Origin of the sequence: Mesorhizobium sp. M0633, assembly GCF_040320645.1 — a bacterium.
In the GTDB taxonomy this organism is placed as follows: domain Bacteria; phylum Pseudomonadota; class Alphaproteobacteria; order Rhizobiales; family Rhizobiaceae; genus Mesorhizobium.
Genome location: NZ_JAMYQC010000021.1, coordinates 1 through 112084 on the forward strand (window position 1 = coordinate 1; position 112084 = coordinate 112084).

Annotated in this window: 115 protein-coding genes and 1 tRNA gene (1 of these 116 cut by a window edge); 43 read left to right on the plus strand and 73 right to left on the minus strand. The window is 62.3% G+C overall.

Going from position 1 to position 112084, the window contains the following annotated elements; translation table 11 throughout:
• Positions 1–162: 162 nt before the first annotated feature.
• Together NKI47_RS21120 and NKI47_RS21125 are read right to left on the minus strand one after the other, a co-directional pair.
• Complete coding sequence (locus tag NKI47_RS21120; RefSeq protein ID WP_352568697.1) at positions 163–1269, minus strand: aldo/keto reductase; 1107 nt, start codon at positions 1267–1269, stop codon at positions 163–165.
• 54 nt (positions 1270–1323) lie between these two features.
• Entirely contained in the window at positions 1324–1752 is a 429-nt protein-coding gene (locus NKI47_RS21125) for a nuclear transport factor 2 family protein (protein WP_023674932.1), read from the minus strand.
• Positions 1753–1866: 114 nt separating this feature from the next.
• On the opposite strand from NKI47_RS21125, the gene NKI47_RS21130 reads away from it, so the two are divergent.
• The gene (locus NKI47_RS21130) at positions 1867–2805 is read left to right on the plus strand and encodes a LysR family transcriptional regulator (protein WP_023674931.1); all 939 of its coding nucleotides are present in this window, start codon (positions 1867–1869) and stop codon (positions 2803–2805) included.
• Here NKI47_RS21130 and tsf read toward each other — a convergent pair whose 3' ends face one another.
• The 5 genes from tsf to NKI47_RS21155 all read right to left on the minus strand — a co-directional run bounded on the left by tsf (position 2806) and on the right by NKI47_RS21155 (position 7434).
• Positions 2806–3729, minus strand: coding sequence for a translation elongation factor Ts (gene tsf / locus NKI47_RS21135; RefSeq protein WP_352471655.1), 924 nt, complete (start codon positions 3727–3729; stop codon positions 2806–2808).
• A gap of 119 nt (positions 3730–3848) precedes the next feature.
• Positions 3849–4646: a 30S ribosomal protein S2 gene (gene rpsB, locus NKI47_RS21140; protein ID WP_031211288.1), complete on the minus strand. Its 798-nt coding sequence runs from the start codon at positions 4644–4646 to the stop codon at positions 3849–3851.
• 204 nt (positions 4647–4850) lie between these two features.
• Entirely contained in the window at positions 4851–5129 is a 279-nt protein-coding gene (locus NKI47_RS21145) for a DUF4031 domain-containing protein (RefSeq protein ID WP_352455747.1), read from the minus strand.
• A 43-nt stretch (positions 5130–5172) separates the two neighbouring features.
• Complete coding sequence (locus NKI47_RS21150; protein ID WP_352593433.1) at positions 5173–6471, minus strand: lysophospholipid acyltransferase family protein; 1299 nt, start codon at positions 6469–6471, stop codon at positions 5173–5175.
• Positions 6472–6606: 135 nt separating this feature from the next.
• Positions 6607–7434 carry a cell envelope integrity EipB family protein gene (locus NKI47_RS21155; protein WP_023674927.1) on the minus strand — a complete coding sequence of 276 codons (828 nt, stop codon included), beginning with the start codon at positions 7432–7434 and terminating at the stop codon, positions 6607–6609.
• Between the two features lie 138 nt (positions 7435–7572).
• On the opposite strand from NKI47_RS21155, the gene NKI47_RS21160 reads away from it, so the two are divergent.
• The 4 genes from NKI47_RS21160 to NKI47_RS21175 all read left to right on the plus strand — a co-directional run bounded on the left by NKI47_RS21160 (position 7573) and on the right by NKI47_RS21175 (position 10586).
• Entirely contained in the window at positions 7573–8037 is a 465-nt protein-coding gene (locus tag NKI47_RS21160; RefSeq protein WP_352593436.1) for a RidA family protein, read from the plus strand.
• Between the two features lie 14 nt (positions 8038–8051).
• Complete coding sequence (locus NKI47_RS21165) at positions 8052–8780, plus strand: glycerophosphodiester phosphodiesterase (protein WP_023674925.1); 729 nt, start codon at positions 8052–8054, stop codon at positions 8778–8780.
• Between the two features lie 40 nt (positions 8781–8820).
• Positions 8821–10035, plus strand: a complete 1215-nt coding sequence (locus tag NKI47_RS21170; RefSeq protein ID WP_352593439.1) for a GNAT family N-acetyltransferase — start codon at positions 8821–8823, stop codon at positions 10033–10035.
• Between the two features lie 119 nt (positions 10036–10154).
• Positions 10155–10586, plus strand: coding sequence for an HIT family protein (locus tag NKI47_RS21175; protein WP_352593442.1), 432 nt, complete (start codon positions 10155–10157; stop codon positions 10584–10586).
• A 96-nt stretch (positions 10587–10682) separates the two neighbouring features.
• Here the strand turns inward: NKI47_RS21175 and clpA are convergent, their stop codons facing one another.
• From clpA to NKI47_RS21190, 3 genes are all read right to left on the minus strand, one after another.
• On the minus strand, positions 10683–13151 hold the full coding sequence (gene clpA, locus NKI47_RS21180; protein ID WP_352593445.1) for an ATP-dependent Clp protease ATP-binding subunit ClpA: 2469 nt from the start codon (positions 13149–13151) through the stop codon (positions 10683–10685).
• Between the two features lie 6 nt (positions 13152–13157).
• Entirely contained in the window at positions 13158–13484 is a 327-nt protein-coding gene (clpS, locus tag NKI47_RS21185; protein WP_023674921.1) for an ATP-dependent Clp protease adapter ClpS, read from the minus strand.
• A gap of 274 nt (positions 13485–13758) precedes the next feature.
• The gene (locus tag NKI47_RS21190) at positions 13759–14088 is read right to left on the minus strand and encodes a phasin family protein (protein ID WP_352471661.1); all 330 of its coding nucleotides are present in this window, start codon (positions 14086–14088) and stop codon (positions 13759–13761) included.
• 298 nt (positions 14089–14386) lie between these two features.
• Here NKI47_RS21190 and NKI47_RS21195 point away from each other — a divergent pair, with 298 nt between their 5' ends.
• Positions 14387–15772 carry a D-alanyl-D-alanine carboxypeptidase gene (locus NKI47_RS21195; protein ID WP_352593448.1) on the plus strand — a complete coding sequence of 462 codons (1386 nt, stop codon included), beginning with the start codon at positions 14387–14389 and terminating at the stop codon, positions 15770–15772.
• 47 nt (positions 15773–15819) lie between these two features.
• Here NKI47_RS21195 and NKI47_RS21200 read toward each other — a convergent pair whose 3' ends face one another.
• The 4 genes from NKI47_RS21200 to NKI47_RS21215 all read right to left on the minus strand — a co-directional run bounded on the left by NKI47_RS21200 (position 15820) and on the right by NKI47_RS21215 (position 19300).
• A complete protein-coding gene (locus NKI47_RS21200; RefSeq protein WP_352593451.1) occupies positions 15820–16518 on the minus strand; it encodes a DnaJ domain-containing protein in 699 nt (232 codons plus the stop codon).
• Positions 16518–17249: a vWA domain-containing protein gene (locus NKI47_RS21205; RefSeq protein ID WP_352593453.1), complete on the minus strand. Its 732-nt coding sequence runs from the start codon at positions 17247–17249 to the stop codon at positions 16518–16520. Before NKI47_RS21205 ends, NKI47_RS21200 begins: the two co-directional genes overlap by 1 nt.
• 124 nt (positions 17250–17373) lie before the next feature.
• Positions 17374–17811, minus strand: a complete 438-nt coding sequence (locus NKI47_RS21210) for a DUF1489 family protein (RefSeq protein ID WP_023674916.1) — start codon at positions 17809–17811, stop codon at positions 17374–17376.
• An 85-nt stretch (positions 17812–17896) separates the two neighbouring features.
• A complete protein-coding gene (locus NKI47_RS21215) occupies positions 17897–19300 on the minus strand; it encodes an L-serine ammonia-lyase (RefSeq protein ID WP_352448802.1) in 1404 nt (467 codons plus the stop codon).
• A gap of 170 nt (positions 19301–19470) precedes the next feature.
• Here NKI47_RS21215 and NKI47_RS21220 point away from each other — a divergent pair, with 170 nt between their 5' ends.
• Positions 19471–20214, plus strand: coding sequence for a DUF599 domain-containing protein (locus NKI47_RS21220; RefSeq protein ID WP_352593457.1), 744 nt, complete (start codon positions 19471–19473; stop codon positions 20212–20214).
• Here the strand turns inward: NKI47_RS21220 and NKI47_RS21225 are convergent.
• The 6 genes from NKI47_RS21225 to NKI47_RS21250 all read right to left on the minus strand — a co-directional run bounded on the left by NKI47_RS21225 (position 20163) and on the right by NKI47_RS21250 (position 24530).
• A complete protein-coding gene (locus NKI47_RS21225; RefSeq protein ID WP_352593460.1) occupies positions 20163–20957 on the minus strand; it encodes a YdcF family protein in 795 nt (264 codons plus the stop codon). The genes NKI47_RS21220 and NKI47_RS21225 overlap by 52 nt on opposite strands.
• A 29-nt stretch (positions 20958–20986) precedes the next feature.
• Positions 20987–22552 carry an amidase gene (locus NKI47_RS21230; protein WP_352593462.1) on the minus strand — a complete coding sequence of 522 codons (1566 nt, stop codon included), beginning with the start codon at positions 22550–22552 and terminating at the stop codon, positions 20987–20989.
• Positions 22552–23010: a GNAT family N-acetyltransferase gene (locus NKI47_RS21235; protein WP_023674911.1), complete on the minus strand. Its 459-nt coding sequence runs from the start codon at positions 23008–23010 to the stop codon at positions 22552–22554. The genes NKI47_RS21230 and NKI47_RS21235 overlap by 1 nt, the downstream gene beginning before the upstream one ends.
• A gap of 7 nt (positions 23011–23017) precedes the next feature.
• Complete coding sequence (gatC, locus tag NKI47_RS21240; protein ID WP_023674910.1) at positions 23018–23305, minus strand: Asp-tRNA(Asn)/Glu-tRNA(Gln) amidotransferase subunit GatC; 288 nt, start codon at positions 23303–23305, stop codon at positions 23018–23020.
• 76 nt (positions 23306–23381) lie between these two features.
• Positions 23382–23798 carry a hypothetical protein gene (locus NKI47_RS21245; protein WP_352593464.1) on the minus strand — a complete coding sequence of 139 codons (417 nt, stop codon included), beginning with the start codon at positions 23796–23798 and terminating at the stop codon, positions 23382–23384.
• Positions 23799–23822: 24 nt separating this feature from the next.
• Positions 23823–24530 (minus strand): metal-dependent hydrolase, encoded by a 708-nt coding sequence (locus tag NKI47_RS21250; protein ID WP_023674908.1) that lies wholly within the window; start codon positions 24528–24530, stop codon positions 23823–23825.
• Positions 24531–24646: 116 nt separating this feature from the next.
• Between NKI47_RS21250 and ruvX the strand changes: the two genes are divergently transcribed.
• Positions 24647–25132, plus strand: coding sequence for a Holliday junction resolvase RuvX (ruvX, locus tag NKI47_RS21255; protein ID WP_023674907.1), 486 nt, complete (start codon positions 24647–24649; stop codon positions 25130–25132).
• On the opposite strand, the gene NKI47_RS21260 is transcribed toward ruvX, so the two are convergent.
• The 3 genes from NKI47_RS21260 to NKI47_RS21270 all read right to left on the minus strand — a co-directional run bounded on the left by NKI47_RS21260 (position 25099) and on the right by NKI47_RS21270 (position 27752).
• Positions 25099–25410 (minus strand): DUF6105 family protein, encoded by a 312-nt coding sequence (locus NKI47_RS21260; RefSeq protein ID WP_023674906.1) that lies wholly within the window; start codon positions 25408–25410, stop codon positions 25099–25101. The two genes, ruvX and NKI47_RS21260, sit on opposite strands and share 34 nt — an antisense overlap.
• Positions 25410–25964: a hypothetical protein gene (locus tag NKI47_RS21265; RefSeq protein WP_023674905.1), complete on the minus strand. Its 555-nt coding sequence runs from the start codon at positions 25962–25964 to the stop codon at positions 25410–25412. Before NKI47_RS21265 ends, NKI47_RS21260 begins: the two co-directional genes overlap by 1 nt.
• Before the next feature lie 159 nt (positions 25965–26123).
• The gene (locus tag NKI47_RS21270) at positions 26124–27752 is read right to left on the minus strand and encodes a DNA alkylation response protein (RefSeq protein WP_023674904.1); all 1629 of its coding nucleotides are present in this window, start codon (positions 27750–27752) and stop codon (positions 26124–26126) included.
• 155 nt (positions 27753–27907) lie between these two features.
• On the opposite strand from NKI47_RS21270, the gene NKI47_RS21275 reads away from it, so the two are divergent.
• Genes NKI47_RS21275 through NKI47_RS21295 form a run of 5 tightly spaced genes read left to right on the plus strand, consistent with a single transcriptional unit; the run spans position 27908 to position 32365 of the window.
• Positions 27908–28870, plus strand: a complete 963-nt coding sequence (locus tag NKI47_RS21275) for an aspartate carbamoyltransferase catalytic subunit (protein ID WP_023674903.1) — start codon at positions 27908–27910, stop codon at positions 28868–28870.
• Positions 28870–30156 (plus strand): dihydroorotase, encoded by a 1287-nt coding sequence (locus NKI47_RS21280; RefSeq protein WP_023674902.1) that lies wholly within the window; start codon positions 28870–28872, stop codon positions 30154–30156. Before NKI47_RS21275 ends, NKI47_RS21280 begins: the two co-directional genes overlap by 1 nt.
• A 58-nt stretch (positions 30157–30214) precedes the next feature.
• Positions 30215–30802: a glycerol-3-phosphate 1-O-acyltransferase PlsY gene (gene plsY, locus NKI47_RS21285; RefSeq protein WP_023674901.1), complete on the plus strand. Its 588-nt coding sequence runs from the start codon at positions 30215–30217 to the stop codon at positions 30800–30802.
• Entirely contained in the window at positions 30799–31923 is a 1125-nt protein-coding gene (gene dprA / locus NKI47_RS21290; RefSeq protein ID WP_023674900.1) for a DNA-processing protein DprA, read from the plus strand. Before plsY ends, dprA begins: the two co-directional genes overlap by 4 nt.
• 46 nt (positions 31924–31969) lie before the next feature.
• Entirely contained in the window at positions 31970–32365 is a 396-nt protein-coding gene (locus NKI47_RS21295) for a hypothetical protein (RefSeq protein WP_352593467.1), read from the plus strand.
• 88 nt (positions 32366–32453) lie between these two features.
• Here NKI47_RS21295 and NKI47_RS21300 read toward each other — a convergent pair.
• Positions 32454–32529 (minus strand) — tRNA-Lys (locus NKI47_RS21300).
• A gap of 307 nt (positions 32530–32836) precedes the next feature.
• On the opposite strand from NKI47_RS21300, the gene NKI47_RS21305 reads away from it, so the two are divergent.
• The gene (locus NKI47_RS21305) at positions 32837–33313 is read left to right on the plus strand and encodes a BA14K family protein (protein ID WP_352593562.1); all 477 of its coding nucleotides are present in this window, start codon (positions 32837–32839) and stop codon (positions 33311–33313) included.
• Between the two features lie 86 nt (positions 33314–33399).
• On the opposite strand, the gene glpK is transcribed toward NKI47_RS21305, so the two are convergent.
• From glpK to NKI47_RS21380, 15 genes are all read right to left on the minus strand, one after another.
• On the minus strand, positions 33400–34893 hold the full coding sequence (gene glpK, locus NKI47_RS21310; RefSeq protein ID WP_352593470.1) for a glycerol kinase GlpK: 1494 nt from the start codon (positions 34891–34893) through the stop codon (positions 33400–33402).
• A 147-nt stretch (positions 34894–35040) separates the two neighbouring features.
• Entirely contained in the window at positions 35041–36768 is a 1728-nt protein-coding gene (locus NKI47_RS21315; RefSeq protein WP_352593473.1) for an ABC transporter substrate-binding protein, read from the minus strand.
• A gap of 77 nt (positions 36769–36845) precedes the next feature.
• On the minus strand, positions 36846–37112 hold the full coding sequence (locus tag NKI47_RS21320) for a DUF2160 domain-containing protein (RefSeq protein WP_031211283.1): 267 nt from the start codon (positions 37110–37112) through the stop codon (positions 36846–36848).
• A gap of 173 nt (positions 37113–37285) precedes the next feature.
• Positions 37286–38200 (minus strand): carbohydrate ABC transporter permease, encoded by a 915-nt coding sequence (locus tag NKI47_RS21325; protein WP_352523506.1) that lies wholly within the window; start codon positions 38198–38200, stop codon positions 37286–37288.
• Between the two features lies 1 nt (position 38201).
• On the minus strand, positions 38202–39068 hold the full coding sequence (locus NKI47_RS21330; RefSeq protein ID WP_023674893.1) for a carbohydrate ABC transporter permease: 867 nt from the start codon (positions 39066–39068) through the stop codon (positions 38202–38204).
• Between the two features lies 1 nt (position 39069).
• On the minus strand, positions 39070–40137 hold the full coding sequence (locus NKI47_RS21335) for an ABC transporter ATP-binding protein (RefSeq protein WP_352455722.1): 1068 nt from the start codon (positions 40135–40137) through the stop codon (positions 39070–39072).
• A gap of 9 nt (positions 40138–40146) precedes the next feature.
• On the minus strand, positions 40147–41226 hold the full coding sequence (locus tag NKI47_RS21340) for an ABC transporter ATP-binding protein (protein ID WP_254817350.1): 1080 nt from the start codon (positions 41224–41226) through the stop codon (positions 40147–40149).
• A 39-nt stretch (positions 41227–41265) separates the two neighbouring features.
• The gene (gene glpD, locus NKI47_RS21345) at positions 41266–42792 is read right to left on the minus strand and encodes a glycerol-3-phosphate dehydrogenase (RefSeq protein WP_023674890.1); all 1527 of its coding nucleotides are present in this window, start codon (positions 42790–42792) and stop codon (positions 41266–41268) included.
• Positions 42793–42917: 125 nt separating this feature from the next.
• Positions 42918–43685 (minus strand): DeoR/GlpR family DNA-binding transcription regulator, encoded by a 768-nt coding sequence (locus NKI47_RS21350; protein WP_023674889.1) that lies wholly within the window; start codon positions 43683–43685, stop codon positions 42918–42920.
• Between the two features lie 128 nt (positions 43686–43813).
• Entirely contained in the window at positions 43814–45226 is a 1413-nt protein-coding gene (locus NKI47_RS21355) for a pyridoxal phosphate-dependent decarboxylase family protein (protein ID WP_352593475.1), read from the minus strand.
• A 61-nt stretch (positions 45227–45287) separates the two neighbouring features.
• Positions 45288–46019 (minus strand): proteasome-type protease, encoded by a 732-nt coding sequence (locus NKI47_RS21360; protein WP_352593478.1) that lies wholly within the window; start codon positions 46017–46019, stop codon positions 45288–45290.
• Positions 46020–46050: 31 nt separating this feature from the next.
• Positions 46051–46845 carry a transglutaminase family protein gene (locus tag NKI47_RS21365; RefSeq protein ID WP_352455718.1) on the minus strand — a complete coding sequence of 265 codons (795 nt, stop codon included), beginning with the start codon at positions 46843–46845 and terminating at the stop codon, positions 46051–46053.
• Positions 46846–46906: 61 nt separating this feature from the next.
• Complete coding sequence (locus NKI47_RS21370; protein ID WP_352593481.1) at positions 46907–47848, minus strand: alpha-E domain-containing protein; 942 nt, start codon at positions 47846–47848, stop codon at positions 46907–46909.
• A gap of 178 nt (positions 47849–48026) precedes the next feature.
• Positions 48027–49439, minus strand: a complete 1413-nt coding sequence (locus tag NKI47_RS21375; RefSeq protein ID WP_352448777.1) for a circularly permuted type 2 ATP-grasp protein — start codon at positions 49437–49439, stop codon at positions 48027–48029.
• Between the two features lie 172 nt (positions 49440–49611).
• The gene (locus NKI47_RS21380; RefSeq protein ID WP_023674883.1) at positions 49612–49848 is read right to left on the minus strand and encodes an Lrp/AsnC ligand binding domain-containing protein; all 237 of its coding nucleotides are present in this window, start codon (positions 49846–49848) and stop codon (positions 49612–49614) included.
• A gap of 241 nt (positions 49849–50089) precedes the next feature.
• Between NKI47_RS21380 and NKI47_RS21385 the strand changes: the two genes are divergently transcribed.
• Positions 50090–50509 (plus strand): DUF4864 domain-containing protein, encoded by a 420-nt coding sequence (locus NKI47_RS21385; RefSeq protein ID WP_352455762.1) that lies wholly within the window; start codon positions 50090–50092, stop codon positions 50507–50509.
• A gap of 57 nt (positions 50510–50566) precedes the next feature.
• On the opposite strand, the gene NKI47_RS21390 is transcribed toward NKI47_RS21385, so the two are convergent.
• The 8 genes from NKI47_RS21390 to coaD form a co-directional block, all read right to left on the minus strand.
• A complete protein-coding gene (locus NKI47_RS21390) occupies positions 50567–51919 on the minus strand; it encodes a glycosyltransferase family protein (protein WP_352593485.1) in 1353 nt (450 codons plus the stop codon).
• Positions 51920–52140: 221 nt separating this feature from the next.
• The gene (gene tgt / locus NKI47_RS21395) at positions 52141–53271 is read right to left on the minus strand and encodes a tRNA guanosine(34) transglycosylase Tgt (RefSeq protein WP_352593488.1); all 1131 of its coding nucleotides are present in this window, start codon (positions 53269–53271) and stop codon (positions 52141–52143) included.
• 8 nt (positions 53272–53279) lie between these two features.
• Positions 53280–53549: a hypothetical protein gene (locus NKI47_RS21400; protein WP_023674879.1), complete on the minus strand. Its 270-nt coding sequence runs from the start codon at positions 53547–53549 to the stop codon at positions 53280–53282.
• Entirely contained in the window at positions 53539–54624 is a 1086-nt protein-coding gene (queA, locus tag NKI47_RS21405; RefSeq protein WP_352593491.1) for a tRNA preQ1(34) S-adenosylmethionine ribosyltransferase-isomerase QueA, read from the minus strand. The genes NKI47_RS21400 and queA overlap by 11 nt, the downstream gene beginning before the upstream one ends.
• Positions 54625–54636: 12 nt before the next feature.
• On the minus strand, positions 54637–55035 hold the full coding sequence (locus NKI47_RS21410; RefSeq protein ID WP_352455713.1) for a hypothetical protein: 399 nt from the start codon (positions 55033–55035) through the stop codon (positions 54637–54639).
• Positions 55032–55544, minus strand: coding sequence for a peptidylprolyl isomerase (locus tag NKI47_RS21415; protein WP_352455712.1), 513 nt, complete (start codon positions 55542–55544; stop codon positions 55032–55034). Before NKI47_RS21415 ends, NKI47_RS21410 begins: the two co-directional genes overlap by 4 nt.
• Positions 55545–55573: 29 nt before the next feature.
• On the minus strand, positions 55574–56164 hold the full coding sequence (locus NKI47_RS21420) for a peptidylprolyl isomerase (protein ID WP_352471695.1): 591 nt from the start codon (positions 56162–56164) through the stop codon (positions 55574–55576).
• A gap of 75 nt (positions 56165–56239) precedes the next feature.
• Positions 56240–56740, minus strand: a complete 501-nt coding sequence (gene coaD / locus NKI47_RS21425) for a pantetheine-phosphate adenylyltransferase (protein ID WP_023674874.1) — start codon at positions 56738–56740, stop codon at positions 56240–56242.
• Between the two features lie 195 nt (positions 56741–56935).
• On the opposite strand from coaD, the gene NKI47_RS21430 reads away from it, so the two are divergent.
• Positions 56936–57088 carry a hypothetical protein gene (locus tag NKI47_RS21430; protein WP_352455711.1) on the plus strand — a complete coding sequence of 51 codons (153 nt, stop codon included), beginning with the start codon at positions 56936–56938 and terminating at the stop codon, positions 57086–57088.
• Between the two features lie 54 nt (positions 57089–57142).
• Here the strand turns inward: NKI47_RS21430 and gyrA are convergent, their stop codons facing one another.
• Positions 57143–59953, minus strand: coding sequence for a DNA gyrase subunit A (gene gyrA, locus NKI47_RS21435; RefSeq protein WP_352593496.1), 2811 nt, complete (start codon positions 59951–59953; stop codon positions 57143–57145).
• Positions 59954–60101: 148 nt separating this feature from the next.
• Positions 60102–60929 (minus strand): helix-turn-helix transcriptional regulator, encoded by an 828-nt coding sequence (locus NKI47_RS21440; RefSeq protein WP_352593499.1) that lies wholly within the window; start codon positions 60927–60929, stop codon positions 60102–60104.
• An 83-nt stretch (positions 60930–61012) separates the two neighbouring features.
• On the opposite strand from NKI47_RS21440, the gene NKI47_RS21445 reads away from it, so the two are divergent.
• Both NKI47_RS21445 and NKI47_RS21450 read left to right on the plus strand, forming a co-directional pair.
• Complete coding sequence (locus NKI47_RS21445; protein ID WP_352593502.1) at positions 61013–61543, plus strand: hypothetical protein; 531 nt, start codon at positions 61013–61015, stop codon at positions 61541–61543.
• Between the two features lie 74 nt (positions 61544–61617).
• Positions 61618–62247 carry a MarC family protein gene (locus NKI47_RS21450; protein WP_023674869.1) on the plus strand — a complete coding sequence of 210 codons (630 nt, stop codon included), beginning with the start codon at positions 61618–61620 and terminating at the stop codon, positions 62245–62247.
• A gap of 8 nt (positions 62248–62255) precedes the next feature.
• Here the strand turns inward: NKI47_RS21450 and NKI47_RS21455 are convergent, their stop codons facing one another.
• Positions 62256–62681, minus strand: a complete 426-nt coding sequence (locus NKI47_RS21455; RefSeq protein WP_352455706.1) for an OsmC family protein — start codon at positions 62679–62681, stop codon at positions 62256–62258.
• Positions 62682–62804: 123 nt separating this feature from the next.
• Positions 62805–63317, minus strand: coding sequence for a single-stranded DNA-binding protein (locus NKI47_RS21460; RefSeq protein WP_352448761.1), 513 nt, complete (start codon positions 63315–63317; stop codon positions 62805–62807).
• Positions 63318–63526: 209 nt separating this feature from the next.
• Between NKI47_RS21460 and NKI47_RS21465 the strand changes: the two genes are divergently transcribed.
• The 9 genes from NKI47_RS21465 to NKI47_RS21505 all read left to right on the plus strand — a co-directional run bounded on the left by NKI47_RS21465 (position 63527) and on the right by NKI47_RS21505 (position 71191).
• Positions 63527–63916 carry a cupin domain-containing protein gene (locus tag NKI47_RS21465; protein ID WP_352593507.1) on the plus strand — a complete coding sequence of 130 codons (390 nt, stop codon included), beginning with the start codon at positions 63527–63529 and terminating at the stop codon, positions 63914–63916.
• Positions 63917–63998: 82 nt separating this feature from the next.
• Positions 63999–64313: an ArsR/SmtB family transcription factor gene (locus NKI47_RS21470; RefSeq protein WP_352448759.1), complete on the plus strand. Its 315-nt coding sequence runs from the start codon at positions 63999–64001 to the stop codon at positions 64311–64313.
• Complete coding sequence (locus NKI47_RS21475; protein WP_352593510.1) at positions 64310–64834, plus strand: SRPBCC family protein; 525 nt, start codon at positions 64310–64312, stop codon at positions 64832–64834. Before NKI47_RS21470 ends, NKI47_RS21475 begins: the two co-directional genes overlap by 4 nt.
• Before the next feature lie 26 nt (positions 64835–64860).
• Entirely contained in the window at positions 64861–65466 is a 606-nt protein-coding gene (locus tag NKI47_RS21480) for an ATP-dependent Clp protease proteolytic subunit (protein ID WP_352502501.1), read from the plus strand.
• On the plus strand, positions 65463–65861 hold the full coding sequence (locus tag NKI47_RS21485) for a hypothetical protein (protein WP_352593513.1): 399 nt from the start codon (positions 65463–65465) through the stop codon (positions 65859–65861). Before NKI47_RS21480 ends, NKI47_RS21485 begins: the two co-directional genes overlap by 4 nt.
• A 696-nt stretch (positions 65862–66557) precedes the next feature.
• A complete protein-coding gene (gene uvrA, locus NKI47_RS21490) occupies positions 66558–69479 on the plus strand; it encodes an excinuclease ABC subunit UvrA (protein ID WP_352593516.1) in 2922 nt (973 codons plus the stop codon).
• Entirely contained in the window at positions 69479–69889 is a 411-nt protein-coding gene (locus tag NKI47_RS21495) for a DUF302 domain-containing protein (protein ID WP_352593519.1), read from the plus strand. The genes uvrA and NKI47_RS21495 overlap by 1 nt, the downstream gene beginning before the upstream one ends.
• On the plus strand, positions 69886–70356 hold the full coding sequence (locus tag NKI47_RS21500) for a GNAT family N-acetyltransferase (RefSeq protein ID WP_352593522.1): 471 nt from the start codon (positions 69886–69888) through the stop codon (positions 70354–70356). Before NKI47_RS21495 ends, NKI47_RS21500 begins: the two co-directional genes overlap by 4 nt.
• Positions 70357–70384: 28 nt before the next feature.
• Entirely contained in the window at positions 70385–71191 is an 807-nt protein-coding gene (locus NKI47_RS21505; protein WP_352593525.1) for a DUF72 domain-containing protein, read from the plus strand.
• 46 nt (positions 71192–71237) lie between these two features.
• On the opposite strand, the gene NKI47_RS21510 is transcribed toward NKI47_RS21505, so the two are convergent.
• The 6 genes from NKI47_RS21510 to urtA form a co-directional block, all read right to left on the minus strand.
• Positions 71238–71438, minus strand: a complete 201-nt coding sequence (locus NKI47_RS21510) for a hypothetical protein (protein ID WP_352593528.1) — start codon at positions 71436–71438, stop codon at positions 71238–71240.
• 212 nt (positions 71439–71650) lie between these two features.
• A complete protein-coding gene (gene urtE / locus NKI47_RS21515) occupies positions 71651–72346 on the minus strand; it encodes an urea ABC transporter ATP-binding subunit UrtE (RefSeq protein WP_126041867.1) in 696 nt (231 codons plus the stop codon).
• A gap of 70 nt (positions 72347–72416) precedes the next feature.
• A complete protein-coding gene (gene urtD, locus NKI47_RS21520) occupies positions 72417–73163 on the minus strand; it encodes an urea ABC transporter ATP-binding protein UrtD (protein ID WP_023674855.1) in 747 nt (248 codons plus the stop codon).
• Positions 73164–73170: 7 nt separating this feature from the next.
• Positions 73171–74400: an urea ABC transporter permease subunit UrtC gene (gene urtC / locus NKI47_RS21525; protein ID WP_502898065.1), complete on the minus strand. Its 1230-nt coding sequence runs from the start codon at positions 74398–74400 to the stop codon at positions 73171–73173.
• A complete protein-coding gene (urtB, locus tag NKI47_RS21530; RefSeq protein WP_352593534.1) occupies positions 74400–76016 on the minus strand; it encodes an urea ABC transporter permease subunit UrtB in 1617 nt (538 codons plus the stop codon). The genes urtC and urtB overlap by 1 nt, the downstream gene beginning before the upstream one ends.
• Before the next feature lie 100 nt (positions 76017–76116).
• Positions 76117–77427 (minus strand): urea ABC transporter substrate-binding protein, encoded by a 1311-nt coding sequence (gene urtA, locus NKI47_RS21535; RefSeq protein ID WP_023674852.1) that lies wholly within the window; start codon positions 77425–77427, stop codon positions 76117–76119.
• A 301-nt stretch (positions 77428–77728) separates the two neighbouring features.
• Here urtA and NKI47_RS21540 point away from each other — a divergent pair, with 301 nt between their 5' ends.
• The gene (locus NKI47_RS21540) at positions 77729–78124 is read left to right on the plus strand and encodes a hypothetical protein (protein ID WP_023674851.1); all 396 of its coding nucleotides are present in this window, start codon (positions 77729–77731) and stop codon (positions 78122–78124) included.
• A 46-nt stretch (positions 78125–78170) separates the two neighbouring features.
• Here NKI47_RS21540 and NKI47_RS21545 read toward each other — a convergent pair whose 3' ends face one another.
• Both NKI47_RS21545 and cckA read right to left on the minus strand, forming a co-directional pair.
• A complete protein-coding gene (locus tag NKI47_RS21545; protein ID WP_023674850.1) occupies positions 78171–78881 on the minus strand; it encodes a purine-nucleoside phosphorylase in 711 nt (236 codons plus the stop codon).
• An 82-nt stretch (positions 78882–78963) separates the two neighbouring features.
• A complete protein-coding gene (gene cckA / locus NKI47_RS21550; RefSeq protein WP_023674849.1) occupies positions 78964–81537 on the minus strand; it encodes a cell cycle histidine kinase CckA in 2574 nt (857 codons plus the stop codon).
• Positions 81538–81740: 203 nt separating this feature from the next.
• On the opposite strand from cckA, the gene NKI47_RS21555 reads away from it, so the two are divergent.
• Positions 81741–82493 (plus strand): hypothetical protein, encoded by a 753-nt coding sequence (locus NKI47_RS21555; protein ID WP_352568747.1) that lies wholly within the window; start codon positions 81741–81743, stop codon positions 82491–82493.
• Positions 82494–82576: 83 nt separating this feature from the next.
• Here NKI47_RS21555 and dksA read toward each other — a convergent pair whose 3' ends face one another.
• On the minus strand, positions 82577–82993 hold the full coding sequence (gene dksA, locus NKI47_RS21560) for an RNA polymerase-binding protein DksA (protein WP_023674847.1): 417 nt from the start codon (positions 82991–82993) through the stop codon (positions 82577–82579).
• 260 nt (positions 82994–83253) lie between these two features.
• Here dksA and NKI47_RS21565 point away from each other — a divergent pair, with 260 nt between their 5' ends.
• The 4 genes from NKI47_RS21565 (at position 83254) to NKI47_RS21580 (ending at position 87032) form a co-directional block, all read left to right on the plus strand.
• A complete protein-coding gene (locus NKI47_RS21565; protein WP_352568748.1) occupies positions 83254–83757 on the plus strand; it encodes a SixA phosphatase family protein in 504 nt (167 codons plus the stop codon).
• Between the two features lie 63 nt (positions 83758–83820).
• Positions 83821–85299 carry a YcjX family GTP-binding protein gene (locus NKI47_RS21570; protein WP_352568749.1) on the plus strand — a complete coding sequence of 493 codons (1479 nt, stop codon included), beginning with the start codon at positions 83821–83823 and terminating at the stop codon, positions 85297–85299.
• Positions 85296–86390 carry a YcjF family protein gene (locus NKI47_RS21575; protein WP_352568750.1) on the plus strand — a complete coding sequence of 365 codons (1095 nt, stop codon included), beginning with the start codon at positions 85296–85298 and terminating at the stop codon, positions 86388–86390. Before NKI47_RS21570 ends, NKI47_RS21575 begins: the two co-directional genes overlap by 4 nt.
• An 87-nt stretch (positions 86391–86477) precedes the next feature.
• A complete protein-coding gene (locus NKI47_RS21580) occupies positions 86478–87032 on the plus strand; it encodes a hypothetical protein (RefSeq protein ID WP_352568751.1) in 555 nt (184 codons plus the stop codon).
• Positions 87033–87095: 63 nt separating this feature from the next.
• Here the strand turns inward: NKI47_RS21580 and NKI47_RS21585 are convergent, their stop codons facing one another.
• The gene (locus NKI47_RS21585) at positions 87096–87362 is read right to left on the minus strand and encodes a hypothetical protein (protein WP_352568752.1); all 267 of its coding nucleotides are present in this window, start codon (positions 87360–87362) and stop codon (positions 87096–87098) included.
• Between the two features lie 229 nt (positions 87363–87591).
• On the opposite strand from NKI47_RS21585, the gene NKI47_RS21590 reads away from it, so the two are divergent.
• Positions 87592–89427 carry a monovalent cation:proton antiporter-2 (CPA2) family protein gene (locus tag NKI47_RS21590; RefSeq protein WP_352568753.1) on the plus strand — a complete coding sequence of 612 codons (1836 nt, stop codon included), beginning with the start codon at positions 87592–87594 and terminating at the stop codon, positions 89425–89427.
• Between the two features lie 17 nt (positions 89428–89444).
• Positions 89445–89996, plus strand: coding sequence for a DUF924 family protein (locus NKI47_RS21595; protein ID WP_502894566.1), 552 nt, complete (start codon positions 89445–89447; stop codon positions 89994–89996).
• Between the two features lie 24 nt (positions 89997–90020).
• Here NKI47_RS21595 and folK read toward each other — a convergent pair whose 3' ends face one another.
• From folK to folP, 3 genes are read right to left on the minus strand one after another with little or no spacing between them, the layout of a single operon-like run.
• Positions 90021–90545, minus strand: a complete 525-nt coding sequence (folK, locus tag NKI47_RS21600) for a 2-amino-4-hydroxy-6-hydroxymethyldihydropteridine diphosphokinase (RefSeq protein ID WP_352455684.1) — start codon at positions 90543–90545, stop codon at positions 90021–90023.
• Positions 90529–90888 (minus strand): dihydroneopterin aldolase, encoded by a 360-nt coding sequence (folB, locus tag NKI47_RS21605; protein ID WP_352568755.1) that lies wholly within the window; start codon positions 90886–90888, stop codon positions 90529–90531. The genes folK and folB overlap by 17 nt, the downstream gene beginning before the upstream one ends.
• Positions 90889–90891: 3 nt before the next feature.
• Positions 90892–91737 (minus strand): dihydropteroate synthase, encoded by an 846-nt coding sequence (folP, locus tag NKI47_RS21610; protein ID WP_352593540.1) that lies wholly within the window; start codon positions 91735–91737, stop codon positions 90892–90894.
• Between the two features lie 96 nt (positions 91738–91833).
• Between folP and NKI47_RS21615 the strand changes: the two genes are divergently transcribed.
• Both NKI47_RS21615 and NKI47_RS21620 read left to right on the plus strand, forming a co-directional pair.
• Positions 91834–92451 carry a DUF922 domain-containing Zn-dependent protease gene (locus tag NKI47_RS21615; RefSeq protein WP_023674836.1) on the plus strand — a complete coding sequence of 206 codons (618 nt, stop codon included), beginning with the start codon at positions 91834–91836 and terminating at the stop codon, positions 92449–92451.
• Between the two features lie 202 nt (positions 92452–92653).
• A complete protein-coding gene (locus tag NKI47_RS21620; RefSeq protein WP_352568757.1) occupies positions 92654–94135 on the plus strand; it encodes an MDR family MFS transporter in 1482 nt (493 codons plus the stop codon).
• Positions 94136–94162: 27 nt separating this feature from the next.
• Here NKI47_RS21620 and NKI47_RS21625 read toward each other — a convergent pair whose 3' ends face one another.
• From NKI47_RS21625 to NKI47_RS21635, 3 genes are all read right to left on the minus strand, one after another.
• Complete coding sequence (locus NKI47_RS21625) at positions 94163–95191, minus strand: NAD(P)/FAD-dependent oxidoreductase (RefSeq protein WP_352593543.1); 1029 nt, start codon at positions 95189–95191, stop codon at positions 94163–94165.
• A gap of 82 nt (positions 95192–95273) precedes the next feature.
• The gene (locus tag NKI47_RS21630) at positions 95274–95594 is read right to left on the minus strand and encodes a 2Fe-2S iron-sulfur cluster-binding protein (protein WP_023674833.1); all 321 of its coding nucleotides are present in this window, start codon (positions 95592–95594) and stop codon (positions 95274–95276) included.
• 97 nt (positions 95595–95691) lie between these two features.
• Positions 95692–96060: an Hpt domain-containing protein gene (locus tag NKI47_RS21635; RefSeq protein ID WP_352593565.1), complete on the minus strand. Its 369-nt coding sequence runs from the start codon at positions 96058–96060 to the stop codon at positions 95692–95694.
• Positions 96061–96345: 285 nt separating this feature from the next.
• Here NKI47_RS21635 and NKI47_RS21640 point away from each other — a divergent pair, with 285 nt between their 5' ends.
• Positions 96346–102732 carry an apolipoprotein A-IV repeat region-like domain-containing protein gene (locus NKI47_RS21640; protein WP_352593546.1) on the plus strand — a complete coding sequence of 2129 codons (6387 nt, stop codon included), beginning with the start codon at positions 96346–96348 and terminating at the stop codon, positions 102730–102732.
• A gap of 103 nt (positions 102733–102835) precedes the next feature.
• Here NKI47_RS21640 and NKI47_RS21645 read toward each other — a convergent pair whose 3' ends face one another.
• From NKI47_RS21645 to NKI47_RS21660, 4 genes are read right to left on the minus strand one after another with little or no spacing between them, the layout of a single operon-like run.
• Positions 102836–103489, minus strand: a complete 654-nt coding sequence (locus tag NKI47_RS21645) for an ABC-type transport auxiliary lipoprotein family protein (RefSeq protein WP_352502487.1) — start codon at positions 103487–103489, stop codon at positions 102836–102838.
• A 37-nt stretch (positions 103490–103526) separates the two neighbouring features.
• Positions 103527–104900 carry an MlaD family protein gene (locus NKI47_RS21650; RefSeq protein ID WP_023679998.1) on the minus strand — a complete coding sequence of 458 codons (1374 nt, stop codon included), beginning with the start codon at positions 104898–104900 and terminating at the stop codon, positions 103527–103529.
• A 13-nt stretch (positions 104901–104913) separates the two neighbouring features.
• Complete coding sequence (locus NKI47_RS21655; RefSeq protein WP_352593549.1) at positions 104914–105732, minus strand: ABC transporter ATP-binding protein; 819 nt, start codon at positions 105730–105732, stop codon at positions 104914–104916.
• 1 nt (position 105733) lies between these two features.
• Positions 105734–106918, minus strand: coding sequence for an ABC transporter permease (locus NKI47_RS21660; protein WP_352593552.1), 1185 nt, complete (start codon positions 106916–106918; stop codon positions 105734–105736).
• A 78-nt stretch (positions 106919–106996) separates the two neighbouring features.
• Here NKI47_RS21660 and dgcA point away from each other — a divergent pair, with 78 nt between their 5' ends.
• Entirely contained in the window at positions 106997–107980 is a 984-nt protein-coding gene (gene dgcA / locus NKI47_RS21665) for an N-acetyl-D-Glu racemase DgcA (protein WP_352574964.1), read from the plus strand.
• Here dgcA and NKI47_RS21670 read toward each other — a convergent pair.
• Positions 107951–109168 carry an MFS transporter gene (locus NKI47_RS21670; protein WP_352540619.1) on the minus strand — a complete coding sequence of 406 codons (1218 nt, stop codon included), beginning with the start codon at positions 109166–109168 and terminating at the stop codon, positions 107951–107953. The genes dgcA and NKI47_RS21670 overlap by 30 nt on opposite strands.
• 127 nt (positions 109169–109295) lie before the next feature.
• Positions 109296–110117: a UDP-2,3-diacylglucosamine diphosphatase gene (locus NKI47_RS21675; RefSeq protein WP_352568769.1), complete on the minus strand. Its 822-nt coding sequence runs from the start codon at positions 110115–110117 to the stop codon at positions 109296–109298.
• A gap of 120 nt (positions 110118–110237) precedes the next feature.
• Here NKI47_RS21675 and NKI47_RS21680 point away from each other — a divergent pair, with 120 nt between their 5' ends.
• The 4 genes from NKI47_RS21680 to NKI47_RS21695 all read left to right on the plus strand — a co-directional run.
• Positions 110238–111017, plus strand: a complete 780-nt coding sequence (locus NKI47_RS21680) for an SDR family oxidoreductase (RefSeq protein WP_352448726.1) — start codon at positions 110238–110240, stop codon at positions 111015–111017.
• 163 nt (positions 111018–111180) lie between these two features.
• Complete coding sequence (locus NKI47_RS21685; RefSeq protein WP_352593556.1) at positions 111181–111480, plus strand: hypothetical protein; 300 nt, start codon at positions 111181–111183, stop codon at positions 111478–111480.
• Between the two features lie 52 nt (positions 111481–111532).
• A complete protein-coding gene (locus NKI47_RS21690; RefSeq protein WP_352568771.1) occupies positions 111533–111796 on the plus strand; it encodes a hypothetical protein in 264 nt (87 codons plus the stop codon).
• A gap of 42 nt (positions 111797–111838) precedes the next feature.
• Positions 111839–112084: the 5' portion of a hypothetical protein gene (locus tag NKI47_RS21695; RefSeq protein ID WP_352593559.1), read on the plus strand. 18 nt of this gene lie beyond the right edge of the window; the window shows 246 of its 264 coding nt (coding positions 1–246); the start codon lies at positions 111839–111841; its stop codon lies beyond the right edge, outside the window.

Genomic DNA, 112084 nt, shown 5'->3' on the forward strand with positions numbered 1-112084 from the left:
CCCCGTGCTGGGGTGGCTCACCCCCGCGTCCGGCCCGGGCGCTCGGGGGGGCTCCGTGGGGCGGCCCCCCCTAAAGATGGGGGCGTCATTTTCAGCCCCGGCCCGCCCTCCCCCCCCCCCCCCCCCGAGCCGGAAAGTTGAGATCGTGGACCGCGATAGCCGTCAGCTCACGCCGGCAAAAGTGCCTCGCATGAGCAGATCCGGCAGATAGCTTGCCGGCTTACCGCCAACCGCCTGCCCACCGGTCAGGCCGCCTTGTATTTCAGGGCCGAAGAACGAATACGGAAAGGGCGTGACCGGCCGGCTCACCGCATCGAGCCGTGCCCGAAGATCTTCGGGAATGTCGAAATCAAGCGCGCCGAGATTGTCCTTGAGCTGGTCAAGCCTGGTGGCGCCGACGATGACGGACGCAATGCCTGGCCTGTTTGCCGTCCAGTTCAGGGCGACCTGCGCCATGCTGCGGCCGAGCTGGCCGGCAACCCTCTCCAGTTCGGCGACGATTTGCCAGTTGCGATCGGTGAATTTCTGGAAACCGGGATTGGTCGAACCACGCATTGTCTCCAGCCGGCCACCATCCTCGACGATTGTATCGAAACGGTATTTTCCGCTGAGCAGGCCGCTGGCCAATGGACTCCAGACCATGATTCCGGCGCCATAGCGCGTGCCGAACGGCACGAACTCGTGCTCGATGTTGCGCTCGGCCAGCGAATATTCGAGCTGAAGCGCCGAAACCGGTTCATAGCCGCGATGCTCGGCGACCGCCTGCGCCCGGCTTGCGTACCAGGCCGGCACGTCGGACAGACCGACATGCCGGATCTTTCCGGCGCGCACCAGATCGTCCAGCGTCCGCATCACCTCCTCCGGCGGCGTCAGTCTGTCCCAGGTATGGAGGATATAGAGGTCGATGTAGTCGGTGCCGAGCCGCTTCAGCGAACCGTCTATCGCCCGCAGGATGTTCTTGCGGCCGTTGCCCCCGGCGTTCGGGTTGCCCGGTTCGGCGTTGTAGGTGAATTTGGTACTGATCACCGCCTTGTCGCGCAGCCCACGCTCGGCGATGAATTCGCCGAGCCAGGTTTCGGCCGTGCCACCGGTATAGAGATCGGCGGTATCGAAGAAATTGCCACCGGCTTCGACATAGGCATCAACCAAGGCGCGCGCGGTTTCCTTCTCCGCGCCCCAGCCCCATTCCGTGCCGAACGTCATGGTGCCGAGCGCCAGGCGGGTGACACGCAGCCCGCTGTTGCCGAGCGTGTAGTAGGACATGGTCATGGATTTCTCCTGAAGTTTGAAAAGCGGGATTGAGGTCTTGCCTGGGATACGCAGTCAGGCCTTGGCCAGCGCATCGACCACCACCTGGAAGCGGCGCGGATCGAAATAATCGTGGTAGGTGCTGATCAGACCGCTCTTGAAGTGGAAAATCGCGATATTGCTGTTGGTGTATTCAGTGCCGCCGATCAGCACCGCGCGGTTCTTGTACTCAACGACGATCGCGTCCGAATCCGCTGCCGGATAGATGGCTGTCAGCTGCGAATCGAAGGATTCGAAATTACCGAAGAGGCCTCGGAAGGCCGCCAGGATCGCGGCTTTACCATCGATGCTGTTTCCAAATCCTGCCGGCGGGTAGAAGACAAGTATACGGCCATCTTCAGCCCAAAGGTCGCCCCATGCCTCAATGTCCTTGCGGTGCATCAGATCAAAGAATTTACGCACGGTCTCGAGATTACGGGTTCGTTCGGAATCGAGGTCGGTCATTAGACGTCTCCTTGGCTGCTCGGCGATTGCCGTGTGATGCAGCCAAAGATGCGCCCTCCTTTCTCCGCCGATAAGATTGCATTATCCGAATGGACTATGCGATATCATGCATGAATGGACCGCGATCTGCTTAGCCACCTACCTGTAATCGTTGCCGTCGCGCGGCGTGGCGGCTTCGCGCCGGCAGCCGCCGAGCTCGGCATGAGCCCGTCAGCGGTCAGCCATGCGGTTCGGCTGGTAGAGGAGCGAATCGGCCAGCCGTTGTTTGCCCGCACCACGCGCAGCGTCTCGCTGACCGAGGCTGGCACCGCGCTTGTCGCTGCGGCGGAGCCGGCGCTGGAAGACATTGCCGACCGGATCGAACGTATCCGCTCTGTCAAAGGCCGGGCAAGCGGACTGCTCAGGATCAACGCGCCGCGTTTGGCGCTGCCTCTGGCGCTGATGCCCATCCTGACGGCGATGGCGGAACGTTACCCTGACGTGACGGTGGAGATCGTCACCGACGAACGTCTGAGCGATATCGTCGGCGAGGGTTTCGACGCCGGCATCCGGCTGGGCGAGATGATCGCCGAGGATATGGTGACGGTGCGACTGACAGGGCCTTTCCGCAGCATCATCGTTGCCTCGCCGGCCTATGTCGGCCGGCGCGGGCGGCCATGGGCGTTGGCCGATCTCGCCGCGCACAACTGCATCGGCTATCGGCTGTTGCGATCACGTGCGCTCTATCGCTGGGATCTGTCCGATCAGGGCAAGGATATCAGCGTCGAGACACGCGGCAGCGTGGTCGTCAGCGATCCGCTGTCGGCAAGGGAAATGGCGCTTGCCGGCATCGGCCTCGCCTATCTGTTCGAGCCGCTTGTCAAGCCCGACATCGAGGCAGGCCGGCTGGTCGAAGTCCTTGGCGAGGCATCGATCGAGGAACCGGGACTGTTCCTCTATTTCCCGCGCCGCGCCGCGATGGCCCCGAAGCTCCGCGCCTTCATCGACACCGCGCAAGAAATCGGCCGGGCATCCTCGCGGATACCCGGCCGAAAAAGCCTTTCAAACGAATAGTTACTTCTTGACCGCTGCCGCGACTTCCGCCGCGAAATCGGTCTCTTCCTTCTCGATGCCCTCACCGAGCGCGAAGCGCAGATAGGCAGCGATTTTGGCTGGCGCCCCGATTTCGCTTTCGGCATCCTTCAGCGCCTTCTCGACGGTAATGTCGGGATTGAGCACGAAAGCCTGCTTGAGCAGCACGACCTCTTCATAGAACTTGCGCAAACGGCCTTCGACCATCTTCTCGATGATCGCTTCCGGCTTGCCGGACTGGCGCGCCTGGTCGGCGAAGATCGCCTTCTCGCGTTCCACTGCGGCCGGATCGAGCTCCTCGGTGGTCAGGGCCATCGGATTGGTGGCAGCGACATGCATGGCAACCTGACGGGCGAAGGCGTTGGCGGCATGCGCGTTGCCTGTCGTCTCGATGGCCACTAGCACGCCGAGCTTGCCAAGGCCGTCGGCGACTGCATTGTGAACGTAGGTTGCGACAGCGCCGTGCTCGACGGTGAGCTTGGCCGAGCGGCGGAAGCCCAGATTCTCGCCGATGGTGCCGACAGCGTCCTTGATGGTCTCGGCGACCGACTTGCCCGAGCCCGGATAGGGAGCGGCGGCAACGGCCTCGGTCTTGCCGCCATAGGCAAGCGCGACCTTCGCGACATTGGCGACGATCTCCTGGAACGCAGCATTGCGGGCAACGAAGTCCGTCTCGGAATTGACCTCGACAATCGCTGCCTCGCGGACGCCGGAATCTACGCCGATCAGGCCTTCGGCAGCGGTACGGCCAGCCTTCTTGTCGGCCTTGGAAATGCCCTTCTTGCGCAGCCAGTCGATGGCTTCTTCCATATTGCCGTTGGTCTCGTTCAACGCCGCCTTGCAATCCATCATGCCCGCGCCGGTCAAGTCGCGGAGTTCTTTGACCTGTGCAGCCGAAATGCTCATTGTCGCCTCTTTGTCTAAATGCACTGACGCACCATCGATTTTCGATGATGCGCCTGGTGCCGGTAGCGCTTACCGCGCCAACATATTGGAAAGATGAAGGCCGCAGCCGGCCTTCGCTACTATGCTTCCGGGGTCTGGGCTGCCGGGCTCTCGGCGGCCGGGGTCTGATCGAGCGCCGGTTCGACCGGAGCCTCGACCGATGCGCCGATATCGACACCGAGCGCGCCCTGCTGACGGGCGATGCCGTCGATAGCTGCCTTGGCGATCAAATCGCAATACAGCTGGATGGCGCGGGCCGCGTCGTCATTGCCGGGGATCGGGAAGTCGATCTTGTCCGGGTCGCAGTTGGAATCGATGATGGCAACGACCGGGATGCCGAGACGCTTGGCCTCGAGAATGGCGATCGCTTCCTTGTTGGTGTCGATCACGAACATCAAATCGGGCGTCGAACCCATATCCTTGATGCCGCCCAGCGCCTTGTCGAGCTTCTCACGCTCGCGGTCGAGGTTGAGGCGCTCCTTCTTGGTCAGGCCCTGAGCCTCGCCGGCCAGCATTTCGTCGAGCTTGCGCAGGCGCTGGATGGAATTCGAGATCGTCTTCCAGTTGGTCAGCATGCCGCCGAGCCAGCGCGAGTTGACATAGTACTGGGCCGAGCGCTGCGCGGCATCGGCGACGATGTCGGAGGCCTGGCGCTTGGTGCCGACGAACAGCACGCGGCCGCCCTTGGCAACAGTGTCGGAAACCTGCTTCAGCGCCTGGTGCAGCAAAGGCACCGTCTGCGAGAGGTCGATGATGTGTATGTTGTTGCGGGCGCCGTAGATATAGGGCGCCATTTTCGGGTTCCAGCGGTGGGTCTGGTGGCCGAAGTGAATGCCAGCTTCCAATAGCTGGCGCATGCTGAAATCAGGCAGAGCCATTCTTATTTCCTTTCCGGTTAGCCTCCACGGACACAGGCATTTTTGGACTTTGTCCTCGAACGCCACCGGAGGTTTCAGCCGGATTTCTCCCGGGCAGACACCAAAGTCCGTGTGTGGAATGAGCGCGCATATAGAGGGGAAGCGCGACAAACGCAAGCGTTGTGGCGTCTTGTGGTTCAGCGTGCGGCGATCAGCGCACCGGTGTCATCGCCGCATCTTCCCCTTCGGCACCCGCACACGCCGGAAAACGGCGACGATCTCCTCGCGGCTGCATTCGATGGCGCCTAACCGCACTGCGCGGTCGCGCTCGAACCCGGTTATGTCATAATGCGGTGCCGATGTCTTCGGCGGTCCTTGGTAGGACGCGCGCTTGATGCCGAGCTGCCCGGCAAAGCGATGCAGCTCGTCGGTGTCGTCTGCCAGCAGATGGCACCAGCGGTGGCCGATCCATTTCCAGATCGCCGCATCGACATAGACCGCCATGAGATTTGCCGCACTCCTTCATCTTGCGCCGACCAACACGCCGCTAACGATGATAGAAGGGATTGGCATAGAAAATGAAGCCGCCGCCGGCCTCGAGTTGCGTCATCGTCCTGGTGACGGTCTCCTGCATCCGGTCGTGCAGTTCGGCGAGTGCCTCCTCGACGGAGCCTTGATAGGCGTGCAAGCCTAGCGGCTCCGGTACCCGGACATAGGCGCGGCGTGGGCCTGCCGGCTGCGGCACGAAACGGTTGATCGTATCGCGCAGCGTACCCTTGCAATAGTCGTTGCGGATCCGCTTCAAATGTTCGGCGATCTCCTCCTGCGTGATGCGCGGATTGGCTGAAGCCCACGGCCCGACACGCTGCAGGCGCTGGATTGTATCTGCCAGCGTTCGGACCTGCTTCTGGATTTCGGTGCCGTCCATGTTCTCCCCCAGCCAGCGCCGCGACCGGCGCAAAAGCTCGGCAGTGTCGAGCGTGCCGGCGTCGACCGAGACAAGTTCGGCAAGGCGACGGCCGAGTTCGGTCAGCAGGTCCTTTTGACGTGCGTCGTACGAAGCCCGCTCATCGGACCGCAGGCCATATGCAGCCTCATCGCGCGACAGCAAGGTCGCATAGATATGATGGATGCGCTCCGGCAGCGAATTGGCGGCACGGCGTTCGATCTTCAGGCTGTGCTCGACATAGGCGCATTCCTTTGCCAGCGCTGCCTCGACATTCCCCGTGAAAGCAAGCTTCCAGATCACGGGCGCGATCCAAACCTTGAAGTCCGGATCCGTCAGGCGGCCGCGCTTCAGCGCCTCGAACCCCATTTCGACCGCGCCCGGCAGCAGCGGGGCAATGATGTTGGCATGCCAGCCGACACCGCCTTCGGGATGCAGGAGCACGCCGTGCCCCTTCAGCGCCCAGGCCACCGAATGTTCCTTGGCGGCCGCGCTGTTGCCCGGGATTTGCGCGATCAGATTGTTGGCCAACCAGAATTTCTGCATCAGCCGGCCAAGCCCGTTGACGACGCCGTGCGTGGCCCAGGATGCCGCCAGCGGGCTTACCCGCGAGACGACCTCCTTGTCGATCATCCAGTCGGTAAAGAATTCGGGATGGTTGGGCGTGATGAACGTCGCCTTGCCCGCGCCGCAACAAGCCTTCAGCCTTTGCCGGTCATTCTCCGGAAAATCGATGTGGCGGACATTGGCGACGCCGCGCAAACCGGCCAGACGGTTGAATGGCAACAGGTCGCGAAACCCCGGAACGCCGTGCAGCATGACAATCCGGTTGACGAATGTCATAGCGTTGATCAGCGTCGCATTGGGCCGCGGCGCCACAAAAACGTCGATCCTGCTCAACCTGCTCCCCCGCGGCCCATACTGTCATAAGACGTTGATAGGCAATTGCGGCATGCTCAAGTCGATGCGACTTGCCCCGCAAGATTAAGCGCTACCATCCCGGATAGCGGCCGGCGGCTTGCCGTTCACTCGAGCTTATTTAGACGGGCAGGTCTTTGGCTGATCGAACAGCGACAGATTGACCAATTTGCCGGTCATTGAGAACTCGCCATAGTCCATGACGAGATCGCGCGTGATGCCGTTCTTGTGCAGCTTGAAGCTGATCCGGTATTCCGGCACCTCCTCGCCGCCTTTGTCGGCATCATCGAAATAGGCGATGTCGACCGGCCAGTATTTGTCGGTGGCGAGCTTGGCCAGCGCCGGCGCTTCCGGATCGGCATTGTCGGCATCGGCTTGCTTGCCGACGACGACGGTGGTGGTCACCACCTTGTTGGCATCCTCAGAGCCGTCGAACAGGTTGGTTTCGTAGAAACGCTCGCCCTTTTCCGCCTTGCCGATCATTTCGACCATTTGCTGGGTCGGGAACTGGGTCGGCGCGAGTTCCAGGCTGTTCTTCTCGGGCTTGTCGATATCGACCTTGAGACCGTTGGCTTCCTTCGTTGCGGTACCCTTGACCTCCTTGTCGAGGTTCTGGTCGACAAAGGATTTGTTCACGAAGGAGAAGGTCTTGCCCTCGGCATCCTCGAAGGTGGTCATCTGCTGGTCGGTCAGCCTGGTGTTGTCGCTGGTTACGATCTGGGTCACCAAACGGAACTTTACTGTATAGCCCTCGCAAGGCGAGCCGTTGAACTCGTAGACCATGCGGCCGGTGATGCCGGTAATACCGGAACGGTCTGAAGCCTTGTCGAGTGAAATGTCGTAAACAGCACGATGCGCCTGCAGCGCAGGCACCGCAAAAGCGGGAGCCGCCCAGGAAGCCGCTGTCAAGAGAACGGCGTTGAATGCGAGGCGCGTTGCGCGCATGGGGTGCTCCGATCATCGCGGCTAATGGCAGGCCGCATGGAAAGATGGTCCAGCTTAAAAAAAGTCGTGGCGGAAGCGAGGCAAAAATAGCAATTTCGGCCCGGCCTGCGCGGCACCTTCAAGCAATAGGGAAATAGCATGAGCGAAACAATCGAAAAGCGGCTAAGCGATCTCGGCGTGACGCTGCCGGCCGCCGCCGCGCCCGCCGCCAATTACGTGCCCTATTGCCGGACCGGCAATCTGCTGTTCACCGCCGGGCAGTTGCCGCTCAAGGACGGCAAGCTCCAGGCGAGCGGACTGCTTGGCCGCGATGTCGACACCGCGACCGGCAAGGAAGCCGCAAAATACTGTGCGATCAACATATTGGCCCAGGCTCAGGCGGCACTTGGCGATCTCGAGAAAATCCGTCGCTTGGTGAAGATCACCGTCTTCGTCGCCTCGGCACCGGATTTTGTCGAACAGCATCTGGTTGCCAACGGCGCCTCGGATTTTCTCGCCGCCGTGCTCGGCGATCGCGGCAAGCACGCTCGCTCCGCCGTCGGCACCGCCTCCCTGCCGCTTAATGCCGCAGTGGAAATCGAAGCGATCTTCGAAGTCGAATGACCGGGACTGCAACCATGACCGATCTTTCCTGGCTGACCGCCCGGCCCGTCGCCCATCGCGGCCTCCACGACATGAACAAGACGCGCTGGGAGAACACCCTTTCCGCCTTCGCTGCGGCGGCCGAGCGCGGCTACGCGATCGAATGCGATGTGCACCTATCATCCGACGGCGTCCCCGTCATCATCCACGATGGCGATCTGCGGCGGCTGACCGGCGAGGACGGCTTCGTCTGGCAGCGTACGGCTGCAGAGATCACGGCGCTGAAGGTCGGCGGCACCGCCGACCATTTGCCGACGCTGCAGCAGGCGCTTGATCTGGTCGACGGCCGTGTGCCGATGGTTGTCGAGCTGAAAGGTGCTGCCGGGCACGACGAAGGCCTGGTCGAAAGCGTCGGCAAGATGCTCAAGCATTACAAGGGCAAGACCGCGATCATGTCGTTCGACCATTGGCTGATCCGCGAGTTCCCGAAATATGCACCCGGCATACCCGGCGGGTTGACCGCCTACGGCAACGACAACCACCTGATCGAGGCGCATTTCGCCATGCTGGCGCATGACATCGCCTTCACCTCCTACGCTGCCGGCGACCTGCCGAACCGGTTCGTCTCCTTCGTGCGAGAGAGACTCGGTATGCCGGTGATCACCTGGACCGTGCACGACCAGCCTGCCGTCGACCTGACCTTCAAATATGCCGACCAGATGACATTCGAAGGATTCGAGCCCGATCTGGTACGGCTTGCCTGAGCGGGCTTGTATGGGTCCGCAGCGAGCTTAAGTAAGCCTCATGGATCAAGGGGACGACTGCGAAAGACAAACGGCGAATGCGGAGCTGTCGATCCGCATCGCCGCGGGCATCGGCGCCTTTACCAGCGCTGAATGGGACAGCCTCGGCGGCACTACACGCGGCGATGCAGAATACGGCTACAACCCGCTTGTTTCATTGGCCTTTTTGAGCGCGCTGGAAGATTCCGGCTGCGCTGTTCGGCGCACCGGCTGGCAAGGCCATCACCTCAGGCTGGAAACCGCGCGAGGCAAGTTGCTCGGAGCGGTCCCCTGCTATCTGAAGTCGCACAGCCAGGGCGAATATGTCTTCGACGATGGCTGGTCGGACGCGTTCGAACGCGCCGGCGGGCGCTACTATCCGAAGCTGCAATGCGCGGTGCCGTTCACACCCGTCACCGGCCCTCGCCTGCTGGTCGGCAGGGGCGAGGACAGCCCCACCGTCAAGGCCGGTCTTGCGGCCGGTCTGAAGGCGGTGACGGATAAGCTCGGCGTGTCTTCCGCGCATGTTACTTTCGCGCCGGAGGACGACGTCCAGATATTGGCGGCGGCCGGCTTCCTGCATCGCACCGACCAGCAGTTTCACTTCTTCAACGAAGGCTTCTCGAGCTACGACGATTTTCTCGCAACGTTAGCCTCGCGCAAGCGCAAGGCAATGAAGAAAGAGCGGCGCGAGGCCCTCGCCGACGGCATCTCGATCGACTGGCTGACCGGCAAGGATCTGACCGAAAAGGCCTGGGACGACTTTTTCGCGTTCTACATGGATACCGGCAGCAGGAAATGGGGCCGGCCCTACCTCAACCGCGATTTCTTCTCGCTGATCGGCGAGCGCATGGCCGACGACATCCTGCTGGTCATGGCCAAACGCAACGGGCGCTACATTGCAGGTGCCATCAACTTCATCGGCTCAGACGCGCTCTACGGCCGCAATTGGGGCTGCATCGAGGACCACCCATTCCTGCATTTCGAGGTCTGCTACCATCAGGCAATCGATTTCGCCATCTCGCGCAAGCTGAAGGTGGTTGAAGCCGGTGCGCAGGGCGAGCACAAGCTGGCGCGCGGCTACCGGCCCGTGACGATGCATTCGGCGCACTACATCGCCCATCCAGGTCTGCGCAATGCAGTGGCCGACTACCTCCAGCGCGAGCGGCGCGAAGTCGAGCGGATGAGCGAATATCTGGAAGAGCACACCCCGTTCCGCAAGGACATGGCGGAGTAGGGTAGCGAGCCCAATCGCTCAGCCGAGCGGGCCGGCACGGCCGATGTCGACCGATCGTCTTGCCCGCCCGGAACAGCTTCGCTACACGAGACAGCGAGCCAAGAACCGGAGCGCGCGCCATGGCCGAAGCAACCTATGACAGCAGCAACATCTTCGCCAAAATCCTGCGCGGAGAAATCCCTTCGCACCGCGTCTACGAAGATGACGCGGTCATCGTCTTCATGGATGTGATGCCGCAAGGGCAGGGTCACACGCTAGTGGTGCCGAAAGCGCCGTCGCGCAACCTGCTTGACGCGGATCCGGCGGCGCTTGGCCCGCTCTTCGCTCACGTCCAGAAAATTGCGCGGGCCGTAAAGAAGGCCTTCGATGCCGATGGCGTCACGGTTATGCAGTTCAACGAACCAGCTTCGGGGCAGACTGTCTTTCACCTTCACGTCCATGTCATTCCGCGCTTCGAGGGCATTCCCCTGAAACCGCACAGCGGACAGATGGAAAAGCCTGAAGTCCTGGCCGAGAACGCCGGCAAGATACGGATGGCGCTGGCAAGCTGAACCGGCGCAAACCGCTCCGGCGGGCGCCGGGTGCTTAATCGGAAGGTGTCACAAAAAAAGCCCCGTTTCCGGGGCTTTTTTTGACTTGCGGATTCGTCAGTTCTTACGCGGCAGTTGCGGCACAAGGCTGCGCTTGCCACCATCCTTGCCTTTCGGCTCCGGCTTCTGCGCCACCGCCTTTTTCGCGGCGGGCTTTTTCGCCACCGCCTTCTTGGCCTTCGGCGCGTCGTCCGGCTCTTCCTTCTTCGGCTTCACCGGCGCCTCGTCGGCGAGCGATTCGAGCTTCAGGCCGGTCTCGCCGGTTTCCTTCTTCTCGACAGTGACACGTACTGTGCCGCCCTTCTTGAGCTTGCCGAACAGCACCTCGTCGGCCAGCGGCTTCTTGATGTGCTCCTGGATGACACGGCCAAGCGGCCGGGCGCCCATGCGCTCGTCATAGCCCTTGTCGGCCAGCCATGCGATCGCCTCCTGCGACAGGTCGAATGTCACGCCGCGCTCGGAAAGCTGTGCTTCCAGCTGCATGACGAACTTCTGCACCACCTGATGGATGACCGGCACCGGCAGCGAGCCGAACGGAATGATCGCATCGAGACGGTTGCGGAACTCCGGCGTGAACAGCCGGTTGATCGCCTCGACATCGTCGCCTTCGCGCTTGGTCGAACCGAAACCGATGGCCGCGCGCTGCGCGTCGGACGCGCCCGCATTGGTGGTCATGATCAGGATGACATTGCGGAAGTCGATCTGCTTGCCGTTGTGGTCGGTCAGCTTGCCGTGATCCATGACCTGCAACAGGATGTTGAACAGATCCGGATGCGCCTTCTCCACTTCGTCCAGCAACAGCACGCAATGCGGATGCTGGTCGACGCCGTCGGTCAGAAGGCCGCCCTGGTCGAAGCCGACATAGCCGGGAGGCGCGCCGATCAGCCGTGAAACGGTGTGGCGTTCCATATATTCCGACATGTCGAAGCGGATCAGCTCCACGCCGAGCGAGGCGGCGAGCTGCTTGGCCACTTCCGTCTTGCCGACACCGGTCGGACCCGAGAACAGGTACGAGCCGATCGGCTTTTCCGGTTCCCGCAGGCCGGCCCGCGCCAGCTTGATGGCCGAAGTCAGCGCGGTGATCGCGGTGTCCTGGCCGTAGACGACGCGCTTCAACTCGATGTCGAGACCTTGCAGCACCTTCTCGTCGTCGGCGGAAACCGTCTTCGGCGGGATACGCGCCATCGTGGCGATCGTCGCTTCGATCTCCTTGATGCCGATGGTCTTCTTGCGCTTGGCTTCCGGCACCAGCATCTGCGAGGCGCCGGTCTCGTCGATCACGTCGATCGCCTTGTCCGGCAGCTTGCGGTCGTTGATGTAACGCGCCGAGAGCTCGACCGAAGCCTTGATCGCCTCGCTCGTGTAGCGAACCTTGTGGAACTCCTCGAAATAGGGCTTGAGGCCCTTCATGATCTCGATGGCGTCCTCGACGGTCGGCTCGTTGACGTCGATCTTCTGGAAGCGCCGCACCAGCGCGCGGTCCTTCTCGAAGAACTGACGGAACTCCTTGTAGGTGGTCGAGCCGATGCAGCGGATCGCGCCGGACGACAGCGCCGGCTTCAACAGGTTCGACGCATCCATGGCGCCGCCAGAGGTGGCCCCTGCCCCGATCACGGTGTGGATCTCATCAATGAACAGCACGGCGCCGGGATAATCCTCGAGCTCCTTGACGACCTGCTTCAGCCGCTCCTCGAAATCGCCGCGATAGCGGGTGCCGGCCAGTAGCGTGCCCATGTCGAGCGCGAAGATGGTGGCATTGTGCAGCACTTCGGGAACGTCGCCCTCGACGATACGCTTGGCGAGGCCTTCGGCGATTGCCGTCTTGCCGACGCCGGGATCACCGACATAGAGCGGGTTGTTCTTGGAGCGGCGGCACAGCACCTGGATGGTCCGGTTGATCTCGCTCTCGCGACCGATCAATGGATCGATCTTGCCGGCCTTGGCCTTGTTGTTCAGGTTGACGCAATAGGCAGTCAGCGCGTCCTGCTGCTGCTTCTTCTTGCCGCCTTCCTCTTGCGGCTCGGCCCCGCTCTGGCCGCCTTGCTCGTCGTCGGCGCCGCGCGGCGTCCGCGTCTCGGAAGCGCCGGGGCGCTTGGCGATGCCATGCGAGATATAGTTGACCGCGTCGTAGCGGGTCATCTGCTGTTCCTGCAGGAAGTAAGCGGCGTGGCTCTCGCGCTCAGCGAAGATGGCGACGAGCACGTTGGCGCCGGACACCTCCTCGCGACCTGACGACTGCACATGGATCACCGCGCGCTGGATGACGCGCTGGAAACCGGCAGTCGGCTTGGAATCTTCATCGTAGCCGGTGACGAGGTTGTCGAGCTCGGTGTCGATATAGGTGAGGACCGTATGCTTCAACTCGTCGAGATCGACGTTGCAGGCACGCATGACGGCCGCCGCCTCGGTGTCGTCGATCAGGGCGAGCAGCAAATGTTCAAGGGTTGCATATTCATGGTGCCGCTCATTGGCGAGCGTCAGCGCTTGGTGAAGCGCCTTTTCCAGGCCTTGGGAGAAAGCCGGCATGTTACCTCACTTCTTCTCCATCACGCATTGCAGCGGATGCTGATTCTGTCGGGCGAAATCCATGACCTGAGCCACTTTGGTCTCGGCCACCTCGAATGTATAGACCCCGCACTCGCCCACCCCATGATTGTGAACATGAAGCATTATGCGTGTGGCGGCTTCGCGGTCCTTCTGGAAAAAGCGCTCCAGCACGTGGACCACGAATTCCATGGGTGTGTAGTCGTCGTTAAGAATGAGGACCCGATACAGACTGGGCTTCTTGGTCTTGGTTTTTGTGCGCGTGATGACGGCCGTGCCGCGACCGGCCTCATTGCCGTTGCTGCCGTTCTGCATTCGCACCACGTAGCTCGTGGCAGTCAAACCTGTAGTCACGTAGTCCTGCCTCTTTCGAATCCTCATGCATGCTCGACATGTAGGTGTTCGATGGACGATTTTAAGCCCTTCTGTTTAGCTGACAATATGGCTAGGTGGCCAAACTTGACCGATTTTTCAAATCGTGAAGACCGCAGGCCCCCGATTTCGAGCTGGCATGAAAAAACCCGGCCGCGCGTTCGCGACCGGGTCTGTCTTTGCAAGCCCAGGGGCCGGCTCGGAATGTTCGTCGAATTTACTTCGCCTTGGCGACGATCGATTCGAACGGCTTGTAGGCTTCCTTGGCGAGTTCGGCATAGAGATCGCCAAGCTTGGTGGCTTCGGTGACGAAGCTCTCATAGGACTGCTTGGCATAGTCGGACTGGATATCGATCGCCTTGTCCAGCGACTTGGCGGAAAAGAGCTTCTCAACAGCGGCGCTGCCGGCTTCGAAGCTTTTCTTGGTGTACTCGCCCGCCTCGGCGGCGATAGCCTGCGCACCCTTGGACAGCGAGGCGAAGCTCTTCAATCCGGTGTCCGCAAATTCCTTGCCGTATTTGCTGAAATCTTCATAGGTCTGGGTCATTTCACGCATTCCCTTGAACGGTTGCCTTGGACGATAGACGCGGCTTGTCCGGGCCGCGTTGTGCAATGCGTGTAAATATATTGTGCAGTGCACAAAAGTCAAGATTCCCGCGGCAATGCGGATCGTGAGCTGCCGGCAATCGCTAAGATTCGAATAAAGAGAAGCTCAATCCCACAGAAAATGGTGAACGCGGCGGTTACCATAAACGGATTGGTAACGCTGCCCGCGTTAGCGTGGCCGGAGGTGAGGCAGGACCCTTTGCCGCCTCCAAGGCAACGGAAATTCAAAGGAACTATCAGTGCGTAAGGCGTTGTCGGGCTTCGTTTCCAAATCCGCGTCCCCCCTCAAAACGATCATGATCCTCGCCATGGCGATGAGCTTCGTCGTCGCGGACGCGGCCTCATCCATGGCGGCCAAGTCGGCGGCCATCGTCATCGATGCCAAGACCGGCAAGGTGCTTTATTCGTCGGACGCCGATGGCCGGCGCTATCCGGCGTCGCTTACCAAGATGATGACGCTCTATCTGACGTTCGAGGCGTTGGCGAAGGGCAGGATCAGCAAGAATTCCCCGGTCGTGTTCTCGGCCAATGCCGCTGCCGAACCGCCGACGAAGCTCGGCGTCAAGCGGGGCGGCTCGGTCACGGTCGAGACCGCGATCCTGTCGATGGTGACCAAATCGGCAAACGATTCCGCAACAGCGCTTGGCGAGATGCTCGGCGGCAACGAAGCCAATTTCGCCCGCATGATGACCGCCAAGGCGCGGGCGCTGGGCATGAGGGGAACCGTTTTCCGCAACGCCAACGGCTTGCCTGATCCCGGCCAGTTCACGACCGCGCGCGACATGGCGATGCTCGGCATCGCCCTGAGAGAGCATTTCCCGCAATATTACGGCTATTTCTCGCAGCGCTCCTTTCTTTACGGGCGGCAGCGCATCAACGGCCACAATCGTCTGCTCGGACGCATCAAGGGCGTCGACGGCATCAAGACCGGTTACACCCGCGCCTCCGGTTACAATCTGGTCTCCTCGGTCTCGGATGGCGATCGGCGCATCGTAGCGGTGGTCATGGGCGGCAGGTCCGGCGGCAGCCGCGACAGCCAGATGGCCGGGTTGATCAATGCCTACATGCCGCAGGCGTCGTCGCGCGGCGGCGGCGTGCTGGTTGCCAAGGCCGGCGGCAATCCGATTTCAGCCTTGGCCAAGGTGCTTCTACCGAAGCATGACGCGCCGACACCGGACAGTAAGCCGGACGACGATGCCGTTGCCTCTCTTGTCGAGGAAAATGCGCCCGTCGTTGAAGAGACCGCTCCGGTCGTTCAGGCCAAGAGGGTCAAGACGACGGCTGTGTCGACGGTGGACGACGTGGCGACAGCCCGGGTCGCCGCAGCCTATGCCGAACCGGCGGCAGAGGTCGATCCGGTCAGCACGGCGTCGGTGCCATCCGGCTGGGCAATACAGGTCGCCTCTTCGCCAAAACAGGCCGAAGCGAAGGCTTTCCTCGACAAGGCGACGAAGCAGGCGCCCTCCGTTCTGACCGATGCCTCCGGTTTCACCGTCGCCTTCGACAAGGACGGTGTCACCTACTACCGCGCCCGGTTCGGTGGTTTCGGTTCGAAGACGGCTGCCTGGAAAGCCTGCAACGCTTTGAAAAAGAAGAAGATCGAGTGCTACGCCGTCCAGCAGTAAGCGGCGCGCGAAACGATATCTTTCCCGAAGTTCTGCGTCGAAGGAGACTAGTTGTGATTGGAGAGCAAGACGTCCTTGGCTTCATTGATCCGCGCCGCCAGGAAAGACGTGCCACCGATATCGGGGTGCAGGCGCTGCATCAGGCGGCGGTGCGCCTTGCGGACATCCGCCGCGGCAGCCCCCGCTTCAAGACCAAGGATCTTGTAGGCCTCCTCCTTAGTCATGGCGCCAGAACCTGGCGCAACACCCAGCCCTTCGCCACCATTCGCATCAGCGTCTTTGCGCCAGATGGGAAATCTGCCGTCAAGATACGTCTCTAGCAATTGGCGGCTCTCCGGATCGCCGGAGAGTTCGCGATAGAGTTGCTGCAATTCGGCAAGCCCCATCGAGCCAAGCATCTTGCCTTCATGGCGCCCAGCCAGCACAAGGCCTTCGAGGCCGCCGGTATCGTGATCGAGTTCCATCTCAAGCGCCGCCGTACGAACTGTGGAACGCTTGCCTGGTGCCAGTTTTGCCGCCGGCCGATTCATGCGCATGGAGCCGTACCAGGCGAGCGCAGCCGACAGGATCAAGCCGCCGATGCCCTCGCGCCCGACCAGCAGCACGGCGACGCCGACCAGCCCGAGCAGCACAGGTCCAAGCGTCCTCATGCCGCCTGCAAGCTTCGCCGGATCGGCGCGCAGGAAGACAGTGACCGTGCCGAGAAACACCAGAAGCAATGCTACGAAAGCGATAATCGCGCCCATCAGTTTCCGCCGCCCCGCATATGCTCGATCATCAGCCGATCCTCCGGCCTGCCCCGGGCCTCCAGTGCTTTCAGCCCGCCGGTCGCAAACACGGCGACAGACGAAAGCAGGCCGGCCAACGTCGCGGCAGCCCGCCGATCGAACCGGAACCAGGCCCCTTTCGACAGCCGCGCAATTTCCTTGAACGCCTTTTCCGCAGCGGCATCATGGCCCTCCTGAAAGACGAAGACAGGAACGCCGTGCAGACCGAGGCTGCCGGCCTTTTCGGCCAGATCATCTATGTTTTCTTCCATCGCGTCGCCGATATAGACCAGCGCGTTGACCTTGGCCGCCGCCGTCTGTTTCAGCGCATGGGCGAGCACCTTGCCGATCTGGGTATGGCCGCTGCGGCAGTCGATGCGCGTCATCAGCTGTTTCAGAGCTTCGGTATCGGTGACGAATGCGGACGAGCGGCACTCGCCAAGGCCGCGAAAATAGACAAGTTGAACCTTGAGCGCCCCGGCCTTGCCGACGGCGTCGAACATCTCGGCCTGCAGCGCACAGGCGAGATCCCAGGTCGGCTGGCGGCTCATCGTCGCGTCGAGGGACAGGATCAGCCTACCTGAACCGGTGGCGGATGCAGCGAGCGTCCTTGCCTGACGGAGAAACGCGTCGATCTCGCCGGTGCTCGATTGAGACTCGACCGGCGCAGGATTGGCCTTTGCAGACACGGGCTGCTTCTTGTCGCTCATGACATTCAAGATGTGGCGTTGTTCCCCGGCTTGCAAGCCCAGATGAGGCGACCTGGAGGACCGGTGATGATGGCACCTGCGGACAACGCTTCGGCTGGTGGTCTTGGCGTTGCGTTTCTTGGCGTCAGAGCAGGCCGAGATCGGCAAGCTCACGCCTGAGCTTCGGCGGCATCTCGATCAGCCCGGCTTTGCCCTTGCCGAGATCGGCCGGCGCGTCCGCCGGCTTCAGGTAGCGCCACCCCTGGAATGCACGGCGCGGTTGCCAGTCAGTGCGCACGACCTCGGGATCGAGGATCAGATGGCAACGGCCGATGCCCTCGTCATCGGTGAAGGGCCGGATTTCGGTGATCAGCTGGCGGCATTGGACATTGCCCTTGATCACCCAGTAGAGCGAGCCGCCGCCGGTAATCTCGGCGCCACGCGTCGGCACCATGCGGGTGGTGTGGTAGTGCTCGGCCGGTTCGCCGGCGCGGCGCCGCTCGTCGAGACGGAAGGCAATCCACTCTTCCAGATCCTCGACGCTGTCACAGCCGACGCAAAGCTTTATGAGATTGAGAGACATCGTTTAAGGTTTAGTCCAGCACGCGAACGCGTCAACGGCCTGATCGACTTCTCCACAGTGGTGGTCCATGCCGCCAGATTGGCGCTCAACACTCCACGACATTGACGGCCAATCCGCCAAGGCTGGTTTCCTTGTACTTTTCGTTCATGTCGAGACCGGTCTGGCGCATCGTCTCGATCGCGGCATCGAGCGGCACGAAATGAACGCCGTCGCCCTTGATGGCCAGCGAAGCGGCGGTCACCGCCTTGACGGCACCAAGCGCGTTGCGCTCGATACACGGCACCTGCACCAGGCCGCCGACCGGATCGCAGGTCATGCCGAGATGATGTTCCAGCGCGATCTCGGCAGCATTCTCGACCTGCTCGGGCGTGCCGCCCATGACGGCGCACAATCCCGCCGCAGCCATTGCCGAAGCCGAACCGACCTCGCCTTGGCAGCCGACTTCCGCCCCCGAGATCGAAGCATTGGTTTTGATGATGCCGCCGACGGCCGCCGCCGTCAGCAGGAAATCGCGGATGCTGGGCTGGTCGGCTTCGGGATGGAAATGCAACCAGTAGCGCAGCACTGCGGGCAGAGTGCCGGCCGCCCCATTGGTTGGCGCGGTGACGACACGGCCGCCGGCAGCGTTCTCCTCATTGACCGCCATCGCATAGATCGACAGCCAGTCGTTGGCGAGCAGCGGGTTGGGCCGGTTCTGCTGCCATTGCTCCTGCAGCTTGTCGTGCAGCATCCGGGCACGGCGGCGCACCTTGAGTCCGCCCGGCATGATGCCGTCTTGCGACAGGCCGCGCTCGATGCACCCCTTCATGGCGCTCCAGATGCCGTCGAGGCCGGCGTCGAGCTCCCCGCGCGACATCTGCGTCTCCTCGTTGACGCGCTTCATCTCGGCAATGGAAAGCCCGCTTTTCGCTGCCATGGACAGCATTTCGACGGCGTTCTTGAACGGATACGGAACCTTCTTGCCTTCGGTTGTCGCCGAGCCCCTTGCTTTCATCCGCTGCAGTTCTTCCTCGGACACTACGAAGCCGCCGCCGATCGAATAATAGACGCGCCTCAGCAGCAACCGGTCGCCGGCATCATGGGCAGAGAAGGCCATGCCGTTGGCGTGACCCGGCAGCGGCGTCTTGCGATCCAGCACAAGATCCGTTGCCGGGTCGAAACGGTAGGACGGATGGCCGGGCGGCGAAATCCGCTTCTCGGCGGCGATGCGAGCGACGATGCCGTCTGCTAGGTCGGGATCCACCGTCTGCGGCGTCTGGCCGGCGAGGCCGAGCACCACGGCACGATCGGAGCCATGGCCGATGCCGGTATAGGCGAGCGAGCCATGCAGGCTGGCCGCGATCCGGTCGACCTTGGCGCCGGCCGGGCGCGGCCAGTCGTCTCCCGCAATCTCGTCGAGAAACCGCCGCGCGGCCGTCATCGGCCCCATCGTGTGCGAACTCGATGGGCCGATGCCGATCTTGAACAAGTCGAAAACCGAAAGGAACACGTGGGCGTTTTCTCCTGGGACCCTGTTGAGATCTACATATAGGAATTCCCATGATGTTTTCCGCTGTTTTAAGGACCGCCGCGCTGCGCCTGCCGACCTCGTTTGCTCCGGCAGCGACATTCCAGCTTCGGCCATCGAAGCGTCCCCTCCGCCTGTGGTAAAAGCAACGCATGAGCGATTCCTTTCATCTATCGATGGCCGACCTTGCGGCGCTGGGGTTCTTCCTTGCCGCGTGGGTGCTGCATACGCTCGCCGCCGACGGAATGCTGGTCAGCCGCATGTCGCTGACGAGGGCTATGAACGCGCAGCGCGAGGCCTGGATGCGGACCATGGCCGAACGCGAGATCCGCATCGTCGACACCGCTATCATGAGCGGGCTGCAACAGGGGACCGCCTTCTTTGCCTCCAGTTCGCTGATTGCGATCGGCGGCTGTTTTGCCCTGCTCGGCGCCTCCGATCAGGTTCTGACCGTGCTCAGCGACCTGCCGTTTGGCGCCACGTCCTCACGCGCGGCCTTCCAGACAAAAGTGTTCGGGCTGGTGCTGATCCTGGCCTTTTCCTTCTTCAAGTTCGGCTGGGCTTACCGGCTGTTCAACTATTGCTCGATCCTGATCGGCGCCGTGCCGATTCCACATGGCGAGGCGTCGCGCAATCCGGTCACCGAAACGGCGGTGTGGCGTGCCGCGCGCATGAACATGCTGGCCGGAAAGCATTTCAATTCGGGCCTGCGCGGCGTGTTCTTCTCGATCGGCTATCTCGGTTGGTTCGTCGATCCCACCGTCTTCGTGCTATCGACGCTGCTGCTTCTGGCGGTACTGGTGCGCCGCCAGTTTTTCTCGGCGGCGCGGCAGGTGGTGCTCGGTCAGCCGCCCGGTCCGGGGAAAGGCCGATCGATGCGGCCCGACAGCCAATAGGCGGTGAGCCCTATCCATTCGCGGATCGCAACAGTGGTGACCTCCAGCCAGTCGCCGGGATAAGGCAAGGTGCCGATGCTTTCCTTGCCGGAAGTGCGATAGTCGACCGGCCACGGAACGGTCGAAAAGCCGGCTTTGTCGAACAGCGCCTTGGCGCGTGGCATATGGAAGGCCGAGGTCACCAGCAACCAGGTTTCGCCCGATTTCGGCGTCACCAGTTCCCTGGTAAAGACAGCGTTCTCGTAGGTGCTGCGGGATTTGTTCTCGAGGATCAGCCGATCGGCCGCCACGCCGAAAGCGGCAAAAAGACGCGGCGCGGTATCTGCATCGCCTTCGCCGCCGCGGAACGTTTCGATGCTGCCACCGGAGATAACGACTTTCGCTGTCGGAAAGCGCCGCGCCAGCACGACCGCCTCGACCATCCGGTCGCCGCTGGAGTTCATTTCATAGCCGCCACGCACCAGATTGACAGCGCCATCCAGACTGCCGCCAAGCACTATGATACCGTCAACCTTTTCCGGCAGCGGCGGCCTGGGGAAGCGTTCCTCCAGCCGATTGAGCATCATGGGGCCGAGCGGGCTCCATGTCGAAACCGCCAGAATGAGGAAGGCAAGAGCGCTGCCGGCGGTCGCCAACCGTCGCCGCCCGAACATCGCCGCGACCAGCCCCGCCAGCAGCAGGAAGATCGCGAGATTCAACGGCTCGACGAAGAACCCGAGAACCTTGGAGACATAGAAGAACATCCCTCACCCCCCTCAGATGAGAAACGATCTTACCACCATTTTTCCGGCTGAAATGTGCCGGCCGCCTTTTCGATGACATGGGCAGTCTGGAACAGCGTTTCCTCGTCGAAGGGCCGGCCGATCAGCTGCAGGCCGAGCGGCAGCCCCTTGGCGTCGAGCCCAGCCGGAACCGCTATGCCGGGCAGGCCGGCCATGTTCACCGTCACCGTAAAAATGTCGTTGAGATACATCTTGACCGGGTCGGCGGCCATGTCCTCGTCGGCGATGCCGAAGGCGGCGGAAGGCGTTGCCGGCGTCAGGATGACGTCGACGCCTGCTGCAAACACATTTTCGAAGTCACGCTTGATCAGGGTTCGAACCTTCTGCGCCTGTAGATAGTAGGCATCGTAGTAGCCGGCGGAAAGCACATAGGTGCCGATCATGATGCGGCGCTTGACCTCCCGCCCGAAGCCGGCGGCGCGGGTCTTTTCATACATATCGACAATGTCCTTGCCGGGCACGCGCAAGCCATAGCGGACGCCGTCGTAACGGGCGAGGTTGGACGAGGCTTCGGCCGGCGCCACGATGTAATAGGCCGGCAGCGCGTATTTGGTATGCGGCAGCGAGATATCGACGATCTCGGCACCAGCATCCCGCAGCCAGGCAATGCCTTTCTGCCACAGCGCCTCAATCTCCGCGGGCATGTCGTCGACACGATATTCCTTGGGAATGCCGACCTTCATGCCCCTGATCGGGCGGCCGATCGCCGCCTCGTAGTCCGGCACCGGCAGGTCGACGGACGTCGTGTCCTTCGGGTCGACCGAAGCCATCGACTTCAACAGGATCGCGGCATCGCGCACGTCGCGCGCGATCGGCCCGGCCTGGTCGAGCGACGAGGCGAAGGCTACGATCCCCCAGCGCGAGCAGCGGCCATAGGTCGGCTTGATGCCGACTGTGCCAGTGAAGGCGGCGGGCTGGCGGATCGAGCCGCCGGTATCGGTGGCGGTGGCGCCGGCGCAGAGGAAGGCCGAGACCGCTGATGCGGAGCCACCGGACGAACCGCCCGGCACCAGTTGGGCATTGTCCAACGTGCGCGCGGTCCTGGTGCCGCCCGCCGAAACGAAGCCGCCCTCGCCCTGATGTGTCGTCGGCATCACCACCGTGTCGAGGCGCGAACGCCGCCACGGGTTGATGACCGGCCCGTAATACGAGGTCTCGTTGGACGAGCCCATGGCGAACTCGTCCATGTTGAGCTTGCCGAGCATGACGGCGCCATCCGCCCACAGATTGGCGGTGACCGTCGATTCGTAGCGCGGCTTGAAGCCGTCCAGCACATGGCTGCAGGCCTGGGTGTGGACGCCTTCGGTGCCGAACAAATCCTTGATGCCGAGCGGGATACCCTCGAGCGACCCGCCCTCGCCCTTGGCCAGTTTCGCGTCGGAGGCCTTGGCCATGTCGCGCGCCTTGTCGTCGGTGACCACGACGTAGGCATTGAGCGCCGGATTGGCTCGCTCGACCGCCGATAGATAAGCCTCGGTGATTTCGGTGGCGGTGATCTCCCTGGAGCGCAATTTGGCGCGGGCCTGCGAAATCGTCAGCTGGGTCAGGTCGCTCATCAGGCAAGGCTCTTTTCGTAAAACACCGACCACTCGGAATCGGGATAATTCAGCACCGGCCCGCAACGCGAAAAACCGGCGCGTTCGTAGACGGTCCAGGCGGCGGGATGACGGTCGCCCGTCTCCAGCACCAGACGCTTAAGCCCTTCTTGGCGCGCCAGCGCCTCGATACGCTCGACAATCTTCGCGCCGATCTTGTGGCCGCGATGCGAAGGTCGCGTATACATGCGCTTGACCTCGCCTACGACAGCATCGTGGCGCTTCAGTGCGCCGCAACCGATGGCAAGGCCGTTGTCCCGGGCGATGAAGACGGTCGTGTCGCGGTCCGCCATCTGCTCGACCGTCAAATGGTAGCAATGCTCCGGCGGCGTCAGCTCCAGCAATGTGGCGTTGAGCTCCTCGACCAGCCCACGCACATCGTCCTGCAGCGGCGTCTCAGCCGCGATGTCGATTGCCATCAGCCTGCTACTCCACGACCTTCGGCACAAGGAAGAAATTCTCTTCGGTCGCCGGTGCATTGGCGACGATGTCGGCTGCCTTGCCGCCGTCGGTGACGACGTCCTGGCGCTTTTTCATTGCCATCGGCGTGACTGAGGTCATCGGCTCGACGCCGGAAACATCGACCTCGTTCAACTGCTCGACAAAGCCCAAAATGGCGTTCAATTCGCCGGTCATGCGCTCTGCATCCTCCTCGCTCACCGCAATACGGGCAAGATGCGCGACGCGCTTCACGGTTTTTATATCAACGGACATGTTTGTGCCTCGGGGAAAACCAGCGCTATAGCGGCGCGGCGCGTGCCGCGCAACATGCATCGTGCCATCAACTGCCCTATGGCATCGCCACGCCGTCGCAGAGGAAATAACTGCCGCCGTTGCCGCTCTGCTCGCCTTCGTCGGCGGCAGGCCGAACCGATACCAGGTCGATCTGCTTCGGGCTCATCTGTGTCAGTGAGAGAACATCGGGAAAGACGTAGCCCGGCTCCTGGCATATAGCGATCACCGCCCAGCTTGGTGAGCGTGTCGCTTTGGTGATCTGCAGGAATTCACAATTATATTCGATGCTTTCCAGGCCATTTGCCGACAGCACGATATTGCCACCCTCGATCACCGTCTGCAGCGTATCCTTTTTGGCCTGCGCGCAGAGGTCCTCCGATTGCAGATAGACGCCCTCGATGAAATTTTCTGCGGCCAGCGTCGGCGACGCGGCAACCAGCATGGAAAGGCAAAGAGAATTTCTCAAGCGCATCGTATTGTTCCGGACCGGCTTTCTTTACAGCGTAATCGTCTCGCCGATCTTCGGCAACGCAACTTTCACACCCGATCCATCCAGCCCGGCCACGAATTTGTCGGCGGTCTGATCGATCATCGGAAATGTGCCGAAGTGAGCGGGAACGACCGTCTCGAACTTGAAGAAACGCTGGCAGGCAAGGGCTGCTACCGCGCCACCCATGGTGAAGCGGTCGCCGATCGGCACGATGCCGATCTTCGGTTCGTGCAACTCGTTGATCAGCGCCATGTCGGAAAAAATGTCGGTGTCGCCCATATGATAAAGCGTCTTGTCCTCGGGAAAGTGCAGAACGAGCCCACCCGGATTGCCGAGATAGGTATTCTGGCCACCCTCGCCCGGAAAGGACGATGAATGCAGAGCCTGAACGAAGGTGGTGGTGAAGCCGCCGCAATCGACGGTGCCGCCGATATTGCCGGGATTGATCTGCTTGTCACCGACGCCCTTGCCGACCAGGTACATGCAAATCTCGAAATTGGCGACCAGCATCGCGCTGCTCTTCTTGAGCACTTCGATGGCGCCGCTGATGTGGTCGCTGTGGCCATGGGTGAGCAACACGTGCGTGATCCCTTCGGCCGGCCCTTCCCAGCCGCCCGTCCATGATGGATTGCCGACCAGATAGGGGTCGATGAGGATTTTCGCGCCTTCGATTTCGATTCGGAATGCCGAATGTCCGTACCAGGTCAGTTTCATCAATGCTTTCCTCGATTTTTGCTTCGGTAGAGGATAGAACGCCGACGGCGAAATTAAAGTGCCGCGCACGCTTTGCGCGTATAGGACGTGCGGCGTCGCGGTCAAAGGAAAAGCCGTTGGGCATCATCACCATCGAGGAGTTGCCGGCCCGGCTCGGCGGCGGCAAGACCCTGGCCGGTCTCGACCTCGGCGACAAGACAATCGGCGTGGCGGTTTCCGACCGCGGCTTGTCGTTCGCCCACCCGCGCCCCGTCATCATGCGCAGGAAATTCTCGCTCGATGCCGCAGTGCTGCTCGCTCTGTTGCAGAAGGAGAATGCCGGGGCCGTGGTGATCGGCCTCCCCATCAACATGGACGGCTCCGAAGGCCCGCGCGCCCAAAAATCCCGCGCTTTCGTCCGCAATATGGCTGGATTGACCGATCTGCCCTTCCTCTTTTGGGACGAACGACTGTCGACGGTGGCGGCCGAGCGGACGCTGATCGAGATGGATTTTTCCCGCAAGAAACGCGCCGGCAAGATCGATTCTGCTGCGGCCGCTTTTATCCTCCAGGGTGTTCTCGACCGGCTTCAGGCGCTCGGCGTCGATGCCTGGTCGAAATAGCGGTTGCGCATCGCCGTGATCCAGCCACCAATCGCCTTGCGGCGGCGAAATGCCCAGAACGCCACCAGCAGCAGCCCATCGAACACGCAAGCTTTCGCCACCATCCCCGGAATAAGCGCCGGATCAACGCCGAGCATCTGTCCATAGAGCTGGAAGACGAGATCGTGTAATTGGCGGCTCAGCACGACATAGCCGAAATTGATGTCGTTGAGCGACAGAAAGAACCAGCCCCAAAACAAGAGGAGCGGAGCCGCCCACAGCGCGAACAAGGTGCGCATCAGCGGTCATCCCTCGAATCCAGCCGGCCGGAAATGCGGGCAAGCGAGGAATTATGCGCCGCTGCCTTGGCCATGACATGCGCGGCCGCTCGGATTTCGCCGGTCCCTGGAGCTGCCGCGGCAACGGTCGACCGCCGCTCCGCGAGCACCGCGACATAGGACGCCAGAAGTGCCGCCAATTGCACCGCGACAATCATGAACAGCCCATTGATGCCTTGCGCGGCGCCGCCGATGACGATCAGCGACAGCACGCCCAAGGCGGAAATGAAGGCGATTCGCATGACGCTATCGGCGGGATCCGGGTTGGTCGTGTCGCTGGTCAGTGCTTCAACAAAGGCCCAGCAGAACAGCACCGCGACGACAAGCAGTGCCACGGCGAGCGGCGCCACGACGACGGCGTTTTCGAGATCGGCAGATCGAGTGTTCTGGACGGGAACGCCCAGTACGCCAAGGGCCGTCGCCACGCCTCGATTCCCGTCGATGCAAATGAACGCCAGCAGGGCGAAAACGGCCGCCCAATGCAATGCCAGAAAAGAGCTCAGAATATGCCGCATGACGCTCCTGCTTCGCAGGGCAAAGCCGCTCAAGCTGAACAATCCTTGCCTTAACCATAACACTGGGCTTTGCCATCGGCCGCCGCAATGGAAACCATTCGTTAAGGTTAACGATCATCCACAGGGTCGCGAGAGCGGCAGCGAATTGGGCGACGGCCCTTAGTTGATCGGCGGGTAGAGCGTATCGATGATCATGCGCGCATCATGGCGGGAATCGATCATGCCATAGGTATTGCGCCACTGGCCGGCGAGGCGCGTTTCGACGAAGGCGTCGGCGATCCGCCCTGCCCCCAGCCTGCGAAGCTCTGCTGCCGCCGCCGACAATGCCAATTGCTCGGTCAAGAGCCGCGCCGAGCCCTCGTCGGTTGCAGCGACCTGCATTGCCGCCTTGAGCACGCCGACGGTGCCGCGTCCGCCGGCGCCGAGATCGCGGTCGATGCCGGCCAGCACGTCATCGAACAGGCCGGGTGCACGCCCCAGCACACGTAGCACATCGAGCGCCATGACGTTGCCGGATCCCTCCCAGATCGCGTTGACCGGAGCTTCGCGATAGTAGCGGGCGAGCGGCCCCTCCTCGACATAGCCATTGCCGCCGAGGCACTCCATCGCTTCATAGAGCAGCGGCGGCGCAATCTTGCAGACCCAGTATTTGACGACCGGCGTCATGGCGCGGGCGAAGGCCGCCTCGCCGCGGTCGCCGGCCGCCTCGTCGAAGGAGCGCGCCAGCCGGAACGACAGCGCGGTAGCGGCGGCAACGTCGAGCGCCATATCGGCCAGCACACGCTGCATCAGCGGCTGCTCGATCAGATTGGTTCCAAACACCTTGCGGTGGCGCGTGTGGTGGACAGCCTCGGCCAGTCCGGCCCGCATGATCGCCGATGAGGCGACGGCACAGTCGAGCCGCGTCAGGGTCACCATGTCCATGATCGTCTTCACGCCCGCGCCGGGCTCACCGACCATCTCGCCGATGGCATTGACGAATTCCACCTCCGACGAGGCATTGGATCGGTTGCCGAGCTTGTCCTTCAGCCGTTGAAAACGGAAACCGTTGCCGGATCCGTCGCCGAGCAGGCGGGGAACGAGAAAGCACGACAGTCCCTCCGGCACCTGTCCGAGCACCAGGAAGGCATCCGACATCGGCGCCGACATGAACCATTTGTGGCCGGTCAGGCGATAAAACCCGCTGCCGGCGCGCTCGGCGCTGGTGACGTTGGCACGGACATCGGTGCCGCCTTGCTTCTCGGTCATGCCCATGCCGAGCGTCAGCCCGGCTTTTTCGACCGGAGGCTTCTGGCTTTGATCGTATTTGCGCGTCGTCACCCGAGGCGCCCATTCGCGAAACAGCTTCGGGCTGGCCATCAGCGCTGCCAGCGAAGCGCTGGTCATGGTGATCGGGCAGAGATGTCCGGTCTCGAGCTCAGCCGTGAGGTAAAAGCGTGCAGCGCGCACCTGGTGGCGGCGGCCGATCTCGGCGTCGCCATTCTCCCAGACCGACGAATGCAGCCCGTTGGCAACAGAGCGGCGCATGAGCGCGTGATAGGCGGGATGGAACTCGACCTGGTCGATGCGCCGGCCCTGGCGGTCATGGGTCCTGAGCTTCGGCATCTCGACATTGGCAAGACGGGCCAGTTCCTGCGCCTCATGGGTCAGAACGAAACGGCCAAGCCCGTCGAGGTCCTTGCGCACCGGATCGGAAAAGCGCTCGGCAAGCTGGATCAGCAACGGATCGCCCCGCCAGGCGTTGCCGCCGGCCAGCGGCGGCGGCTGGTTGGTCACGTCGTCAGTCACGCTTCGTCCTTATCACCTGAAGGCTGCGAATCCAAAGCCAAGGCGGTTTATAGCCTATGGCCAGCGGCGCGCGACGAAAATACCGGGGAGAACCAATCCAATCCCAAGCCGGTGCTTGCAGCCGCGGAGCCTCCCCCCTATAGCAGCGACTTGAGATGACCGACGCATCGTCCCTGCCGCTTTATCCCCACCGCCATCTTCTGGGCATCCGCGATCTTTCCCCTGCCGACATCGAGCTTCTGCTCGACCGGGCGGACAGGGCCGTTGCCATCTCGCGGCAGTCGGACAAGAAGACATCGACGCTGCGCGGCCGCACCCAGATCAATCTCTTCTACGAAGCCTCGACCCGTACGCAATCGTCATTCGAGCTGGCCGGCAAACGGCTCGGCGCCGACGTCATGAACATGTCCGTAGCGAGTTCGTCGGTGAAAAAGGGCGAGACGCTGATCGATACGGCGATGACGCTGAATGCCATGCGTCCCGACATATTGATCATCCGCCATCAATCGGCCGGCGCGGCAGCACTTCTCGCCCAGAAAGTCGGCTGTTCGGTGGTCAATGCCGGCGACGGCGCCCATGAGCACCCTACCCAGGCGCTGCTCGACGCACTGACTATCCGCCGCGTCAAGGGTCCGTTGCCGAAGCTGATCGTGGCGATCTGCGGCGACATCCTGCATTCGCGCGTGGCCCGCTCCAACATCATCCTGCTCAACGCGCTTGGTGCCCAGGTCAGGGTCGTCGCCCCTTCGACGCTTTTGCCCGCCGGCATCGAGAAGATGGGCGTCATCGTCACCCGTTCCATGGCCGAGGGTCTGAAGGACGCCGACGTGGTGATGATGCTGCGCCTGCAGCGCGAACGCATGGAAGGCGCTTTCGTACCGTCGGTGCGCGAATATTTCCGCTATTTCGGCCTCGACGCGGAGAAGCTGAAGGCGGCCAAGGACGGTGCGCTGGTCATGCATCCCGGCCCGATGAACCGCGGCGTCGAGATCGCCTCCGAGATCGCCGACGGCCCGCAAAGCGTTATCCAGGAACAGGTTGAGATGGGCGTCGCCGTGCGCATGGCGGTTATGGAAGCGCTGCTCGACCCCCGTCGAAACCACGAGGGCCGCGCCTGATGAGCATAACGGTCTTCCGCCGGGCCCACATCGTCGACCCGTCGCGCGGCGTCGATGAGGTCGGCACCGTCATCGTCGAAGGCCGCAAAATCGTTGCCGCCGGCAAGGCGGCCTTGAACCAGGGCGCGCCCGACGGCGCCACCATCATCGACTGCGCCGGCAAGACTATCATCCCCGGATTGATCGACGCGCGCGTCTTCATCGGCGAACCCGGCGGTGAACACCGGGAGACCATTGCTTCGGCGAGCATCGCTGCGGCGGCCGGCGGCGTCACCTCAATCGTCATGATGCCCGATACCGACCCGGTGATCGACAATGTCGCACTGGTCGAGTTCGTGCTGCGCACCGCCAAGGACACCGCAATCGTCAACATCTTGCCGGCAGCAGCGATCACCAAGGGGCTGGAAGGCCGCGAGATGACCGAATTCGGCCTGCTGCGCGAGGCCGGCGCGGTCGCCTTCACCGATGGCCGGCATTCTATTGCCAGCGCGCTGGTGATGCGCCGCGCGCTGACCTATGCGCGCGATTTCGGTGGCGTCATCGCGCATGAAACCCAAGACGCCGACCTCGCTTCGGCCGGCGTGATGAACGAAGGCCTTTACGCAAGCTGGCTTGGCCTTGCCGGCATTCCGCGCGAAGCCGAATCGATCCCCCTGGAGCGCGATCTCGCGTTGGCTCGGCTGACCGGCGGCGCCTATCACGCTGCCAAGATTTCGACGGCTATGGCGGCAAGCGCGGTAGCACGCGCGAAAGCCGATGGCGCCAATGTCACATCAGGCGTGTCGATCCACAATCTGTCGCTCAACGAGAATGATGTCGGCGAGTACCGCACCTTCTTCCGGCTGACGCCGCCGCTGCGCGCGGAGGAAGACCGGCTGGCGATGATCGAAGCGATCAAGGACGGCACCATCGATCTCATCGTCTCCTCGCACGACCCGCAGGACGTCGACACCAAGCGCCTTCCCTTTGCCGATGCCGCGGCCGGCGCCATCGGCCTGGAAACGCTGCTAGGCGCAGCGCTGCGGCTCTATCACAATGGCGACGTGACGCTGCTCCGGCTGGTCGAGACACTGTCGACCGCGCCGGCAAGATTGTTCGGCCTGCCCGGCGGCACGCTGAAACCGGGGGCATTGGCCGACCTTTCGCTCGTCGATCTGGACGAGCCATGGGTCGTCAGCGAGAGCGGCATCCGCTCACGCTCGAAAAACACCTGTTTCGAAGGCGCACGACTGCAAGGCAAGGTCTTGCAAACGATGGTGGCGGGCCGCACAGTGTTTTCGGCCTAGGACGAAAACAGGCGTCACGGCTTAAAATCCGCTCAGCCAAGGAAAGTTCGGGGGAACAATGGCTTACAGTCCCGTCTTGGCATTGGTGTTCGGCTATCTTCTCGGCTCGATCCCGTTTGGCCTGCTGATCACCCGTGCCGCCGGCCTCGGCGACGTGCGCAACATCGGCTCCGGCAACATCGGCGCCACCAATGTGCTGCGCACCGGCAACAAGAGCTTGGCCGCGGCCACGCTTCTGCTCGACGCCCTTAAAGGCACCGCGGCGGTGCTGATCGCAGGCCGCTTTGCGCCCGAGCTCGGACTTTGGGCCGGCTTCGGCGCGTTTTTAGGTCATCTCTTTCCGGTCTGGCTCGGCTTCAAGGGGGGCAAGGGTGTCGCCACTTACCTTGGCGTGCTGATCGGCCTTGCCTGGCAGGCGGCGCTGATCTTCGCCGTCGTCTGGCTGGCGGTGGCCTTCCTGTTCCGCTTCTCCTCGCTTGCGGCACTGACGGCAGCAGTCGTGGTGCCCATGGCGCTGTATTTCCTGAGCACGCCGCAGATTGCCGGGCTTTTCGCGGCGATGAGCCTAATCGTCATCGTAAAGCACCGCGCCAACATTGCGCGGCTGCTTGCCGGCACCGAGGGTAAGATCGGGGCCAACGAGTGAGCGAGCCCGACGCCGGGCCGCGCCTCAGCGACCGGCAGCGGCTGAGCTGGCTTCGTCTGATCCGCACGCCGAATGTCGGCCCGGCTTCCTTTCGCGACCTGATCAACCGGTTCGGTTCGGCCGAAGCAGCGCTATCGATGCTGCCCGAGCTGATGATTTCGGGTGGCGCCAAAAAAATCGTCCGCATCCCGTCCATTGCCGAGACCGAGGCGGAGCTGGAGACCGCCCGGCGGGCTGGCGCCCGCTTCGTCGGCATCGGCGAGGCGGATTATCCGCCGCTGATGAAAAGCATGGATCATCCGCCGCCGCTGCTCGCGGTCAGGGGCAATAGCGCGGTGTTCCGCTTGCCAGCGGTCGCCATCGTCGGCGCTCGCAACGCATCGCTGGCCGGCATCAAAATGGCGCGGATGCTGGCGGCGGATCTCGGCCGCGACGGCTATGGCATCGTCTCCGGCCTGGCGCGCGGCATCGATACGGCCGCGCACCATGGCAGCCTTGCGACTGGCACAATCGGCGTGCTCGCCGGCGGCCTCGATTTGCCCTACCCGCCCGAAAATGCCGGCCTGTGCGACGAGATCGCCGAGTGCGGCGGCGCCATCATTTCCGAAATGCCGTTTGGCTGGCAGCCGCGCGCACAGGATTTTCCGCGCCGCAACCGGCTCGTCGCCGGTGCTGCATTGGGATTGGTGGTGGTCGAGGCCGCACAGCGCTCCGGCTCACTGATCAGCGCCCGGCTTGCCGGCGAGATGGGCCGGCTGGTCTTTGCCGTTCCCGGTTCGCCGCTCGATCCGCGCGCTGCCGGCGCCAATGGCCTGCTCAAGGACGGCGCAACCCTTGTCACCGAGGCCGCCGATATCACCAGTGCGATCGCCCCGCTGGTCGGCGCCTGGGCCCCAAGGACATCGCCGCTTGAGGAGCCGCCCGACTTTTCGGCAACGCCGCCGCCGCGCGAGGACGACCGCGACCGCGTCGTCGAGGCGCTCGGCCCGACGCCAGTGGCGGTAGACGAGATCATCCGCCACACCGGCCTGCATCCCGCCCAAGTGTTCATGGTGCTGCTGGAGCTCGACCTAGCCGGACGGCTCGAGCGCCATGCCGGCGGTAATGTCTCGCTGATTTGACCGAGAGCTTGCGCATGTCCCGGCACGCAATTCCGACGTGATCCCGATGGCCGATCCGAGCAACAAACCAAAGCAGACGCTGTTCACTCGCACGACGGCCCTCATCTGGTCAGCGCTGAGCGTCATGCTGGCGCTGCAATGGTCCGCCGATCTCGGCATGCTGGGTTTTCCTGATGGCTACATAACGCCCTTCGCAAGAGCGACCAGCACGCTTCGGGGCATTCTGACCGCAGCCTGCATGGCCCAGGGTCTCTACTTTTTCTTGGCCGGCGTGTTGGGCAGGAAGGTAAGCGCCGTCGGTCCTTGCCTGCAAATCCTTGCCGCAGCAGTTCTCACCGTGGCGCCAGTGCTTATCGTGAAGGATTGTCCGCATTCACAGCTGTGCAGCAGAGCCTATGAGGCGCTCACCGGCACGATGATGGACGATGGAGCGGGCGGCTAAAGCCACTGCATGCGTTCGGCACGAGGTTGTCACCCATGTCTTAGGTACAATCTGTTACCTATGTCTCCGGGTTGGGCAATCTTGATTTTGGTGAGCGCGATGGGATTCGAACCCATGACCTACTGATTAAAAGTCAGTTGCTCTACCGGCTGAGCTACGCGCTCCCGCGGGCTCAGAAAGGCCGCCCTCGAAATTGCGCGGAACATAGGGAGAGTGCCTCTGCCGGTCAACCGGAAAAAGACGGCTCGCAAACCGGACTGTCCTGCAGTGTCATCATGCCTTGCGGAGCGCTTCGGCGTCGACGGAACGGCCTCGTTCTCGCGCAAGACCGAAGCTCGCGCTTTGCGGGACAAGCGCAAGCAACGAATCGGAAGAACCTTTGCGGATCAGCAACTTGGGATTTTTGGCGGAACAATTTGCGCAGCCTGCCCGTTTCCCGCGATAAGGGACATGCGTTTCAAGGAGAAGACCATGAATAGGATCATGTCGGGCCTGCTGGCGACCACTCTTTCGATCTCATTCGCTGCAGCGGAGATCGTGCCAGTCAACGCTCAGCCCAGCTATGCGCCCCCGGCCCCGGGGCTCACCTCGAATGTCCAGACCGTCCAGTACGAGCCGTGGCGGAGGCACCGGAGTTTCAATCGCGATTTCTCGCGTCGCGATTTCTCCCGGCGCAGTTTTGCGCGTGACGACGGCATGTATTGGCGCGGCCATCGCGGCTATCGCGAATATCGTCGCGGCTATCGCCGTCACGGCGATTTCTGGTTCCCGCTGGCTGCGTTTGCTACCGGAGCGCTGATTACCGGCGCGATCGTCAACCAGAATCGTGTGTATCGTGGCGATGCCCACGTGCAGTGGTGCTATGACCGTTATCGGAGCTATCGCGCTTCTGACAACACTTACCAGCCCAACTACGGTCCGCGCCGGCAGTGCCGGTCGCCTTACTGAGTCCCAGATTAGAGGCTGCAAGCCCGCGCCCGAAACGGCGCGGGTTTTTCATTAGTGCGAATCCCGGGGCATCGGGGCATCCCTGCCTATTGCGTACTTAGCGTCCTGCGCACAGCGTGGCGCCAACCGGCCAGCTTGGCCGCACGTGTCGAAGCATCCATGTCCGGCTTGAACCGGCGCTCGAGCGCCCAACTCCTGGCGAATTCCCGCGCCTTCGGCCAGACACCGGCCTTCGAGCCGGCCAGCCATGCCGCACCAAGCGCGGTCGTCTCGAGAATTGTCGGCCGGTCTACCGGCGCATCGAGAATGTCGGCCAGCCGCTGCATGGTCCAGTCCGACGCCACCATGCCGCCATCGACCCTGAGCACGGTCTTGGCCGAGGCGGCCTTCCAGTCCTTGCGCATGGCGTCAAGCAGGTCGCGTGTTTGGAACGCAACGGATTCCAGTGCCGCGCGGGCAAATTCCGCCGGCCCCGAATTGCGGGTCAGCCCGAAGATGGCGCCGCGCGCTCCGGCATCCCAGTGCGGTGCCCCGAGCCCGACGAAAGCCGGCACAAGATAGACGTTCTGCGTCGGATCGGCTTCCGCTGCCAATTTGCCGCTATGCTCGGCCTTGCCGATTACCTTGATGCCGTCGCGCAGCCATTGCACGGCGGCGCCCGCGATAAAGATCGAGCCTTCCAGAGCGTAGGTGGTCTTGCCGTTCAGCCTGTAGGCGATGGTGGTCAAAAGCCGGTTCTTCGAACGCACCAGATCGCTGCCGGTGTTGAGCAGCGCGAAGCAACCGGTGCCGTAGGTGGATTTCATCATGCCTGGCTCGAAACAGGCTTGGCCGATCGCCGCCGCATGCTGGTCGCCGGCCACACCGAGGATTCTGATCTCCGCGCCAAACAGGCTTTTGTCGGTGATTCCAAAATCATCGGCACAATCTTTCACCTGCGGCAGCATTCTTGCAGGTATGCCGAAAATGGCCAGCAGCTCGTCGTCCCAAGCGTTTTGTTCGATGTTGTAGACCAGTGTGCGCGAGGCATTGGTGGCGTCAGTGGCGTGGACCTTGCCGCCAGTCAGGCGCCAAATCAGGAAACTGTCGATGGTGCCAGCCAGCAGTTCGCCCTTCTCGGCGCGTTTTCTGGCGCCCTTCACCTTGTCCAGCATCCAGGCGATCTTGGTGCCGGAGAAATAGGGATCGAGCAGCAGGCCGGTCTTTTTCGTGAATTTCTTCTCCAGCCCCAGCTTCTTCAGTTTCTGGCATAGCGGCGCGGTGCGGCGGTCCTGCCAGACAATCGCGTTGTGGATCGGCTTGCCGGTCTCCTTGTCCCAGATGACGACGGTTTCGCGCTGGTTGGTGATGCCGATCGCGGCGACTTCCGCTGCGTTGCGGCCGGCTGTCTTCAGCGCGGCTTTCACCGTTTCCACGACGCTTGCCCATATCTCCTCGGGATCGTGCTCGACCCAGCCGGAGGCCGGATAATATTGGGTGAATTCCTTTTGCCCGCTGCCGACGACCTTCATCTTGTCGTCGAACAGGATCGCCCGGCTCGATGTCGTCCCCTGGTCGATTGCAAGGATATATCCGGTCATTCTCTCTCCCGTCGAAGCGAGTTCAAAGGTGCTGCGATGTCTCGACGCCGGATGGCGCGGAGCCGTTCACGCAAACAGGGGAGACGGCAACATTGCCGCCTCCCCTGAGCATGGCGATGCGGGCGCGGACGCCCGCATCAAACGGTCCTATTGCTGCCAGCTCTTCACCAGCTCGTCGTAGTTGATGGTGACCGGCTTTTCCTTCTCGTTCTCGATCTTGAGCTGAGGAGCGAGATTGCCCTTCTTGACCGCGTCCGCATTCCAGTAGGCGAGGTCATGCTCTTCGGCCATCTTCGGGCCAATATCGCCCTGGACGCCCGACTTCTCGATGCGGCTCATCACCTTTTCCTGCTCGGCGCAGAGCGAGTCCATTGCTTCTTGCGCGCTCTTGGCGCCCGACGAAGCATCGCCGATCGCCTGCCACCAGAGCTGTGCCAGCTTCGGATAGTCCGGCACGTTGGTGCCGGTCGGCGACCACTGGACGCGCGCCGGCGAGCGGTAGAACTCGATCAAGCCGCCGAGCTTTGGCGCACGTTCGGTGAAGCTCTTGTCGTGGATCGTGCTCTCGCGGATGAAGGTCAGACCGACATGGCTCTTTTTCACGTCGACCGTCTTCGAGGTGACGAACTGCGCGTAGAGCCAGGCGGCCTTGGCGCGGTCGGTCGGCGTCGACTTCATCAGCGTCCAGGAACCGACGTCCTGATAGCCGAGCTTCATGCCGTCCTTCCAGTAGACGCCATGCGGCGACGGCGCCATGCGCCACTTCGGCGTGCCGTCGTCGTTCAGCACCGCCTTGGCGCTGGCATCGACCATGCTGGCGGTGAAGGCGGTGTACCAGAAGATCTGCTGGGCAACCGCGCCCTGCGCCGGAACTGGCCCCGATTCGGAGAAGGTCATGCCTTGGGCTTCCGCCGGTGCATAGGCCTTCAGCCAATCGAGGTACTTCTGGATGGCATAGACGGAAGCCGGACCATTGGTGTCGCCGCCGCGCGCCGTGCAGGAACCGACCGGACGCGAATTCTCGTCGACCTTGATGCCCCATTCGTCGACGGGCAGACCGTTCGGAATGCCCTTGTCGCCATTGCCGGCCATCGACAGCCAGGCGTCGGTGAACCGCCAGCCGAGCGACGGGTCCTTCTTGCCATAATCCATATGGCCGTAGACCTTCTTGCCATCGATCTCACGCCCGGTGAAGAACTCGGCGATGTCCTCATAGGCCGACCAATTGACCGGCACGCCGAGGTCGTAGCCGTATTTGGCCTTGAAGTCCGCCTTGTTCTTCTCGTCGTTGAACCAGTCGTACCGGAACCAGTAGAGGTTCGCGAACTGCTGGTCGGGAAGCTGGTAGAGCTTCTTGTCGGGCGCGGTGGTGAACGAAGTGCCGATGAAATCCTTCAGGTCGAGATTCGGGTTGGTGACATCCTTGCCGTCGCCTGCCATCCAGTCGGTCAGGTTGCGCACCTGCTGGTAGCGCCAGTGCGTGCCGATCAGATCGGAATCGTTGACCCAGCCGTCATAGAGGTTCTGGCCGGTCTGCATCTGGGTCTGGATCTTCTCGACGACGTCGCCTTCCTGGATGACGTCATGCGTAACCTTGATGCCGGTGATGGCCGTAAAGGCCGGCGCCAGCACCTGCGATTCATACTGATGCGTGGCGATGGTTTCGGAAACCACCTTGAAATCCATGCCGGCGAAAGGTTTCGCGGCATCGATGAACCATTGCATCTCGGCTTCCTGGTCGGCGCGCGAAAGCGTCGAAAGGGGCCCGATTTCCTTATCGAGGAAGGCCTTGGCCTCGTCCATTCCGGCATAGGCATTGCTTGCCCCGAGCAACAGGACAAGCGCAGTTGTTGATGTCAAGAATTGCCGTCGCATGTATTTCCTCCACTGTTAAGTTCAAAGTGCGATCTGGATCGGCGGCCGGCACGCCGCCGTTCCAACAGTTTCCCCCTCTATACGTAGCGGAACACGCCGACGGCGTAGACCACGGAGAGAGCGAGAGCCCACCACAGATTGGGTCCGACTAGACCCAGCCAAGCGAGATGGATAAAGGCGCTGCCAAGCAGCGACAGGAACAGGCGGTCGCCACGCGTCGTTTCGAACCGCAGCACGCCGACGCGCGGATTGCCGCCCGGCGAGACGTATTCCCACGCCGCCATGCCGCAAAGCAGCAGAAAGATGGTTCCAAAGAAGGCCGCGGTCGGCCACGTCCAGGCCATCCACGAAAAATCGAGGTTGGACGAGAGGTTAAATCCCCACAGGCGGATATTGGCCGGATCGCTGAAGCCCACCGTTATTGCCACGAAATCGATTTGAAGTGCCACCCAGGCCACGACGACCAGGGCGAGAAGCAGCACGGCCCACCACCATGGGCTTCTGTCGACCTGCTCCATCATACCCTCCCCAGGGCAAAGCCCTTGGCGATGTAGTTGCGCACAAACCAGATGACGAGCGCGCCGGGAATCAGCGTCAGCACGCCGGCTGCGGCGAGCAGCCCCCAATCCATGCCGGCGGCCGAAACGGTGCGGGTCATGGTCGCGGCGATCGGCTTGGCATCGGTTGTCGTCAGCGTACGGGCGATCAAGAGCTCCACCCACGAGAACATGAAGCAGAAGAAGCACGCCACGCCGATGCCGCTCGCAATCAGCGGCATGAAGATCTTGATGAAGAAGCGTGGGAACGAATAGCCGTCAATATAGGCGGTCTCGTCGATCTCCTTGGGTACGCCCGACATGAAGCCTTCGAGGATCCACACCGCCAGCGGCACGTTGAACAGGCAATGCGCCAGAGCCACGGCGATGTGGGTGTCGATAAGGCCGAAGGCCGAATAAAGCTGGAAGAATGGCAGCGCGAACACCGCCGGCGGCGCCATACGGTTGGTCAGCAGCCAGAAGAACAGATGCTTGTCGCCGAGGAAGCGATAGCGCGAAAAGGCATAGGCAGCAGGCAGTGCCGCAGCCACCGAAATCACCATGTTCATAACCACATAGGTGATCGAGTTGATGTAGCCAGAGTACCAGGACGCGTCGGTGAAGATGGTGCGGTAATTCGCCAATGTCGGTGCGTGCGGGTAGAGCGTCAGCGACGAGACGATCTCGCCATTGGTCTTGAAGCTCATATTGATGAGCCAGTAGATCGGCAAAAGCAGAACGATGATGTAGAGCGTCGGCACGATCCACCACCAGCGCGACTCCTCGCCGCGACGGCGCATCAGCCGTGCGATCTCGTCCTGCCGTAGCGTGCTGGCAAGCCCTTCCGAAGCTGTCGTCTCGCTCACTCTGTCGGCTCTTTCGTCAGCGCGGCTCATCTCAGCGCTCCGCGTCGTAATTGGTCATCACGGTGTAGAACACCCATGACAACAACAGGACGATAAGGAAGTAGACCAGCGACATCGCCGCCGCCGGGCCGAGGTCGAACTGGCCGAGCGCCGTCTTGACGAGATCGATCGAAAGAAAGGTCGTCGAGTTGCCGGGTCCGCCGCCGGTCACCACGAACGGTTCGGTGTAGATCATGAAGCTATCCATAAAGCGCAGCAGCACGGCGATCAGCAGCACGCGGTTCATCTTCGGCAGCTGGATGTAACGGAACACCGCCCAGCGCGAGGCACCGTCGATCTTGGCCGCCTGATAAAAGGCATCCGGGATCGAGACCAGGCCGGCATAGCAGAGCAGAACGACGAGGCTGGTCCAATGCCAGACGTCCATGATGATGACCGTGACCCAGGCGTCATATGGGTCTTGCACATAATTATAGTCGATGCCGAGCGCGTTGACGTAATAGCCGAGCAGGCCAATGTCGTTGCGCCCGAACACCTGCCAGATGGTGCCGACGACGTTCCACGGGATCAGCAGCGGCAACGCCATCAAAACAAGGCAAACAGGCACGCCCCAACCCTTCTTCGGCATATTGAGCGCAATGAAGATGCCGAGCGGCACTTCGATCGCCAGGATGATGAAGGAGAAGACAAGGTTGCGGATCATCGCCTGCCAGAAGCGGCTGGAGGAAAGCAGTTCCTCGAACCATTCCGTGCCGGCCCAGAAGAAGACGTTATTGCCGAAAGTGTCCTGCACCGAATAATTGACGACCGTCATCAGCGGTATGACCGCCGAGAACGCCACCAGCAGCAGCACCGGCAGCACCAGGAACCAGGCTCTGTTGTTCCAGGTCTTTTCCACTTCAGGCTCCCATCTCGACGCGCCAGGAATCGGCATAGATGTTGATGCCGGCCGGGTCGAACCGCACCTTCGGATCAGCCGGAACTGTCTCGTCCTCGCCGATGACGGCGGCGATCTCGCGTCCTTCGAGATTGGCACGGACCACCTTGTGGCGGCCGACGTCCTCGACCTTGCTGACCCGGACGGCCATGCCCTGGCTGCCCAGGCGCACATATTCGGGACGGATGCCGAGCTCGATGGCGCCGCCGCCCGCCTTGGGCACGCCCGGCAGTTCGATCTGCTGCGAGCCCAGCTTCGCTGTCTTGCCGTCGATCGCCACCGGCATGACATTCATGCCGGGCGAGCCGATGAAATAGCCGACAAAGGTGTGGCGCGGGCGCTCGAACAGCTCCGCCGGTGTGCCGATCTGCACGATTTCGCCGTCATACATGACGACCACCCTGTCGGCGAAGGTCAACGCCTCGGTCTGGTCGTGCGTGACATAGACCATGGTGTAGCCGAAGCGGCGGTGAAGCTGCTTCAACTGCGAGCGCAGCACCCATTTCATATGCGGGTCGATGACGGTCAAAGGCTCGTCGAACAGGATGGCATTGACGTCGGAGCGCACCAGCCCGCGTCCGAGCGAGATTTTCTGCTTCTGGTCGGCGGTCAGTCCGCGCGCCTTTCGTTTGGCCATATCGGCCAGCCCGGTCATCTCCAGCGTCTCGCGCACCTTGCGGTCGACGTCGGCCTCCGGCACGCCGCGATTGCGCAGCGGGAATGCCAGATTGTCGTAGACGGTCATCGTGTCGTAGATCACCGGGAACTGGAAGACCTGCGCAATGTTGCGCTCTTGGGTCGACAGATTGGTCACGTCCCTGCCGTTGAACAGCAGCTGGCCATGCGAGGGATGCAGCAATCCCGAAATGATGTTGAGCAGCGTGGTCTTGCCGCAGCCGGATGGGCCGAGCAGCGCATAAGCGCCGCCATCCTCGAACGTGTGGTGCACTTCCTTCAGCGCGAAATCGGCATCCGTGCGCGGGTTCTGCAGATAGGAGTGGCGGATATGATTGACATCGATGCGCGCCATCGCTTCCTCCTAGGCCGCCAGCTTCGGCGCGGCCACGGCGCGGCCGTGCTCGTCGAAGACCATGATGTGGCGCGGGTCGATGAACACCTCGACCTCCTCGTCCGGCTCGAAGTCGCGAATGCCGTGGGTCAGCATGACCCAGCGCGCATCGGCAAAATCGAGATGGATGAAGCTTTCCGATCCGGTGATCTCAGTGATCGTCACCTTTGCGCGCACCGGCACTGCGGCGGCGTTGGGCCGATCGAGGGACAGATGATGCGGCTGGAAGCCGATCGTATAGATCGCATCGGCAATGCCGAAGAGTTCCGCCGGCACCGGCAATTTCACGCCGCCCTCGAGCAGGAAATCCAGGCCCTTCTTGGCAAGCACGATGGTGTTGAGCGGCGGATCGGCGAAGGTTCTCGCCGTCACCAGATCGACCGGTTTGCGGAACACTTCGATGGTCGGCCCGAACTGGGTGATGCTGCCCTCGGAAAGCGTTGCCGTGTTGCCGCCGAGCAGCAAAGCCTCGTGCGGCTCGGTCGTGGCATAAACAAAGATTGTACCGGCGGCCGCGAAGACTTTCGGCAGTTCCGCGCGTAATTCTTCACGCAGCTTGTAGTCGAGATTGGCGAGCGGCTCGTCGAGCAGCACGAGGCTGGCATTCTTGACGATGGCGCGGGCCAGCGCGGTGCGCTGCTGCTGGCCGCCCGACAGACTGAGAGGCGTCCGGTCGAGATAGGGCGTTAGTTTGAGAAGGGCGGCGGCATTGCGCACCTCCCTGTCGATCGTTGCCTGATCCGTGCCGGCCACCCGCAGCGGTGAGGCGATGTTTTCGTAGACCGTCATCGCCGGATAATTGATGAATTGCTGGTAGACCATGGCGACGTTGCGCTTTTGCACCGGCATGCCGGTGACATCCTTGCCATCGAACCAGACCGAGCCCGAGGTCGGCACGTCGAGGCCCGCCATCAGCCGCATCAGGCTGGTCTTGCCGGAGAGCGTCGGCCCGAGCAGGACGTTGAGCGAGCCGTGCTGAAGCGTCAGCGAGACGTCGCGGATATGTTCCGCTGCACCCACCGTCTTCGTCACGTTTCTCAGTTCAAGCATGATGCCTCCTCCCAGGCTTTCTGCATCAGTCGGCCGTTCCTATTCGGCAGCCGCTACGTGCTGCCGGCTTATTCCGCGCATGAACTCGTCGAGCACTGCCGCCTGCTCACGGCTGAGACGCAGGCCGCGCTTGGTCCGGCGCCACAATACATCCTCGGCAGTCATCGCCCATTCGTTTTCGACGAGGTAGCGCACCTCGGCTTCGTAGAGATCGGCGCCGAAGTTGCGGCCAAGATCGACGTTCGACTTGGCGAGGCCCAGCAGCTTCCTTGCGCGGGTGCCGTAGAGCCGGGTCAACCGGCGGGCCAGCCGGGCGTCGAGGAACGGGTACGCCGTTTTCAGTTTCGCCACCTCGGCATCGAAGCCGGTGACGGGAAAGTCACCGCCGGGCAGCGGCGCGTTTGCCGTCCATGGTTTGCCGCGCTTGCCGAGAAAACCCTCGATCTTCTCGAGCATCGATTCCGACAATCGGCGGTAGGTCGTGATCTTGCCGCCAAAGGCGTTGACGATCGGGGCGGCACCCTCGCCTCCATCGGCCTTCAGCACATAGTCTCGGGTGGCTTCCTGCGCCTTTGAGGCGCCATCGTCGTAGAGCGGTCGCACCGCGGAATAGGTCCAGACGATATCCGACGGCTTGACCGGCTGCGCGAAATATTCGCTTGCCGCAGCGCAGAGATAGTCGATCTCGGCGTCATTGATCCTGACGTTGTGCGGATCGCCGGGATAGTCACGATCGGTCGTGCCGATGAGCGTGAATTCGTCCTCGTAAGGGATGGCGAAAATGATGCGCCCGTCCTTGTTCTGAAAGAAATAGGCGCGTGGGTCGTCGAATTTCTTGCCCACGACGATATGGCTGCCTTGTACGAGGCGGACATTGTGCACGTCGTTCAAGCCGACGGTGGCCGACAGCACCTGATCGACCCACGGGCCGGCGGCATTGACCAGCAGCCGCGCCTTGACCTCCTCGGTATCGCCGGTCCGCACATTTTCAAGCCTGACCGTCCAGAGATTGCCTTCGCGGCGTGCGCTGACGACCTTTGTTCGGGTTCGAATGGTTGCGCCGCGCTCGGCAGCGTCGCGGGCGTTCAACACAACCAGCCGGGCATCGTTGACCCAACCGTCCGAATATTCGAACGCCTTTCGAAACAGCGGCTTCAGCGGCTTGCCGGCCGGATCCTTGGCCATGTCCAGCGTTTTCGTCGGCGGCAGCAATTTGCGCCCGCCAATATGGTCGTAGAGGAAAAGCCCGAGCCGGATCAGCCAGGCCGGACGCAGTCCCTTGGCGTATGGCAGCACGAAGCGCATCGGCCAGATGATGTGCGGCGCGTTCCTCCACAGGACCTCGCGTTCCATCAGCGCTTCGCGCACCAGACGGAATTCGTAGAATTCGAGATAGCGCAAGCCGCCGTGGATCAGTTTGGTCGAGCCGGAAGAGGTCCCGCTGGCCAGATCGTTCATCTCGGCAAGAAAAACCGAAAAGCCACGTCCAACGGCATCGCGGGCGATGCCGCAGCCATTGATGCCGCCACCGATGACGAAAATGTCATGAATCGGTGATGCGCTCAAAGAATCCTCCCTCGATTTCGCATTGCAGCATTTTTGGGTTCTTGCGAAACCGTAGAGGAATTATTTCGAAATGATAACGAATGTCAAACGAAATATGATAGGCGGAAGATGCCGCAACGGCATCTCTAGGAGAGCGACGTTTCGATCAGCTGAACTTCTGCCTCCTGGCAGATCTTACGCACCGACGGGATGTCGCAACGATCGGTGATAAAGGTGTTGACCTGCGACAGATGGCCGATGCGCACGGGCGCGGTGCGCTCGAATTTGGTCTGGTCCGACACCAGGATCACATGTCGGGCGTTGGCGATGATCGCCTGAGCCACCTTCACCTCGCGAAAATCGAAGTCGAGCAGTGCGCCGTCATGGTCGATGGCCGAGGCGCCGATCACCGCAAAATCGACCTTGAACTGCCTGATGAAATCGACCGCGGCCTCGCCGACCACACCGCCGTCGGAACCGCGCACGACACCGCCGGCGATCACCACCTCGATCGAAGGATATATGCGCATCCTGTTGGCAACATTGATGTTATTGGTGATGACCATCAGGCCGCTGTGATCGAGCAGCGACTTGCTGACAGCTTCCGTCGTTGTCCCGATATTGATGAACAGAGACGCGTTGTCGGGGATCAGCCGGGCTGCTGCGCGGCCGATCGCCTCCTTCTCCTCGGCGGCGATCTTGCGCCGAGCCTCATATTCCATGTTCTCGATGCCGGAGGGGAACAATGCCCCGCCATGGATGCGGGACAAAAGCCGCTGGTCGCAGAGATCGTTGAGATCCTTGCGGATCGTCTGCGGCGTCACGTTGAAATGCGTCGCCAGCTCCTCGACCAGTACGCGGCCATGGTCCTTGGCCATCTGGATGATTTCGGAATGACGCGGCGACAGATACATCTAGCAACCTCTCATTTTCGTTTTTCTCGTCTATAGCTGAAAACGAAAGCCATGAACAGGTATGGGCCGGCTAATGAAAATCGGGCGACTGCAGAGAGAAAAGCTCCGGCGCAATCTCGACGAGGGTATCAACTCAGCCCCCGCGCGATCTCAGTGATGACCTCGAAAGCAGTATCGACGTCCGCCGCAGTCGTTTCGAACTGCCCGACCTGAAAGCGGATCGCCACCTGCCCGTCCACCCGGGTCTGCGTCAGGTAAATGCGGCCGTCATCATTGATCGCGCTGACCAACCGCAAATTGTGCTCGTCAAGGCCGATTCCCGCAGCCGCGAGATGGCGGAATGAGAATAGCGACAGCATCGGTTCCGTGACGATCTCGAAATCCGGTTCCCGAGCCAGCCGCGCGGCGAGGCTCTCGCTCCAGGCGACATGGTTGCGGATCATGTTCCGCAGATTTTCCAAGCCATGCGCACGCAGCAGGAACCAAAGTTTCAGCGCGCGGAACCTCCGTCCGAGCGGCACCGACCATTCGGAGTAGTTGATGACCCCGTCGCGGCCATGCGTCTTGAGGAATTCGGGCTTGATCGCCAGCGTGCGGACCAGGTCTTCCGGCTGGCGGATGAACTGCATCGAGCAATCGAACTGTGCCCCCAACCATTTATGCGGGTTGAAGACGATGGAATCGGCATTTTCGGCGCCGGTCCAGAAATGCCGGAACTCGGGGCAGATCATGGCGGAGCCGGCCCATGCGGCATCGACATGCAGGTAGAGCCCGTGCCGCTTCGCCACCTCGGCAACAGCCGCCACATTGTCGGTGCCGCCGGTACTTGTGCCGCCGACGCTGGCGATGATGCCCGCCGGCAGCATGCCGTTTTCGCGGTCGGTAACGATCGCGGCTTCCAGAGCCGTCGTCTGCATGGCGCGGAAGCGTCCGGCGACCGGAATGCGCACGAGGTTCGCCTCGCCGATGCCCGACACCCAGATCGCCCGGTCGATAGAAGTATGAACTTGGTCGGAAGAATAGATCCGCACGACCGGCTGCCCTTGCAAGCCGTTCTTGTTGCCTTGCCAGTCGAGCGCGCGCTCGCGCATGGTCAGCACGGCGGCAAGCGTCGCCGATGAAGCCGAATCCTGCATGACGCCGGAAAATCCCTCCGGCAAACCAAGCGCCTGCCGCATCCAGTCGACGACCCGCGTCTCGAGCTCGGTTGCCGCCGGCGAGGTCTGCCAGAGCATGCATTGCGCGGCCATCGCGGAAACCAGATACTCGGCCACGACGGAGACCGGTGCCGCGTTAGCCGGGAAATAGGCAAAGAAACACGGATGCTGCCAGTGCGTCATGCCCGGCAAGATCTTTTGTTCGAAATCGGCGAAGATTGCCTGCATCGTTTCGCCGTCTTCCGGCGGCGCGGCATCGATGCTTTTGAAGATTTCGCCCGGCTCGACAAGCGGCCGCACCGGTCTCTCGCGAAGGCTGTTTCTGTAGTCGACGCCCCATTCAGCCGCTCGCAGCGACCACTCGCGGAATTCGTTGCTATTCATCTTCTTCGCCTCCGTGGCGCGTCATCGAGCCGCGATCAAAGAGCACGAAAAACGAAGGTTTTCATTCGGGAAAATCAGGCAGACTGGCAAAGGCGGTCTTCAGCGCGTTCGACCAGCTATCCGAGATCGTACGATAATATTGATCGTCCTGGGTTATTCGCTTTTTGAGGCCGACGTTGAAAGTGTCCTTTTCATAGAACAGCAGGTCGAGCGGCAGGCCAACCGACAGGTTCGACTTCAGCGTCGAGTCGAACGACACCAGCAGCAATTTCACCGTCTCGGCGAAACTCATCGTCCTTTCATAAGCGCGGATAATGATCGGCTTGCCGTATTTGGTCTCACCGATCTGGAAGAACGGCGTGTCGTCGGTGGATTCGATGAAATTGCCTTCCGGATAGATCATGAACAGGCGCGGCGCGCTGCCCTTGATCTGACCGCCGAGGATGAAGGAGGCGTTGAAGTAGGAATCCGCCTTTTCGCCAGCCGGCGACGAACTGGCGATGACCTCCTTGACGGTGTCTCCGACCAACCGGACTGTCTGGTACATGGAGGGCGTTTCGAGCAGCGTGGCACGGCGCTCCGCCACTGCCTTGGTGCGTTCGTCGAGCAGGCTGACCACGGCCTGCGTCGTCGCCAGATTGCCGGCCGACATCAAAACGATGACGCGCTCGCCCGGCTCTTCCCAGACATGCATCTTCCTGAAGGTCGAGATCGAATCCATGCCGGCGTTGGTGCGCGTGTCCGACATGAACACGAGCCCGCGATCGATCTTCAGGCCGACGCAATAGGTCATCGAATCTCTTTGGCAACAATCTTGCCGGGGATTACTGCTCCACGGTGACGGTGACCGCAAGCTGTTCTTCCGCCTGTCCCAGCCGAATTCCAGATACCGGCGTGGCGTCGCGATAATCGCGGCCGGTCGCCACCTTCACATAACGCTCGTCCGGAGAAATGCCGTTGGCGACATCGAAGGCGACCCAGCCGAGGCCCGAGACATGCGCCTCGGCCCAAGCGTGGCTTGCCGCCTGCTCGATGGCCGCATCCATCATCAGGTAGCCGCTGATATAGCGGGCTGGAAAATCCATGGCACGCGCCGCGGCAACGAAGATGTGGCTGTGGTCCTGGCAAACGCCGGTCTTGAGCGCCAGGGCCTCTTCGGCCGGCGTCGTCACGTTGGTGGTGTCCGGCGTATAAGCGACGCGCTCGCCGATCACCGCCATCAACCGGTGCAGCCTTTCGATGTCGGTACCCTTGCCGACCGAGGCAGCAAGCTCGCGAATGCCGCTGCCGATCGTCGTCAGCGGCGTTTCCTGGCCGAACAGCCAGAGCGGCGCGAAACCCTGGTGCGGTCCGCAGACGCCAGCGGTGTCGCGCGTCACCACTTCGCCGGCTGCTTCGACGGTGATGAAGTCGCGCTCGCCCTCGACGCTCAACAGCCGGGTATCATTGCCGAAATGGTCGGTGAAGCGCACTTCCTCGCGTGCGCCTTCGATCTTCAGCGCCCAGGACAGTACCGTCTGGGTGCGCCCGTTCACCGGGAGCAGCCGCAAACGCTGCAACAGATAATGCACCGGCGCATCGTAGCGGTATTCCGTCCGGTGAGTGATCTTCAGCCGCATCGCACTCGTCCCTGGAGCATGAGCTTTTCCGAAAATCGATCTCCGCTTTTTTGGATCATGCTCAATAGAACCTGTAATCCTGCGCGATCTCGTCGCCGAGCCTGGTGTTGTCGCGGATGAAATTGGCCAGGAATTCGTGCAGGCCGGCGTCGAAAATATCCTTGATCGACCCGGCCGTCAGCATGGCCTGAGTCTTGGAAGCCGTTGCATGACAGGCGTGGCGCTCCCCATAGTCGTCACCCAGGAATTTGAGATGCTCCGTCAGGAAGCGGTAGCAAAAGGTCAGCGAGCGCGGCATGCGGACGTTGAGGATCAGATAATCGGCGATGTTGCTCGGCTTGTAGTCGGCATCATAGACCCAGCGATAGGAACGGTGCGCCGACACCGAGCGCAGGATCGATTCCCATTGGTAGTTGTCGAGCGTCGAGCCGACCCAGGAGATCGACGGCAACAGCACGTAGTATTTCACATCCAGGATACGCGCGGTGTTGTCGGCGCGTTCGACATAAGTGCCGAGCTGCGAGAAATCGAAAATCTCGTTGCGCAGCATCGTGCCGTAGAACGAGCCGCGGATCAGCGCCGTCTCGCGCTTGATTGCGTCGAGTGCGTTGGGCAGGTCGCGCTCGTCGATCGGCTTGGCCAGCATCCGCTTCAGCGACATCCAGGCTTCGTTGATGCTTTCCCAGGTTTCACGCGTCAGTGCCGTGCGCACCATGCGGGCATTGTTACGGGCCGTTTCGATAGACGACATCGTGCTCGACGGGTTCGATGTGTCGCGCAGCAGATAGTCGGCGACATTGGCGGCGGTGTAGTCGGAATATTTCTGCGTGAAGCTGGCGTCTGAACCGGCGCTGAGCAGCACCGAATTCCACTCCTCCGAAGCGTTCTGCGTACGAGTCAGCGCCATGCGCAGGCCGGCATCCACCAATCGCGCCATGTTTTCCGCCCGCTCGATGTAGCGGTTCATCCAGTAGAGCCCGTTGGCGGTGCGGCCGAGAAGCATGTCAGGCGGTCCTGTGGTGAATAGTGAAAGGTGAATGGTGAATGGTGACTATCCAGATTCCAGGGCACGATTCCGCGCGCTTCACTTCAGGGCATTTCACCAACATCAACGACCCATATCCTTATCTATTCACTATTCACTATTCACTATTCACTATTCACTATTCGCTACTTCCACTCTAATCATCCAACACCCACGTATCCTTCGTGCCCCCGCCTTGCGAGGAATTGACGACCAGCGAGCCTTCCTTGAGCGCTACTCGGGTCAGCCCGCCGGGCACGATCTGGATACGGTCGGAAACCAGCACATAGGGGCGCAGATCGACATGGCGCGGCGCCAGCCCCTTGTCCGTCAGGATCGGACAGGTCGACAGCGCCAGCGTCGGCTGAGCAATGTAGTTCGACGGTTTTGCCGCGAGCTTTTTGGAAAAATCCTCGCATTCCTTCTTGGTCGCCGCCGGACCGACCAGCATGCCGTAACCGCCGGAGCCGTGGACTTCCTTGATCACCAATTCGTCGATGTGTTCGAGCACGTATTTCAGGCTGTCCGGCTCCGAGCAGCGCCAGGTCGGGATGTTGCCGAGCATCGCCTTGCGGCCGGTATAGAATTCGACGATCTCGGGCATGTACGAATAAATCGCCTTGTCGTCGGCGATGCCGGTTCCCGGCGCATTGGCGATAGTGATGTTGCCGGCGCGGTAGACATCCATAATGCCCGGCACGCCAAGTGCCGAGTCGGGGCGGAAGGTCAGCGGATCGAGGAACGAGTCGTCGACACGCCGGTAAAGCACGTCGATCTGCTTGTAGCCCTCGGTGGTGCGCATCGCGACATGGCCATCGACGACGCGCAGATCCTGCCCCTCGACAAGCTGCACGCCCATCTGGTCGGCAAGGAAAGCATGTTCGAAATAGGCTGAGTTGAAGCTGCCCGGCGTCAGCACGGCAATGGTCGGCGCGCCCTTGGTGCTTTGCGGCCGCACTGCCGCCAGCGACTGGCGCAAGAGCTGCGGGTAATTCTCAACCGGCCGCACCTTGATCTGCTGGAACAGCTCGGGAAAAAGCTGCATCATCGTCTCGCGGTTCTCCAGCATGTAGGAGACGCCGGACGGCGTGCGCGCGTTGTCCTCCAGCACGTAGAACTCGTTCTCGCTGATGCGTACGATGTCGACGCCGATGATGTGGGTATAGACGCCGGCCGGCGGCCGCACCCCGATCATCTCGGGCAGGAACGCCTCATTCTTGGCGATCAACTCCTTCGGCACCCGGCCGGCGCGCAAGATCTCCTGGCGATGGTAGATGTCGTCGAGAAAGGCGTTCAGCGCCTGGACGCGCTGCTCGATGCCTTGCGTCAGCCGTCGCCATTCATTGCCCGAAATGATGCGCGGAACGATATCGAAGGGTATCAGCCGCTCCGATGCTTCCTGCTCGCCGTAGACGGCGAAAGTGATGCCTGTCTTGCGAAAGACGCGTTCGGCGTCCTGCATCTTCTCGGTAAGTCTGGCCGGATCCTGTTCCTTCAGCCAGCGATCGTAAGCCGAATACGGTTTTCTCAGCCCGGAAACTTCCGGAAGCATTTCATCGAACGCTGCCAATCGCATACTCCCCTGTGGCGCCATTTCACTGGCCTGGCTGGAGAAAATCAAGCGCAATCGGTGATTTGTTGGGCGCCGGCGATCAGTATATCGCACTTGCCTAAAATTAAGGCAGCACCAATAGGGCCTTGATCAGGCTTTGCCTGGTGTCCGGGCAGATGCCGGATGCGGATCAAAACGCGCGAAAGGTGACGACCGTGAACGTATCCTTGATGCCGGGAAGAATCTGCACTTTCTCGTTGACGAAGTGGCCGATGTCTTCCTCGTCGTCGACATAGAATTTGGCGAGCAGGTCGTAGTTTCCGGCTGTCGAGTAGATTTCCGAAGCAATCTCGGCATCGGCCAGGGCGCTGGCAACGTCGTAGGCCTTGCCCAGATCGCACTTTATCTGCACGAAAAATGCCTTCATTGCCTGGTCCTGCTCACATCGCACGCTCTAGGTATAATCGAGCGGCCCTTGTGGCAGACTGCCGTTCGCCTTTCAAGCATCGGCAATCGCTCAGGCTGTTCTCGCCTCGACAATGCATCTCGGTCTGGACACGGACTGCCACGCCGAATGTTTGCGCTCGGCTGAAACCCTGAAGCACTGCAAAGCGTATGGTATCATGTACCTTCAGGCAGCGATTTCTCAGGGACAACGGAGACAGGCCATGCGCCGCGCGTTTTTCGCATTCGCAGTCGTTCCATTCATTTTCGCATCCCAGGCCTTTGCTGGCGACGCCGAAGTCAAAGCGGCGCAGACGGTCATCGATGGGCAGTTGAGGGCCTTCATCGCCAATGACGGAATGACGGCCTACAGCTTTGCCGCACCGAATGTGAAACGCATCTTTCCGACCGTCGATACCTTCATGAACATGGTGACAAAAGGCTATCCGCCGGTGCGCCAACCGCAGACCTACTCCTTCGGCAAGGTTCGCGAGACGAGCCCGACGTCGATCATCCAGCAAGTGCTGATCGTCGGCCCGGATGGCAAGGACTACGAGGCGGTCTACACGCTCGAACTACAGCCTGACGGCAGCTTTCGGATCACCGGCTGCAGCCTGCGTGCGTCCACGTCGCTCAGCACCTGAGGGGCGCTTGAGGAGGGGCAGAGCTGTTTCAATCCTGTCGCCGGTAGAGCGTCCAGCTCAGGCCTGAAAACCCCCAATGCCTCGACGCATCGGCCCGTTCATACGCCAGAGCGCATGCGGCCGTCGGTTCGACATGTTCGGCTTGTTTGTCCATGTCCCCCTCGAGGACCAGCCAGGCGGGCCGTTCGATATGCACATCCCGTCGTCTGGAACCAGCAATGCCCGACGATCCATTCGCGCCGCAAAATAGTTGACGACAATGGGGGTGCGGAAATTACCGTCGCTGGCATAGGTGGTTGCGCCGTTCCTGGTCATTTCATCGACGATAGCGGCGTAGGAGCCGCGTCCATATTGATAGAACTGAAGCAGCGACGAAATGCTGCCACTCACCACGATCACCAGCGCTCCCATCGCAAGTAGCCTTGCAGTCCCGCGAGCATCCAGGCCGCGGCCAATCATCTCGCCGGCCCAGAGCAGCAGCAATGTTCCGCTGATGATGAAATAGCGCGGGAACTCAAGGTTGGGCAGATGCGCCGCCGCCATGAGCAAAGGCAGTCCGATAATCCCGATCGCATAAAGGCTGGCTCGACGACCGCGCCAGACACCGGCGGAGAGGCCGACAAGACAGCAGGCGGCAACGATGTAGGGCCCGTCGCCGAACCAGGGTGGCAGCCCGAACAGAGAGCGGATCATCCCGCCATAGCCCTGCGCGAAGGCGGCAATCGAGAACGGCGAAACACCACCGACACTGAAGCCGAACAGCCTGCCGCCGACAAACACGCCGACAGCCAGCGGCAGCACGGCAAGCAAGCCCGGCAGGAAGATCGACGCCAGGTCCGCAACGACACGGCCGACCTTCGCCGTACGCTGCCAGGCGAGCCAGGCGGTCCATATTGCGAGGACCGCCACCATTCCGATCATGGTGAGGTGGCACAGGAAGCCGAAAAGGATCGCCGCTGCCAAGGCCACGCCAGACCACCGTCTACTGTCGAGCCGGCGCTCCAGAAAAACGACCGACAGCAGCGTGAACAGCACAAGGCCGGCATAGCCGCGCGCCTCCGAGCCGTAATGGATCATTGGGTAGCTCACGGCAAACAACAGGCTTGTGGCAATCATCGCCTGTCGTCCGCGCGATGCGGCGCTCACTGCCGCCGCACCGATCGTGGCAACACCTAATGCTATCGACAGACCTCGCTGGATCAGCGGCGAAGCATCGGGGCCAATGAGATAGAGATAGACCGAGTTGAGGAAATGATTGTTGTCGTGATTGACGCGCCAGAATATCTGGTCGATCGAGGTCAGCGGCTCGATCAGCGCAAAGCTCCAGATCTCGTCCAGCCAAAGGTCGCCGCGCGCGCCAAGCAAGCGCAAGACCAGGCCGGTCACTGCGATCGCCAGAATCGCAAGCAACGACCCAGCCGTCCATCGCTGAACCGCGATGGGGGTCGAAGGCGAAAGCTCGGCGATGCCGTTCGTCCGCACCGTCGTGCCAGGAACTGAAACTTGCCCCGAAACGAACAGGTTCTTGATCCTCGCCCGATGTCGTCCGGCAATGCTTATTAGGCAGTCGTTTCAAAACAGTTCATGGCAGGGGCAACTCTTCCCTGGAGCCGGATTCCTGGCGAGCATGCCTACCGGACGGCGAGGTCACCGTTTGCCCATTGCTGCGTGATGATCTCGGCTTGTTCGGCGAACCTGCCAGCCTCGATCGCTTCACGAATGTCGCGCATCAGCTGCTGGTAATAGGACAGATTGTTCCAGGTCAGGAGCATCGCCCCAAGCGCCTCTTGCGAGCGCACCAGATGGTGCAGATAGGCCCGCGAATAGTCGCGTGCGGCCGGGCAGTCGCTTTCCTCATCGAGCGGACGCGGATCGTCGGCATGGCGGGCGTTGCGCAGATTGACCTTGCCGCGCCGTGTGTATGCAAGGCCGTGGCGCCCTGCCCGCGTCGGCATCACGCAGTCGAACATGTCGATGCCGCGCGCAACCGACTTCAAGATGTCGTCCGGGGTGCCGACGCCCATCAGGTAGCGCGGCCGGTCAGCCGGCAGCTCCGGGCAAGTGATGTCGAGCATCTCCAGCATCACCGCTTGCGGCTCGCCGACAGCCAGCCCGCCGATCGCATAGCCCTTCAGCTCCATTGCCTTCAGCGCCTGCGCCGAGCGCAGCCGCAGATCCGGCACGTCGCCGCCTTGCACAATGCCGAACATCGCCTTGCCGGGCTGCTCGCCGAATGCCGTCTTGCAACGCTCGGCCCAGCGCAACGACAACTCCGTGGCGCGCTCGATCTCGTTCTGCTTGGCCGGCAGCGCCGTGCATTCGTCGAGCTGCATCTGGATGTCGGAATCGAGCAGCCCCTGGATCTCTATCGAACGCTCCGGCGACATCTCGTAGGCGCCGCCGTCGATATGCGAACGGAAGGTCACGCCGTTCTCGGTCAGTTTCCGCAGCTTCGACAGCGACATCACCTGGAAGCCGCCGCTGTCGGTCAGGATTGGATGCGGCCAGCGGGCGAATTCATGCAGGCCGCCGAGCCGCGCCACGCGCTCGGCGCCGGGTCTTAGCATCAGGTGGTAGGTGTTGCCGAGGATAATGTCCGAGCCGACGCCGCGCACCTGATCCATATACATGGCCTTCACCGTGCCGCCGGTACCGACTGGCATGAAGGCAGGCGTGCGGATTTCCCCGCGCGGCATGGTGATTGCACCACGCCGCGCCCTGCCGTCGGTCGCCAGCACCTTGAAGGTGAATGCGTCAGTCATTGAATTCCCTAACCATCGAACTCCTTGTCGAATACCGGCGCGTCCGGGGCCTGCTTGTCGAGTGATTGCCGGTAGCGGATGCAGCCGCGCATGAATTTCGGCCACGGCGGCACGGCAATCGCCGGCTCGGTCTTTTCGGGCAAAAGTGACCAGAGGTCGGGATGATGCCAGCACAGATCATGGCCGGTGGCGTCGCGGTGTTGGCGGATTCCGGCGCGCAGTTTCCTGACCTCGGCAATCAAGGCTTCGCGGCCGAAGGTTTCCAGGTCATCGTCCATCGGTATCCTCCCTGAACAGAAGACTTGCGTCTCCATAGGAATAAAACCTGTAGCGGTTCTCGATCGCATGCGCATAGGCCGCGCGCATCGTCTGCAAACCGCAGAAGGCCGAAACCAGCATGAACAGAGTCGAACGCGGCAGATGGAAATTGGTCATCAGCATGTCTGCGGTCTTGAAGCGATAGCCGGGCGTGATGAAGATGTCGGTTGGGCCTGACCATGCTGCCAGCCTGCCGTCCTCGCCAGCCGCGCTCTCCAACAAGCGCAGCGATGTCGTACCGACGGCGATAATGCGCCCTCCTTTTGCTTTCGCCGCATTCAGCGCCTCGGCGGTTTCCGGGCTGACCGAACCGGTTTCGGCGTGCATCTTGTGGTCGGCGGTGTCGTCCGCCTTCACCGGCAGGAACGTGCCGGCGCCGACATGCAGCGTGACGAAACGGCGCTCTATGCCCTTGGCGTCGAGCGTCGCAAACAGCTCCGGCGTGAAATGCAGCCCTGCCGTCGGCGCGGCCACGGCGCCCTCCTCCTTGGCATAAATGGTCTGGTAATCGCTGCGGTCGCGTTCGTCGTCGTCACGCTTGGAAGCGATGTAGGGCGGCAGCGGGATGTGGCCGACGGCATGCAGCGCCTCGTCGAGGAACGGACCTGACAGGTCGAAGCCGAGCAGCACCTCGCCACCTTCTCCCTTCTCGACAACTGTCGCGTCGAGCTGGCCGAGAAAACAGGAATTGGCGTCATGACCGAAATGGATGCGATCGCCGGCGGCGATGCGCTTGCCCGGACGCATGAAGGCGAGCCACCGGTCGGGCGCCATCCGCATATGCAGCGTGGCTTCGACCTGCGCTGCTGCTTCGCCGCGCCGCCTGATGCCTTTCAGCTGCGCCGGAATGACCTTGGTGTCGTTGAAGACCAGCACATCACCGGACTTGAGCAGGGCCGGCAGGTCGCGCACCGTCCGGTCCTCGAGCCCCTCACCCGGCCTGACCACCAGCATTCTGGCGCTGTCGCGCGGTTCGGCTGGGCGAAGCGCGACGCGCTCTTCCGGCAGATCGAAGTCGAAAAGATCGACGCGCAAGAAATCCCCGCCTCAAGGTTCCGGGCAGGTCACCGCCCAGGCGCCGACACCGTCTATGCTCAATGTGCCGCCCATCGCGAAACTGGACTGCTCGCTGGCCTTGACCAGCCGCAATCTGGCGACGATCGAGCTGATGCCTTCGTCGGTGAGGTCGATAAGCATACGCTCGTCGTCTTCGAATGCCTGTCCAACGATGACTTTCGTTGAGCCTGGCTGTCCGTCCGTGGTCCATGTCTTGCCGCCGGCATCCAGCCACACACGCGCGACCGCAATGACGGCCGTGTGTCCCATCAAAACGTCAATCGATGCCGCGCCGCCGTCGGCGCTGCAGACGATCGATTCCGTTGCCAGCGCCGGAGTGGCCGCCGCGACGAGCACAAATGCGATGGCCGCGACAGCCCGGCCGGTCATTTCACGTCGGCCGCGACCTTGAGCGACACGATCTTGTCAGGATCCTGCACCGGTTCGCCGCGCTTGATCTTGTCGACGTTGTCCATGCCTTCGACGACCTGGCCCCATACCGTGTACTGGCGGTTGAGGAAGGCGGCATCGTCGAAGCAGATGAAGAACTGCGAATTGGCCGAGTTCGGGTTCTGCGAGCGCGCCATCGAGCAGGTGCCGCGGCCGTGGTTGGCGTTGGAGAACTCGGCCTTCAGATCGGGTTTGTCGGAACCGCCAGTGCCGGCGCGCGATGGCGCGAAAGACGGCTTGTTGGAATTGCCGAACTTCACGTCGCCGGTCTGCGCCATGAAGCCGTCGATGACGCGGTGGAAGACCACGCCGTCATAGGCGCCTTCGCGTGCCAGTTCCTTGATACGGCCGACATGGCCGGGCGCCAGATCTGGAAACAATTCGATGACGACCTTGCCCTTGGTCGTGTCCATGATAAGCGCGTTCTCGCGGTCCTTGATTTCGGCCATGTCAGAAATATCCTTTTGAACAATTGGGGTTACTTGCCGTCCGCGGCGATGCGCACCTTGATCATGCGATCGGGGTCGGTCACCGTCCCGTTCTGCGCCTCGTCGCCTTTCTTGATGTGGTCCACCAGCTCCATGCCGCTGACGACATTGCCAACGATGGTGTACTGGCCATCGAGCGGCGGTGCCGGCGCGAACATGATGAAGAATTGCGAATTGGCGGAATTCGGATCGTCGGAGCGGGCCATGCCGACCACGCCGCGCTGGTAGTGCTCGGTGCTGGAGAATTCGGCCGGCAGGTCAGGAAGATCGGAGCCGCCGGTGCCGACAGCGTCGGCATTGAAGCCGCTCTTCATGTTGCCGAACTTGACGTCGCCGGTCTGCGCCATGAAGCCGTCGATGACGCGGTGAAAGGCGACGTTGTCGTAGGCGCCCTGGCGCACCAGCTTTTTGATCTGCGCGACGTGCTTCGGCGCAAGGTCGGGCCTCAGCGCGATGGTCACGTCGCCGTCCTTCAGCGTTACGATCATGGTGTTTTCCGGATCGGCGGCAAAGGCCGACACGGATGCGGTCACAAGACCGGCAAGCACGGCAAGCAAGAAGGCAAGCTTTTTCAGCTGCATGGGATCTTTCTCCGAATATCTTCGTTCATGCATGTCGTTACCCAAAGCCGGGTTCCACTTTTGGGTGACATGCATTTATTTCGCGAATTTGGCGGTGAGCGCGCCGGCCACGGCCGCCGGCACGAAGGGGCGGATGTCGCCTCCCATCGAAGCTATCTGGCGCACAAGTGTGGCGGTAATGGTGCGCACTGAAGGGCTGGCGGGCAGGAACACGGTCTGCAGCTCCGGCGCCATGGTCTCGTTCATGCCGGCCATCTGCATCTCATAGTCAAGATCGGTGCCGTCGCGCAGGCCGCGGATGATGATCGAGGCGCCATGCTTCCTGGCCGCATCGATCACCAACCCGTCGAAGGCGACTACTTTGATACGCGCACCGTCGCTGCCGAATTCCGCCTTCGCGGCCGTTTCGATCAGGCCAACCCGTTCCTCGAAGGAAAACAACGGCTTCTTGCCGGGATGGATGCCGATCGCCGCATAGATTGTATCCGCCACGGCCAGCGACGCCTTCAGCACGTCGAGATGGCCGTTGGTCAGCGGGTCGAAAGAGCCGGCATAAAGGGCGATGCGTTCGGTCATGGCAGGTGCTTCTAGCGAGCCTCTCCCCTAAAGGCAAATCCGATCGCCAGCCCGCCCCGTGAACCTTTTGGCCGACGTGAACGACAGATGAATGTGCCGCTCACAACAGCTTCACGCAGTGTTCACTAAGTTGCCGCTGCAGAAGATGAAACCAAACACCCATCTAATCGTTGTTAGGCGCAGGAGAACATGCACATGCTGATCTACATCCTCGCCACCGCAATGACCGTCGCCATGCTGATCGCTACCGTATTCGGGTTGCATCAGGAAGCACAGCGCGTCCGCGCCAAGGCCAATACCAAGCGGTTCGAAGGCTTCGGCAACCGCAAGCCTTATCGCCACTTCTAGATTGCGGGGTGTCTTCACACGCCGGCCCATAGGGCTGGCGCCGTCGTGGCAAACTCACTCGACGGTAGTATCAGGCTCCCCACCTTCGGCATCGGTGGAAGCGCCACCTTCAGTATCGACACTCTCTTCGATCTCCTCGTCGGCTTGCGGTTCTGAAATCCGCTCCACCGAAACGACCTTCTCGCCCTCTGCGGTATTGAAGATAGTAACGCCCTTGGTGGCGCGGCTGGCGAAACGAATGCCGTTGACCGGGACGCGAATGACGGTGCCGCCATCCGAAACCAGCATGATCTGATCGTCGTTGCCGACCGGGAAGGTCGCCACCAGGCGGCCGATTTCGGCCGTTTTCGAGACGTCGGTGGCGCGAATACCCTTGCCGCCACGGCCAGTCAGGCGGAAATCGTAGGACGATGAACGCTTGCCGTAGCCATATTCCGTCACCGTCAACACGAACTGCTCGTGCGCCTTGAGGAACTCATAGCGGTCGTCGGAAAGCTCCGCCTCTTCGCCGACCTCTTCATTGGTGAGCTGGATTTCTTCCTCCTCGCCGGCCGCAATGTCAGCAGCGAGCCGGCGTTCGGCCACCACCCGCTTGAGGTAGGCGGCACGTTCCGCCGGCGGCGCATCGACATGCTCGATCACCGCCATCGAGATCACCCGGTCGCCATCGGCCATCGCAATGCCGCGCACGCCGACCGAATTGCGGCTCTGGAAGACGCGTACGTCGCTGACCGGAAAGCGGATGCACTGGCCGGAACTTGCCGTCAAAAGCACGTCGTCATTGTCGGTGCAGGTCTCGACGCCGAGGATCTCGTCGCCTTCCTCGTCCAGCTTCATGGCGATCTTGCCGTTGCGGTTGACCTGGACGAAGTCCGACAGCTTGTTGCGACGTACGGTGCCGCGCGTGGTGGCAAACATGACGTCGAGCTCGCCCCAACTCGTCTCATCCTCCGGCAGCGGCATGATCGTGGTGATGCGCTCGCCCTGTTCGAGCGGCAGCATATTGATCAGCGCCTTGCCGCGCGATTGCGGGTTGCCGATCGGCAGGCGCCAGACCTTTTCCTTGTAGACGATGCCGCGCGAGGAGAAGAACAGCACCGGCGTGTGCGTGTTGGCGACGAACAGCCGGGTGACGAAATCCTCTTCCTTGGTCGACATGCCGGAGCGGCCCTTGCCGCCGCGGCGCTGCGCCCGGTAGAGCGACAGCGGCACGCGCTTGATGTAGCCGGAATGGCTGACCGTGACGACCATGTCCTCGCGCTGGATCAGGTCCTCGTCTTCCATGTCCGCCCCGCCCTCGGCGAGCTCGGTGCGGCGCGGCGTGCCGAACTCGTCGCGCACGGCGATGAGCTCGTCCTTGACGATCTGCTGGACGCGGGCGCGGGACGAGAGGATGTCCAGGTAGTCCTTGATCTCGTCGCCGATCGTGTTCAGCTCGTCGGCGATCTCGTCGCGGCCGAGCGCGGTCAGGCGCTGCAGGCGCAGTTCGAGGATGGCGCGCGCCTGCTCCTCGGAGAGATTGTAGGTACCGTCCTCGTTGATGCGATGGCGCGGGTCGTCGATCAGAAGAATCAGCGATTCCACGTCGCCCGAAGGCCAGCGCCGCTCCATCAACTGCTCGCGCGCCGTCTGCGGGTCCGGAGCGCTGCGGATCAGCTTGATGACTTCATCGATGTTGGCAACAGCGATGGCAAGGCCGACCAGCACATGGGCGCGGTCGCGCGCCTTGCGCAGCAGGAATTTTGTGCGCCGGCTGATCACCTCCTCACGGAAGGCGACGAACGCCTTCAGCATGTCGGTCAGAGTCAGCAATTCCGGCTTGCCGCCGTTCAGTGCCACCATGTTGGCGCCGAAGGATGTCTGCAGCGGGGTGAAGCGGTAAAGCTGGTTGAGAATGACATCGGCGACCGCGTCGCGCTTCAGTTCGATGACGACGCGGTAGCCCTGCCGGTCGCTCTCGTCGCGAATGTCGGAAATGCCCTCGATGCGCTTGTCGCGCACCAGCTCGGCCATCTTCTCGATCATCGACGCCTTGTTCACCTGATAGGGAACCTCGGTGATGACGATCGATTCCCGATCGTTGCCGCGCGCCTCGACGTTGACGCGGCCGCGCATGACGATGGAGCCGCGGCCGGTCGAATAGGCGCTGTAGATACCGGAACGGCCAAGCACGATGCCGCCGGTCGGGAAATCCGGTCCCGGAATGATCTCCATCAGCGCCGGAAGGTCGATCGCCGGATTATCGATGAGGGCAATGGCGCCGTTGCAGACCTCGCCCAGATTGTGCGGCGGGATGTTGGTGGCCATGCCGACGGCGATACCGCCGGAGCCGTTGACCAACAGGTTCGGGAAGCGCGCCGGCAGGACTTTCGGTTCGCTGCCGGACGCATCGTAAGTGTCCTGGAAATCGACTGTGTCCTTGTCGATGTCTTCCAGCAACTCATGCGCGACCTTGGTCAGCCGCGATTCCGTGTAGCGCATCGCCGCCGGCGGATCGCCGTCGATCGAGCCGAAATTGCCCTGCCCGTCGATCAGCGGCACGCGCAGCGACCAATCCTGCGCCATGCGCACCAAAGCGTCGTAGATCGAGGCGTCGCCATGCGGATGGTATTTACCCATCACGTCGGCGACCGGGCGTGCCGATTTCACATATTTGCGGTTCCAGTGATAGCCGCTCTCATAGGCGGCGTAGAGGATGCGGCGATGCACCGGCTTGAGGCCATCGCGCACGTCCGGCAGCGCGCGGCTGACGATCACGCTCATGGCGTAATCGAGATAGGAGCGCTGCATCTCCTCGATGATGGATATCGGCTCGATGCCGGTGGGGCCGCCGTCGGCGCCGCGCGGTGTCTTTTGGTCGGTCAAATCGGATCACAATCTAATCAGGAATCACTTGGTGCTTATATAGGAAGCCAGCCTGAAACTCCAACAATCGCGGCAGTTTTCCAGTGTGGTTTTTAGCGGCAAATTCAAAAGGATAAACCAATTGCGACGATATGGCCGTGGCACCCTTTCACGGGCGTCGCCGGCGGGCGCGATAAGTACCCGGCGCCTCGCCCATCAGCCGCCGGAAACGACGATTGAAGGTTGATAGATCGTTGAATCCCGCCGAAAAGGCAATCGCCGAAATCGTCTGATCCGACGTCCGGAGCCGCACGGCTGCCCTGTGCAGCCGCGCTCTCAGCAGGAATTGGTAGGGCGTCATACCGGCGACGTGCCGGAAGGTGCGCAGGAAATGGTAAGGGCTGGTGGCGGTCTCGTCGGCGAGTTCGGCAAGCGAGATCGGCCGGTCGGCATCGACTTCGATGCGCCGCACCGCTTCGGCAACACGCTTCTGGTCACGGCGGCTCGGCGTCCGTCCCCGATCCGTGGCGCTGCAAGCCGCTGTCACCGCGGCACCGGCAATGCGCAGGGCGAGTTCCTCGAACGCGCCGGTGTCGGCCATCTCGCGCGCCGCCTCCGCTTCGGCAAGCAGCGGCACCAGCGCCGGCAAGGGCGGCAGGCGCGGCGTGCCGAAATCGAGCGTCTTCGTGCCCGGCACGTCGGCGACGATCCGCTCCATATAGGCCGGTCCGAAATGGAAGGAGAGGCAGCGGTCGCCGGCGCCATGCTCGTGACCGCATTCATAGCATGTGCCGGGATTGCCGAGCAGGAGCGCGCCCGGCGCCAGCATCGCCGTGCCCTCGCGCGCACGATAGCGGAAGGTGCCGTTGGTTACGGCGGCAACGCAGAAATCCCGATGCTCCTCCTCGAATGGCCTGTCGGCGGCGCTGGCGGTGCAGATGACATCCGACACCTGCCAGCCTCGGCCCGACGCCAGCCTGTGCGCGCTCGTCGTCATCGCCGAAACATAGCAACTTTTCCCAAGCACAGAACCCCTGTCGGCCTCTATGCTTGCCCTCCTGACAAGATGAGAGCGAAGCCATGTCCAATTCCTTTGCCAAGGCCCTGCATAGCGAAGGGCCCGTACCGGCCCTTGCCGAGAAACTGGATCTTTATGGCCGCTTCGTCGGCGCCTGGACGTTCGACGCCACGCGCCATCTCGAGGACGGTCAGGTGCTGACCGGGCGCGGCGAAGTGCATTTCGGCTGGGCGCTCGAAGGCCGCGCGATCCAGGACGTATGGATCCTGCCTGCCCGTGACGCCGGCCCCTCGCCCTCGCTCGGCAAATGGACCTTCTATGGCACAACGTTGCGCGTCTACGATCCCGGCGTTGACGCCTGGCACATCTTCTGGAGCGATCCGCGCAATCAGTACTACAGCCGCCAGCTCGGCCGTGCCGAGGGCGACACCATCATCCAGCAAGGCGCAGACGGCACCGGATCTGCTGTGCGCTGGAGCTTTTCGCGCATCACCGAAAATTCGTTCCGCTGGCTGGGCGAACGCTCACAGGACGACGGCGCCACCTGGCGTCTCGAAGTCGAGTTTCTGGCGCGCCGGGCCGTCAGCCCCTGATCCGCACGGTTTCCACTGGCTCCGCTTTGCTTTACCAATCCCGTTATCCGGCTTTGCCGGCGGGGAGGGCCAGCATGCCGAGCTTCGACAGCCTGTTCAACGCCTTCGTCACCATACTGGTGACGATCGATCCGCCCGGCCTGGCGCCGCTCTTCCTCGCCGTGACCCGCGGCATGAACCGCGAGGAGCGCAACCAGGTCTCCGTGCGCGCCTCGGTCATCGCCTTCCTGGTAATGGCGTTGTTCGCAATCGCCGGCGCGTCGATCCTGTCAGTCTTCGGCATCACTCTGCCGGCCTTCCGCGTCGCCGGCGGCTTTCTGCTGTTCTTCATCGCCTTCGAAATGGTGTTCGAGCGCCGGCAGGACCGCAAGGAGAAGATCGGCGACGTCGCCATCACCAGGGACATGATCCACAACATCGCCGCCTTTCCGCTGGCGATCCCGCTTATTGCCGGTCCCGGCGCGATTTCGGCGACCGTCCTGCTCTCAAGCTCGTTTCAGGGTTTGGGCGCGCAGACAGCCCTTGTCGGCATCATCGCCATCTGCCTCGTCATCACCTACCTGGTGTTCGTGCTGTCAGAGCGCATCGACCGTATCCTCGGCCAAACCGGCCGTTCGATCCTGACAAGGCTGCTCGGCGTCATCCTGGCGGCGCTCGCCGTACAGTTCGTCGCCGACGGCATCAAGGCGCTGATGGCGACGTAGGAACAGCCCTACTTCGCTGTCGTTTCAATGACTTCGAAGTCGTGGGTAATCTCGGCAGTCTTGGCCATCATTGCCGAGGCCGAGCAGTATTTCTCGATCGAAAGCCCGATCGCCCGCTTCACCTTGTCATGTGATAGCGCCCGGCCCTTGACGACAAAATGCATGTGAATGCGGGTGAACACCCTGGGATCGGCTTCTGCACGGTCGGCATCGAGTTCGACCACGCAATCTTCGACCGCCTCGCGCCCCTTTTCGAGGATATGGACCACGTCATAGGCCGAGCAGCCGCCAGTGCCGATCAGCACCAGTTCCATTGGGCTCGGCCCCGGCGTCTTGCCCTCCGGCCCGAACGCAGTGCCTAGCACCAGCTTGTGCCCACTGGCGGACTCGCCAACGAAAGTGCGCTCCTCGACCCATTTGACCCTTGCCTTCACCTGATACGTCCTTTCACCGCTCAAACGCACAACGTCCCGAAAATCCAAGACAGATTTTCGGGACGCCATTTCGTGGCCAAGGTGCCGGCGCTTTTCGCCGCAAGGGCAGTCCGCCCCGAAAAATCAGAACGGGATTTCGTCGTCCAGCTCGCGCGACGAACCACCGCCGCCGCCCTTGTTGGCGCCACCGCGATTGAAACTTTCGCCCGGGCCGGACTGGCCGAAATCGGAACCGCGGCTCGCACCACCACCGGCATAGTTGCCGACCTGGCCGCCGCCCTCGCCCCGCGCATCGAGCATCTGCAGCTCGCCGCGGAATTTCTGCAACACGATTTCGGTCGTATAGCGGTCATTGCCGGTCTGGTCCTGCCATTTGCGCGTCTGCAGCTGGCCCTCGACATAGACCTTCATGCCCTTCTTCAGATACTGCTCGGCCACCTTGGCAATCTGGTCGTTGAAGATCACGACATTGTGCCACTCGGTCTTTTCCTTGCGCTCTCCGGATGTCTTGTCGCGCCAGCTTTCCGACGTCGCGATGCGGATGTTGACAACCGGGTCACCCGAATTCAGACGGCGGATTTCAGGGTCCGCCCCGAGGTTGCCCACCAGAATGACCTTGTTGACGCTACCCGCCATGACACTTCTCCGCGCTCATCCGAAACCAAATTTTTGTCGCCGCACCTTACAGGCTATGGATAATCCCTGCCTGCCGTCGCTGCCTTTTCCCACAACGTTTTTGTTCTCTTTTCGTTCTATAGTACAGGCCCTGCGCTGTCAATAGATGTCAGTAACAAGTAGTGTCTTGGCGTCGAATTTCCACGAACCCTGAGATCGAGGCGAACTCAATGAAGATGGTCGAGCATGACGATCAGCCGCAAGAAGAATGGCGGACGGGAGTAAAGACCCGCATGCATGTCTCGGCCTGCAACGGCGCAACTCAACTTTGCATATTCGAACAATGGGTCGAACCCGCGGTTGGCGCCCCGACACATTGGCACCCCGTCGAGGAAGTGCTTACCGTCATCGCTGGCAGAGCCGAGATGTGGATCGACGAAGAGCATCTCGTCTTGACTGCCGGACAGTCGCTTGTTGTTGCCGCGCACAGGCAACATGGCTTCCGAAACGTCGGCTCCGAATTGCTTCATATTCATGCTGTGCTCGCGTCACCAGTTTTCGAGGCGACGTTCAACGGATCCCCCGACATGGTGAGACGCTGGCTTCCAGCGAGTTTGTAAAACCTCGCCTGTCTTAAAAAACACCGCCTGTCTTAAAAAACACGGCTTGCCAAACCGATAAGCATTGACTTATGCTTTCGGCATGATCGAAGCAGACATTTTTCGGGCACTAGCGGATCCAACGCGTCGCGCCGTCTATGAGCGGCTCGCCGACGGCGAGATGACGGTGTCGGAACTGCGCACTGGCATACCGGTATCGCAGCCGGCGGTATCGCAACATCTCGCAGTGCTGCGCGGCGCCGGCCTCGTGGTCGAGCGCCGGGCCGGTCGCAACGCCTATTACCGCGTCGATCCGAAGGGGCTCGCGCCACTGCTCGGCTGGATCGAACGCTACCGTGCGTTCTGGCCAGAGCGCATCGAAAGGCTCAAGACGGTTTTGAAGGACATGGACCAATGACCAGCCGAGGCAAAGAACGCGCCGAAATGGCCGCAGACAAGATCGAGTTCGAGTGCGAGCTGCCCGAGCCGCCGGAAAAGGTGTGGCGGGCGCTGACGGTGCCGGACCTGCTCGCGGCCTGGATGATGCCGAACGACATCAAGCCCGAAATCGGCAACCGCTTTGCCTTTAAAGCGCCGAATGCGCCGATCGAGTGCGAAATCCTCGACGCGGATCCCGGACGGCTGCTGCGCTATTCCTGGCGGGAGCGGCCGGCGCCCGGCGATACGCAGGTGCCGCCCGGCAGTCCCCTGGACAGCCCAATGAACGACAGCCCTGTGGACAGCATCGTCACCTTTACGCTCGACCGCACCGTTTCCGGCGGCACGCATCTGCGCATCGTCCATGATGGTTTTGCTCGGGCAGCAGTGCCGGAGATCGCGATGGCAGGCGCCGGTTGCCGGCTTTCGTTTGAAGCGCGCACTCCCAGACACAAGCAGATCGCCGCAAACACGCCGCGCCTCTTCCTGCGCGCGGCCTGAACGACAACAGTCAACGGAGAGAACCGATGAGCGGCCTTGCCAATCTGGTGCCAATGGTGATCGAGCAGTCGAGCCGCGGCGAACGCGCCTTCGACATTTTTTCGCGGCTGCTGCGCGAGCGCATCGTCTTCATCAACGGGGCGATCGACGACGGCACCTCGGCGCTGGTCTGCGCCCAGCTTCTGTCGTTGGAATCCGACAATCCCGACAAGGAGGTCTCGCTCTACATCAACTCGCCGGGTGGCGTGGTGACCAGCGGTTTCGCGATCTACGATACGATGCAGTATATCAGCTGCCCGGTCTCCACGGTTTGTATGGGCTTCGCCGCCTCGATGGCCTCGTTCCTTTTGATGGCCGGCACACCGGGGCGGCGGATCGCGCTACCCAACACCAGCATCGTGCTGCATCAGCCTCTCGGCGGTTTCCAGGGCCAAGCCTCCGATATCCAGCGCCATGCCGAGGGCATCCTTCGCACCAAGCGGCGCATGACCGATCTTTACGCCCGCCATTGCGGCCGCACCTACGAAGAAGTGGAACGCACGCTCGACCGCGACTTTTTCATGACCGCGCAGGAGGCCAAGGATTGGGGCCTCGTCGACCATGTTTTCGACACTCGCAAGCAGGCCGCATGAACGAGCCGGGCCGGCGGACGGAACTGACGCGATTGAGCGCCCGCAATTTCAGCGACATCGGTCTGGTCTTGCCGCTATCGCGGCACTATAGTCCGGCGATGACCGCCAGCCGCTCGTCCAGCCTGTTATGCCTTGCTATCGCTACCGTAGCCGGCACGAACATGCTGGTGGGTATGGCACTTGCCCAAGATAATTCGATGTCTTCGCAAAAGGGCGCCCTGCCCGGTGTGACCAGCGATTATCGCATCGCCGAGCCAGCGCCGCGGCCTGAGCCTGACGATATGGCTCCAGGCAGCGGCAACGGCACCTTCAAGATTGGCGATACCGACGTTCGGATTTCCGGTAGCATCACCATCGATGTCGCTACCGGCGGGATCAGGCCCTCCAGCCGCTAAGCTCGCCTGGTGTGAACCACAAATATTGCGCTTCAAACGAACAGCCCCGCCATTGCGTTTGCAACTGACGGGGCTTCTTGGATCTGAAATCCAAATTGCCGGGAGTGTACTGCCGGCATTTTATTTCGGATGCTTCGCGGCATTCAGCCGACGATCCGACTAGCAGTCTCTGATTTTATGGGGATCAGCAGATCCGTTTGGCGGGCAGCGAAAACGCCTGACCCTGGCCACTTATACCTGCCGCGGCTCCAGCGACACGTGGAGCCTCAACGAACAATCCGGTGGAGTCATGCCTCTGCTCTCCTTCTGTTGGTTGCGACTGTCGTCGTCGAAGCGCTCATCGCATAACCCGCGGCGTCTCGCAGGCTAGCCCCAGGCCGCGAGGCCATCGAAAGACGGCCGGCTTCGTTGACGTCTGGAGTCTGCCCCCACGGTGCAGGGACGTCAACCTTGAATAGCCGATTACCGAAAAATGTGATCGCGAGACGTTTTGGGAAGCCGGCCCCACGGGCAGCTTTTGTCAGGAGCGTGTTCGGCCTTTGTTCTTTCCGCTTGCCCGTTCGCGCGAAAGGCGGTTAAACGCTTTGGTCGAGAGTTGTGGCGTCTCTCGAAAAGGCGGCGAAATTGCCTACATAGGGGGTGGTCGGGAAAACCCGCCCATCCCACGAATTCCAGATTCTGAGGCGGCGACCGGCGATGGCCGACCATAAATATCTCTCCATTCGCGGGGCACGCGAACACAATCTGAAGAATGTCGATCTCGATCTGCCGCGTGACAGCCTGATCGTCATGACCGGCCTGTCGGGGTCCGGCAAGTCATCGCTTGCCTTCGACACCATCTATGCCGAGGGCCAGCGCCGCTATGTCGAGAGCCTTTCGGCCTATGCACGGCAATTCCTCGAAATGATGCAGAAGCCTGACGTCGACCAGATCGACGGCCTGTCGCCGGCCATCTCCATCGAGCAGAAGACCACCTCGAAGAACCCGCGCTCGACGGTCGGCACCGTCACCGAGATCTACGATTATATGCGGCTTTTGTTCGCCCGCGTCGGTGTACCCTATTCACCGGCCACCGGCCTGCCGATCGAGAGCCAGACGGTTTCGCAGATGGTCGACCGGGTGCTTGCTGTCGAGGAAGGCACCCGGCTGTTCATTCTGGCGCCGATGGTGCGCGGCCGCAAAGGCGAGTACCGCAAGGAACTGCTGGAGCTGCAGAAGAAGGGTTTTCAGCGCGTCAAAGTCGATGGCGTCTTCTATGAGATCGCCGACGTGCCGGCGCTGGACAAGAAGTACAAGCACGATATCGACGTCGTCGTCGACCGCATCGTCGTGCGCGGCGATCTGGCGACGCGGCTCGCCGATTCCATCGAGACCGCGCTGAAGCTGGCCGACGGGCTGGCGGTGGCGGAATTTGCCGACAAGCCGCTCGACGCCAGCCAGACCGGCGAGGATTCGGTCAACAAATCGAAGAACGAGACGCATGAACGCATGCTGTTCTCGGAAAAGTTCGCCTGCCCGGTGTCCGGCTTCACCATTCCCGAGATCGAGCCCAGGCTGTTCTCCTTCAACAATCCGTTCGGCGCCTGCCCGACCTGCGACGGGCTCGGCAGCCAACGCGCCATTGATGCCAGCCTGGTCGTGCCCGACGAGAATGTCTCGCTGCGCGCCGGCGCCGTCAGCCCTTGGGCGAAGTCGAGCTCGCCCTACTATGCGCAGACGCTGGAAGCGCTGGGCGTTGCCTATGGCTTCAAGCTCGGCGACAAGTTCAAGGATTTGAGCGAGGAGGCAAAGCAAGCCGTCCTGCACGGCACCGGCGAGCGCGAAATCACCTTCCATTACGATGACGGCCTGCGCTCCTACAAGACGACGAAAACCTTCGAGGGCGTCATCCCCAACCTCGAGCGCCGCTGGAAGGAAACCGAATCCGCCTGGATGCGCGAGGAGATCGAGCGCTTCATGTCGGCCACGCCCTGCCCGGCCTGCCGCGGCTATCGGCTGAAGCCCGAGGCGCTCGCGGTCAAGATCGCCGGCAAGCACATTGGCGAGGTCACCGAGCTGTCGATCCGCAAGGCCGACCAGTGGTTCACCGACCTGCCTGCATCGCTCAACGACAAGCAGAATGAGATCGCGGTGCGCGTGCTCAAGGAAATCCGCGAGCGGCTGCGCTTCCTCAACGATGTCGGTCTCGACTATCTGACGCTGTCGCGCAACTCCGGCACGTTGTCGGGCGGCGAGAGCCAGCGCATCCGGCTGGCTTCGCAGATCGGCTCCGGCCTGACCGGCGTGCTCTATGTGCTCGACGAGCCGTCGATCGGCCTGCACCAGCGCGACAATGCCCGCCTGCTCGACACGCTGAAGCATCTGCGCGACATCGGCAACACGGTCATCGTCGTCGAGCATGACGAGGACGCCATCCTGCATGCCGACTACGTCGTCGATATCGGCCCGGCGGCCGGCATCCATGGCGGCCACATCATCGCCCAGGGCACGCCGCAGCAGATCATGGCGACGCCCGCTTCGATCACCGGTAAATATCTGTCGGGCGAGCTGGAAGTGGCGACGCCGGCAGTGCGGCGTGAGGCCAAGAAGAACCGCCGGCTGAAGGTCGTCGGCGCGCGCGGCAACAATCTGAAGAACGTCACCGCCGAAATCCCGCTCGGCACGTTTACCGCCGTCACCGGCGTATCCGGCGGCGGCAAGTCGACCTTCCTGATCGAGACCCTGTTCAAGGCGGCGTCGCGCCGCATCATGGGCTCGCGCGAGCATCCGGCCGAGCATGACCGAATCGAGGGGCTGGAATTCCTCGACAAGGTCATCGATATCGACCAGTCGCCGATCGGGCGCACCCCGCGCTCCAACCCTGCCACCTATACCGGCGCCTTCACGCCGATCCGCGACTGGTTCGCCGGCCTGCCGGAGGCCAAGGCGCGCGGCTACCAGCCGGGCCGCTTCTCGTTCAACGTCAAGGGCGGCCGCTGCGAGGCCTGCCAGGGCGACGGCGTCATCAAAATCGAGATGCACTTCCTGCCCGACGTCTACGTCACCTGCGACGTCTGCCACGGCAAGCGCTACAACCGCGAGACGCTCGACGTCCTGTTCAAGGGCAAATCAATCGCCGACGTTCTCGACATGACGGTCGAGGAAGGCGTCGATTTCTTCGCCGCCGTGCCCGGTGTGCGCGACAAGCTGGAGACGCTGAAACGGGTCGGCCTCGGCTACATCCATGTTGGCCAGCAGGCAACGACTTTGTCGGGCGGCGAGGCGCAGCGCATCAAGCTTGCCAAGGAACTGTCCCGCAAGGCGACCGGCAAGACGCTCTACATTCTCGATGAGCCAACCACCGGCCTGCATTTCCACGACGTCGCCAAGCTGCTTGAAGTGCTGCACGAGCTGGTCGACCAGGGCAACACGGTCGTTGTCATCGAGCACAATCTAGAGGTGATCAAGACCGCTGACTGGGTGCTCGATCTTGGCCCCGAAGGTGGTGACGGCGGCGGCGAGCTGGTAGCGTCCGGCACGCCTGAGGACATCGTTCGCGAAAAACGCAGCTATACCGGGCAGTTCCTGAGGGAATTGCTGGAGCGGCGCCCCGGAGGCAAGCGCGAAGCGGCGGAGTGATGGCAAAGAACGGTCTCATCACGGTCCAAAGCCGCTTCGGCGTGGCCGAAACGATCGATCGCCTGGTCGGGACTGTGGAACGTGCAGGATTGCTGGTCTTCGCCCGCATTGACCACGCCGCCGGTGCGCGCAGTGTCGAAGCTTCTCTGCGTCCGACCCAGCTTCTGATTTTTGGCAACCCGAAAGGCGGCACGCCGCTGATGCAGGACCGGCAGCTTGCCGGCATCGATCTGCCGGTCAAGGCACTGGCCTGGGAGGACGAGCAAGGCAAGGTCTGGCTCTCCTACAATGACGCGCACTGGCTCGCCGAGCGCCACGGCTTGGGCGACGCCAGTCGCAATGCCGTCGCCGCGATAGCGGCCGGCATGGACAAGGTGATTGCGGCCGCTGCCGGCGCGGGCCAGTTTTGATCATGAGAGCCGCTCGGGCCGATGATCTCCCCATGGTGATCTCGCTCACCACCGACGCCTACGCGCCCTACACTGCCCTGCTCGGCGCACCGCCGATCCCCGTCACCGAGGACTATGCGCCGCGCATAGAACGCGGCGAGGTCTGGCTTTCGGAGCAGGACGGACAGCCGGCCGGCTTGATCGTTCTCGAACGACATGCGGACCATACAATGATCTTCAGCGTCGCCGTTGCGCCCGCCTTTCAGGGCAAGGGTTTCGGCATCGGGCTGCTCGACTGGGCCGAGCAACAGACGCGCTTGTGGAGCTTGCCGGAAATCCGACTCTACACCAATGCCAGAATGGAACGGAACGTTTCGTTGTATAAGGCCTACGGCTTTCGCGAAACGGGTCGCCGGCCCAATCCATATCGGCCAGGATGGACGATCGTCGACATGGCGAAAGCCGTCGAGACGACCGCCATCGCGTGATCCTTTTCTGCAAACCGGGAGGACGACCATGACTCAATCAGGAACAATCCGCGCCGGCATGGGCGGCTGGACCTTCGAGCCGTGGGACACGTCCTTCTACCCGGACAAATTGTCGAAGGCCAAGCAACTGCATTATGCCAGCCGGCAGGTGCTCACTATCGAGGTCAACGGCACCTATTATTCGAGCTTCAAGGAGCCGACCTTCGTCAAATGGGCCAACGAGGCGCCGGATGGTTTCGTCTATTCGCTGAAGGGCAACCGCTTCGTCACCAACCGCCGCGTGCTCGGCGAGGCCGGGGAATCGATCATGCGCTTCCTCGGGTCGGGCGTCGCGGCACTTGGCGACAAGCTCGGGCCGATCCTGTGGCAGTTCGCGCCGACCAAGAAATTCGACCCGGACGATTTCGAGGCCTTCCTCAAGCTGTTGCCGGAAAAGCAGGACGGCGTTGCGCTGCGCCATGCGGTCGAGGTGCGCAACGACAGCTTCGTCGTGCCGGAGTTCGCCGCCTTGGCGCGAAAGCACAAGGCCGCCATCGTCTATGCCGACCACGCCAAATATCCGGGGATTGCCGACGTCACCGGCGATTTCATCTATGCGCGGCTGCAGACCGGCAGCGACGACAATCCCGATTGCTACACGCCAAAGGCGCTCGATGAATGGGCGGCGCGCGCAAAAACCTGGGCGGAAGGCAAGGTGCCGGCCGACCTGCCGCGTGTCGCTCCTTCAACCGACGCGCCGGTCAAGCCACGCGACGTGTTCGTCTACTTCATCACCGAGGGCAAGGTCCGCGCTCCATTCGGCGCCATCGCGCTGATGAAGCGGGTCGCAGGCTGACGCCCCCGCTGTCGGTGGTCTGCCTGGCCGGGTCCTCAATTACCGGCTATGCGGCGCGCTCGTCCGGACGCCGATCAACCCTGACAATCTCTTTGAAAGCATCGAGATCGACATAGAAGACCTTGGTGATCTCCGCGATGAGTTCGTCGTGGTCATACCCCTGCGATTTCAGAATGTTGATGGCTGTCAGGATATCGACGCGCTCCGTGAGCCGTCGTTTCTGGTAGTCCTCGACATAGCGCTCCATTGACTGGCCCTGGCTCCCAAGCACCCGAAATGTTGGACGACAACAGATCGCTGGAAGGGCTTGCGCGCAAGCGTGCCGACGCGGGCCGCGCCTTCCCCTGATCTGCCAAGTTGAAACTGGTACGGAAAGCGGCCGACTCACCAAGGCCAAGCAAAATCTAGCACGCAATCTGCAGCGCGCCAGAGTTGCAAAGTAACGGAATCAATAAGAATTCAGACAGTCAGGAATTTGCGGACGTCCGCCCGGTCGAGATCCTCGGCGGGGCCGGTATGGACGATCTGACCGCGGTCCATGATGTTGACCTCGTCGGCCAATTCCCGGCAGAAGTCGAGATATTGTTCGACCAGAAGCACGGCGATACCGGCCTGGTCGCGCAGATAGCGGATGGCGCGGCCGATGTCCTTGATGATCGACGGCTGGATGCCTTCGGTCGGCTCGTCGAGCACCAGCAGCTTCGGCCGCATCACCAGCGCCCTGCCGATGGCAAGCTGCTGCTGCTGGCCGCCGGAAAGATCGCCGCCGCGGCGCGCGAGCATCTGCTTCAGCACCGGAAACAATTCGAAGACGTGACCGGGAATGTTGCGATCGGCGCGCTTCAACGGCGCAAAACCCGATTCGAGGTTTTCCCGCACCGTAAGCAGCGGAAATATCTCCCTGCCCTGCGGCACGAATGCGATGCCCGACCGGGCGCGATCATACGCCGCGCTCCGGTCGAGCGCCTTCCCCTCGAAGGCAACGCTTCCGCTCGTCAGCCGGTGATGGCCGACGATCGATCTCATCAAACTGGTCTTGCCGACGCCGTTGCGGCCGAGCACGCAGGTGATCTTGCCGGCGCCGGCCTTCAGCGAGACGCCGCGCAGCGCCTGGGCAGCCCCGTAGTGCAGCGTGGCATTGGAGACTTCGAGCATGGTCAGCGTTTTCTCCAACGCGTGAAGAACGAAAGGTCGAAATGATGGAACGGAACGCGCCAGACCATGTTCATCTCCCCAGATAGACTTCGACGACGCGCTCGTCGGCCGAAACGAAGTCGAGACTGCCCTCGGAAAGCACCGAGCCTTCGTGCAGGCAGGTGACCTTGACGCCGAGCTCGCGCACGAAATGCATGTCGTGCTCGACGACGATGACAGAATGGTCGCGCGCGATGTCCCTGAGCAGCCGCGCGGTTTCCTCGGTCTCGGCGTCGGTCATGCCGGCAACCGGTTCGTCGACCAGCAGCAGCTTCGGATCCTGCGCCAGAAGCATGCCGATCTCGAGCCATTGCTTTTGGCCGTGGCTCAGATTGGCGGCGAGTTCGTCACGCTTGTCGCCAAGCCGAATGATGCCGAGGATGTCGTCGATCTGCCGCACGTCCGCGGCCGAGCGACGATGGAACAGTGCCGGGAAGATCGAGCGCGGGCCTTTCAGCGCCAGCATCAGATTGTCCTCGATCGTGTGGCTTTCGAAGACGGTCGGCTTCTGGAATTTACGGCCGATGCCCATCATGGCGATTTCGGCCTCGTCGTGTTTGGTCAGGTCGACCTCACCGTTGAAGAAAACTTCACCCGCGTCGGGCCGCGTCTTGCCGGTGACGATGTCCATCATCGTCGTCTTTCCGGCGCCGTTGGGGCCGATGATCGCCCGCATCTCGCCCTTGTCGAGCACCAGCGAAAGGTTGTTGATGGCGCGAAACCCGTCGAAGGAAACCGACACGCCGTCGAGATAGAGGATGGTGTTGCTCTTCGACATCAGGCCATCACTCCGCCGGCTGCGGTTCGGCGCCGGAGGCCGACCAGTCGCCCGGCCTTCTCGCCGCCGAGCGGTCGGTTTTCGGCGGCACCGGCGCATCGGGATCGATGCCGACTTCCTCGGCAACCGAGGCCGCCCGCAGCGCCTTGGCGTTGCCGCGCCAGGAATCCCACATGCCGATGATGCCCTTGGGCAGGAACAGCGTGACGGCGACAAACAGTCCGCCCAGCGCAAACAGCCAGAATTCAGGCAGCACGCCGGTGAACCAGGATTTACCGGCATTGACCAGAAGCGCGCCGATGATCGGCCCGACGATGGTGCCGCGCCCGCCGACGGCCGCCCACACCACCACCTCGATCGAATTGGACGGCTCGAATTCGCCAGGGTTGATGATGCCGACCTGCGGCACGTAAAGCGCACCGGCGATGCCGGCCATCACCGCCGACAGGGTGAATGCGAACAGTTTGACGTTCTCCGCCCGCCAGCCGAGGAAGCGTGTGCGGCTTTCGGCGTCGCGCACCGCCATCAAAAGCTTGCCGTACTTGGAACCGACGATTGCCCAGGTGACGAAGACGGCAAACGCCAGCATGACGGCGCTGGCCGCGAACAGCGCCGACCGCGTCATGTCGGCCTGCACGTTGAACCCTAGAATGTCCTTGAAATCGGTCAGGCCGTTGTTGCCGCCGAAACCCATGTCGTTGCGGAAAAACGCAAGCAGCAGCGCATAGGTCATCGCCTGGGTGATGATCGACAGGTAGACGCCGGTGACGCGGCTGCGGAAGGCAAACCAGCCGAAGACGAAGGCGAGCAGGCCGGGCACCGCAAGCACCATGATCGCGGCAAACCAGAAATGGTCGAAACCATACCAGAACCATGGCAATTCCTTGTAGTTAAGGAACACCATGAAATCCGGCAGCAGCGGATTGCCGTAGACGCCTCGCGAGCCGATCTGGCGCATCAGATACATGCCCATCGCATAACCGCCGAGCGCGAAGAAGGCGCCGTGGCCGAGCGAGAGGATGCCGCAATAGCCCCAGACGAGATCGAGCGCCAAGGCGAGCAGCGCGTAGCAGAGGTATTTGCCGGTGAGCGCAACGATATAGGACGGCACGTAAAACGCACTTGTCGGCGAGACCGCAAGATTGAGCAGCGGCACAATGATGGCGACCGCCAGCAGGATGAAGATGGTGATGGCGACACGGCGGTCGGCGCCGGCGGCAAAGAAGCGTCCCGTCATCATGCTTCCACCGACCTGCCCTTGAGCGCAAACAAGCCGCGCGGGCGTTTCTGGATGAACAGGATGATCAGCACCAGAACGACGATCTTGCCGAGCACTGCTCCGGCATAAGGTTCGAGGAACTTGTTGACGATGCCGAGCGAGAAAGCGCCGACCAGCGTGCCCCAAAGATTGCCGACACCGCCGAAAACGACGACCATGAAGCTGTCGATGATGTAGCCGCGGCCGAGATTGGGCGAGACGTTGTCGATCTGGCTGAGCGCGACACCGGCGATGCCGGCAATGCCGGAGCCGAGTGCAAACGTTAGCGCATCGACCCAAGGCGTCCTGATGCCCATCGAGGCGGCCATGCGGCGATTGGCGGTGACGGCACGCATCTGCAGCCCCCAAGGCGTGCGTTTCATCACGTAGAGCAGCACCGCGAACACGCCGAGCGCGAATACCAGGATCCAGAGCCGGTTCCAGGTCACGGCAAGCTGGCCGATATTGAACGAGCCGGACATCCAGGACGGGTTGCCGACCTCCTGGTTGGTCGGCCCGAAGATGGTGCGTACGGCCTGCTGCAGGATCAGCGACACACCCCATGTCGCCAGCAGCGTCTCCAGCGGCCGTCCATAGAGGAAGCGGATCAGCCCGCGCTCGATGACAAGGCCGACGAGCGCCGCCACCAGGAAGGCCAGCGGCAGGGCGATGACCAGCGACCAGTCGAACAGACCGGGAAAGGAATTACGGATAACCTCCTGCACGACGAAGGTCGTGTAGGCGCCGAGCATGACCATCTCGCCATGCGCCATGTTGATGACGCCCATGACGCCGAAAGTGATGGCAAGGCCAATCGCCGCCAGCAGCAGCACCGATCCAAGCGATATGCCGTACCAGATATTCTGGCCGGCATCCCACAGCGCCAGCGTCGAATTGATGTTGGCGATCGCAGCCGTCGCCGCGTCTTTCACCGCACCTTCGGAACTGGCCTCGACCGACGTGAGCAGCGACACCGCATCGCGGTCGCTGCGCGCACCGATGAGCGCGATTGCCGCCAGTTTGTCGGCCTCCGGCCTGTCGGAAACGAGAACCGACGCGGCGCGGGCCTGTTCTAGCAGCGCCTTGACGCTTGCCACGCTCTCATTGGCGATGGCGGTGTCGAGCGGCTCGATGTTTGCCGCGTCGGGCGTTTTGAACATGGTGTCGGCGGCGGCAATGCGCACGGCCGGATCCTTTGAGCCAAGCGTCAGCGTGCCCAATGCATCGCGAATGACGCGGCGCAGCGTGTTGTTGACCTTGATCTTGGTGATGTCGGCCTTGGCAGCTTCGCCCGATCTTTCGCCGGTAAGCGCATCGAGCAGCTCGATGCCGTCGCCGCTCTCCTTACCGACAAAGACCAGTGAATCGGCCTTGCGCACGTAAAGGCTGCCCTCCGCAAGCGCGGCAAGCGGCCGTTCTACGGCCGGATCGCCGGAAGCCGCAAGCTCCCGCACCACGGCTTCTATCGCCGGAAAATTGGCGGCGGTGGCGAATTTGGCGATGACCACGTGCAGATCTGCTTCGCTGGCGTTCGACGGCAGCAGCGTCCCCTGGAGAAGGAGCAGCATCAGGCCAATCGCGCGGATCAGGATCATTGGTTTCTGGTGGCTCTTGAAGATTGAATGTCGCCTCCGGGCAGGCTGGAGGAGGAGCCTGCCCGGAGGCTTGCGGGTCTGGGAGGACAGACCGGGAGGATCAGTTGGTTCCCTTGCCGCCGCATTTGCCGGTGGCAACGTTGAAGTTGCCGCAGGACAGAGGCGCGCGCCAATCGGAGATCAGGTCCTTGGAGTCAGGCAGATAGTCGGACCACTCGTCGCCCATCACCAGGCCCGGCGTCTGCGAGACGGTTTCGAACTGGCCGTCGGCCTGGATTTCGCCGATCAGCACCGGCTTGGTGATGTGATGGTTCGGCATCATCGTCGAATAACCGCCGGTCAGGTTCGGCACCGAGACGCCGACCATGGCGTCGATGACCTTGTCCGGATCGGTGGTGCCGGCCTTCTCGACCGCCTTCACCCACATGTTGAAGCCGATATAATGGGCTTCCATCGGGTCGTTGGTGGTGCGCTTGTCGTTCTTGATGAATTTGTGCCAGTCGGCGATGAACTTCGCGTTCTCGGGCGTGTCGACGCTCTCAAAATAATTCCAGGCGGCGAGATGGCCGACCAGCGGCGCGGTGTCGAGACCGGCAAGCTCTTCCTCACCAACCGAGAAGGCCATGACCGGAATGTCCTCGGCCTTGATGCCCTGGTTGCCGAGTTCCTTGTAGAACGGCACATTGGCGTCACCGTTGACGGTCGAGACGACGGCGGTCTTCTTGCCGGCCGAACCGAATTTCTTGATCGCCGAGACTTCGGTCTGCCAGTCGGAGAAGCCGAACGGCGTGTAGTTGACCATGATGTCTTCGGCGGCAACGCCTTTCGCCTTCAGGTAGGCTTCGAGGATCTTGTTGGTGGTGCGCGGGTAGACGTAGTCGGTGCCTTCGAGCACCCAGCGCTTCACCGAACCGCCATCCTCGCTCATCAGATAATCGACGGCCGGAATGGCCTGCTGGTTCGGCGCCGCACCGGTGTAGAACACGTTGCGCTCGCTTTCCTCGCCTTCGTACTGGACGGGGTAGAACAGGATGTTGTCGAGCTCGCTGAACACCGGCAGCACCGATTTGCGCGACACCGAGGTCCAGCAGCCGAACACCGCGGCGACCTTGTCCTTCGAGATCAGCTCGCGCGCTTTTTCTGCGAACAGCGGCCAGTTGGAAGCCGGATCGACGACCACCGCCTCGAGCTTCTTGCCGAGCAGGCCGCCCTTGGCATTCTGCTCTTCGATGAGCATCAGCATGGCGTCCTTCAGCGTCGTCTCCGAGATCGCCATGGTTCCCGACAGCGAATGGAGGATGCCGACCTTGATGGTGTCGTCGGCCGCCCTGGCGGGAATGCTCATCAGCAGGCCGGCGGTGACCACGCCGGCCGAAAACATTTTTGTTATTGTCGAGAAACTGCCCCTCATACTTTTAAACTCCCAAGCTGGTTAACTGCATCGGAACAGGACCATGCAACGGCTGTGCCAATCACCGGCGAAAGATCGGAGTGTTTGAGATTTCCCAGCCCTGTCAGTCGGTTAATGTATTAGCCGCAGGAGATGAACCTCCCCTGCCAGGTTTGAAATGAGAAAAGATCACTTGTATCAGCCTAAGTTTTACTCACATATACACCAATGCCCGAATTTTGAGCAGCATCATATGAGCGCTGGCGAGGATTGCAGCGCCGCAGCGAAATGAGGCAAGTTCGAACCCTTAACGGGGGACTCCATGGCCTTCAGAGCTTCTTGCATTTTCACCGCCATGCTTCTGCTGGCGGCGACGACCGTAGCGCGCGCCGGCTTCAGCGACGGCAAGCTGCCGGACGGCTCCTATCATTGCGAAGTCTATCTGCTTGGCATGTTCCTCAGCCTCGGCGACATCACCATCAAGGGAAACGTCTATAGCGGTCCGGTGAGCTTCGGCATCGCGCCGCAAAGCTACAATTACCAGATGGATGCAGACGGCGTGATCACCTGGCTGGGTCCGCTGGGCGGCTACACCAGTGGCGGCAACTCGATCTCGCTTACGCAGGCGACGCTGGAAAGCGGAACCACCCCGTCCTTCGATATCATCATGAAGCAGCCAGACGGCGCCTTTACCGCCTCGACCTGCACGAAGCGTTGAAAAGTACGGAACCTGGCGAGGTTCCGTACTCCGAAGTAGAAGCCGCCTAGCTCTCCGCCGCCATGTCGAGCGCCAGCCGGGTCATATCGGTGAAAAGGCCCTGGCGTTCGGAATAGTCGGTCTGCTCGCCGGTTGCCACATTGTCGACGACGGTCAGGATCGACAGCGCCCGGGCGCCGAAATCGGCCGCAATGCGGTAGAGTGCGCTGGTTTCCATATCCACGGCGAGCGCCCCCTGTGCCTGTGCTTCGGCAAAGCGTTCGCGCCCCAGCGGATGATAAAAAATGTCGCTGCAGATCGTCAGCCCGGCCCGATGGTCGATCCCGAGTTCCGAAGCCCGGGCCAACGCCTGGGCCAACAATGCAGGATCGGGGCCGGCATCGGCACGATAGAGACCAAAAACCTGGCCGCTCTCCGCATTTTCGCCGCGCACCGATTGTGCGATCACCAGGCTGCGCAGCGCCATCTCGGCGGTCAGGCCGCCGCAGGTGCCGGTGCGGATCAACGTTTTCGCACCGTAGAAATCCAGCAGCTCGTGCACGTAGACCAGGAATGACGGGACGCCGATGCCGGTGGACTGGACGCTGACAGGCTTGCCGCGAAACAACCCGGTAAAGCCGAGCGCGCCGCGGCGGCGGTTGACGCAGCGCGACGCTTCCAGAAAGGTCTCCGCCATCCATTCAGCGCGCTGCGGGTCGCCCGGCAGCAGCACCGTGCTTGCGTAGTCGCCTTTGCTAGCCTCGTTGTGTGGCGTCACGGCATGCTTCCAAAACCCGTCGCCCGTTTCGCCTGCAATCATGGCAGTCTCACGACATTGCGCAAGCGGAGCGTTGGAAGGGTCAGGATTCCAGCATGTCCTTTACGATCGTGGCCAATTGCTTGAGCGAAAACGGCTTCGGCAAGAAGCCGAAATGCGCGTCGGCCGGCAAGTTCTTGGCGAACGCGTCTTCGGCATAGCCGGACACGAAGATAAACTTGATGTCGGGCTGCCGTTTGCGCAATTCGCCAAGCAGCGTCGGGCCATCCATTTCCGGCATCACCACGTCCGACACCACGACGTCGACCTTGCCGCCGAGCGCTTCGTAGACTTCAAGCGCCTCGACGCCCGACGACGCCTCGTGGACGGTGTAGCCGCGCGATTTCAGCGCCCGCATGCCGCCCATGCGCACGGCGTCCTCGTCCTCGACCAGCAGCACCGTGGCCGAGCCCGACAGATCCTTGGCTGAGTCGGCGATCTTGGCAGGGGCGGCCGGCACTTCTCCAGCCTCGCCCGCCTTCCTTGCCTCCGCAATGTGCCGCGGCAGGAAGATGCGGAACACGGATCCCTTGCCGACTTCGGAATCGCAGAAGATGAAGCCGCCTGTTTGCTTGATGATGCCATAGACCATGGACAGGCCGAGGCCGGTTCCCTTGCCAACCTCCTTTGTCGTGAAGAAGGGCTCGAAGATCTTTTTCAGCACATCAGGCGCGATGCCGCTGCCGCTGTCCTCGACCTCGACCAGCACATAGTCGGCCGGAGTAAGTTCGCGGTAGGAAAAGGTCTTGCACTCTCCGGCGCTGACGTTGCGGGTGCGTACGGTGAGCTCGCCGCCGGCCGGCATCGCATCGCGTGCATTGACCGCCAGATTGACCACCACTTGCTCGAATTGCCCGATATCGACCCTGACCGGCCACAGGTCGCGGCCATGGTCGATTTTGAGCTTGATGTCGTTGCCGACCAGCCGGGCAAGCAGCATCCTTAGATCTGCGAGCACGTCGGTCAGGTTGAGCACCTCCGGCCGCAGCGTCTGCTTGCGCGAGAAGGCCAGCAACTGCCGCACCAGCGAGGCCGCCCGGTTGGCATTCTGCTTGATGTTCATGATGTCCGGGAACGACGGATCGGACGGCCGGTGGTTGGTCAAAAGCAGGTCCGAGGCCATGATGATGGCGGTCAGCACATTGTTGAAATCATGCGCGATGCCGCCGGCGAGTTGGCCGACCGCCTGCATCTTCTGGCTCTGCGCCATCTGGCCCTCGAGGGCCTTTTGCTCAGTGGTCTCCACGGCATAGACGATGGCCGATTCCTCGGCGCCCTCGCCACCGGTACCGTCTGCGACCGCGTTGACGTAGAAGCGTATGTGGCGCTCCTCATTGCCGGGCAGCACCGTATCGATCGGCTCGATGTCAGCCTGTTGCTGGCGTGCCTTTTCAAAGGCCGCGGCGAAAGCCGGCCGGTCGCGCTCGTGGATCACCGTATCCAGCCGCACACGCCGATCGACCGCATCGCGGTCGACGACCGAGGAAAACAGCGACAGGAACGGCGCATTGGTGCGCAGGATGCGGCCGGCATGGTCGACGCCGGCTATCGCCATCGGCGTCGAGTTGAAGAACCGCGTGAAGCGTATTTCCGATGCGCGGAGGTCGGCCGAAGCGTCCTCGCCTTGCGTCCGGTTGAGCACGATGGTGCGAGTCGGGCCGTTGAGCCCCTCTCGGCTGGCCGAGACACGATGCATGAAGCGCACCGGCAGCGCCTCGCCGGTCATCGTCGTCAGATCGAGGTCGATAACGGCATTGCGCGTGGTACCAGCGTCGGCCTTGACCGAACGGACCAGCGCCATGCCGTCGCCGGCGACGATCTCCGGCAGCGTGATGGCGCCGGGAGTGAAGCTGGCCAGGTCGATGCCCAGCCACTCCGCAAGGGTCGCGTTGATATAGGTGACGCGGCCTTCCTGGTCGGCCGAAAAGAAACCGGCCGGCGCATGGTCGAGGTGATCGATCGCCTTTTGCAGGTCGAGAAAGAACCGCTCCTGCTCGGCCCGTTCCTGCGAGATGTCGGCAAGCTGCCAGGCAAGCATGGGCAGCCGCTGGCCGGGAACGCTGAAGGCGCGGGCCCGAACGCGGTACCAGCGAGCGCCCGGTTCGGCGCCTGGCCGAATGGACTGCGCGAGCCGAAACTCGCCGTCGCCAGGCTGGCCATCACGCAGGCCGGACGCCAGCCGGTATATGGTCACCGAGGCCTCGGGAACGTCTGAAAGCAAACCTTCGACGGTCTTGAGGTCGGCGGCCGACTCGGCACCCGTCATATCGGCATAGGTCCGGTTGGCGTAGATGATACGGCCTTTGGTGTCGGTGACCAGGAGACCTTGCGACATCGAATCGACGAAAGCTTTCGACAGTTCGTCGCTTGTCGAGCGCGGCGTGATGTGCACGAAGCCGATCGCAGTGGCGAATAGAAAGCCGACGCCGATCATCGCCAGCACGCCAAGCATGCCGAGCAGGAATGGATCGCCAAGGCGCTCGCGGAAAAGGCCGAAGACGATCGCTGCCCCAGTCAGGACGACGATGAAGACGATGAGCCGGGTGACCGCTCCCGGCCGCGTGTTCTGGTCGACGATAGGTACCGGATAGAAATCGCCGCGCGCTTCCTTGGCCATGTGCCCCCTGCTCGTGAATTCCGGTGTCGGTTGAATCATATTCTCAGGGTTGGGAAAAGGCCCGGCTGCAGATGTCCGTTAAAAATGACGCCGTTCGGCTCCCGGCGTTTCAAGCTGTTCACGAAGCGTGAAAGGCAACTTGCGGTGGCCTGCCGCAACAGTCTAGTGTCGCCTCTCTTCGAAAGCTGATTTTGGGGGAACCAATGCTGCAATGGCTGGATGGCGTGGCGGGTCCTGGTTATGCCGCAGCAATCCTATGGACGTTTGCAGTACTTGTCCTTCTGCTCATCATTCTTCTTATCATCAGGCTGGTCCGCAGCCTGACGTTCGGGACATTCGTCGCCGGCGGCAGGAACCGCAAGACGCGGCTGGCTGTCATGGATGCCACAGCGGTCGACAGTCACCGGCGGCTGGTGCTGGTGCGCCGCGACGATATCGAGCACCTGCTCTTGATCGGTGGTCCGACCGACGTCGTCGTCGAGCGCGACATCAGGCTCTCGGCGCTGCGGCGCCCGGCATTGACCGGAGACAACGGCCACCAGCCGGCAGCAAGGTCGGCTTCGATCACAGCCGCGCCGGCGAGGCAAGCGCCACCGCAGCCGGCAGGCGTAACCGCGACCCCTGTCCGAGCCCGCCAGACGGCGACGATGCCGGCAACAATGCCGGCGCCGGCGCCGAAACCGGCATCGAACGTCACGCCGTTGCCAAGTTATGGATCCGTCAACGCCAATGCCTCGCGGCATGCGCAGCCGCCGGCAAGGCAGGACCCCCCGGCAAGATACGAGCCGCCGGCACAGCACGAGTCGATTGACGATGCGCTGATGAAGGAGCTGGAGGTTTCCCTCGACGAGCCACGCTTCAGCCAAACGCCGAGCAAGCCGGTGGCGAAGGCGTCGCCCTCTCTCGACGACGAGATGACGAAGCTCCTCGGCGAGTTGTCCAATCAGAAAAGATAGGCCGATAGCGAACGGCCAATGAAAATGGCCGGAAAACCGGCCATTTTGAACGCTTTACCGATGCCGCTGTTTTTCCCGGCGACTCAGTCGTCGCGGTAGACCTTCTCGCGCCGCTCATGGCGCTCCTGTGCCTCGATCGACAAGGTGGCGATCGGGCGCGCGTCGAGCCGCTTCAGCGCGATCGGCTCGCCCGTCTCCTCGCAATAACCGTAAGTGCCTTCGTCAAGGCGCTGGAGGGCCGAATCGATCTTGGAGATGAGTTTTCGCTGGCGATCGCGGGCGCGAAGTTCGATGGCGCGGTCGGTTTCCGAGGAGGCGCGATCGGCGAGGTCGGGGTGGTTGGCGTTTTCCTGCTGCAGGATTTCGAGAGTTTCGCGCGCTTCGCGCAAGATGTCGTTCTTCCAGGTGACGAGCTTCATGCGAAAGTAGGATTTCTGCCGCTCGTTCATGAACGGCTCGTCTTCGGAGGGTACGTAATCGGCGGTAACGATGTCGTTCATTCGACTCACCCAACAAACCCCAAATTTGGCGCCTATATATTCGCGGACCGAAAGCTGCACAAGGTCAATCGACGACAGTTTCACGCAATTGTTAGTCTCGGACAAACCACCATCGGCGATGCCCTTTTTGCGAAGAATACGACCGAATTCGTACATGATTCGCTATGCTTGAGGGTCGCTTGCCATTGCGCACGGAGCTCTTCTGATGGCAAATCCTGCGGCGTGCTGACGGGTTCGGTGCCCGGCACAACGGGGATCCGGTGACCAGACTTTACCTGCTGAGGCATGCGAAGGCCGGCTGGGCGCTGCCTGGCGTGGCTGACTTCGACCGCCCGCTCGATCCATCCGGCTTCGCCGATGCCGAAGCGATGGGCGTGCTGATGCGTTCCCGCAAATACGCACCGGCCCGCACCCTTTGCTCAAGCGCCAAGCGCGCCCGCCAGACGCTGGAAAGCTTGGCTGGCCATACGGACACGGGCCGGGTGCTGTTCTGTGACACCCTCTACAGCGACGATGCCGCCGCGTACCTCACTGCCATCCGGCAGAATGGCGGGCTGGAGGCCCTGCTCGTCATCGGCCACAATCCGATGATCGAGGATCTCGCCATGGCGCTCTCAGGCGACGGCGACGAGACCGCGCGGGCCATGCTGAACCACGGCTTCCCGACCTCCGCACTTGCGGTGGTCCGGTTCTACGGCAGTCTTGCCGAGGCTGCGCCGGGCGCCGGCTATCTCGAAGCCTTCCTGACGCCTGCCGATATCTGAGGCCATTTCAAAGCCGCCCATCAAAGCCTATATCGGATCCTGACCGGCCCGCGAGAACAGATTTTGGCATCATCGCTGACGACTTTCACCGACGAGGCGAAGATTGCCTTGGATACGTTGTCAGGCCGCGCTGCCGGGCTTTTCGCTCCGTCGCTGCGTCTTGGCGTGACCGGGCTGTCCCGCGCCGGCAAGACGGTGTTCATCTCGGCCCTTGTGCACAATCTGGTCCATGGCGGACGCTTGCCGCTGTTTGAGGCACAAAAATCTGGGCGCATCGCCCGGGCTTTTCTCGAAGAGCAGCCGGACGACGCGGTACCACGCTTCCTGTACGAGGATCACATCGCAGCTCTTGTCGACGACCGCATCTGGCCGGATTCGACGCGTGCGATTTCCGAACTGAGGCTCACCATCGAATACGAATCGGCCTCTGGCTGGAGCCGCATGTTTTCCGCCGGCAAATTGTCGGTCGACATCGTCGATTATCCCGGCGAATGGCTGCTCGACCTGCCGCTGCTCGGCAAGTCCTACGCCGATTTTTCGCGTGAGGCCTTCGAGATGGCCGTGTTGCCGGTGCGTGTCGACCTTTCGCGGGAATGGCGGGCGCTCTCCAATCCGGTCGACCCCAACGCCGAGGCCGACGAGATGACGGCGCGCCGTCTCGCTGAGAGCTTCGCGGCCTATCTCAAGGCCTGCAAACTCGACGAGCGGGCGCTTTCGACCTTGCCGCCCGGCCGCTTCCTGATGCCCGGCGATCTTGAAGGCTCGCCCGCTCTCACCTTCGCGCCGCTGCCGAATCTGGGCGGCCGGCGCGCCCGCTCGGGATCGCTGCAGGCTATGATGGAGCGGCGCTACGAGGCTTACAAGACGCATGTCGTCAAACCGTTCTTTCGCGAACACATCACGCGTCTCGACCGCCAGATCGTGCTCATCGACGCATTGCAGGCATTGAATGCCGGCCCCGGTGCGATGGCCGATCTGGAGCGCGCGGTCACCGAAATCCTGTCCTGTTTCCGGCCCGGCCGGGGCAACTTCCTGACCGACGTGTTTTCGAGGCGCATCGACCGCATATTGGTGGCCGCGACCAAGGCCGACCATCTGCACCACGAAAGCCACGACCGCCTGCAGGCCATCGTGCGGCGGCTAGCCGACCGAGCCGTGGCGCGGGCGAATTTCACCGGCACCGACGTCGACGTCGTCGCCATGGCGGCCATGCGCGCGACCCGTGAAGGCACGGTCAAGCAGGGCCGCGAGACTTTGCCGGTCATTATCGGCACGCCATTGCGCGGCGAAAAAATCAACGGCGAAACCTTTGACGGAAAGACCGAAACAGCCATATTTCCCGGGGACTTGCCGGAGAAAGTTGATGCGTTATTCGACGTTTCCGAATCGGCCCGCCGGCAGAACAATGACGACCCCGCGATCCGCTTCGTGCGCTTTCGCCCGCCGAAACTCGAGCGCACCGCCGAGGGCGTCACGCTGTCGCTGCCGCATATCAGGCTCGACCGCGCGCTGCAGTTCCTGATCGGAGATCATCTCGCATGAGTGCGCCCCGCAGACCGGCGGCCTTTCGCATAGAGCCGGAGCCCCAGCAGAAGGAAGATTCGACGGCTCACCATGCTGCGTCCGAGGCCGCGCCGGCGCGAAAGCCGCGTACCGTGACGGCGGATCTTGCCGTGGTCACACCGGCGGAGATCGACGTCTTCGACGAGGCTGATATCGTCGCTGCCGAACCGCCGCCGGCGATTGCGCCGCGAAAACGTTCGCCGCTTGGCAGCCTGTTCTTCGGCGCGCTGGGCGTTCTGGTTTCGTTCGCCGTCGGCCTCTGGACCGACCAGCTGATTCGCGACCTGTTCGAGCGCGCCGAGTGGCTGGGCTGGCTGGCTGCCGCTATGGCCGCGATCGCCATCCTGGCGCTTCTGATCATCCTCGTGCGCGAATTCATGGCGATTGCCCGCCTTGCCGAGGTCGAAAAGTTGCAGAAGCGGGCGCTCGATGCGATTGCCCGTGACGATCCGAAGGCCGCCCGCGCCGTGGTCGACGAGTTGTCGGTCTTTGTCTCGGCCAAGCCTGAAACCGCGGCCGGCAGGCGCTCGCTGGCCGAATTGCGCGGCGAGATCATTGACGGCGGCAATCTGGTACGGCTGGCCGAGATCGAGATACTCGGCCCGCTCGATGCCCGCGCCAGGGTGATGATCCTCGAAGCGGCGAAGCGCGTCTCCCTGGTGACCGCGGTCAGCCCCCGCGCGCTGGTCGACGTCGCTTATGTCGTGTTCGAAGCCGGCCGGTTGATTCGCCGGCTGTCGGAGCTTTATGGCGGCCGCCCCGGCACGCTTGGCTTTTTTCGCCTGGCGCGCAGCGTTCTGGCCCATCTCGCGGTCACCGGGTCGATCGCCGTCGGCGACAGTTTCGTCCAGCAGATCGTCGGCCACGGCCTTGCCGCCCGGCTCTCGGCCAAGCTCGGCGAAGGCGTCGTCAACGGCATGATGACTGCGCGCATCGGCATTGCAGCGATGGAAACCGCAAGGCCCCTGCCCTTTTACGCGGTCAGGCGGCCCGGATTGGGCGATTTCCTCTCCGCGCTGACCTCCTTTGCAGCAAAGAAAGAAAAAGAAACATCCGCTTCCGGAACGTGACTATTGCCTTGGGGTGACAAAGCATTAACCAATCTTGTCCATGGTCGGAAGCGTCCAAACCAGTCTCTTTGTTGCCGGGTGTCGTCGATGAAAAGCGTTATTCTGTCCAGCGGGCTGCCCGTGGCGCTCGCGCTTGTCTCAACCGTCGGCATTGCCGGAAAGACCTCGGCGGCGGAACCGGACAAGCAGTTCTTTCGATCGGTCGAAGGCAAATGGGTCGGCCCCGGGGAAATCGTTGCCGGCAAATACAAGGGCACGAAATTCACCTGCAGCTTCATCGGCTCGACGCCTGACGGCAAGGTCGGCATGTCGCTCGACGGCGGCTGCCGGGTAGGCATGTTCACCCAGCAGATGTCGGCAACGATCGAACACAAGGGCCGGCAGGGCTACAAGGGCAGCTTTATGGGCGGGGCCGCCGGCTCCGGCCTCGACATTATCGGCGGCAATGTCGTCGATGTGCACAAGGTGGTTTTCACCATCAATCGCAATCAGTTGCGCGGCGTGATGCAGGCGCTTGTCCCCGACGACAATTCGATGACGGTGACCGTTGCCGTGCGCGTCGACCAGCAGCTGGTCCCGGTCATCGGCATGAAGTTGAAGCGGGTCGATACGGTAGAAGTTGGCTCCATCTCTCCGAACTGAGCCCCGGCATGAAAAAAGGCGGCAGACAAACGGCGCCGCCCTCTTTGACATGCAAATGGGCGCTCAGTCCTTGATCGCGGCAATCACTTCGTCATAGGCCTTGCAGGCCTCAGCCGCTGTCGTGCCGCTCTGATATTTGGTTGTGACCGCCTGGACCTTGGCCCCGAGGTCGGCTGCCTTGGCCGGATTTTTGGTAATCGCAGCCTGAAGTGCCGCAGTCATGTCCTGGGCCTTCTTGGTCAGCATCTCGGTCGTGCACTCCGGCGCCTTCGAACAGGCAGAACCGGCAAGTGCCGCGATGCCAACGGCAAGCAGCAAAAACGTCTTCATGTCAGTCATCTCCTCAAAAAAGGGCCGCGACTTGATCGTCGCTCGCCCTTCACTGGCCGAAGCCGGGCGTCCTTAGCGCCGGATTGCTGGAACAAGCAACGCGCGGGAGCCCATTATCCTGTTCGGTGCGCCTGCAATATCGCCTTCACAACGCGCCGGATTCGCACTGTTCGATCCGCCCCGAAGCCCCTATCTTGGCCGCTTGTTGCAAGAGAGCGGAACGGCAGGCATGGCGGCAGAGGCATCGAACGGCGATCTGATCCAGGTGGTGGCGCTGCTCGCCGCCGGCGTCGTTGCGGTGCCGATCTTCAGGCGCATCGGACTTGGCTCCATCCTCGGCTATTTGACGGCCGGCGTCGTGATCGGTCCGTTCGGGCTGCGCATCTTTTCCGAATCGGAAGCCATTCTTCATGTCGCCGAACTCGGCGTCGTCATGTTTCTGTTCATCATCGGGCTGGAGATGCAGCCGTCACGGCTATGGGGCCTGCGCCGCGAGATTTTCGGGCTTGGCGCGCTGCAGGTCGGCGTCTGCGCGGTCCTGCTGACCGGCGTCGGCCTTGCGGGAGGTTTCCCGATCGCGCAATCCTTCGTCGCCGGCGCCGGTTTCGTACTCACCTCGACGGCAATCGTCATGCAATTGCTGGAAGAACGCGGCGAACTGGCCACGCCCAAGGGCCAGCGCATCGTCTCGGTCCTGCTTTTGGAAGACCTGGCCATCGTGCCATTGCTGGCGCTGATCGCCTTCCTCGCGCCGGGCGGCGCCGATATGAGCCTGTCGGATCGGTTGACGGAGGTCGGCATCGGCCTTGCCGCGATCGTCGGGCTGGTGCTTGCAGGACGCTATCTGCTCAATCCGTTCTTCCGTATCCTGGCGGATGCGCGCGCCCGTGAGGTGATGACCGCAGCCGCCCTTCTGGTCGTGCTCGGGTCGGCGCTCGCCATGCAGCTTTCCGGCCTGTCGATGGCCATGGGCGCCTTCCTGGCCGGCGTGCTTTTGTCGGAATCGACCTTCCGCCATCAGCTGGAGGCCGACATCGAACCGTTCCGCGGCATTCTGCTCGGGCTGTTCTTCCTCGCCGTCGGCATGTCGCTCGACCTGCATGTGGTCGTCGTCAACTGGCAGCTCATTGCCATCTATGTCGTCGCCTACATGATGATGAAGGCGATCGGCATCTATATCGTCGCCCGCATTCTCAAAACCGGCCACCGGGAAGCGCTCGAGCGCGCGGTCTTCATGGCGCAAGGCGGCGAATTCGCCTTCGTCCTCTATTCCGCAGCGGCGGCTGTCGGTATCATCGATAGCCAGGCCAATGCGATGCTGACCGCCATCGTCATCATTTCCATGGTGCTGACGCCCTTAGCGATCATAGCATTGCGGTATCTGACGCCACGCGACGAGCAGTCGCTTGAAGGCGTCGATGTCGCCGACGGCCTGACCGGCAGCGTGCTGATCATCGGCTTTGGCCGGTTCGGCCAGATCGCCAGCCAGCCGCTTTTGTTGCGCGGCATCGACGTCTCGATCATCGACAATGAGGTCGAGATGATCCAGGCAGCGGCCGATTTCGGCTTCAAGGTCTATTACGGCGACGGCACGCGGCTGGACATCCTGCGTGCCGCGGGAGCCGGGCGCGCACGCGCCGTGCTGATCTGCGTTGACAAGCCCGATGCCGCCGTGCGCATCGCCGAGCTCATCAAGGCGGAGTTTCCGTTGCTGACGGTGCTGGCGCGGGCTTTCGACCGCGGCACGGCGTTGCAGCTCATTCGTGCCGGCGTCGACTATCAGCTCCGCGAGACGTTCGAATCGGCGCTTGTCTTCGGCGGCTCGACACTGGAAGCTCTCGGCGTCGATCCGGAAGAGGTCGCCGAGGTAGTCGAGGACGTCCGCCGCCGCGATGCTGCCCGTTTCGAACTTCAACAGGCAGAAGGCATCCGCGCCGGGCGGCGCTTCCTCAAAGGCAATATCGGCACCCCCATCCCGACGCCGCTCAGCACGCCACGGCGCGTGGGCCAGGCGCTCAACGAGGAGACCGCCGGCGTGCTGCAGAAATCCGAACCGGCCGATTAAACGTTGGAAAGACGCGAATGATGAACGAACTGGACGAGCGCGCTGTCTCCATCACCAGATTCTGGCGCGACGCCGGGGAGGACGCGTGGTTCGAGAAGAACGACGCCTTTGATGCCGACTTCCGCACCCGGTTTCTCGATCTGCACTTTGCCGCCGCCCGCCGCGAATGCGACGGCTGGTCCGAACACGCCGAAGGGTCGCTGGCACTGATGATCCTGCTCGACCAGTTTCCGCGAAACTGCTTTCGCGCCACCGGCCACATGTACGCCACGGACCCGCTGGCGCGGCATTTCGCCGGGAAAGCGATCGCTGCCGGCCATGACCTGGCACTCGACGAAGAGCTCCGCGTTTTTCTCTATCTGCCCTATGAGCATTCGGAGGACCTCGCCGATCAGCTCAAATCGGCAGAGCTTACCGCCGCCAAAGCCCCGATCTATCTGAAATATGCGATCGAGCATCGCGACATCATCCAGCGCTTCGGCCGCTTTCCGCATCGAAACAGGATGCTTGGCCGCGAGACGACACCGGACGAACAAATGTTCCTCGACGGAGGTGGGTTCTCCGGCTGATTTCAGGCACCGATGGCGGCAGCGTCAGGTTTTCCACCAATCCCGGCCTGACGGCAGCCGTTCAATGCCCGATGTGTCGACGGCGGCCAGCCGTTCCGATACGCTTTTGCCGTCGACCACAAGCTCCGGCGCAATTTCTGCCAGCGGCGCCAGCACGAAGGCGCGCTCCAGCATGCGCGGATGCGGCACCTCCAGTCCGGTCTCGTGGATGATGCGGTCGCCGAACACCAGAATGTCGATATCGATCAGGCGTGGACCCCAGCGCTCCTCGCGCACCCGCTTCAGTTTTCGCTCGGCGTCGAGGCAAAGGTCGAGCAAAGCCCGTGGCGCGAGCGCGGTCGAGATTTCGGCCGCCGCGTTGAGGAAATCCGGCTGATCGAGCTTGCCCCAGGGCGGCGTGCGGTAGAGCGACGAAACGGCAACGACGCGCGTTCTCTCGTTGGCATCCAGAATGCCCAGTGCCGCAGCCATCGACTTCGCCGGATCACCGAGATTGCCGCCAAGGCTGAGATAGACGGTGTTGTTGTTATTACTATTCTGGCCAGACAACGGTCACCTCGACATGATCGAGCACACCCGGCACCGGGGCGTTTGGCTTGCGCACGGTGATTTCGGCCTTTTTGATCTGCGGAAACCGCGCCGTCAGCGCCCTCGCCACTTCGAGCGCCAGCGCTTCGATCAGAAAGCGCCGTTCGCCGGTAATGATCTTCTCGATGACCGCAAAGGCGATGCCGTAATTGACGGTGTCCTCGATGGAATCCTCGACCAGCGCCTGCCCGGGATCCACCGTGAGTGCCGCATCGACATAAAAGCGCTGGCCGAGCGTCTCTTCTTCGTCCAGCACACCGTGCCGGGCAAAGAAGGCGCAGTTCTTCATGCGGATGACATACATGGCTCAGCTTTCCCCGATCTCACGTGCCAGCATAGCATCGGCGATGGCCAGCGCATCCACGTTGATTGCGACATCGTGGACGCGAAAGAGATGCGCGCCTTTGAGCCTCAGGATAACGCTGGTGGCCGCGGTCCCGGCGCCTCTTGCGGCTGCGTCGCGGCCGGTGACGGTGCCGATAAAGCGCTTTCGCGATGTGCCGGCCATCAGTGGAAAACCCAGCGCATGAAGCTCGGAAAACCGTGCCATCAGGTCAAGATTTTCCGCTGCCGTCTCCTTGGCGAAGCCGAAGCCCGGATCGAGCACGATATGATCGTCGGCAACACCGCTCCGCCGCGCGATTTCTAGCGACTTCCTGAGGAAGAAGAGCTGATCGGCAATCACGTCGGGCAGTTTCTGCCGGTCCCGTCCCGTGTGCATGACGACAAGGCCAGCGCCGGTTTCGGCCGCGACGCGGGCAATGCCCGGTTCGCGCTGCAGGCCCCAGACGTCATTGACGATATGCGCGCCGGCTTGGACGGCAAGCCGGGCCGTATCCTCGCGATAGGTATCGACCGAGATCAGCGTTCCGCCAGACGTCGCGAGCGCCTCGATGACCGGCAATATGCGAGCCTGCTCTTCCTTTGCGGAGACCGCAGACGCCCCGGGACGTGTCGATTCTCCGCCGACATCGATGACGGAGGCCCCCTCCTCGACCATGCGGCGCGCCTGGGCCACTGCTTTTTCCGGCGCATCGAACAGGCCGCCGTCGGAAAAACTGTCCGGCGTGATGTTGAGGATGCCGACGACCACGGCCTTGCCGCCAAGGTCGAGATGGCGTCCGTGCGCCAATTGCCATCGCCCTGTCATCATTGCCCATCAACCATGTTCGATCTCGCGGCGTGGCGGGGGATCAATTCCGTTGCGCCGAGGACGGCGGTAAAGCAAGGTGGGGAAAGAGGCAACACGATGAAACGATCCCTCCTCTGCGCCCTGATGCTCGCTCTGACCGCATTCCCGGCCGGCGCTGCAACTCTCGTCAAGACATATAGTTATTTCCCGATCGGCGGCAGGACGCTCGACGACATCGAGACCCAGCTGTCGAAACTCGGGCCTCAGGTGAAAAGCACCGGGTCGCGGCATCCGGGAGCTACCCAGATGGCGTTCACCACCCGCGTCAGCTATGCGCAAAAGCCGGGCTCGTGCTGGATTGCCGACGCTGTCGTCACCGTCAAGGTCAAGGTCATCCTTCCTGAGTGGCGCCGCCCGCGCAAAGCCGATGCCGGCGTCAGGCTGTTCTGGGATACGTTGTCCGCCGACATCAAGCGCCATGAGGAACGCCACGTCGAGATTGCCAAGAACCACGGCCGCGAACTAGAAGACGCCTTGAAGGCGAGCTACCCGGAAAAGACCTGCGAACTGGCAAAGGCCAAGGCCGCAAAAATCACTGCGGCCATGCTTGCCAAACACGACCAGGACCAGATGCGCTTCGATCGCGTCGAAAGCGCCAATTTCCAAAGCCGCATCCTGCGGCTTTTGCACTATCGCATCGAGCGCATTGAGAACGGCCGGCTCGCTCCCGGCTGAACTCCGCGTCGTCGGACAAAGCCAATTTTGCCGAAACATAGTGCCAGCTTCGGAAAACTTTCGAGCCGCTGTCGAAATCGGCCTATAGCGAACGACATATGCCAGGTTCGCAGGGATCAGCCTCCGGCAAACGCCAATCGGCGTACCTAGATGCTTCCCAGCCCGTCGCGGACGTGCACGCAGGCATAATGGATGAACGGATATGGACCAGGCTGTCGACAAGCAAACGATGGTGGAAACCAGCGCGCCGCTGACCGAAACCGAGAAAAACGCCATCATCGGCGGCGTGCTTTTGTCGATGCTGCTGGCGGCGCTCGACCAGACCATCGTCGCGCCGGCGATGCCGACGATGGCCCGTCTGCTCGGGCATGCCGAATATCTGCCATGGATCGTGACCGGCTATCTTCTGACCGCGACCGCCGTGGCGCCGCTCTACGGCAAGATCTCCGATATTTATGGTCGCCGGCCGACCGTCTATGCTGCAATCCTGATCTTTCTCGCCGGCTCGCTGGTCAGCGCCACGGCCCCTAACATGCTGGTCCTGGTTGTCGGCCGGGCGATCCAGGGCGCCGGTGGCGGCGGCCTGTTCGCCCTGACGCAGACCGTGATCGGCGACCTCGTGCCGCCGCGCGAGCGGGCCCGATACGCCGCCTGGATCTCGGGCACATGGGCCGTCGCCAGCATCGCGGGGCCGCTCCTCGGCGGCACCTTCGCCGAACATCTGCATTGGTCGCTGATCTTCTGGATCAACATTCCGCTCGGCCTGCTGGCCATGGCGATCATCAACAACCCGCTCAAGAAGCTGCCGATCGCCGCAAAACATCACCGCATCGACGGCCTCGGCGCGCTGCTTCTGGTCGCGGCCACCTCGCTGCTGCTGCTTGCCTTGAACTGGGGCGGCAGCGAGTATCCGTGGCTGTCGCCTGAAATCCTTGGACTGCTCGCCTGCTCGGCGGTGTTCTGGAGCGCGTTCGCGCTGCGGCTCATGCGCGCGGCCGAACCGCTGATCTCGCTCGAAGTGCTCGGCAATCCGATCGTTCTCGCCGGCACATTGTCGATGTTCCTACTGCAGGCCGCCAATGTCGGCCTGTCGGTCTATCTGCCGGTCTACCTGCAATCGGTCGTCGGCCTGTCGGTCAGTCAATCGGGCACCGCGTTGCTTGGGCTGATGCTCGGCACGGTGGCCGGTGCGACATTCAGCGCGCGAATGATCCCGCGCTTTTTCCACTATAAGCGCATTGCCATGATCGGAACTGTTTTCTCGATCCTGTGCCTCGGCGTGCTCAGCCTGGTCGCCGGGCATGCCTCACTTTTGCTCGTCGAGGTGTTGACGACCTGCGTAGGCCTGGGTACAGGCACGACCTTTCCGGTTGCCACCGTCTCGGTCCAGAACGCCGTCGATCGCATGCACCTTGGCGTAGCGACCGGCGTTCTCACCTTCCTGCGCTCGCTGGGCAGCGCGCTTGGCGTCGCTATGCTCGGTGCCGTCGCCCTTGGTTACGGGCTGCCGCTGGCCAGCGAAGGCACGCAGCCGGCCGGCCATATCGCCTCGGCCATGCCGTTCGTGATGATCTTTCTTGCCGCGGCCGCGATCTTGCTGTTGTCGCTCATCACGCTCTGGCTGATGCCGGAGAAAACGCTTCGCGGCCATGCCGAGGCTGTGGCTCCAGCCCTGGCGGAGTAGACCGGCCCGACGAAAATATGGCGAGGCTCAGTCGATCACGCCGAGCTTCTTCTGCAGACTGGTTGACGAGGTCGTATACTGAAAAACGATGCGCTCGCCGGGGCTGACGATGCGCTTGGCCGCTTGCGCCATCAAGGCGACCTCGTGGAAGCCCGACAGGATCAGCTTCAGCTTGCCGGGGTACCAGTTGATGTCGCCGACGGCGAAGATGCCGGGCACCGACGTCTGGAATTTTTCGGTGTCGACCGGGATCAGGTTCTCGTGGAGGTTGAGGCCCCATTCGGCGATTGGGCCGAGCTTCATCGTCAGGCCGAAGAACGGCAGCATCCGCGTACACGGCACTTCGATATCGCCCTCCGGCCCCTTGATGGTGGCGGAGGCGAGCTGGCCGTCGGCGCCGGTCAGGCCAGTCACCTGTCCGACCTGGAATTCCAGCTGCTTCATCTCCTGCATGGCATACATCTTGTTGACGCTGTCGGGCGCTGCACGGAATTCGGGCCGCCGGTGCACCAGCGTCACGCTCTTGGCAACCGGCTGCAGGTTCAGCGTCCAGTCGAGCGCCGAATCGCCGCCGCCGACGATGACGAGGTCGTGGCCGCGAAAGTCCTCCATCCGGCGCACCGAGTAGAACACGCTCTTGCCTTCATAGGGTTCGATGCCTGGAATCGGCGGGCGCTTCGGCTGGAACGAACCGCCGCCGGCGGCAATCACCACAATTTTGGCTTCGAACACCTCGTTTTCGTCGGTAATGACGCGGAAGCTGCCGTCCTCCAATCTTTCCAGGCTCGAAACCATGCGGCTATAGGTGAATTCGGGCTTGAACGGCGCGATCTGCTCAAGCAGCTTGTCGACCAGGCCTTGCGCCGAGATCGAGGGCCAAGCCGGAATGTCGTAGATCGGCTTTTCCGGGTAGAGTTCGGCGCATTGCCCGCCGGGCCGGTCGAGGATGTCGATCAGATGGCACTTCATGTCGAAGAGGCCGAGCTCGAATACGGCAAACAGGCCGACAGGCCCTGCCCCGACAATGAGTACGTCCGTCTTGGTGATAGCGGTCATGAAGCATGCGCCTTTATGGGAAAACGGCGCGACACTGCATGACCATTGGTCCGCTGCCAAGCGGCAGCCGCAAAAATCGGCTTCAGCCCTGGCGGGCCGGCACGCGCACGACCAGCCCGTCGAGGGCGTCGCGCACCTTGATCTGGCATGACAGCCGCGAGTTCGGCTGGACCTCGTAGGCGAAATCCAGCATGTCCTCTTCCATGGCTTCCGGCTCGCCGACCTCCGCCGTCCAGGCTTCGTCGACATAAACATGGCAGGTCGCGCAGGCGCAGGCGCCGCCGCATTCCGCTTCTATTCCCGGCACCGCATTGCGGATCGCATTTTCCATGACGGTCGAGCCGTTTTCGGCATCCACGTCAAAATGCGTGCCGTCATGGGCGATGAAGGTCAGCTTGGTCATTTGTCACCTGAAGGGAGTCTGAGCCGACATAATCACTCTGCCGGACAAGTCAACTGCGGCGCGAAAGCGCCCGTGCGTGGCGTCTTTGGGATAAGTCCTATCGGCTGATGGCGGCGACGAAGTCGCGCACTTCTTCGATCAGCGAGCCAAGCCGCTTCAGCGTGCTGGCGTCTTCGGGCCGGCATTCGATCGCGCTGGCGCAATCGGCAATGGCGAAGGCGCCGACCCCGCGCGCCGAGCCTTTGAGCCCGTGTGCCAATAGCAGCCGCTGCCTGACATCCGCTTCGACGATCTTGTCGCGCACCGACAGCGCCTGCTGCACGAACAGAGCCAGCACCTCCTGCTCGAGGCTCCGATCGCCCATCGTCTGGCGCGCAAGATGCGCCAGGTCGATCGGCCGCGCCCCGGCTGTCCCCGACACGTCGCCGCCGGGCATCGAGAAGGCAATGCCGTTTTCGCCACGTATCACTTTGAGACTCCGTTCTTCGACCGCCGCAAAAACTAGGCGTATCCGGTGGACAACGGGTTAATGATTGGCCCGGAAAAATGTCGCGATAACGGCGCCGGAATCACGGCTGTGTTAACCTTATATTTAAAGTTTTACGTATCGGGCGGAATGCATGTTTTCTTTACCCGGCTGTGTCATTACGATACGACAGGTCCATTTTCAGCCTCCTGCGCGGGACACGCTAGGCAGAATCAATAAGCAGAACCATAAGTCCCGCGGCAGCTTGTACAGGGTAGCGAAGGCATGGCGAAGAAACCAACGACGACAAGAACGCTCGACAGCGACGTAGCCAGGGAACTTGAAAAGGCACTTGATATCGATCTGAGCGGCGATGCCGGCGGCGACTTCGACATGGCTGCATCCATGGAAGATCTCGAAGCGCAAATATCGCAAGCCGCCGACGAGTTGGCGCGCGAAGGTCGCAGCCAGAACGAAGCGCCTGCCCCGGACCAGACCCAGAACGCGGCACCTGCCGCCAATCAAAGCCAGATCGCAAAACCCGCGCCAAAGGCCAAGCCGGCTGAGTTGCGTCCTGTCGCAACGCGCAATGGCTCGCAGCCGGCAGCTTTCTCGCCGGCCAACGACGATCGTCAAAAAGACTATAAGACGCTCCTGCACACCCTCAATCGGCGCGCCTCGAACACGATCTACTGGGTCGTGGCTTTCGTTTCGCTGGCCTGGATCGCCGGCGCTGGCGGCCTTGCGAACCTGTTGTTCGGACCTGGCATCTGGAACATCCGCACCTTCGATCAGTTTTTCGCCCGTCCGGAGCTGATCGGCCTGGCGGTCGCGGCAATCGTGCCCGTCATCCTGTTCTGGGCATTCGCAGTGATGATTCGCCGCGCTCAGGAGATGCGCCTTGCCGCGCAGTCGATGACCGAGGTGGCCTTCCGTCTGGCCGAGCCGGAAAATCTTGCCCAGGATCGCGTCATGATGATCGGCCAAGCGGTTCGCCGGGAGGTGGCAGCCATGGGCGAAGGCATCGAACGCACGCTTGCGCGTGCCGTCGAGCTCGAAACGCTGGTCCACAGCGAGGTGAACCAGATCGAGCGCTCCTATTCAGAGAACGAGTCCCGCATCCGCTCGCTGGTCGACGGGCTGGGCAGCGAGCGCGAAGCGGTCGTCACCCATGCCGAGCGCGTGCGCGCCTCGATCACCGGCGCCCACGAGACACTGAAAGACGAGATCAACGCCGCCAGCGATATCATTCGCGACAGCATTCTCAACGCCTCGACCAAGCTGTCGATGACGATCAACGAATCCGGCGATACGCTGATCGACAGGATCAACGGAAGCTCGTTGTCGATCTTCGATTCGGTGGAAGGCCGGCTCGAATCGATCACCGATCGGCTGTCGACGTCGGGCGAGGCCTTCGCCAGCCTGCTCGACACCCGGATCGCCAAGCTGACGGACACCACCGATGGCCTGACGCGGTCACTGACCGACCTGCTCGACGACCGCACGAGCGGCATGGTGTCGCTGCTCGGCGGTGCCGCCCGCACACTCAATTCGGAATTCGAAGCCAGCCTCAACGGCATCGAGCGGACGCTTGCTGAACGTGGCCAGGCGCTGATCAGCGAGTTCCAGACCCGCGCCGAGGCGCTCGACACCGGCACGCAGAAGCTCAACGCCGCGCTGGAGGCTCGCGCACGCCAGATCAACGAGACGCTGGTCGAGCGCGCCCGCGAAATCGCCCACACCTTCCAGGATAGCAAGGAGACGCTGTCGGCGATGATCGATCAGGGCAAGACCCAGATCGGCGCCGACATGGCCGACATCATTTCATCGACCTCGACCATGCTTGAAGCCCGCGCCGGCGATTTTGCCGGGCGCATGGAAGCGGCGCGCCATGTCGTATCGCGTTCGTTCGATACGGACATCCAGCGGCTTGCCGATGCTCGCGCCGGCATCGAGGAAGCCGTCGAGAACCACAGCCGCAAGCTTTCCGAAAGCCGCGACCGGATGGCGGCGGCAATGCAGGCCGATCTGGCGAAGTTCGCCGAAGGTCGCGCCGAAATCGACGCAGCGGTGGCTAACCAGGTGCAGAAGCTAGCCGAAGGCCGCGGCCTGATCTCGCGCGCCCTTGAAGAGGATCTGCGCAAGGTCAACGAATCGCGCGCAGCGATCGACGCTTCGCTGGGCAGCCATCTCGAAAGCCTTGAAGAGGGTCGCAACAGGCTTGCCCAGGCCTTGAACGAAGACTCCGGAAAACTCGTGCAAGCTCGTACGATAATTGATGAAATGGTTGCCGGGCACGTCGGCAAGCTCGCCGAAGGCCGCAGCATCCTTTCGCGCGCGCTCGAGGCCGACCTCGGCAAGCTGGCAGAGAGTCGCGCCAGCATCGACGGCCTCGTCGCCGGTCAGGTCGAAAAGATCGCCGAGGGTCGCGCCATACTCGCCAGCGCGCTGGAAGCCGACATCGCCGGCATCAATGGCCTCATCGAGGCGCATTCGGCGAAATTGGCGCAAGACCGCAGCGGCCTTTCCCAGTCACTCGATAACGACCTGTCCGACATCAGGAGCCTGATCGCCGATCATTCTGGCAGGCTCGCCGATGACCGCAGCCTGCTTTCGAAGACGCTTGAAGACGATCTTGCCAAGCTGGCCGAAAGCCGGTCGAGCATCGATGGGCTGGTTGCCGGCCAGGTCGAGAAGCTGGCCGAAGGCCGCGACATCCTCAAGCGCGCGCTGGAATCGGACCTGAACGCGATCAAGGGCGTCATCGCCGGCCAGTCCGAAAAGCTGGCGGAAGACCGTGGCCAGCTGTCGCGGGCACTGGAGAGCGACCTGCAGGCCGTGCGGGGCGTTGTCTCCGATCACATGAACAAGCTCGCCGAAGACCGTTCGACCCTTTCGAAGGCGCTCGAAGACGATCTCGGCAAGTTGGCCGAAAGCCGCTCGAGCATCGATGTGATGGTTGCCGGCCAGGTCGAAAAGCTTGCAGAGGGCCGCGACATCCTCAAGCGTGCGCTCGAAGCCGATCTGAGCACTGTCAAGGATGTCATCGCCGGCCAATCCGAGAAGCTGGCGGAGGATCGTGGTCAGCTGTCGCGGGCACTGGAGACCGATCTCGAGACCGTGCGGGGCGTCGTCTCCGAACATATGAACAAGCTCGCCGAGGACCGTTCGGCCCTGTCGAAGGCGCTCGAGGACGATCTTGCCAGGCTGGCAGAGAGCCGGTCGAGCATCGACGGGCTGGTCGCAGGCCAGGTCGAGAAGCTGGCCGAGGGTCGCGACATCCTCAAGCGCGCGCTGGAAGACGATCTTACCAAGCTGGCCGAAAGCCGCTCGAGCATCGACGGACTGGTTTCCGGCCAGGTCGAGAAGCTGGCCGAAGGCCGCGACATCCTCAAGCGCGCCTTGGAGGCCGATCTCAGCACGATCAGGGGCGCCATCGCCGATCAGTCGCAGCTATTGACCGACAATCGCGCGCAGTTTTCGCGTGCGCTGGAAGCCGATCTCGGCAACGTGAACAGCCTTGTCGCAACCCACGCAGAGAAGCTCGTCCAGGACCGCTCGACCCTGTCGAAGGCGCTCGAGGACGATCTCGCCAAGCTGGCGGAAAGCCGCTCGAGCATCGATGGGCTGGTTGCCGGCCAGGTTGAGAAACTGGCGGAAGGCCGCGACATCCTCAGGCGCGCGTTGGAAGCCGATCTGGAGAGGCTTGCAATGAGCCGCAGCGAAGTCGACGAGATCGTCGCCGGTCATGTCGGCAAGCTGAGCGAGGGCCGCGACATGCTGACCCGCGCATTGCAGGACGATCTCTCCAGGCTCGCCGAAACGCGCAAGGATGTCGACCGTTCGCTGTCCGGCCATATCGACCAGATCGCCGCCAGGAGCACCGACATCTCCGATGCGATCGCTGCGGACGTAGAAAAGATCGAGCAGGCGTTCAGCCGGCAGACAGGCATCATTGAAGAGCGCGCCAGCACAATGGAGCGGGCGCTGTCGACGGGTGTCGACAACGTGCGCAGTGTGCTCGAAAGAAGCGCGGTCTTCGTCGCCGGCGCGCTGCGCGAGAAGGTCATGGAAGTTACCAGCGCGCTGCATGAGCAGGCGGGCGCGGCATTCAGCGATGCCGACCGCAAGATCGCCGAGCGCGCCGAGCAGACCTCGGCCGCCCTGCTCGCCAGGGCGGAGGACATCGCCCGCACCTTTGAAGAGGCGGATCGTCGCCTCGCCGCCCGCGCCGAGGATACGTCGAGCGCACTGATTGCCCGCGTCGACGACACGTCGAACAGCTTGCTCGCGCGTGCCCAGGAAACGGCCGATCAGCTGGCAGCCAGAGCAAGTGAGATTGCCGGCACCTTCGACGCGGCGGACCACAGGCTGGTCTCTCGCGCCATCGAAACGGCCCAGTCGCTGGCGGCACGTGCCGGCGACATCCTGCGCAATTTCGAAACGGCCGACGAGCGGCTGGGCGTGCGCATCGGCGAATCCGCCGAAGCGCTCGCGGCACGCGCGTCGGATCTCGGTCGCATTTTCGATGCCGCCGACCAGCAACTTATTTCGCGCATTGCCGAAGGCTCCGAAGCACTTTCGGCCCGTGCGTCCGAGATCGGCCGCATCTTCGAGGAGGCGGATCATCGTCTGGTGTCCCGCATTGCCGACAGCAGCACCGCCATCGGCGAACATGCCGACACCATTGTCGGTGCCTTCACCAGCACCGAGCAGCGGGTTGCCGAACGCGCCAGGCAGACTGGCCAGGAACTCGCCGTCCATGCCCGTGAAATCGAGCAACTGCTTGCCGGTGCCGACGAACGCCTGGCATCGAGTGCCGCCGCCACAGCGGTCCGCGTCGAGGAGCAGGTCGCCAGCGTCGAGAACCGCCTCGCCTACTCCGCCGAGACAATGGGCCAAAAGCTCAACGAACAGGTCTCGAATGCCGAGGCGCAGTTGGTCTCGCGCGCCAACTCGATCGCCGAAACCTTCACCGCGGTCGGCCAGCATATCGGCCAGAGCACCAATGACGCTGCAAAGACCATCGGTGCCAATACTCGCGAGCTCAATACGATGCTTGCGGCACGTTCGGCCGAAATATCGAAAATCCTGGACGAGACGGCACGGCCTCTGGTCGAGCGCTTCGCCCAGGGCGGCTCCGAGCTGCAAAAGAGCATGGAAGAGGTCACCGAACGTGCGACCGAGAAGCTGCGCACTCAAAACGCCGCCCTCGTCGACGCCCTCGCCAGCCGTACGGCCGAAACCCTGTCGGCCGTCGAAGGCGCGCGCTCGACGCTTGCCGACAGCGTTGCCGACCTCATCGGCCGCATGACCACCTCCAGCTCGCAGCTCGGTCAGTTGATCGAGCAGGCGGCGACCAATCTCGGCCAGGTCGACGAACGCCTGACCGGCAGCACGCAAAGCTTCGCAGCGACTACCGAAAAGACCGCGCAGACCTTCGCCAGCTCGGCGCGCCTGGTCGATTCGAACACGACGCGGCTCACCGAGCTGTCGTCCTCGACCTTGCGCGAGGTTGCCTCTATCGCCACCAAGTTCGACGAGCACAGCCGGTTGCTTTCCAGTGCCTCGGACCTGTTGAGCTCGGCCCAGAGCAATCTCGAGCACACGCTCGAAAGGCAATCGTCACTGGAGGACCTCGCGGTCGGCCTTGTCAAGAAATCGGAAGATCTCGAAAGGGTCATGCGCTCGTTCGAGAATCTGGTCGGCCAGACGCTGCAGAACGCCGAAGGCAAGACGCTGGAATCCGCCGACAAGATCCGTACCGCGATTTCCGAAGTGGTCGATTCGGCCACCAAGCGCTTTGCTGATGCGACCGAGGAGATGCGGCGTACCGCCGGCTCGATCAAGAGCGAGCTCGACCTCACCCGCGCCGAGCTCAAGAAAGGCGTCATCGAGATGCCGGAAGAGGCAAAGGAATCAACCACGGCTATCCGCCGTGCCGTTTCAGAGCAGATCAACGCGCTGAAGGAACTTTCTGAAATCGTTGCCAAATCTGGCCGCAGCACCGACAGTTCGGAACAGCGCAACCTGCGTCCGACGCCGCAAGCGCCTGCCGCACGCCCCGCCGAACCGCCACGTCGCCCGGCTCCGGCTCCAGAACAGCGCCGTGCACCACAGGCGCCTTCGGGCGAGACGGCGCTGCGCGGCACGCTCGACCTCGAACGTCCCGCAGACCAAGCGCCGCGCCAGCGCGACACCAACGGCCGCACGCCGCAGGGCGGTTGGGTGCGTGACCTCCTGACCGGTGCATCACGCGAAGACGACGCCAAGCCGGCAGCGCCTGCCGAAGCGCCGCGCCCGGCTCCCGCTGCGCGTTCGCCGCTTCATGTCGTGGAATCGCTGAACTCGCTCTCGGTCGATATCGCACGCGCCATCGATCACGATGCCTCGATCGAGCTGTGGAACCGCTACCGGCGCGGCGAGCGCGACGTCTTCACGCGCCGACTTTACACGCTGAAGGGCCAGCAGACGTTCGACGAGATCCGCCGCAAATATCAGTCAGAGGCGGAGTTCCGCGCTGCTGTCGATCGTTACTGCGACGATTTCGAAAAGCTGCTCAAGGACGTGTCGCGCAACGACCGCGACAACATCATGGCGCAGACCTACCTGACGTCGGATACCGGCAAGGTCTACACCATGCTGGCCCACGCCAGCGGCCGCCTGCACTAAGCGGGCGACAGAGAACAAACGAAAAGGCGGATTTCCCGCCTTTTTCATGCCGTACTGAATTCCATTGGCGCTGTAGAGTGCCGTGCCGGCAGTTCCGGCCGTGTCAGATCACGGTGTCCGTCCAGCGGACGATTTGCCCTGCCGCATCGCCGAACGCGGCATCGAGCGCGCCGACATAGGCCTGGTTGCCATTGCCCGAAACGGGCGCGATTGCGCTAAACGTCTTCGAAGCGCGCACTTCACCGTTGCGATCGTTCAACAGGCGCACGAACAGCTCGACCTCGGCATGTTCGCCACCGTCGACACGCACCTCGAACGAGCGGATCTCGACGATCACCTGATAGTCGATCGCCAGCCCCTCGCCTGGCTTGCCGACGCCGGTGAAGCTGCCCGAGCGCTGGAACGTCTCTGCCAGCCGCGCCTGTACGATCATCGGCAGCCGGTCGGCCCATTGCGCGCCCTTGAGATACTGGATCGATCGCGGCGATGGCTTAATGACGATGTTCTGGCTGTCCAGCGCCTTGAGCGCCGATGGCTGAGCGATGAGTATCTGGCGACGGCTGTGGGCACGCGCTTCCAGCGACGGCGCCGAAAGCTCAAACGTATCCAGCGGCGCCGGCTTGCCGCCCAGCGCCGCGCAGCCGGCGAGCGAAAGCGCCAGCAGTGCCGCTCCGGTCTTGAACCCACTCGATCTGACGCTGCCTGAACTGATCGACTTCAAACGCGATCCCCCCCGGATCGTGGAAACAACGCGCATCCGCAAGCTATGTTCTTGCGGTGGGCGCAGGCCGAAGTCAACGGCGCACCCTGCCGTCGAACTGCCGGACCTCACCCTCGCCGCCGGACAGGATCCGCTGTGGATTGCGGCTGAGGTCGGTCACCGCCTCTTCGATGCGGTTGATCGAACGACGGCTGTCCTGGACCAGCGATTCGACGTTTTGCAGCCCCTGTCCCGAGAACCGCGCCAGATTGTCGGTGATGGTGCCGAGGCGGGCGTTCAGCGTGTCGGCGACCTGCTTGAACGATTTGAGCGTCGCCCTGGCATCGGCCATGACGCCGTCGGCCTGACCGGAGCCGAGCAGTTTGTCGACCTTGGCAAGGATACCGTCGACTCGCACCGAGGCATCGTTGAGGCGTCCTGCGAGCTGGTGCGCGTCTTTGATGGTTTCGTCGATGTCGTCGGCCCGGTTGGCGAACTTGTTGGTCACCTTGGCGATGTCGGCGGCAGCCTCGTTGGCGTTTTCGCTGGCCTTCTGGATATTGGCCAGCGCGGTGCGAACCTCAGCCGGATCGATGCCGTCGAGAACGCCGTCGACCTTGGCCAGCGTGCCTTGCGTCTTCTGGGCGAACTCGTTGATCGAGCCTACCGCGGTGTCCACGTTCTTGATGACCGTGTCGAACTGCTTGCTGGTTTCCTTGAGGTTGGAAGTGACCGTGTCGACATTGGCGACGATGCTCTTGATCTGGTCCTTGTCGACGGCGTTGAGTAGCCCTTCCGCCGCCTTCAGGGTGCCGTCGAGCTTGCCCGAAACACCCTTCAGTTCGTCCGCCAGCGAGCTGACGCTGGCCAGGAACTTGTCGACGCCGTCCGCATTCCTGGCCAGTGCATCGGAGAAGGTCTGGACATTGTTGACGGTCTGCGTCAGCGGCCCGCGAACATCCTTGGTGAAGCCTTCGAGCTCCGAAAGGACCTTGTCGGCGCGGGTGAAGATGTTCTGCGCTGTCTGTAGCAGATTGGTGACCGCCGACGGGTTGGCAACGATCTCGGCGACACGGCCTTCCTTTTCCGCCTCGTCGAGAAGTTTTGGCTCTTTGGGGTCGGCGCCCTTGAGTTCGATGTTGGCCTGGCCGGTGAGGCCGGCAAGCCCGATATCGGCCTGCGTCGACTTGGTGATAGGCGTATTCCGGTCTATTTCGGTGTCGGCGATAGCAGCGGTCGGATTGTCGACGTCGATATAGACACGGCGCACGTCGCCGACTTTGACGCCATTGAACAGCACGAAGCTGCCACGGCCGAGCCCCGAAGCGGAGCCTGGAATGCGCACGCGCAGCACCGTCGTCTCACCCTTTTCGCCGATTGCCGCCGTCCAATAGACGAAAGCGAAAGCCGCGAGGATCGCGGCCAGCGTGAAAATGCCGACAATGACGTAGTTGGCCCTGGTTTCCATTGCTCACTTATGGCTATGCGCGCGCCGCAAGATCAAGTTGCCGGGCGCGTTTTCCGCGGAAATAGGATTTTACCCAGGGTTCCTCGCTCCTGAGCATGTCGTCGATCGTGCCCTCGACCAGCACTTTCTTGTTGCCAAGCACCGCCACGCGGTCGCACGCGGTAAACAGCGTGTCGAGATCGTGCGTGACCATATACACGGTCAAATCCATCGTATCGCGCAGTTTGACGACCAATTCGTCGAACTCAGCCGCGCTGATCGGATCGAGCCCGGAAGTCGGTTCGTCGAGGAAGACGATATCCGGATCGAGCGCCAGAGCGCGCGCCAGCGCAGCACGCTTAATCATGCCGCCGGAGAGCTCGGAGGGGAATTTCTGCGCCGCATCCGGCGGCAATCCGACCAGCTCGACCTTGAGCATGGCAAGTTCGTCCATCAGCTTCTTCGGCAAATCGAGATATTCGCGCATCGGCACCTGGACGTTTTCGAGGACGGTCAGCGCCGAAAACAGCGCACCATGCTGGAACAGCACGCCAAGCCGCATGTCGATGCGAAGGCGCTCCCTTTCGGTTGCCCTCTCGACGTCGACCCCGAACAGTTTGATTGTTCCCGATTGCTTGCGCGTCAAGCCAAGGATGGTGCGCAAGAGAACAGATTTGCCGGCACCGGAGGCACCGACGAAGCCGAGAATCTCCCCGCGCCAGATATCGAGCGATAATTTGTCGAGAACGACCTGATCGGCGAACGACACCGTGACGTCGTGCGCCGACAGCACGATCTCGTCTTCTTTGGCTTTCGCCGCCACCTTGGTCGTGTTTGTGCCCGGCAGCGCCATCTCAGAACTCGATCGCTGCATAGAACATGGCGAAAAGCCCGTCGAGGATAATGACCACGAAGATCGACTTCACCACTGAGGCGGTCACATGCTGGCCAAGCGATTCGGCGCTGCCGCCAACCTTCATGCCCTCGACCGAGGCGATTATGCCGATGATCATGGCCATGAACGGCGCCTTGATCAGGCCGGCAAAGATGGTGCTGAGGTCGATTGCGACACGCAGCCGGTCGATGAACGCTGCCGGTGCAATATCGGAGTAGAGCCATGCAGCCAAAATGCCGCCGCCCAACGCGGCAAAGTTGGCGACGATCGTCAGGCAAGGCAGCGCGACGACCAGCGCGACCAGCCGCGGAAACACCAGCACGCCGATTGGATTAAGACCGATCACCTTCAGCGCATCGACCTCCTCGCGCATCTTCATCGAGCCGATCTCGGCGGTGATCGCACTGCCGGAGCGGCCGGCGATCATGATCGCCGTCATCAGCACGCCGAGCTCGCGCAGGATCAGCACCCCGACCAGGTCGACGACGAAGATGTCGGCGCCGAAATAGCTGAGCTGATAAGCGCCTTGCTGGGCGACGATCGCACCGACGATGGCCGACATCAGCACGACTACCGGTATGGCGCCGACACCCATGCGATCGATCTGGTTGAAGATCGCCGCCATGTTGACGGCATGGCCACGGCCAAGCTTCATCTGCGAGCCGCGTATCGTGGCGCCGAGGATATTCATTGCGGCCAGGAAATCGTCGCGCATCTCATAAACGCGCCGGCCAACCGCCTCGAGCCCGCGAATGATGAAGTTGGGCGGCTTTGCCGGACCTGATTCGGGCTCGCGTCTGACCGCATCACCGACGGCGCCTAGCAGGATCGAGGCAATCTCGCTTTGCCCCTGCATCGTGATCTCGACGCCCTTCTTTTCGAAGCTGCTGACCAGGCGGTCGATCAGCCACGCCCCGGCAGTGTCCATCTTCTCGATTTGTGAAAGGTCGAGCGCCAGCGTCTTGAAGCCGCCGCGCTTCTCGATCTTACGCATCTCGGCATCGACCAGGGCAACGGTACGTGTCGTCCAGGTTCCCGAGAAAGCGCAGCCGAGAACGTCGCCCTCCTCGCCGATCGCAATGCGCGGCTGGTGGTCGGGCTCCTTGGCAGGGCCGCTTGCGTCGCGTTTGCGGATGGTCAACATGGCGTCCTGTTTAGCCTGACGGGGCCGACCTGTCGATTTGCCGATATCCTCCTTGTCGCACAGCTGGAGCAGAAAAATATGGCGCGTGTCATTTCGGTCGAGGCCGAGCGCTTTCCGATAGCCGGGACCTTTACCATTTCGCGCGGCTCGAAGACCGAAGCGGAGGTGATTTCCTGCGCCATCACCGAAAACGGCCGTACAGGACGCGGCGAATGCGTCCCTTACAAGCGCTATGGCGAGACCATGGAGGGTGTGCGCGACGCGATCGAGGCGATGCGCAGCGAGATCGCGCGCGGCATCAGCCGCATCGCCCTGCTCGATGCCATGCCTGCCGGCGCGGCACGCAGTGCCATCGACTGCGCGCTCTGGGACCTGGAAGCGAAGATCAGCGGAACACCGGTGGCGCATACGATACGAACCGTTCCGTTACGACCGCTTGAGACGGCGTATACATTGTCGCTCGCCGAGCCGGAGGCGATGGCGGCGCAGGCCCGCGCTAACGCCCAGCGCCCGCTACTCAAGGTCAAGATCGGCGGCGACAACGACATTGCGCGCATCCGTGCAGTGACGGCGGCAGCACCCGACAGCCGAATCATTCTCGACGCCAATGAGGGCTGGAATGACGACAATATCGTCGCAAACCTCGCCTTTACCGCCGAGCACGGTATCGCCTTGATCGAACAGCCGCTGCCGGCGGGACATGACGGTATTCTTCGCCACATCGCGCATCCGGTACCGATCTGTGCCGACGAAAGCGTGCACGAGGCGAAGGACCTTGAAGCGCTTGTCGGCCTTTACGACGCCGTCAACATCAAGCTCGACAAATCGGGTGGCCTGACCGCTGCACTCGTGCTTCGCGACCGCGCCCGCGAACTGGGTCTTGGTGTCATGGTCGGCTGTATGGTCGGCACATCGCTTGCGATGGCGCCGGCCGTGCTGTTGGCGCAGGATGCCGATTTCGTCGATCTCGACGGTCCGCTGCTGCTGGCCCGCGACCGCGTTCCCGGTCTCGTCTACCAAGGTTCGCTGGTGTCACCGCCCGAGCGGGCGCTGTGGGGCTGAACGCGCGGCAAGTCCGATCAGAGCCAGGCCCGTCAGGGCGATCGGGATCATCGCAAAGAAGCCATTCGCGCCGAAGCGGTCGTAAAGAGGACCGGAAATCAGCGTCGCCGCCGCCATGAAGAAGCCATTGGAGAAGTAGGCGATGCCTTGCGCCGCCCCGGTGCGTTCTTCCGCGACCGTCTCACCGATCATCTTTTGCAGGCCGATCAGCACCAGCGCCACCGAAACCGCGTGCAGCGTCTGGATCGCGAAAAACCCGCCAACGCCAAGCCCAAGCGGCCAGATCAGCGGAAAGGCGAACCAGCGCACGATCGCGCCAATCCCGGCAATCAGCATGATCGAGACGACCGAGAAGGAGGCGAAAGCGCGGGTGAAAACGACGAACATGCATATCTCGGCGACGACGCCCCACCCCCACAGAAGCCCGACAACCGAATCGCTGATGCCGATCGACTTCCAGTAGATCGACACGAAACCGTAGAGAAATGCGTGGCTGGCGGTGATGACGCCGACGCCTGTCGAAAAATAGAGGAAGTACCGGTTGAGGAGTTTCGGTGCCGATTGCTGGATATCGGCGGCCGAAAGCGGCGAGGCGCGGCGTGGACGGCCGAGGCGCGGCGCAATCAGTCCGGCGGCTAGCGCGGCACACAGCGCCGCGAAGATGATCACCGGGACAGCCTGGGCACCGCTCGCCGACAGGATGAAACCGCCGGCGAGATTGGCGCAGAGATAGGAGATCGAGCCCCATTTGCGCATGCTTGCGTAATTCGAGCCGAAGCGGCGAACACCTGAAAGGGCGAGCGAATCGGCAATCGGCGAATGCGGCGTCCAGACGACCGTCAGGGCCAGCGACACGGCAAGTACCGTTGCGTAGGTCGGCGGCAGGAGGTAGCCGGCGGACAGGATCAGCGATGCGGCGACCAGCGCAACATAGACATTGGCGCGGTCGCTCGCTTTGTCTGCCAGCGCAGTAAGAAAAGGCGTCGTCGCCACGCGCAGGAACATCGGCGCGGCCAGGATCACGGCTATCTGTTCGGCATGGAACCCCTTCGCCTGCAGCCACAGCGGGAAATACGGCACATGCGTCCCGAGCGGAACGAAGAGCGTAAAGAAGATCAAGCTCATGCGCAGTTCGAAATGGCGTGGCTTGACGAGCTGTTCGGGCGAAAGCGGCGGCAGCGAGGACATTGACAGGCGATCCGTCGGCACGGCACTCAGCCGGGTCGGCCCGCCACACCTGCCGCTGCTTAACACGGCGAAAAAGTCGATGAAACCGCTGGACTAACCGATTGAAGCGAGATGCGGCCGGATTTGGTCAAGCCGCCTGGACTGCCCTGCCCTTGATGTCGATCGGCACGAGCACCTCGCTGCCGACCGGAGTCTCCGGCAGGACATGCGCCCAGTGCAGGATCTCCATCCGGCCGTCAAAATGCTCGACCACCGCCGTGCAGCTCTCCACCCAATCGCCGGTGTTGATGTATTGCACGTCCTCATAGCGTTCGATCGCGGCATGGTGGATGTGCCCGCAGATCACGCCGTCGACATGCGAGCGGCGCGCCTCCTCGGTCAGCACGGTCTGGAACGAGCCGATGAAATTCACCGCCTTCTTGACCTTGACCTTGGCCCAGGACGAGAACGACCAGTAAGGCAGGCCGAGCACCTGGCGCAGGCGCGTGATGACGCGGTTGACCAGCATCGCCGCGTCATAGGCGTAGTCGCCGAGATAGGCCAGCCAGCGCGCATTATGGACGACGGTGTCGAACTGGTCGCCATGGATGACAAGAAGGCGTTTGCCATCGGCGGTCTCATGGATGGCGCGGTCGGCGACGACAATGCCGCCGAAATGAACGCCCTGGAACTGGCGTGCGAACTCGTCATGGTTTCCGGCGATGTAGGTGATACTGGCGCCCTTGCGGGCCTTGCGCAGCAACTTCTGGACGACGTCATTGTGGCTCTGCGGCCAATGCCAGCTCCGTCTCAAGCGCCAGCCGTCGACGATGTCGCCGACGAGATAGATGATATCGGCATCGTGATGGCGCAGGAAATCGATCAGGAACTCGGCCTTCGCCGCCTTCGATCCGAGATGGACGTCGGAGATGAACATGCTGCGGAAAGTGCGGGGCTCTGCGCCGGACATCATTTGTCACCGTTGCTTTCGCGTGAGGCTATGCCCCGATTTATGCAACAAGCGTATGACGGTTGCGATTGGTCCAGCCATACGGGTAGGTTGCCGCGGCAATCAGAGGAGAAAACCACCATGGATCTCGGCATTCGCGGCAAGAAGGCCATCGTCTGCGCTTCGAGCAAAGGCTTGGGACGCGGCTGCGCCATGGCACTGGCAGAGGCAGGTTGCGATCTGGTGGTCAATGGCCGCAACGCCGACGTGCTGGCCAAAACTGCCGCTGAACTGCGCGAGAAATTCGGCGTCAAGGTGACCGAAATCGTCGGCGACGTATCCAAGCCCGATGTCCAGAAGGCGCTGCTTGCCGCCTGCCCCGATCCCGACATCCTCGTCAACAACAATGGCGGTCCGCCGTTTCGCGATTTCCGTGCGCTCGACCGCGAAAAGATCCTCGAAGGCGTCACCCAGAACATGGTGACCCCAGTCGAACTGGTTCAGGCGGTGATCGACGGCATGGCGGCGCGCGGCTTCGGCCGCATCGTCAACATCACCTCGCTGTCGGTCTATGTGCCTATCCCCGGCCTCGACCTGTCGTCCGGCGCCCGCGCCGGCCTCACTTCGTTCCTCGCCGGCGTCGCGCGCACGGTGATCGACCGCAATGTGACGATCAACAACATGCTGCCGGGAAAACTCGATACCGACCGGCTGCGCGGCCCGCACGAGGCCGGCACGCCCGAAGATCCGGCCGCCGCCGCCGCGCGCAAGGCGCAAGCAGCGGCCAATGTTCCGGCCAAGCGACTCGGCACGCCGGAGGAATTCGGCCAGATCTGCGCCTTCCTGTGCTCGGTCCATGCCGGCTATCTGACCGGACAGAACATACCGGTGGACGGCGGCCTCTATGTCAGCGCGTTTTAGTGGGTATCTGACGCTTTGGTATCCGCTGGGAACGGCGGGAAACGACCCATTGCGGACGTTGTAGCCATCAGCATAAGCTCCGCCAATGCAACACTCGTCCCTCGTATCCTTCCTCAACGGCGACAAACTACCGGACGAGCTTTGGCAGGAGATTGAAGCCGAAGTGACCGAATGCGTGACCGCCGCATCCAAGCCTGGCTCCGTGGGGCATGTCATCATCACTGAGGGGCCAAATACGATCATTGACCGTCGGCATGTGGACGTGCTGGTTAACGGGCTGGCGGACGGCACGCTCCCGGTCCAAGCCGCCGCCTATGTTGCCGATGCGCTGATCATGAGCGACGACTTCAACTTTGCGGACGAGGGCCTCTTGGAGGTTCTGTTCTTCCTGTCAGACGAGAGCGCGCCCCTTTCGCGAGAAGAGGAGCAAGCGCTGCAGAGCCGCCTTTCGACGGGACTGTAGCGTCCGCTTTCCATCCATTGCGGGCCTTGCGTCTTTCGCAGATACTGGCGGCATGGTTGAACTGGCCGGGCGGAATTATGAAGCAACGATTGGCAGTGATGTTCAACGGGATGGCATGTACCTGGAGCTCGTCGACCAGGACAATCACATAGTGGGCGAGATTTTTTTCTCGGACATTGATGGAAAGATGACGATTACCTTAGGTCAGCCCGAGGTTTCCGTCGAAGTAGTCGAATGGATGATTGCTAAAGCCAAGGTTCGCCTGCCACCGACTGATCCTGTTTCTCCTAACGACGGATCGGGAGGAGTACTGTGAAAACCTTCGCAGAAAGAATGATCGGCAAGTCGATACGGTCCGTTGGAAGAAGTGAAGAAGGGTACGGGATTACTGTTCTTTTCGTCCGACGGCACCGGCCTTACCGCCTATTCAGAGGTGTCGCTGCGCATGAGTGACGCAGCAAGCGGTTCGCACATCGAACGCGTCACATCTACCGATCAAGAGATTACCTTTCACTTGGAAGGGGATGACTTCGTCGCGATCTCGACCGACCGTCAAAAGCACGACGCCGTCGAGTTGTTCGTCTACCAAGACACGGACGGCACC

Excerpts from the sequence above, each read along its gene's own strand:
- NKI47_RS21620 (WP_352568757.1), top strand. The coding sequence starts at position 92,654 with ATGGACCAGGCTGTCGACAAGCAAACGATGGTGGAAACCAGCGCGCCG.
- plsY (WP_023674901.1), top strand. The coding sequence starts at position 30,215 with ATGGCTTACAGTCCCGTCTTGGCATTGGTGTTCGGCTATCTTCTCGGC.
- NKI47_RS21385 (WP_352455762.1), top strand. The coding sequence starts at position 50,090 with ATGCGCCGCGCGTTTTTCGCATTCGCAGTCGTTCCATTCATTTTCGCA.
- NKI47_RS21380 (WP_023674883.1), bottom strand. The coding sequence starts at position 49,848 with ATGAAGGCATTTTTCGTGCAGATAAAGTGCGATCTGGGCAAGGCCTAC.
- NKI47_RS21360 (WP_352593478.1), bottom strand. The coding sequence starts at position 46,019 with ATGACCTATTGCGTCGGCCTGAAGATCGATCGCGGGCTCGTGTTCATG.
- cckA (WP_023674849.1), bottom strand. The coding sequence starts at position 81,537 with ATGGCCAAGGAAGCGCGCGGCGATTTCTATCCGGTACCTATCGTCGAC.
- urtE (WP_126041867.1), bottom strand. The coding sequence starts at position 72,346 with ATGCTCGAAGTCTCCAATGCCACGCTGCACTACGGGGCTGCCCAGGCG.
- NKI47_RS21335 (WP_352455722.1), bottom strand. The coding sequence starts at position 40,137 with ATGGCGCGCATCGATGTCAATCATATCCGCCACTCCTATCTGCAGAAC.
- NKI47_RS21505 (WP_352593525.1), top strand. The coding sequence starts at position 70,385 with ATGACTCAATCAGGAACAATCCGCGCCGGCATGGGCGGCTGGACCTTC.
- NKI47_RS21325 (WP_352523506.1), bottom strand. The coding sequence starts at position 38,200 with ATGAGCCGCGCTGACGAAAGAGCCGACAGAGTGAGCGAGACGACAGCT.
- clpA (WP_352593445.1), bottom strand. The coding sequence starts at position 13,151 with ATGCCGGCTTTCTCCCAAGGCCTGGAAAAGGCGCTTCACCAAGCGCTG.
- NKI47_RS21165 (WP_023674925.1), top strand. The coding sequence starts at position 8,052 with ATGACCGATCTTTCCTGGCTGACCGCCCGGCCCGTCGCCCATCGCGGC.
- NKI47_RS21625 (WP_352593543.1), bottom strand. The coding sequence starts at position 95,191 with ATGACCGCTATCACCAAGACGGACGTACTCATTGTCGGGGCAGGGCCT.
- NKI47_RS21440 (WP_352593499.1), bottom strand. The coding sequence starts at position 60,929 with ATGACGACGAGCGCGCACAGGCTGGCGTCGGGCCGAGGCTGGCAGGTG.
- NKI47_RS21200 (WP_352593451.1), bottom strand. The coding sequence starts at position 16,518 with ATGGGCGCGATTATCGCTTTCGTAGCATTGCTTCTGGTGTTTCTCGGC.
- NKI47_RS21580 (WP_352568751.1), top strand. The coding sequence starts at position 86,478 with ATGAAAAGCGTTATTCTGTCCAGCGGGCTGCCCGTGGCGCTCGCGCTT.
- NKI47_RS21450 (WP_023674869.1), top strand. The coding sequence starts at position 61,618 with ATGCCGAGCTTCGACAGCCTGTTCAACGCCTTCGTCACCATACTGGTG.
- NKI47_RS21475 (WP_352593510.1), top strand. The coding sequence starts at position 64,310 with ATGACCAGCCGAGGCAAAGAACGCGCCGAAATGGCCGCAGACAAGATC.
- urtB (WP_352593534.1), bottom strand. The coding sequence starts at position 76,016 with ATGATCCTGATCCGCGCGATTGGCCTGATGCTGCTCCTTCTCCAGGGG.
- NKI47_RS21595 (WP_502894566.1), top strand. The coding sequence starts at position 89,445 with ATGATGAACGAACTGGACGAGCGCGCTGTCTCCATCACCAGATTCTGG.
- NKI47_RS21190 (WP_352471661.1), bottom strand. The coding sequence starts at position 14,088 with ATGACCCAGACCTATGAAGATTTCAGCAAATACGGCAAGGAATTTGCG.
- NKI47_RS21125 (WP_023674932.1), bottom strand. The coding sequence starts at position 1,752 with ATGACCGACCTCGATTCCGAACGAACCCGTAATCTCGAGACCGTGCGT.
- NKI47_RS21305 (WP_352593562.1), top strand. The coding sequence starts at position 32,837 with ATGAATAGGATCATGTCGGGCCTGCTGGCGACCACTCTTTCGATCTCA.
- NKI47_RS21205 (WP_352593453.1), bottom strand. The coding sequence starts at position 17,249 with ATGAGCGACAAGAAGCAGCCCGTGTCTGCAAAGGCCAATCCTGCGCCG.
- folP (WP_352593540.1), bottom strand. The coding sequence starts at position 91,737 with ATGATGACAGGGCGATGGCAATTGGCGCACGGACGCCATCTCGACCTT.
- NKI47_RS21445 (WP_352593502.1), top strand. The coding sequence starts at position 61,013 with ATGTCCAATTCCTTTGCCAAGGCCCTGCATAGCGAAGGGCCCGTACCG.
- urtA (WP_023674852.1), bottom strand. The coding sequence starts at position 77,427 with ATGAGGGGCAGTTTCTCGACAATAACAAAAATGTTTTCGGCCGGCGTG.
- NKI47_RS21265 (WP_023674905.1), bottom strand. The coding sequence starts at position 25,964 with ATGCGGCATATTCTGAGCTCTTTTCTGGCATTGCATTGGGCGGCCGTT.
- NKI47_RS21630 (WP_023674833.1), bottom strand. The coding sequence starts at position 95,594 with ATGACCAAGCTGACCTTCATCGCCCATGACGGCACGCATTTTGACGTG.
- NKI47_RS21235 (WP_023674911.1), bottom strand. The coding sequence starts at position 23,010 with ATGGCAATCGACATCGCGGCTGAGACGCCGCTGCAGGACGATGTGCGT.
- NKI47_RS21340 (WP_254817350.1), bottom strand. The coding sequence starts at position 41,226 with ATGCTTGAACTGAGAAACGTGACGAAGACGGTGGGTGCAGCGGAACAT.
- NKI47_RS21245 (WP_352593464.1), bottom strand. The coding sequence starts at position 23,798 with ATGCGCTTGAGAAATTCTCTTTGCCTTTCCATGCTGGTTGCCGCGTCG.
- NKI47_RS21400 (WP_023674879.1), bottom strand. The coding sequence starts at position 53,549 with ATGGACGATGACCTGGAAACCTTCGGCCGCGAAGCCTTGATTGCCGAG.
- NKI47_RS21660 (WP_352593552.1), bottom strand. The coding sequence starts at position 106,918 with ATGTTGACCATCCGCAAACGCGACGCAAGCGGCCCTGCCAAGGAGCCC.
- gatC (WP_023674910.1), bottom strand. The coding sequence starts at position 23,305 with ATGTCCGTTGATATAAAAACCGTGAAGCGCGTCGCGCATCTTGCCCGT.
- urtC (WP_502898065.1), bottom strand. The coding sequence starts at position 74,400 with ATGACGGGACGCTTCTTTGCCGCCGGCGCCGACCGCCGTGTCGCCATC.
- folB (WP_352568755.1), bottom strand. The coding sequence starts at position 90,888 with ATGTATGTCATCCGCATGAAGAACTGCGCCTTCTTTGCCCGGCACGGT.
- NKI47_RS21120 (WP_352568697.1), bottom strand. The coding sequence starts at position 1,269 with ATGACCATGTCCTACTACACGCTCGGCAACAGCGGGCTGCGTGTCACC.
- NKI47_RS21590 (WP_352568753.1), top strand. The coding sequence starts at position 87,592 with ATGGCGGCAGAGGCATCGAACGGCGATCTGATCCAGGTGGTGGCGCTG.
- NKI47_RS21280 (WP_023674902.1), top strand. The coding sequence starts at position 28,870 with ATGAGCATAACGGTCTTCCGCCGGGCCCACATCGTCGACCCGTCGCGC.
- rpsB (WP_031211288.1), bottom strand. The coding sequence starts at position 4,646 with ATGGCTCTGCCTGATTTCAGCATGCGCCAGCTATTGGAAGCTGGCATT.
- NKI47_RS21315 (WP_352593473.1), bottom strand. The coding sequence starts at position 36,768 with ATGCGACGGCAATTCTTGACATCAACAACTGCGCTTGTCCTGTTGCTC.
- NKI47_RS21250 (WP_023674908.1), bottom strand. The coding sequence starts at position 24,530 with ATGAAACTGACCTGGTACGGACATTCGGCATTCCGAATCGAAATCGAA.
- NKI47_RS21220 (WP_352593457.1), top strand. The coding sequence starts at position 19,471 with ATGAGCGATTCCTTTCATCTATCGATGGCCGACCTTGCGGCGCTGGGG.
- uvrA (WP_352593516.1), top strand. The coding sequence starts at position 66,558 with ATGGCCGACCATAAATATCTCTCCATTCGCGGGGCACGCGAACACAAT.
- NKI47_RS21615 (WP_023674836.1), top strand. The coding sequence starts at position 91,834 with ATGAAACGATCCCTCCTCTGCGCCCTGATGCTCGCTCTGACCGCATTC.
- NKI47_RS21465 (WP_352593507.1), top strand. The coding sequence starts at position 63,527 with ATGAAGATGGTCGAGCATGACGATCAGCCGCAAGAAGAATGGCGGACG.
- NKI47_RS21485 (WP_352593513.1), top strand. The coding sequence starts at position 65,463 with ATGAACGAGCCGGGCCGGCGGACGGAACTGACGCGATTGAGCGCCCGC.
- NKI47_RS21155 (WP_023674927.1), bottom strand. The coding sequence starts at position 7,434 with ATGCGCGCAACGCGCCTCGCATTCAACGCCGTTCTCTTGACAGCGGCT.
- NKI47_RS21160 (WP_352593436.1), top strand. The coding sequence starts at position 7,573 with ATGAGCGAAACAATCGAAAAGCGGCTAAGCGATCTCGGCGTGACGCTG.
- NKI47_RS21690 (WP_352568771.1), top strand. The coding sequence starts at position 111,533 with ATGGTTGAACTGGCCGGGCGGAATTATGAAGCAACGATTGGCAGTGAT.
- NKI47_RS21650 (WP_023679998.1), bottom strand. The coding sequence starts at position 104,900 with ATGGAAACCAGGGCCAACTACGTCATTGTCGGCATTTTCACGCTGGCC.
- NKI47_RS21495 (WP_352593519.1), top strand. The coding sequence starts at position 69,479 with ATGGCAAAGAACGGTCTCATCACGGTCCAAAGCCGCTTCGGCGTGGCC.
- NKI47_RS21415 (WP_352455712.1), bottom strand. The coding sequence starts at position 55,544 with ATGGCCGAAATCAAGGACCGCGAGAACGCGCTTATCATGGACACGACC.
- NKI47_RS21355 (WP_352593475.1), bottom strand. The coding sequence starts at position 45,226 with ATGAATAGCAACGAATTCCGCGAGTGGTCGCTGCGAGCGGCTGAATGG.
- NKI47_RS21470 (WP_352448759.1), top strand. The coding sequence starts at position 63,999 with ATGATCGAAGCAGACATTTTTCGGGCACTAGCGGATCCAACGCGTCGC.
- NKI47_RS21430 (WP_352455711.1), top strand. The coding sequence starts at position 56,936 with ATGCTGATCTACATCCTCGCCACCGCAATGACCGTCGCCATGCTGATC.
- NKI47_RS21675 (WP_352568769.1), bottom strand. The coding sequence starts at position 110,117 with ATGTCCGGCGCAGAGCCCCGCACTTTCCGCAGCATGTTCATCTCCGAC.
- NKI47_RS21420 (WP_352471695.1), bottom strand. The coding sequence starts at position 56,164 with ATGCAGCTGAAAAAGCTTGCCTTCTTGCTTGCCGTGCTTGCCGGTCTT.
- NKI47_RS21225 (WP_352593460.1), bottom strand. The coding sequence starts at position 20,957 with ATGTTCTTCTATGTCTCCAAGGTTCTCGGGTTCTTCGTCGAGCCGTTG.
- coaD (WP_023674874.1), bottom strand. The coding sequence starts at position 56,740 with ATGACCGAACGCATCGCCCTTTATGCCGGCTCTTTCGACCCGCTGACC.
- NKI47_RS21480 (WP_352502501.1), top strand. The coding sequence starts at position 64,861 with ATGAGCGGCCTTGCCAATCTGGTGCCAATGGTGATCGAGCAGTCGAGC.
- dgcA (WP_352574964.1), top strand. The coding sequence starts at position 106,997 with ATGGCGCGTGTCATTTCGGTCGAGGCCGAGCGCTTTCCGATAGCCGGG.
- NKI47_RS21585 (WP_352568752.1), bottom strand. The coding sequence starts at position 87,362 with ATGAAGACGTTTTTGCTGCTTGCCGTTGGCATCGCGGCACTTGCCGGT.
- NKI47_RS21365 (WP_352455718.1), bottom strand. The coding sequence starts at position 46,845 with ATGCGGCTGAAGATCACTCACCGGACGGAATACCGCTACGATGCGCCG.
- NKI47_RS21350 (WP_023674889.1), bottom strand. The coding sequence starts at position 43,685 with ATGTATCTGTCGCCGCGTCATTCCGAAATCATCCAGATGGCCAAGGAC.
- NKI47_RS21645 (WP_352502487.1), bottom strand. The coding sequence starts at position 103,489 with ATGCGCGTTGTTTCCACGATCCGGGGGGGATCGCGTTTGAAGTCGATC.
- NKI47_RS21555 (WP_352568747.1), top strand. The coding sequence starts at position 81,741 with ATGCTGCAATGGCTGGATGGCGTGGCGGGTCCTGGTTATGCCGCAGCA.
- NKI47_RS21640 (WP_352593546.1), top strand. The coding sequence starts at position 96,346 with ATGGCGAAGAAACCAACGACGACAAGAACGCTCGACAGCGACGTAGCC.
- NKI47_RS21175 (WP_352593442.1), top strand. The coding sequence starts at position 10,155 with ATGGCCGAAGCAACCTATGACAGCAGCAACATCTTCGCCAAAATCCTG.
- NKI47_RS21130 (WP_023674931.1), top strand. The coding sequence starts at position 1,867 with ATGGACCGCGATCTGCTTAGCCACCTACCTGTAATCGTTGCCGTCGCG.
- NKI47_RS21575 (WP_352568750.1), top strand. The coding sequence starts at position 85,296 with ATGAGTGCGCCCCGCAGACCGGCGGCCTTTCGCATAGAGCCGGAGCCC.
- clpS (WP_023674921.1), bottom strand. The coding sequence starts at position 13,484 with ATGCAGAACGGCAGCAACGGCAATGAGGCCGGTCGCGGCACGGCCGTC.
- tgt (WP_352593488.1), bottom strand. The coding sequence starts at position 53,271 with ATGACTGACGCATTCACCTTCAAGGTGCTGGCGACCGACGGCAGGGCG.
- dksA (WP_023674847.1), bottom strand. The coding sequence starts at position 82,993 with ATGAACGACATCGTTACCGCCGATTACGTACCCTCCGAAGACGAGCCG.
- NKI47_RS21370 (WP_352593481.1), bottom strand. The coding sequence starts at position 47,848 with ATGCTTCTCGGCCGCACCGCCAACGGGCTCTACTGGATGAACCGCTAC.
- NKI47_RS21460 (WP_352448761.1), bottom strand. The coding sequence starts at position 63,317 with ATGGCGGGTAGCGTCAACAAGGTCATTCTGGTGGGCAACCTCGGGGCG.
- NKI47_RS21655 (WP_352593549.1), bottom strand. The coding sequence starts at position 105,732 with ATGGCGCTGCCGGGCACAAACACGACCAAGGTGGCGGCGAAAGCCAAA.
- NKI47_RS21680 (WP_352448726.1), top strand. The coding sequence starts at position 110,238 with ATGGATCTCGGCATTCGCGGCAAGAAGGCCATCGTCTGCGCTTCGAGC.
- NKI47_RS21670 (WP_352540619.1), bottom strand. The coding sequence starts at position 109,168 with ATGTCCTCGCTGCCGCCGCTTTCGCCCGAACAGCTCGTCAAGCCACGC.
- NKI47_RS21320 (WP_031211283.1), bottom strand. The coding sequence starts at position 37,112 with ATGGCCTGGACGTGGCCGACCGCGGCCTTCTTTGGAACCATCTTTCTG.
- NKI47_RS21275 (WP_023674903.1), top strand. The coding sequence starts at position 27,908 with ATGACCGACGCATCGTCCCTGCCGCTTTATCCCCACCGCCATCTTCTG.
- NKI47_RS21145 (WP_352455747.1), bottom strand. The coding sequence starts at position 5,129 with ATGGCGGTCTATGTCGATGCGGCGATCTGGAAATGGATCGGCCACCGC.
- NKI47_RS21510 (WP_352593528.1), bottom strand. The coding sequence starts at position 71,438 with ATGGAGCGCTATGTCGAGGACTACCAGAAACGACGGCTCACGGAGCGC.
- NKI47_RS21260 (WP_023674906.1), bottom strand. The coding sequence starts at position 25,410 with ATGCGCACCTTGTTCGCGCTGTGGGCGGCTCCGCTCCTCTTGTTTTGG.
- urtD (WP_023674855.1), bottom strand. The coding sequence starts at position 73,163 with ATGTCGAAGAGCAACACCATCCTCTATCTCGACGGCGTGTCGGTTTCC.
- NKI47_RS21295 (WP_352593467.1), top strand. The coding sequence starts at position 31,970 with ATGGCCGATCCGAGCAACAAACCAAAGCAGACGCTGTTCACTCGCACG.
- NKI47_RS21410 (WP_352455713.1), bottom strand. The coding sequence starts at position 55,035 with ATGACCGGCCGGGCTGTCGCGGCCATCGCATTTGTGCTCGTCGCGGCG.
- glpK (WP_352593470.1), bottom strand. The coding sequence starts at position 34,893 with ATGACCGGATATATCCTTGCAATCGACCAGGGGACGACATCGAGCCGG.
- tsf (WP_352471655.1), bottom strand. The coding sequence starts at position 3,729 with ATGAGCATTTCGGCTGCACAGGTCAAAGAACTCCGCGACTTGACCGGC.
- NKI47_RS21540 (WP_023674851.1), top strand. The coding sequence starts at position 77,729 with ATGGCCTTCAGAGCTTCTTGCATTTTCACCGCCATGCTTCTGCTGGCG.
- NKI47_RS21170 (WP_352593439.1), top strand. The coding sequence starts at position 8,821 with ATGGATCAAGGGGACGACTGCGAAAGACAAACGGCGAATGCGGAGCTG.
- NKI47_RS21210 (WP_023674916.1), bottom strand. The coding sequence starts at position 17,811 with ATGTCTCTCAATCTCATAAAGCTTTGCGTCGGCTGTGACAGCGTCGAG.
- NKI47_RS21230 (WP_352593462.1), bottom strand. The coding sequence starts at position 22,552 with ATGAGCGACCTGACCCAGCTGACGATTTCGCAGGCCCGCGCCAAATTG.